Source organism: Gallaecimonas xiamenensis 3-C-1, from assembly GCF_000299915.1.
GTDB lineage: Bacteria > Pseudomonadota > Gammaproteobacteria > Enterobacterales > Gallaecimonadaceae > Gallaecimonas > Gallaecimonas xiamenensis.
Genome location: NZ_AMRI01000017.1, coordinates 1 through 93144 on the forward strand (window position 1 = coordinate 1; position 93144 = coordinate 93144).

General features: G+C 60.1%; 89 protein-coding genes and 1 other RNA gene. 24 read left to right on the forward strand and 66 right to left on the reverse strand.

The features are described from left to right. Positions 1 to 84 precede the first annotated feature (84 nt). The 10 genes from B3C1_RS12300 to B3C1_RS12345 form a co-directional block, all read right to left on the reverse strand. Positions 85 to 1338: an ammonium transporter gene (locus B3C1_RS12300; RefSeq protein ID WP_008485174.1), complete on the reverse strand. Its 1254-nt coding sequence runs from the start codon at positions 1336 to 1338 to the stop codon at positions 85 to 87. A gap of 39 nt (positions 1339 to 1377) precedes the next feature. Further along, complete coding sequence (locus B3C1_RS12305; RefSeq protein WP_008485175.1) at positions 1378 to 1716, reverse strand: P-II family nitrogen regulator; 339 nt, start codon at positions 1714 to 1716, stop codon at positions 1378 to 1380. Between the two features lie 136 nt (positions 1717 to 1852). Beyond that, positions 1853 to 2206, reverse strand: a complete 354-nt coding sequence (locus B3C1_RS12310) for a YacL family protein (RefSeq protein ID WP_008485176.1) — start codon at positions 2204 to 2206, stop codon at positions 1853 to 1855. A 32-nt stretch (positions 2207 to 2238) separates the two neighbouring features. Beyond that, the gene (locus B3C1_RS12315; RefSeq protein ID WP_008485177.1) at positions 2239 to 2541 is read right to left on the reverse strand and encodes a PepSY domain-containing protein; all 303 of its coding nucleotides are present in this window, start codon (positions 2539 to 2541) and stop codon (positions 2239 to 2241) included. 198 nt (positions 2542 to 2739) lie between these two features. Beyond that, entirely contained in the window at positions 2740 to 5337 is a 2598-nt protein-coding gene (acnB, locus tag B3C1_RS12320) for a bifunctional aconitate hydratase 2/2-methylisocitrate dehydratase (RefSeq protein ID WP_008485179.1), read from the reverse strand. A gap of 167 nt (positions 5338 to 5504) precedes the next feature. Further along, on the reverse strand, positions 5505 to 7937 hold the full coding sequence (locus B3C1_RS12325; RefSeq protein ID WP_008485181.1) for a S9 family peptidase: 2433 nt from the start codon (positions 7935 to 7937) through the stop codon (positions 5505 to 5507). A gap of 86 nt (positions 7938 to 8023) precedes the next feature. Continuing rightward, positions 8024 to 10093, reverse strand: coding sequence for a M13 family metallopeptidase (locus B3C1_RS12330; RefSeq protein WP_008485182.1), 2070 nt, complete (start codon positions 10091 to 10093; stop codon positions 8024 to 8026). Positions 10094 to 10187: 94 nt separating this feature from the next. Next, positions 10188 to 14543 carry an EAL domain-containing protein gene (locus tag B3C1_RS12335; RefSeq protein WP_083858327.1) on the reverse strand — a complete coding sequence of 1452 codons (4356 nt, stop codon included), beginning with the start codon at positions 14541 to 14543 and terminating at the stop codon, positions 10188 to 10190. A gap of 121 nt (positions 14544 to 14664) precedes the next feature. Continuing rightward, positions 14665 to 16884: a patatin-like phospholipase family protein gene (locus B3C1_RS12340; protein WP_008485184.1), complete on the reverse strand. Its 2220-nt coding sequence runs from the start codon at positions 16882 to 16884 to the stop codon at positions 14665 to 14667. 60 nt (positions 16885 to 16944) lie between these two features. Next, positions 16945 to 17856 carry a VirK/YbjX family protein gene (locus B3C1_RS12345; protein ID WP_008485187.1) on the reverse strand — a complete coding sequence of 304 codons (912 nt, stop codon included), beginning with the start codon at positions 17854 to 17856 and terminating at the stop codon, positions 16945 to 16947. A 187-nt stretch (positions 17857 to 18043) separates the two neighbouring features. Here B3C1_RS12345 and purE point away from each other — a divergent pair, with 187 nt between their 5' ends. Then, complete coding sequence (purE, locus tag B3C1_RS12350) at positions 18044 to 18532, forward strand: 5-(carboxyamino)imidazole ribonucleotide mutase (protein ID WP_008485188.1); 489 nt, start codon at positions 18044 to 18046, stop codon at positions 18530 to 18532. After that, positions 18529 to 19491, forward strand: a complete 963-nt coding sequence (locus B3C1_RS12355) for an ATP-grasp domain-containing protein (RefSeq protein ID WP_008485189.1) — start codon at positions 18529 to 18531, stop codon at positions 19489 to 19491. The genes purE and B3C1_RS12355 overlap by 4 nt, the downstream gene beginning before the upstream one ends. A gap of 154 nt (positions 19492 to 19645) precedes the next feature. Here B3C1_RS12355 and lpdA read toward each other — a convergent pair whose 3' ends face one another. The 13 genes from lpdA to B3C1_RS12415 all read right to left on the reverse strand — a co-directional run bounded on the left by lpdA (position 19646) and on the right by B3C1_RS12415 (position 34013). Further along, the gene (gene lpdA, locus B3C1_RS12360; protein WP_008485190.1) at positions 19646 to 21070 is read right to left on the reverse strand and encodes a dihydrolipoyl dehydrogenase; all 1425 of its coding nucleotides are present in this window, start codon (positions 21068 to 21070) and stop codon (positions 19646 to 19648) included. A gap of 92 nt (positions 21071 to 21162) precedes the next feature. Then, positions 21163 to 23097 (reverse strand): pyruvate dehydrogenase complex dihydrolipoyllysine-residue acetyltransferase, encoded by a 1935-nt coding sequence (aceF, locus tag B3C1_RS12365; protein ID WP_008485191.1) that lies wholly within the window; start codon positions 23095 to 23097, stop codon positions 21163 to 21165. A 10-nt stretch (positions 23098 to 23107) separates the two neighbouring features. Further along, positions 23108 to 25774 carry a pyruvate dehydrogenase (acetyl-transferring), homodimeric type gene (gene aceE / locus B3C1_RS12370; protein WP_008485192.1) on the reverse strand — a complete coding sequence of 889 codons (2667 nt, stop codon included), beginning with the start codon at positions 25772 to 25774 and terminating at the stop codon, positions 23108 to 23110. Positions 25775 to 25835: 61 nt separating this feature from the next. Continuing rightward, entirely contained in the window at positions 25836 to 26615 is a 780-nt protein-coding gene (gene pdhR / locus B3C1_RS12375; RefSeq protein WP_008485193.1) for a pyruvate dehydrogenase complex transcriptional repressor PdhR, read from the reverse strand. 130 nt (positions 26616 to 26745) lie between these two features. After that, positions 26746 to 27546: a regulatory signaling modulator protein AmpE gene (gene ampE / locus B3C1_RS12380; RefSeq protein WP_008485194.1), complete on the reverse strand. Its 801-nt coding sequence runs from the start codon at positions 27544 to 27546 to the stop codon at positions 26746 to 26748. After that, complete coding sequence (gene ampD, locus B3C1_RS12385) at positions 27543 to 28085, reverse strand: 1,6-anhydro-N-acetylmuramyl-L-alanine amidase AmpD (protein WP_008485195.1); 543 nt, start codon at positions 28083 to 28085, stop codon at positions 27543 to 27545. Before ampD ends, ampE begins: the two co-directional genes overlap by 4 nt. A 65-nt stretch (positions 28086 to 28150) precedes the next feature. Next, positions 28151 to 28324, reverse strand: a complete 174-nt coding sequence (gene yacG, locus B3C1_RS19835; RefSeq protein WP_008485196.1) for a DNA gyrase inhibitor YacG — start codon at positions 28322 to 28324, stop codon at positions 28151 to 28153. A gap of 9 nt (positions 28325 to 28333) precedes the next feature. Then, positions 28334 to 29107: a cell division protein ZapD gene (gene zapD, locus B3C1_RS12390; protein ID WP_156804539.1), complete on the reverse strand. Its 774-nt coding sequence runs from the start codon at positions 29105 to 29107 to the stop codon at positions 28334 to 28336. Then, complete coding sequence (gene coaE, locus B3C1_RS12395) at positions 29108 to 29710, reverse strand: dephospho-CoA kinase (protein WP_008485198.1); 603 nt, start codon at positions 29708 to 29710, stop codon at positions 29108 to 29110. After that, the gene (locus B3C1_RS12400; RefSeq protein WP_008485199.1) at positions 29707 to 30555 is read right to left on the reverse strand and encodes a prepilin peptidase; all 849 of its coding nucleotides are present in this window, start codon (positions 30553 to 30555) and stop codon (positions 29707 to 29709) included. Before B3C1_RS12400 ends, coaE begins: the two co-directional genes overlap by 4 nt. 21 nt (positions 30556 to 30576) lie before the next feature. Beyond that, the gene (locus B3C1_RS12405) at positions 30577 to 31821 is read right to left on the reverse strand and encodes a type II secretion system F family protein (protein WP_008485200.1); all 1245 of its coding nucleotides are present in this window, start codon (positions 31819 to 31821) and stop codon (positions 30577 to 30579) included. Positions 31822 to 31830: 9 nt separating this feature from the next. Further along, entirely contained in the window at positions 31831 to 33540 is a 1710-nt protein-coding gene (pilB, locus tag B3C1_RS12410) for a type IV-A pilus assembly ATPase PilB (RefSeq protein ID WP_008485201.1), read from the reverse strand. Positions 33541 to 33599: 59 nt separating this feature from the next. Next, entirely contained in the window at positions 33600 to 34013 is a 414-nt protein-coding gene (locus B3C1_RS12415) for a pilin (RefSeq protein WP_008485202.1), read from the reverse strand. A gap of 335 nt (positions 34014 to 34348) precedes the next feature. Between B3C1_RS12415 and nadC the strand changes: the two genes are divergently transcribed. Beyond that, a complete protein-coding gene (nadC, locus tag B3C1_RS12420) occupies positions 34349 to 35200 on the forward strand; it encodes a carboxylating nicotinate-nucleotide diphosphorylase (protein ID WP_008485203.1) in 852 nt (283 codons plus the stop codon). Between the two features lie 29 nt (positions 35201 to 35229). Here nadC and B3C1_RS12425 read toward each other — a convergent pair whose 3' ends face one another. The 7 genes from B3C1_RS12425 to B3C1_RS19430 all read right to left on the reverse strand — a co-directional run bounded on the left by B3C1_RS12425 (position 35230) and on the right by B3C1_RS19430 (position 42628). Continuing rightward, positions 35230 to 36075: a universal stress protein gene (locus B3C1_RS12425; RefSeq protein WP_035482066.1), complete on the reverse strand. Its 846-nt coding sequence runs from the start codon at positions 36073 to 36075 to the stop codon at positions 35230 to 35232. A gap of 9 nt (positions 36076 to 36084) precedes the next feature. Further along, positions 36085 to 37551, reverse strand: coding sequence for a SulP family inorganic anion transporter (locus B3C1_RS12430; protein WP_008485207.1), 1467 nt, complete (start codon positions 37549 to 37551; stop codon positions 36085 to 36087). Positions 37552 to 37637: 86 nt separating this feature from the next. Then, positions 37638 to 38168 (reverse strand): cytochrome b, encoded by a 531-nt coding sequence (locus B3C1_RS19425; protein ID WP_008485208.1) that lies wholly within the window; start codon positions 38166 to 38168, stop codon positions 37638 to 37640. A gap of 51 nt (positions 38169 to 38219) precedes the next feature. Beyond that, complete coding sequence (gene trxC / locus B3C1_RS12440) at positions 38220 to 38654, reverse strand: thioredoxin TrxC (RefSeq protein WP_008485209.1); 435 nt, start codon at positions 38652 to 38654, stop codon at positions 38220 to 38222. 7 nt (positions 38655 to 38661) lie between these two features. After that, positions 38662 to 39057: an 8-oxo-dGTP diphosphatase MutT gene (gene mutT, locus B3C1_RS12445; RefSeq protein ID WP_008485210.1), complete on the reverse strand. Its 396-nt coding sequence runs from the start codon at positions 39055 to 39057 to the stop codon at positions 38662 to 38664. Between the two features lie 51 nt (positions 39058 to 39108). Further along, entirely contained in the window at positions 39109 to 41817 is a 2709-nt protein-coding gene (secA, locus tag B3C1_RS12450) for a preprotein translocase subunit SecA (protein ID WP_008485212.1), read from the reverse strand. Positions 41818 to 41869: 52 nt separating this feature from the next. Continuing rightward, positions 41870 to 42628 (reverse strand): M23 family metallopeptidase, encoded by a 759-nt coding sequence (locus B3C1_RS19430; protein ID WP_008485213.1) that lies wholly within the window; start codon positions 42626 to 42628, stop codon positions 41870 to 41872. Between the two features lie 16 nt (positions 42629 to 42644). On the opposite strand from B3C1_RS19430, the gene B3C1_RS20450 reads away from it, so the two are divergent. After that, the gene (locus B3C1_RS20450; RefSeq protein WP_192813377.1) at positions 42645 to 43115 is read left to right on the forward strand and encodes a DUF721 domain-containing protein; all 471 of its coding nucleotides are present in this window, start codon (positions 42645 to 42647) and stop codon (positions 43113 to 43115) included. A 1-nt stretch (position 43116) separates the two neighbouring features. Here B3C1_RS20450 and lpxC read toward each other — a convergent pair whose 3' ends face one another. The 18 genes from lpxC to rsmI form a co-directional block, all read right to left on the reverse strand. Continuing rightward, positions 43117 to 44037: a UDP-3-O-acyl-N-acetylglucosamine deacetylase gene (gene lpxC / locus B3C1_RS12465; RefSeq protein WP_008485215.1), complete on the reverse strand. Its 921-nt coding sequence runs from the start codon at positions 44035 to 44037 to the stop codon at positions 43117 to 43119. Positions 44038 to 44211: 174 nt separating this feature from the next. Further along, positions 44212 to 45414, reverse strand: a complete 1203-nt coding sequence (gene ftsZ, locus B3C1_RS12470; protein WP_008485216.1) for a cell division protein FtsZ — start codon at positions 45412 to 45414, stop codon at positions 44212 to 44214. 33 nt (positions 45415 to 45447) lie between these two features. Further along, positions 45448 to 46686, reverse strand: coding sequence for a cell division protein FtsA (gene ftsA, locus B3C1_RS12475; RefSeq protein WP_008485219.1), 1239 nt, complete (start codon positions 46684 to 46686; stop codon positions 45448 to 45450). After that, positions 46683 to 47405, reverse strand: coding sequence for a cell division protein FtsQ/DivIB (locus tag B3C1_RS12480; protein ID WP_008485220.1), 723 nt, complete (start codon positions 47403 to 47405; stop codon positions 46683 to 46685). The genes ftsA and B3C1_RS12480 overlap by 4 nt, the downstream gene beginning before the upstream one ends. A gap of 9 nt (positions 47406 to 47414) precedes the next feature. After that, a complete protein-coding gene (locus B3C1_RS12485; RefSeq protein ID WP_008485221.1) occupies positions 47415 to 48314 on the reverse strand; it encodes a D-alanine--D-alanine ligase in 900 nt (299 codons plus the stop codon). Continuing rightward, entirely contained in the window at positions 48311 to 49708 is a 1398-nt protein-coding gene (gene murC / locus B3C1_RS12490) for a UDP-N-acetylmuramate--L-alanine ligase (protein ID WP_008485222.1), read from the reverse strand. The genes B3C1_RS12485 and murC overlap by 4 nt, the downstream gene beginning before the upstream one ends. A 14-nt stretch (positions 49709 to 49722) precedes the next feature. After that, entirely contained in the window at positions 49723 to 50787 is a 1065-nt protein-coding gene (gene murG, locus B3C1_RS12495) for an undecaprenyldiphospho-muramoylpentapeptide beta-N-acetylglucosaminyltransferase (RefSeq protein ID WP_008485223.1), read from the reverse strand. After that, positions 50784 to 51953 (reverse strand): cell division protein FtsW, encoded by a 1170-nt coding sequence (gene ftsW, locus B3C1_RS12500; protein WP_008485224.1) that lies wholly within the window; start codon positions 51951 to 51953, stop codon positions 50784 to 50786. The genes murG and ftsW overlap by 4 nt, the downstream gene beginning before the upstream one ends. Then, the gene (gene murD, locus B3C1_RS12505; protein ID WP_008485225.1) at positions 51950 to 53197 is read right to left on the reverse strand and encodes a UDP-N-acetylmuramoyl-L-alanine--D-glutamate ligase; all 1248 of its coding nucleotides are present in this window, start codon (positions 53195 to 53197) and stop codon (positions 51950 to 51952) included. The genes ftsW and murD overlap by 4 nt, the downstream gene beginning before the upstream one ends. Continuing rightward, positions 53197 to 54276, reverse strand: coding sequence for a phospho-N-acetylmuramoyl-pentapeptide-transferase (gene mraY / locus B3C1_RS12510; protein WP_008485226.1), 1080 nt, complete (start codon positions 54274 to 54276; stop codon positions 53197 to 53199). Before mraY ends, murD begins: the two co-directional genes overlap by 1 nt. After that, complete coding sequence (locus B3C1_RS12515) at positions 54270 to 55649, reverse strand: UDP-N-acetylmuramoyl-tripeptide--D-alanyl-D-alanine ligase (protein WP_008485227.1); 1380 nt, start codon at positions 55647 to 55649, stop codon at positions 54270 to 54272. Before B3C1_RS12515 ends, mraY begins: the two co-directional genes overlap by 7 nt. After that, entirely contained in the window at positions 55643 to 57124 is a 1482-nt protein-coding gene (gene murE / locus B3C1_RS12520; RefSeq protein ID WP_008485229.1) for a UDP-N-acetylmuramoyl-L-alanyl-D-glutamate--2,6-diaminopimelate ligase, read from the reverse strand. The genes B3C1_RS12515 and murE overlap by 7 nt, the downstream gene beginning before the upstream one ends. Further along, positions 57117 to 58862, reverse strand: a complete 1746-nt coding sequence (locus B3C1_RS12525) for a peptidoglycan glycosyltransferase FtsI (RefSeq protein ID WP_008485230.1) — start codon at positions 58860 to 58862, stop codon at positions 57117 to 57119. The genes murE and B3C1_RS12525 overlap by 8 nt, the downstream gene beginning before the upstream one ends. Continuing rightward, positions 58859 to 59173: a cell division protein FtsL gene (ftsL, locus tag B3C1_RS12530; protein ID WP_008485231.1), complete on the reverse strand. Its 315-nt coding sequence runs from the start codon at positions 59171 to 59173 to the stop codon at positions 58859 to 58861. Before ftsL ends, B3C1_RS12525 begins: the two co-directional genes overlap by 4 nt. Beyond that, on the reverse strand, positions 59166 to 60104 hold the full coding sequence (gene rsmH, locus B3C1_RS12535; RefSeq protein ID WP_008485232.1) for a 16S rRNA (cytosine(1402)-N(4))-methyltransferase RsmH: 939 nt from the start codon (positions 60102 to 60104) through the stop codon (positions 59166 to 59168). The genes ftsL and rsmH overlap by 8 nt, the downstream gene beginning before the upstream one ends. Next, positions 60101 to 60559: a division/cell wall cluster transcriptional repressor MraZ gene (gene mraZ / locus B3C1_RS12540; RefSeq protein ID WP_008485233.1), complete on the reverse strand. Its 459-nt coding sequence runs from the start codon at positions 60557 to 60559 to the stop codon at positions 60101 to 60103. Before mraZ ends, rsmH begins: the two co-directional genes overlap by 4 nt. A gap of 505 nt (positions 60560 to 61064) precedes the next feature. After that, an RNA gene (gene rnpB, locus B3C1_RS19440) (RNase P RNA component class A) lies at positions 61065 to 61424 on the reverse strand. Between the two features lie 28 nt (positions 61425 to 61452). Beyond that, positions 61453 to 62286, reverse strand: coding sequence for a 16S rRNA (cytidine(1402)-2'-O)-methyltransferase (gene rsmI, locus B3C1_RS12545; protein ID WP_008485234.1), 834 nt, complete (start codon positions 62284 to 62286; stop codon positions 61453 to 61455). Between the two features lie 77 nt (positions 62287 to 62363). Between rsmI and B3C1_RS12550 the strand changes: the two genes are divergently transcribed. Genes B3C1_RS12550 through dolP form a run of 4 tightly spaced genes read left to right on the forward strand, consistent with a single transcriptional unit; the run spans position 62364 to position 65673 of the window. Then, positions 62364 to 64184: a penicillin-binding protein activator gene (locus tag B3C1_RS12550; RefSeq protein ID WP_083858329.1), complete on the forward strand. Its 1821-nt coding sequence runs from the start codon at positions 62364 to 62366 to the stop codon at positions 64182 to 64184. Further along, entirely contained in the window at positions 64135 to 64506 is a 372-nt protein-coding gene (locus B3C1_RS12555; protein WP_035482088.1) for a YraN family protein, read from the forward strand. The genes B3C1_RS12550 and B3C1_RS12555 overlap by 50 nt, the downstream gene beginning before the upstream one ends. 10 nt (positions 64507 to 64516) lie before the next feature. Beyond that, positions 64517 to 65104, forward strand: a complete 588-nt coding sequence (locus B3C1_RS12560) for a D-sedoheptulose-7-phosphate isomerase (protein ID WP_008485241.1) — start codon at positions 64517 to 64519, stop codon at positions 65102 to 65104. A 2-nt stretch (positions 65105 to 65106) separates the two neighbouring features. Then, positions 65107 to 65673 carry a division/outer membrane stress-associated lipid-binding lipoprotein gene (dolP, locus tag B3C1_RS12565; RefSeq protein WP_192813378.1) on the forward strand — a complete coding sequence of 189 codons (567 nt, stop codon included), beginning with the start codon at positions 65107 to 65109 and terminating at the stop codon, positions 65671 to 65673. A 39-nt stretch (positions 65674 to 65712) separates the two neighbouring features. Here dolP and B3C1_RS12570 read toward each other — a convergent pair whose 3' ends face one another. The 8 genes from B3C1_RS12570 to zapE all read right to left on the reverse strand — a co-directional run bounded on the left by B3C1_RS12570 (position 65713) and on the right by zapE (position 71764). Next, complete coding sequence (locus tag B3C1_RS12570) at positions 65713 to 66153, reverse strand: ClpXP protease specificity-enhancing factor (protein WP_008485243.1); 441 nt, start codon at positions 66151 to 66153, stop codon at positions 65713 to 65715. Then, complete coding sequence (gene sspA, locus B3C1_RS12575) at positions 66143 to 66772, reverse strand: stringent starvation protein SspA (protein ID WP_008485244.1); 630 nt, start codon at positions 66770 to 66772, stop codon at positions 66143 to 66145. Before sspA ends, B3C1_RS12570 begins: the two co-directional genes overlap by 11 nt. Positions 66773 to 66841: 69 nt before the next feature. Then, a complete protein-coding gene (locus tag B3C1_RS12580) occupies positions 66842 to 67579 on the reverse strand; it encodes a cytochrome c1 (protein WP_008485245.1) in 738 nt (245 codons plus the stop codon). Then, positions 67576 to 68790: a cytochrome b gene (locus B3C1_RS12585; RefSeq protein ID WP_008485246.1), complete on the reverse strand. Its 1215-nt coding sequence runs from the start codon at positions 68788 to 68790 to the stop codon at positions 67576 to 67578. Before B3C1_RS12585 ends, B3C1_RS12580 begins: the two co-directional genes overlap by 4 nt. Then, positions 68787 to 69383, reverse strand: coding sequence for a ubiquinol-cytochrome c reductase iron-sulfur subunit (gene petA, locus B3C1_RS12590; protein WP_008485248.1), 597 nt, complete (start codon positions 69381 to 69383; stop codon positions 68787 to 68789). The genes B3C1_RS12585 and petA overlap by 4 nt, the downstream gene beginning before the upstream one ends. Before the next feature lie 248 nt (positions 69384 to 69631). Continuing rightward, positions 69632 to 70024, reverse strand: coding sequence for a 30S ribosomal protein S9 (gene rpsI / locus B3C1_RS12595; RefSeq protein WP_008485249.1), 393 nt, complete (start codon positions 70022 to 70024; stop codon positions 69632 to 69634). A 15-nt stretch (positions 70025 to 70039) separates the two neighbouring features. Beyond that, entirely contained in the window at positions 70040 to 70468 is a 429-nt protein-coding gene (gene rplM, locus B3C1_RS12600) for a 50S ribosomal protein L13 (protein ID WP_008485250.1), read from the reverse strand. Between the two features lie 198 nt (positions 70469 to 70666). Then, positions 70667 to 71764, reverse strand: a complete 1098-nt coding sequence (gene zapE / locus B3C1_RS12605) for a cell division protein ZapE (RefSeq protein WP_008485251.1) — start codon at positions 71762 to 71764, stop codon at positions 70667 to 70669. A gap of 100 nt (positions 71765 to 71864) precedes the next feature. Between zapE and B3C1_RS19435 the strand changes: the two genes are divergently transcribed. The 3 genes from B3C1_RS19435 to degS all read left to right on the forward strand — a co-directional run bounded on the left by B3C1_RS19435 (position 71865) and on the right by degS (position 74844). Next, complete coding sequence (locus B3C1_RS19435; RefSeq protein ID WP_008485252.1) at positions 71865 to 72245, forward strand: Z-ring associated ZapG family protein; 381 nt, start codon at positions 71865 to 71867, stop codon at positions 72243 to 72245. 84 nt (positions 72246 to 72329) lie between these two features. Beyond that, entirely contained in the window at positions 72330 to 73685 is a 1356-nt protein-coding gene (locus B3C1_RS12615) for a Do family serine endopeptidase (protein ID WP_008485253.1), read from the forward strand. Between the two features lie 97 nt (positions 73686 to 73782). Next, the gene (gene degS, locus B3C1_RS12620) at positions 73783 to 74844 is read left to right on the forward strand and encodes an outer membrane-stress sensor serine endopeptidase DegS (RefSeq protein ID WP_008485255.1); all 1062 of its coding nucleotides are present in this window, start codon (positions 73783 to 73785) and stop codon (positions 74842 to 74844) included. A gap of 38 nt (positions 74845 to 74882) precedes the next feature. On the opposite strand, the gene murA is transcribed toward degS, so the two are convergent. Genes murA through mlaF form a run of 7 tightly spaced genes read right to left on the reverse strand, consistent with a single transcriptional unit; the run spans position 74883 to position 79417 of the window. After that, positions 74883 to 76145: a UDP-N-acetylglucosamine 1-carboxyvinyltransferase gene (murA, locus tag B3C1_RS12625; protein ID WP_008485257.1), complete on the reverse strand. Its 1263-nt coding sequence runs from the start codon at positions 76143 to 76145 to the stop codon at positions 74883 to 74885. Positions 76146 to 76159: 14 nt separating this feature from the next. Then, positions 76160 to 76420 (reverse strand): BolA family protein, encoded by a 261-nt coding sequence (locus tag B3C1_RS12630; RefSeq protein WP_008485258.1) that lies wholly within the window; start codon positions 76418 to 76420, stop codon positions 76160 to 76162. Next, the gene (locus tag B3C1_RS12635; RefSeq protein ID WP_008485259.1) at positions 76417 to 76695 is read right to left on the reverse strand and encodes an STAS domain-containing protein; all 279 of its coding nucleotides are present in this window, start codon (positions 76693 to 76695) and stop codon (positions 76417 to 76419) included. Before B3C1_RS12635 ends, B3C1_RS12630 begins: the two co-directional genes overlap by 4 nt. Then, positions 76692 to 77345, reverse strand: a complete 654-nt coding sequence (locus B3C1_RS12640; RefSeq protein ID WP_008485260.1) for an ABC transporter substrate-binding protein — start codon at positions 77343 to 77345, stop codon at positions 76692 to 76694. Before B3C1_RS12640 ends, B3C1_RS12635 begins: the two co-directional genes overlap by 4 nt. A 13-nt stretch (positions 77346 to 77358) precedes the next feature. After that, complete coding sequence (gene mlaD / locus B3C1_RS12645) at positions 77359 to 77829, reverse strand: outer membrane lipid asymmetry maintenance protein MlaD (RefSeq protein ID WP_008485261.1); 471 nt, start codon at positions 77827 to 77829, stop codon at positions 77359 to 77361. Positions 77830 to 77831: 2 nt separating this feature from the next. Continuing rightward, a complete protein-coding gene (mlaE, locus tag B3C1_RS12650; protein ID WP_008485262.1) occupies positions 77832 to 78608 on the reverse strand; it encodes a lipid asymmetry maintenance ABC transporter permease subunit MlaE in 777 nt (258 codons plus the stop codon). Then, positions 78608 to 79417, reverse strand: a complete 810-nt coding sequence (gene mlaF / locus B3C1_RS12655; RefSeq protein WP_008485264.1) for a phospholipid ABC transporter ATP-binding protein MlaF — start codon at positions 79415 to 79417, stop codon at positions 78608 to 78610. The genes mlaE and mlaF overlap by 1 nt, the downstream gene beginning before the upstream one ends. A 310-nt stretch (positions 79418 to 79727) precedes the next feature. On the opposite strand from mlaF, the gene B3C1_RS12660 reads away from it, so the two are divergent. From B3C1_RS12660 to mgtE, 11 genes are all read left to right on the forward strand, one after another. Further along, entirely contained in the window at positions 79728 to 80699 is a 972-nt protein-coding gene (locus tag B3C1_RS12660; protein ID WP_008485265.1) for a KpsF/GutQ family sugar-phosphate isomerase, read from the forward strand. Beyond that, a complete protein-coding gene (gene kdsC / locus B3C1_RS12665; RefSeq protein WP_008485266.1) occupies positions 80700 to 81248 on the forward strand; it encodes a 3-deoxy-manno-octulosonate-8-phosphatase KdsC in 549 nt (182 codons plus the stop codon). Then, entirely contained in the window at positions 81245 to 81814 is a 570-nt protein-coding gene (gene lptC, locus B3C1_RS12670; RefSeq protein WP_008485267.1) for an LPS export ABC transporter periplasmic protein LptC, read from the forward strand. Before kdsC ends, lptC begins: the two co-directional genes overlap by 4 nt. Then, on the forward strand, positions 81789 to 82388 hold the full coding sequence (lptA, locus tag B3C1_RS12675) for a lipopolysaccharide transport periplasmic protein LptA (RefSeq protein ID WP_008485268.1): 600 nt from the start codon (positions 81789 to 81791) through the stop codon (positions 82386 to 82388). The genes lptC and lptA overlap by 26 nt, the downstream gene beginning before the upstream one ends. Continuing rightward, entirely contained in the window at positions 82388 to 83113 is a 726-nt protein-coding gene (gene lptB / locus B3C1_RS12680) for an LPS export ABC transporter ATP-binding protein (protein WP_008485269.1), read from the forward strand. The genes lptA and lptB overlap by 1 nt, the downstream gene beginning before the upstream one ends. A gap of 51 nt (positions 83114 to 83164) precedes the next feature. Then, positions 83165 to 84652: an RNA polymerase factor sigma-54 gene (locus tag B3C1_RS12685; protein WP_008485270.1), complete on the forward strand. Its 1488-nt coding sequence runs from the start codon at positions 83165 to 83167 to the stop codon at positions 84650 to 84652. Between the two features lie 23 nt (positions 84653 to 84675). Then, a complete protein-coding gene (gene hpf, locus B3C1_RS12690; protein WP_008485271.1) occupies positions 84676 to 84963 on the forward strand; it encodes a ribosome hibernation promoting factor in 288 nt (95 codons plus the stop codon). Further along, positions 84964 to 85416, forward strand: coding sequence for a PTS IIA-like nitrogen regulatory protein PtsN (gene ptsN / locus B3C1_RS12695; protein WP_008485272.1), 453 nt, complete (start codon positions 84964 to 84966; stop codon positions 85414 to 85416). It abuts the gene before it with no gap. Further along, the gene (gene rapZ / locus B3C1_RS12700) at positions 85413 to 86261 is read left to right on the forward strand and encodes an RNase adapter RapZ (RefSeq protein WP_008485274.1); all 849 of its coding nucleotides are present in this window, start codon (positions 85413 to 85415) and stop codon (positions 86259 to 86261) included. The genes ptsN and rapZ overlap by 4 nt, the downstream gene beginning before the upstream one ends. Next, positions 86261 to 86536, forward strand: a complete 276-nt coding sequence (locus tag B3C1_RS12705; RefSeq protein WP_008485276.1) for an HPr family phosphocarrier protein — start codon at positions 86261 to 86263, stop codon at positions 86534 to 86536. Before rapZ ends, B3C1_RS12705 begins: the two co-directional genes overlap by 1 nt. A gap of 96 nt (positions 86537 to 86632) precedes the next feature. Further along, positions 86633 to 87991: a magnesium transporter gene (gene mgtE, locus B3C1_RS12710; RefSeq protein ID WP_008485277.1), complete on the forward strand. Its 1359-nt coding sequence runs from the start codon at positions 86633 to 86635 to the stop codon at positions 87989 to 87991. 29 nt (positions 87992 to 88020) lie between these two features. Here the strand turns inward: mgtE and pmbA are convergent, their stop codons facing one another. Continuing rightward, positions 88021 to 89355 (reverse strand): metalloprotease PmbA, encoded by a 1335-nt coding sequence (gene pmbA, locus B3C1_RS12715; RefSeq protein WP_008485282.1) that lies wholly within the window; start codon positions 89353 to 89355, stop codon positions 88021 to 88023. Between the two features lie 98 nt (positions 89356 to 89453). Here pmbA and yjgA point away from each other — a divergent pair, with 98 nt between their 5' ends. Both yjgA and tmpT read left to right on the forward strand, forming a co-directional pair. Beyond that, a complete protein-coding gene (yjgA, locus tag B3C1_RS12720) occupies positions 89454 to 89978 on the forward strand; it encodes a ribosome biogenesis factor YjgA (protein WP_008485284.1) in 525 nt (174 codons plus the stop codon). 50 nt (positions 89979 to 90028) lie between these two features. Beyond that, positions 90029 to 90670, forward strand: coding sequence for a thiopurine S-methyltransferase (gene tmpT / locus B3C1_RS12725; protein ID WP_008485285.1), 642 nt, complete (start codon positions 90029 to 90031; stop codon positions 90668 to 90670). Positions 90671 to 91159: 489 nt separating this feature from the next. Here the strand turns inward: tmpT and B3C1_RS12730 are convergent, their stop codons facing one another. Together B3C1_RS12730 and B3C1_RS20210 are read right to left on the reverse strand one after the other, a co-directional pair. After that, on the reverse strand, positions 91160 to 92041 hold the full coding sequence (locus B3C1_RS12730; RefSeq protein WP_035482077.1) for a hypothetical protein: 882 nt from the start codon (positions 92039 to 92041) through the stop codon (positions 91160 to 91162). Next, positions 92038 to 92913 carry a hypothetical protein gene (locus B3C1_RS20210; RefSeq protein ID WP_156804540.1) on the reverse strand — a complete coding sequence of 292 codons (876 nt, stop codon included), beginning with the start codon at positions 92911 to 92913 and terminating at the stop codon, positions 92038 to 92040. Before B3C1_RS20210 ends, B3C1_RS12730 begins: the two co-directional genes overlap by 4 nt. Between the last annotated feature and the right edge of the window lie 231 nt (positions 92914 to 93144).

Sequence of the window (93144 nt, forward strand, 5' to 3'; positions counted from 1 at the left end):
CCCCGCCTCAGCCATATCCGCGACACCCTGAAGATGATCAACGACCTGTTCCGTTGAAAAAAGGGCGCCAAGGCGCCCTTTTCCTTACTTGCTTATCTTGAACTCGGGATAGGCTTCCATACCGCACTCGGCCATATCCACACCCTCGTACTCTTCTTCCTCGGTGACCCTCAGGCCAACCACTTTCTTGAGGACGAACCAGACCACGAAGGACGTGATGAAGACCCAGGCGAAGATGCTGGCCACACCGATCAGCTGCACGGTGAAGATGGCTTCGGCGTTGCTCAACGGTACCGCCAACACACCCCAAATACCGACGGTGCCATGCACCGAAATGGCACCCACAGGGTCATCGATACGCAGCTTGTCCAGGCCGATAACGGAGAACACCACCAGAATACCCCCCACCACACCGATGGCGGTGGCCAGCAGTGGGCTGGGCGTTAGGGGTTCGGCGGTGATGGCAACCAGGCCGGCCAGGGCGCCGTTGATGGCCATGGTCAAGTCCGCTTTGCCGAACAGCAGCTTGGCGGTGACCAGGGCGGCAATCAGACCACCGGCAGCGGCCATGTTGGTGTTCACGAACACCTTGGCCACGGCGTTGGCTTCGTCGATGTTGGAGACTTTCAGCTCCGAACCGCCGTTAAAGCCGAACCAACCCATCCACAGGATGAACATACCCAGGGTGGCCAGAGGCAGGTTGGAGCCGGGAATGGCGTTGATCTCGCCGTTCTTGCCGTACTTGCCTTTGCGGGCACCCAGCAGCAACACGCCGGCCAGGGCCGCAGAAGCGCCGGTCAGGTGCACTATGCCGGAACCGGCAAAGTCCAAGAAGCCCATTTGGTCGAGGAAGCCGCCGCCCCATTTCCAGAAGCCTTCGATGGGGTAGATAAAGCCGGTCAGCACCACGGCAAAAGCCAGGAACACCCACAGCTTCATGCGTTCGGCAACGGCGCCGGACACCACCGACATGGCGGTAGCCACGAACACCACCTGGAAGAAGAAATCGGCCATGCCGGAATAGACGGGGGCATCGTCGCCGCCGGCCAGCACGGTTTCCACGCTGTGGTCGCCGCCGATCAGGAAGCTGATGCCGGGCCAGATGCTGTTAACCGCTTCACCGGGGTACATGATGTTGTAGCCACAGAGCATGTACATCACGCAGGCAATGGCGAACAACACCGCGTTTTTGGTCAGGATCTCGGTGGTGTTCTTGGCCCGAACCAGGCCCGCTTCAAGCATGGCGAAGCCGGCAGCCATCCACATCACGAAAGCGCCCGATACCAACAGGTAAAAGGTGTCGAGCGCGTAGGCAATTTGTATTGAAGGTTGATCCATTATCCTCTCCTAAAAATTATTCTCGTTGGGGGGACGAGCTTAGATGGCGTCTTCGTCGCGCTCTTCAGTTCGGATACGGACCACGGTTTCCAGGTCCTGGACCCAGATCTTGCCGTCGCCGACCTTGCCGGTTTGGGCTGCCTTGAGGATGGCATCGATGACGAGATCGACCTGACTGGCGGTAACCAGGATGTCCAACTGCACCTTGGGCAGGAAATCAATGCGGTATTCGGCGCCACGATACAGCTCGGTGTGGCCCCTTTGACGGCCGAAGCCGCGCACTTCACTCACGGTGAGGCCGTGCACCCCGGTTTCAGTCAGGGCTTCACGAACATCATCGAGCTTGAAGGGCTTGATAATGGCGGTGACCTTTTTCATCGCCTTTCCTCCTTGTTGACAGACCTTGACTATTTCAAGGGCCGTGCCAACGAAGAAAACGCAATGTAATCAGCATGTTGAAATTTAGAGCATTTATTCAGCGTCCAATACTGCACCAGTAGGGATCGCTAATGCACTAAGCTGGTGCAATGAAGGCACACCAGGCGCGGAAAAGTTGCAGGCCGTCTTCCAGGCCGCAATGGCCCATCAGATCGGTGTCATCAAGATCCAGGTCGGGGTCCACATCCTCTTGATCTTGGCCAAGGCTGTGGTGCTGCAGAGCCAGCTCCCCTTCCTCCAATACCAGGGTCCATTCCCGGCCATCAAAGCGGTGGCTGCCCTGGCTGGCAAGGGCCGCAATCAGCGGCGCCGCAAGGCTAAGGTCGGCACCCAGCTCATCTTCGATAAAGCGGCCAAAGGCGGCAAAACCGTATTCCATGCGCACCTGGTGGCGGCCGGTAAAGGGGTTGTGGCTGAATTGGTATTCCATGGTGCCTCACCTCGATGGGGGCGCCATTTTACTCAGGACAGGGGCTGGGCGCCAAGGATCTGGCCGCTGCCGGCGTCCATCAGTACCTGTTTGGCCTGGGCGTCCTGGGTGCGGATCTGCAGGCGGTACTGGTAACCCTCGCCGAGGGCCAGCAGTTGGGCATCTTTGATACGAGCACCGGGAAAGGCGTTGAGCAGGTCGGCGTGCAGCTGGTCGAAGGGTTTGATGCTGCCGTCGTTGACGACGGCCAGGACATCATCGGTCTGCATGTCTTTGGCAAAGAGGCTGGCGGAGGCCAGGACAAAAAGGGCGGGCAGGGTCTTATTCAGCTTCATTCAATCTCCTTTTCCATATTTACGCCTGGCATTCTATCGTATTTACCAATCAAAGTCTCCCTCGCCATCCGGCATTGCCAGGGTTCATTAAGGTAAAGCGACAAGGGCCAAGCCCGGCTGAGATCCCCTTTTGCTGGCCGGACCTTGGCTACGGCCAAAAAAAACCCCGCCGAAGCGGGGTTTTTCAAGGGCTTGGCCTTACACGGCAGCCTGGATGATCACTTCCTCAGCTTTCTTGGTGTACTGGGGCAGTTGATCGAAGTTCAGGTAGCGGTAGGTGTCAGCGGCAGTGGCGTCCAGCTCACGGGCGTACTCCAGGTACTCGGCCGGGGTAGGCAGCTTGCCCAGGATGGCGGCAACGGCAGCCAGCTCGGCAGAAGCCAGGTAGACGTTGGCGCCTTTACCCAGACGGTTGGGGAAGTTACGGGTAGAAGTGGACACGACGGTGGTGTTGTCACCAACGCGGGCCTGGTTACCCATACACAGGGAGCAGCCGGGGATCTCGATGCGGGCACCGGAGCGGCCGAAGATGCTGTAGTAGCCTTCTTCGGTCAGTTGGTCGCGGTCCATCTTGGTGGGCGGGGCGATCCACAGGCGGGTCTGCAGCTGGCCGTTGAACTTGTTCAGCAGCTTACCGGCAGCGCGGAAGTGACCGATGTTGGTCATACAGGAACCGATGAACACCTCGTCGATGGCGTCGCCGGTCACTTCGGACAGCAGGCGGGCATCGTCAGGGTCGTTCGGCGCGCACAGGATAGGCTCCTTGATGTCGGCCAGATCGATCTCGATGATTTCGGCGTATTCGGCGTCGGCATCGGCTTCCATCAGCTCGGGGTTGGCGATCCACTCTTCCATGGAAGTGATGCGGCGCTCGATGGTACGACGGTCGCCGTAGCCTTCGCTGATCATCCACTTGAGCATGATGATGTTGGACTGCAGATACTCGATGATCGGCTCTTTATCCAGCTTGATGGTACAGCCGGCAGCGGAACGCTCGGCGGTAGCATCGGCCAGTTCGAAGGCTTGCTCTACCTTCAGGGTCGGCAGGCCTTCGATTTCCAGAACGCGGCCGGAGAAGATGTTCTTCTTGCCTTGCTTCTCAACGGTCAGCAGGCCTTTCTGGATGGCGGCGTAAGGGATGGCATGGACCAGGTCGCGCAGGGTGATGCCAGGCTGCATTTCGCCTTTGAAGCGCACCAGCACAGACTCGGGCATGTCCAGGGGCATAACGCCGGTAGCAGCGGCAAAGGCCACCAGGCCGGAGCCGGCCGGGAAGGAGATACCGATGGGGAAACGGGTGTGGGAGTCACCGCCGGTGCCGACAGTGTCGGGCAGCAGCATGCGGTTCAGCCAGGAGTGGATAACACCGTCGCCCGGACGCAGGGACACGCCGCCACGGTTCATGATGAAGTCGGGCAGGGTGTGGTGGGTCTCGACGTCAACCGGCTTGGGATAAGCAGCGGTGTGACAGAAGGACTGCATGGTCAAGTCGGCACTGAAGCCCAGGCAGGCCAGGTCTTTCAGTTCGTCACGGGTCATAGGACCCGTGGTGTCCTGGGAACCGACGGTGGTCATCTTGGGTTCGCAGTACTGGTTAGGGCGCACGCCTTTAACGCCACAGGCTTTACCGACCATTTTCTGGGCCAGGGTGTAGCCTTTGTTGGACTCTTGCACGGCAGCAGCGCGGCGGAATTCGGTGGAATGACCCAGGCCCAGGGCTTCACGGGCCTTGTCGGTCAGGCCACGGCCGATGATCAGCGGAATACGGCCGCCGGCGCGCACTTCGTCCAGCAGCACGTCGGTTTTCAGTTCGAACTGGGCCAGCACTTCGCCGCTGTCGTGGCGAACCACTTTGCCTTCATAGGGCAGGATGTCGATGACATCGCCCATCTCCAGCTTGGAGACGTCCACTTCGATGGGCAGGGCGCCGGCATCTTCCATGGTGTTGAAGAAGATCGGGGCGATTTTGCCACCCAGGCAGACGCCACCAGCGCGCTTGTTGGGCACGTTGGGGATATCGTCGCCCATGAACCACAGCACAGAGTTGGTGGCAGACTTACGGGAAGAACCGGTACCGACAACGTCACCCACGTAGGCCAGGGGGAAGCCTTTTTCTTTGAGCTTGTCGATGGTGGTGATGGGGCCGATTTCGCCGTCTTTATCCGGGTCGATGCCGGGGCGGGCCATTTTCAGCATGGCCAGGGCGTGCAGCGGGATGTCCGGGCGGGACCAGGCGTCCTGGGCAGGAGACAGGTCGTCGGTGTTGGTTTCGCCGGGCACCTTGAATACAGTGACGGTGATCTTCTCGGCAACGGCGTTGCGGGCTTTGAACCACTCAGCCTCGGCCCAGGACTCTACCACCTGCTTGGCGATGGCGTTGCCGGCTTTCATTTTCTCAACCACATCGTGGAAGGCGTCGAACATCAGCAGGGTGTGGGACAGAGCCTTGCCGGCGATGGGGGCCAGGGCGCTGTCGTCCAGCAGGGCGATCAGCGGCTCGATGTTGTAGCCGCCCTGCATGGTGCCCAGCAGTTCGGTGGCTTTCTCTTTGGAAACGATGGGGGACTGGGCCTGGCCTTGAGCCACGGCAGCCAGGAAACCGGCTTTTACGTAAGCGGCTTCGTCAACACCAGGGGGAATACGGTTTTCCAGCAGATCCAGCAGGAAGGCTTCTTCACCAGCGGGGGGATTCTTCAGCAAGTCTACCAGTTGGGCAGTTTGCTCGGCAGAAAGGGGCTTTGGCACAACGCCTTGGGCGGCGCGTTCTTCAACATGCTTGCGATAGGCTTCTAGCACGACTCGATCCTCTTGTATGGCAGACCCCTGGGCCCACCGGTTTGTCTTTCGGGCCACGCCCGTGGAGGTGCGGCGATTATAGCGATTTTGTGACCAGATTTGAATTTTTACTCCAACAAAAAACGCCGCCCAGAGGGCGGCGTTGGTGCAGCAAGGCCAGGGCCTGCTTACTTGAGGTTGGCGTCCATCAGGTTGAGGATACGCTGGTATTCGTCGAGCCAGCTGGAGGGCTCACGGAAACCATGGGGCTCTACCGGATAGGGGGCCATGCTGAAGTGATTGGTCTTATGAAGCTCAATCAGATGCTGGACCATGCGTACCGAATCTTGGAAGAAGACGTTGTCATCCAAGATGCCGGACATGATCAGCAGTTGACCCTTGAGGTTCTGGGCATGGTAGATGGGGGAGCTGCGCTGGTACCCCAGGGGGTCGTTGCCCGGCAGGTTGAGGATGTTGGAGGTATAGGGCGCGTTGTAGTGGGACCAATCGGCCACGGGGCGCAGCGCCGCACCGGCCTTGAACAAGTCAGGGGCGGTATACATGCTCATGAAGGTCAAAAAGCCGCCGTAGGAGCCACCGAAGGTCCCTACCCTGCCCTTGTCCACTCCGAAGTGGCTGGCCAGGTAGTTGACGCCATCCTGCAGATCTTCCACCTCGGGGGTACCCATCTGGCGATAGATGGCGGTGCGCCAGTCGCGGCCGTAGCCCTTGGAGGCCCGGTAGTCCATGTCCAGTACCACGTAACCCTTGGTGGTCAGCAGGCTGCTGAACATGAACTCGCGGAAGTAACCGCTCCAGCCCAGGTGCACTTCCTGCAGGTAGCCGGCGCCATGGTTGAACACCACGGCCGGATATTGCTTGGCCGGGTCGAAATCCTTGGGCAGGTAAACCTTGGCGTAGACCGGTTGCTGGCCGTGGCTGGACGGAACCGCCACTATCTTGGGCGCGGTCCAGGGGCTCTTGGCAAAGGCGTCGGTGACGGTGTGGGTCAGCTGCTTGGGCTGGCCACCGGCGGCGCTCAGGCTGTAAAGCTCCGGCGGGTTCAGCACCTTGGAGTGGGTCAGCAGCAGGGTCTTTTGATCCGGGCTCAGCACGTAGTCGGTCATGCCGTCCAGGTCGGTCAGGGCCTGTTGCGTGCCACTGGCGATATCCAGCTTGTAGATCTCGTAGATGCCCGGGTGCTTGACGTTGGCCTTGAAGAAGAAGCTCTTCTCATCCTTGCTCAGCACCGGTTCACTGACCTCGAAGGCGCCTTTAGTCAGGGCCCGGGCCTTGGCGCCCCAAGGCTTGAGGTAGAGGTGGCTGTAGCCGGACTCTTCGGACTGGTACCAGAGGCTGTCGTCTTTGAGCCAGCCGAAATCGTTGAAGTCATAGTTGACCCAGGCGTCGTCATGGAGGCGATGTTGGGTGGCCAGCTTGCCGCTGTCGAGATCGGCGGTCACCAGCCAGCGGTCCTTGTTGTCCTGGGCTTCCAGTAGCAGGGCCAGCTTGCCGCTGTCGCTCCATTGGATGGCCGATTGGCTCCAGCCCCAATCCTGCATCAGCTGCACGGCGCGGGGGCCTTTGAAGTCGTCCACCTTAAAGCCGGCTTTGCGGTTCTCGGCCCGTACCTTGGCCAGGGGATCGGTGTCGATGCCCGGCAGGTCAGCCAGCTTGAGTTCGGTTTCCTTGCGGCTGGCAAGGTCTATCAATACAAAGACCTGGGGGTTGGGCTGCCAGTCGGCGACGCGCTGGCGCACCTTGCGCACTTCCACTTCACCGCTGTCTCCCAGGTAGTTGGGCATGACGTCGGTGTCGCTTCTGTCTTTCTGATCGGCTTCGCTGACCAGCACCAGGTGCTTGCCGTCCTTGGAAAGGCTCATCTCCACCAGGCGGCGGCCTTCACCCAGGTAGAAGGGTTCGGGGTTGGCGGTGGGGTTGGCGGCCTGGAGTTTCTCCTCCTCGGCAACCCTGGCCTTTTTCTTGTCGTGGTTCTGGGCCACCCACTTGATCAGCTTGTGCTGTTCTTCGGCCAGGTAACCCTTGGGTTCCTTGACCTTGACCGGGGCCTTGCCGTTTTTCAGTTCTGCCAGCAGCCGCACCAGGCCATTGGCCGGGTCTAGGGCATAAAAGGCCTGGCCGCGCTGGAAGGCGATACGGCCATCTTGCAGGAACTGGGGGTTGGCGTCCCGGTCGGCACTGGCGGTGAGCTGGCGAACCTTGCCGCCCTCGGCCAGGTAGAGGTTGCCCTCAAAGATGTAGGCATAGCGCTGGCCTTGCCAGACGCCACCGGCCACATGCAGGTAACGGTCGGCGTCAGCCACTTTTTGCACCTGGCCGCCTTTGATGGTCATCAGGTCGTACAGGGCACTCTTTTCACGCTGCTGCCAAAAATAGGTCTGGCCGTCGGCGCCGATAAAGGCTTGCTCTGGGCTGCGGGCGATCCATTGGGGATCGCTCATGATCTGCTCCAGGGCCGGGTGGCCGCTGGCGTCGCGGACCGGGGCGGTGACCTGGATATCCGCCTTGGCGGCAGGCACTGGGGTCTGGGCGGCCTGTTCTGTCATGGCACAGGCACTCAGCACCACCGACAAGGCCAGCGGTATTAGGGCTTTTCTCATTGTTCTCTCCCGGGATATCAACAAAACAGCCTCCCGAGGGAGGCTGTTTCACCTTCAGCTGAAGGTTCTTTTTACCATTTTTACGCTTACCAGATCTTCACGCGTTTATCCGGCGCTACGTACATCTGGTCGCCTTCGCTGATGCCGAAGGCATCGTAGAAAGCGGGGATGTTGCCCACAGTACCGTTGGCGCGGTACTGGCTGGGGCTGTGGGGGTCGGTGTTGAGACGCTTGCGCAGCTCGGCTTCGCGGTAGTTGCGACGCCATACCTGGGCCCAACCGATAAAGAAGCGTTGGTCGCCGGTGAAGCCGTCCATTACCGGGGCTTCCTTGCCGTTCAGGCTCATCTTGTAGGCCTTGTAGGCCATGGACAGGCCACCGAGGTCACCGATGTTTTCACCCAGGGTGAAGCTGCCGTTGACATGGGCATCGGGGAAGGGATGGAAGGCATCGTATTGGGCTGCCAGTTGGCCGGTACGCTCCTTGAATTTCTTCAGGTCGGTCTCGGTCCACCAGTTGCGCAGGTTGCCGTCGCCGTCGAAGTTGGCACCGGAGTCGTCGAAGCCGTGACCTATTTCGTGGCCGATAACGGCACCGATACCGCCGTAGTTGACGGCGTCGTCGGCGTTCAGATCAAAGAAGGGCGGCTGCAGTATGGCGGCCGGGAACACGATTTCGTTGGCTACCGGGTTGTAGTAGGCGTTGACGGTTTGCGGCGTCATGCCCCACTCGCTGCGGTCAACCGGTTTGCCCAGCTTGTCCAGCATCTTGTTGTATTCGAACGCGGCGTAACGGCGGAAGTTGCCCAGCAGTTGGTCGGCTTTGATTTCCAGGCCGTCGTAGGACTTCCACTTGTCGGGGTAGCCGATCTTGGGGGTGAACTTGGCCAACTTGGCTTTGGCAGCCACCTTGGTGTCGGGGCTCATCCACTCCAGGCCGTCGATGGACTCACCGTAGGCTTTGAGCAGGTTAGCAACCAGCTTTTCCATACGGGCTTTGGCTTCAGACTTGAAGTTACGGGCCACATACTCTTTGCCCACCATCATGCCCAGCACGCTGTCGGTGGCGTCGACCGCCTGCTTCCAGCGGGGGGATTGCTCTTCGGTGCCGGACAGCAGCTTGCCGTGGAACTCGAAGTGGCGGTCGGCAATCTGCTTGGGCAGCAGCTCACCGTAGTTGTCCACCAGGTGGAAAGCCAGGTAGGACTGCCAGGTTTTGACCGGCACCTTGCCGAACAGCTTGCCGAAGTCTTCAAAGTAGGACGGCTGGCCGACCACCAGTTCATGGGCGGCGTCCAGGCCAGAAGCCTTGGCGTACTGGTCGAAGTAGAAGCTCTTGAGGGTCTTGGCCAGTTCGGCGGAAGACACCTTGTTGTAGGTGGCGTTGGGATCGCGGTTCTTGACCTTGTCCCACTGGGCCTCGGCCAGCTTGGTTTCCAGGGCCAGGATGTCCTTGGCGCGCTGTTCGGTGTTGTCGAAACCGGCGTTTTTCAACTGGTCGCTGATGTAGGCCTGGTAGGCCTGGCGGATCTGCTGGTATTTGTCGGACTTGTCCAGGTAGTAGTCACGGTTGGGCAGGCCCAGGCCGGACTGGTCTACGTAAGCGGCGTTTTCGGTAGAACTCTTGGCGTCGGCGTAGACGTAGAAACCGAACGGCAGGGTCACGCCCTGCAGGGCCAGTTTACCCATTTCACTGGATACGCCGGCATGGCTGTCCAGGGCGCGGATGGCGCTGAGTTCACCCTTGATGGGGGTCAGACCCAGCTTTTCAACCAGATCGGTGTTCATGTAAGACTTGTAGAAGTCGCCGATCTTCTGGTCGTTGGAATCGGTAGCCGCGTTTTGCTTGGCAGCCGCTTCTTCGATGATGCTCTTAAGGGCGTTTTGGCTGTCTTCATACAGCTTGGAGAAAGAGCCGTAGTTGGACTTGTCAGCCGGGATGGGGGTGCTCTTCAGCCAGGTCCCGTTGACGTAGTGGTAGAAGTCCTGCTTGGGGGAAACGCTCTTGTCGAAGTTGGCCAGCTCGATACCGGAGCTCAGGGCAACAGCTTGCTGAGTGGTGGCTTGGGGAGCGGCAGGTGCTTCGCTTTGCTGGGCACAGGCGGCCAGGCCAAGGCCGAGCGCCACGGCCATCGCCAGGTGACTGAGTTTGGTCATGTCCATGTTCCTTGGTGTGATTTCTTATGATGACAACGGGCCATGGTACAAAGGCTGACCTGGCCCGCAAAGTCCCTCTTCTTTAGCAAATGTTTCAGCTTGCCTGCCTGGCTTTCCAGTCGAGTAGCCAGGACTTCAAGTCGGGCAGCGCCATGGGGCGGGCATAGTAGAACCCCTGCACCCGATAGCAGCCCAGGGCCAGGCACAGATCCAGCTGTTCTTCGGTCTCCACGCCCTCGGCCACCACCTTGAGCCCCAGGTTGCGGGCCAGGTCCACCACCGAGCGCACTATGGCGGCGTCGGCCTCGCTGTCGGTCAGGTCGCTGACAAAGGACTTGTCCACTTTCAGTTCGTTGACCTCGAACTGCTTCAGGTAGGCCAGTGAAGAATAGCCGGTACCGAAGTCGTCTACCGCCACCGACACCCCCAGCTTGCGAAGGGCCGACAGGTGTTCCTTGGCGGTGCCCACTTCCCGCATCAGGGTCGATTCGGTGATCTCCAGGCACAGCAGGGCCGGTTTCAGGCCGGTGTCGTCCAATACCTGGCGGACCTGGGCTACGAAATCGTGCTGGCGGAAATGGGCTGCCGAGATGTTGACGCTTAAGGTCAGGGGTTTGCGCCTTTCCTTGTTGAGCTCGCTGATGGCCGCTACCGCCTGGCGCAGCACCAGGCCGTCCAGTGCGGCAATCAGGCCGGTATTCTCCGCCACCTTGATAAAAACATCCGGGCTGACCTGGCCTTGGGTGGGATGACGCCAGCGGGCCAGGGCCTCCAGGGCCACCACTATCTCCCCTTCCAGCACATCCACCTGGGGCTGGTAGACCACGAAGAACTCTTCACGCTCCAGCCCCAGGCGCAGGTCGGCTTCCAGCTGCATCAACTGCATGGCTTCCTGGTTACGCCTGTGGCAGTAGAACTGCATGTTGTTCCGGCCTTCGTCTTTGGCGTGGTACATGGCCATGTCGGCGTTGCGCAGCAGGGCCTCGGGCTCGCGGCCATCGTCCGGGTAGAGGCTGATGCCGATGCTGGTGGACAGGAAGAACTGGCGCCCATAGACGCTGAAAGGTTCGGCCAGGGTGCTCAGCAGGGCTTCACACAGAGGGATGAGCTGCTCGGTGCTTTCCACCTCGTGGATGATCACCACAAACTCGTCGCCCCCCAGACGCGCCACCGTGTCCCTGTCACCCACCACCTCTTGCAGGCGGTTGGCCGCTTCGATCAACAGGCCATCCCCTACCCTGTGGCCATAGGTGTCGTTGACCGTTTTAAACCTGTCGAGATCCATAAACAGCAAGGCCAGGCGCTGGTCGTGGCTGCGGGCCGTAGCCAGGGCCTGGCCCAGGCGCTGCATGAACATGGCCCTGTTGGGCAGGCCGGTCAGCACATCATAGTTGGCCAGGCGCCTGAGTTCGGACTCGGCGGCCTTGCGCTCGGTCATGTCGGAGAAGACCACCACGAAATGGCGGCTGGCCGAGGCCTTGTCGTCCATGACGGTAACGTTGAGCCAGAGGGCACAGCTGCTGCCATCCTGACGAATAAGGGTGGTTTCCCCGGTCCAGGCACCGCTGCGGTATACCTGTTGCCAAAGGTCGCCATCCAGGAACTCGCCGGGCAGCAGGAAGGTCAGAGGATGGCCGATAAGCTGGTCCCTGTCGTAACCGCAAATCCGTTCTACCGCCGGGTTGCCGGAGAGGATCTCCCGGCCAGCCCCGAGGATAAGCACCCCTTCGGCGGTGTTTTCAAAGGCCCTGGCATAGAGGTTGACCTCCCCTTCCAGGTGCTTGCGCTCGGTGATGTCCTGGTAGATACCGGAAATACGCTGGGCACGCCCTTGTTCGTCCACGTCGACGATGCGGCCGATCACGTGCATCCAGCGGATCTGGTTGTTGACCATCACCCGATATTCCACGTCGTATCTTGAAGATTGCCCTGCCAGGTGCTGGTTCCAGGCGGCGAAAACCCTGTCCCTGTCGTCGGGGTGGATAGGTACCTTGTCCATGGCAAAGTGGACATTGCCGTCTGCCGACGCAAATTCGCTTTCGGGCCTGTGGATATCAAAACTGTTGCTCTCGGCCAGCCAGCTCCAGGTATTGGCGTTGGCACCGAACATGGCCAGGCGCAGCTGCTGCTCGGAATCTTTGGCCAGTTTGAAGGCCTTGTGGAGCCGTTGTTGCTGGCGGCGGCGCTGCTGGGCAAACAGCAGGCTGAGCACCAACAACAGCAGGCCAAGGGCGCTGAAGAAGGGGTAACTGCGATACCAGGGAGTGTCGATGGCAAAGCGCAGTATTTGCGGCTCGGGCCGCCAGCGCCCAGAGGTGGTGTGCCAAACCTTGATGCTGTGCCAACCGTGGTCGAGGCTGCCCAGCACTATGGGAGACTCTGAGTAGAGGGTGACGGGCTCGCTGTCGTCCGACACCTGGTAGCGAAATTGGGGTACCCGGCTGGAAGCATAGTCCTGGGAGCCCAATTGGATATGCAGCACACCCAGGTCGGCCGGCAGCTGCGGCAGTTTATTCATGTCCCAATAGAGCCCGCCCTTGCCGCCACTGCTGCGGCTTTGCAGAAACACCACGCCACTGTCTTCGTATTGCTGGCGATGGCGCAAGCTGTCACGGGCAAAGGCGGCGACCCCTTTGGCGGTACCGACCCAGAGGGTACCGTCATCCCCCACCTTGGCCGCCCCTTCGTTCAGCTCGTCGTCGGGCAGGCCGTCCTCCTCGAAGAAGGCTTCCACCACAGGTGCCGGCTGTTCTGGATGATGGACCAGCACCAGGGTGTTCTGCATGCCAAGGTAAAGACGGTCCCCGTCACGGCGGATAAAGAATATGGCCTGGCTGGGCAGATCCCAAAGGGCGCTGAGGTTGGTCCATTGGGGTTCAGCGCCGCCCCAGTCCAGGCGCCAGAGCCCTTCCTTATCGAAGCCCATCAGCAGTTGGTGGTCTCCGAGGGGTTCTATGGCATTGAGCCGGCGACCCGGCAGGTCCTGCACCGGTGTCCATTGGCCTTGTTCCTGATACAGCAGGCCGGCGGCGCCGGCCCCCCAGAAACGCTCTCCCTGGCGGGCGAAAACCTTCACCGAGTCCAAGGGCTTGCCGTTGGTATCTGACAGCCAGCCTTCCACCTGCCCTGGCCGCCAACGTAACAGGCTGTCCATGCCCCCTATCATCAGGCTGTCGCCATCATTCTGCAGGTTCAAGCAGGTTCGGCCCTGCCAGTTGCTGCCTTCCAAGGGCCGGCTAAAACTTTCTGTTTGGGGGTCAAAGAGGTAAAAGCCCGGCAGGCCGCACACCGCCAGCCTGTCCCCGAAGGGGGTAACGGCAAAGAAGCCGTCGTTGATGCTGAAATCGGCTGGCCGGTAAAGGCGGTGCGCCCCGGCAGACAGTTTTTCAAGGCCAGCATCTGTCGCCAGCCAGAGGGTGCCGTCAGGCTGGGGCAATACCCCCCAAACCACGTCCGAAGAGAGGGCAGGATCACTGCGGCGGCTGTAACTTGCCAAAGGAAGGGTGGCCTTGTTGGCCAACATCAGCACACCTTCCCCCAAGGCCCCGGCCCAAACCAGGCCGTTGCGGTCCACAGTGATGGCGACCAGGCCCTCAATCTGTGTCTGTGCCTTGATAAGCTCGCCATAGTCGACCAGTTGGCGGCTGTCGGGATGGTAGTACTGGATGCCGTAGCGGCCCGTCAGGTAGAAGCCGCCTTTGGCGTCCTCGGCCAGGGAGCGGAAGTAGTGCCCCTGTATTTGCGGCAGCACCTGCCAACCGTCCGGCCCCAGCTTGAGCTGGAACAGGCCCTTTTCCGACGTCAGCCAGAGCCGCTTTTGGCGATCCACCACCAGGTCTTTGGGACTGCCATAACGGCTTTTGTCCCAGGCCAAGGGTTGGGCTTTACCCTCTTCGGGGTCATATGCCAGCACCTGGCGTAACGACAGCAGGAAAAGATGGCGGCCGTCACTGGTGAGTTGGCGCCAGTTCTCGTCGATGCCGACACCGGCATCCAGGCTAAGCTGCCCATGGTGCCACAGCGCCAGCTTGCGCGATCCCAGCAGCGCCCAGAGTTCACCCTTATGTAGGGTTGCAGCCAGGACGCCGCCTGGGCTCAGCAGCGGCTGCTGTTGGGCCGTCGCCAGGGTTTCAAGACCGTTACCGAGAGACCAGTGCAGCAGGGCATTGGCGGTGCCCACAAAGAAGCCCTGGTCGTCTTTGACCAGGGTGTTGACCATCTGGTCCAGGCCGGGTGCCATGGGCACTGCCAGCGCCTTGGACTGGGTCAGTCGATAGAGGCCGTCAGGGGTGCCGGCCCAAAGATTGCCGTGGCCATCTTCCAGCAGGGCATTGACCCATCCGTTTGGTAGACCTTGTTGAGCCGTCCATTGGCGTATTATCACATCGTTGGTTAGGGCTGCGGCACTGGCGCAAAAGCACAGCAGCAACCCTGTAAGCCATCGCCACATACAGAGGCCCTGGGGGCAGGATCGTTCGCTCAGTTTATCATCCTTTGTCACCGGGGTTCAGCCGTCTGTTAAACGACAGCCGCCAAGGAAATCACAAAAATGCAAAAACCGGGCAACAAGATCAGAAGTCGGCGCCTAACGCAAAGTAGAAGCTGGACTCGTCCTCGCTGTTCTGGCCATAGGCAAAGAACAACGGGCCTATGGGACTGTCGATACCGGCATAAAGACTGGCCGCCTTGACCAGGTCTCCCATGCTGATCTGGTCCCGCCTGTCCCAGGTATTACCGCCTTCAAGGGTCATTCCCAGGAATACCGGGCTTTTAAAGAAGCCGAAGTTGTTCTCAAACAAACGGTAGCTGTAATCCAGGGACGCAAAACGCATATGGTTGCCCGACAGAGCCAGGCGACCAAAACCCGAGAGTTTCCGAAATCCCCCCAGCTCGAAACTGTCCAGGGGCGAGGCATCGTCATTGAAGTAGGAGCCGGCCTGCACCTCGAACGCCAGGGCGTGGGGGCCGCTGGACAAGGCCCCCTGCCATTTGCCCAGGAAATACGAGTTGCTGCTGCTATTGCCTAGCAGTTGGTCGCGGGTGCGGCGCAGCTCCAGCTCCCAGCGCTGGCCACGGCGGGGAAAGGTCCTGCTGTCCAAGGTGTCTTGCTGCCAAAGCAGGAAAGGGCCACTTTGCTGGTAGTTCAGCTGGCGGCTGCCGCTGATGGGCGGCAGGAAGATGCCCAGATCGTCTTCCAGGGAACCGTCCACGTAGCGCCACCCCAGTTTGATGCGGGACCAGCGGTTGAAGTTGCTCCCCAGGGCTGCCTTGTAGGTAGTGCTCTTGCGGTTCACTTCGATCAGCACATTGCCCTGGTCCTGGGCCAGGACCTCCCTCAGGGGTTGCTTGCGAAACTCCAGGTTACCCAGGGCAAAGAAATCCTGGTCGGCGTCAAAAGGCCAGTACAGCTCGGTCATGGCCCTTTTAACCAGGCCCAGCTCCACCTCGTTATGCCACTCGGCACCCAGGCTGGACAGGTTGGTACGGGTATAGGACATGCCCAATTGATAGTCCGAGGCGTCGGTAAAGTTGTCTTCTACCGCCAGCCGGAAGTTCAGGTAACCTGGCCCCCAGGAGCGCTCCCTGGCCTTGACCCTCAACACCCTTTTGCCTTCCTGCTCCACCAGCTCGTAATCGATCCGCTCGAACAGCTCAGTAGCGTAGAGCCGGTTAATGCCCAGATCCAATTGCTGTTGGTTATAGGGAGCACCGGCTTTGACACCCAGCTGTTCGCGCATCCAGCGATGGTCAAAGCCGGCGTCGCTGTCGATGACAATGGCGTCGATGGTCAGCACCTGGCCCCCGGCGCTGTGCTGGCGCCGCCAGGCCTGGTACTGGGCCTCGGGCAGAGCCAGGGGGCGCAGCTTGTCCAGCCAGGCCAGGGTAGCCTGTTCCCCGGCATCGACGGCAGCCCCCACCAGGTGAAAGTCCAGCATGGAGACAGACTCCAACTGCGGCTTTATCAGCAGATCACGGTCCCCAAGCAGGGCCTTTTGCCTGTCCATGTTGTCACGCACCAAGAAACGCGAAAGCTGGTCCATGATGGCCAGGGCCGAATCCAGATCCTGGCGGTCATGGAAAGGGGAATTGACGTCTACGGCGATAACAATATCGGCGCCCATGGCCTTGGCCACATCCACTGGCATGTTGTTTACCACGCCGCCATCCACCAGCAGGAGGCCATCCCGTTCCACCGGCCTGAGGATCCCCGGCACCGCCATGGAGGCTTGCAGAGCCTGGGCCAGATTGCCGTGGTCCATCACGACAGCATCCTTGTTCTCAATGTTGGTAGCGACACAGCGAAAAGGGATTGGCAGCTCGTCAAAGCTTTGAAAATTGGGCAGGTCCCCCAGGCTCTGGCGCACCAATGACACCATGGCCTGTCCTTGCAGCAGGCCTTTGGGTACTTTCAATTGGCCGTCGTCACTCAGGCCCAGGTTCAGCCCCAATTGAAAGCGGTCACGCTGTTCCTTCTTACGAAGGCTCTGGGCGCTGCGGCCGGGATCTTCCTGGTAACCCTGGCTCCAGTTCAACTGGCGCATCAGACTGTCTATCTCGTCGGCGCTTTTGCCCGAGGCATACAGGCCGCCAACAAAGGCCCCCATGGAGGTACCTGTGACCATGTCCACCGGGATGCGGTTGGCCTCCAGCACCTTGAGCACCCCCACATGGGCCGCTCCCCTGGCGCCGCCGCCAGCCAATACCAAGGCAATCTTGGGGCGCGGTTGTTCTTTGACTTCGGCTTGGGCCAGGCAAGACAGCAGCAGGGCGAGCAACAGCGTAAGGCGCATGGAAAATTCCCTTTATCGACACCAGCCTAGGTTAGTGAGCCCAAAGGGAAAATCCAAGAGTCAGCCCGGCAGGTGTTGCTGGCATTGCATCGCCAGTTCATCCAACCACTGATAGCGCTTGCGGTATTGGCTGCGTTTCTTGCTGGCGACCGACTCCAGATCCTTACGGGGTGCCAGCAGTGGCAATTGCCAAAGTGCCTCACCGGCAGCCACGCCGCCGCTTTCGGCCCAGAGGGCGTCATAGTCCGTTTTCAACTTGCCTTTACGCTGGTAGCGGCGGCTGGCAAAGATATGCCCCTTATTGGAGACCGCTTCAATAAAGCGGCAGGACCAGGCCTGAGCCAGTATGGATAGCAACTGCACCATCAGCGCCTTGGGCCTGATCCCGTGGCAATGGCGGGTCAGAGCACGGATCTGCTCCTCCCCGAGGCTGCTGTCGCGGCCGGGGCCTTGCAGACAACCGACCCTGAGCCCGGTTTGCCCCTGTTCATTACTGACCAGGGAAAAAGTGGCGGAGTAGAAGCGCTCCTGCTGCACTTCCAGCACCAGGGTCAATTCCCCTTCCCGTTGAAACTGGGTCAGGTACGCCAAGCGCACCACCATCCCCTGCCCTTGCGGACCGTCCAGCTCAGCCAGGGTCAAACCATCTTTTAAGAATGTGACCAATTGCCCCTGGTCCCAGCGCTCGGCCACCAGCCGGTAGTGGCCCGCCAACAGGGCGAAGCGCCGGGCCGGGCTCAAGCCCGCCATCAGGTAGGGCTTGAAGGCCTTCTCGATAGCCCGCAAGTGGCGGCGCAAAACCGGTTGGAAATGGGGAGAGGCAAAGAGTGCCTGGGTGTCCTGGTAGGCCTGGTGGTGAACCAGGCTGCGCCCCAGGAACAGTAACCGCTTTTTCAAAGCTCGGGCGGAATGCCCGGGATAGATGAGCCGGGCCAGGCCCAGACGCCCCGGCGACAAGGGTGCATACAGCATCACTACAACCTAATACTCAGATTTTACCGATATTTTATTACGGCATAGATTTACACTCGATAAACGAACACTGTTTAGTTGAGAGCAGGGGCAGAGGGAGGCAACTGAGGGAAGCGATCTTGCAAAGCAGCGGGTATAATGCCGCCCCGCAACCGTTTTCCCTTGGTTAAAAACTGCTGGAGATCCTATGAAAGTCGCTATCGTGATGGGCTCACGCTCTGACTGGGAAACCATGAAAGGCGCCTCAGAGATGCTGGACCGCCTGGGCGTGCCCCACCATGTTGAAGTGGTATCCGCCCACCGTACCCCGGAAAAGCTGGTGGAATTCGCGAAGGGCGCCCAAGACAAAGGCTTTCATGTGATCATCGGCGGTGCCGGTGGCGCCGCCCACCTGCCGGGTATGATTGCGTCCATGACGCCGCTGCCGGTACTGGGCGTGCCGGTGCAGAGCAAGGCCCTGTCTGGCCTCGACAGCCTGCTGTCCATAGTGCAGATGCCCAAGGGCATTGCCGTTGGCACCCTGGCCATAGGTGCCGCCGGAGCCGCCAACGCCGGGCTCTTGGCCGCACAGATCGTCGCCCTGCACGACGCCAAAGTAGCGGCGCACCTGGATGATTTTCGTAAAGAACAAACCGAGGCGGTGCTGGCCAACCCCGACCCGAGGCTGCCGGCATGAAGGGCCTGGTGATTGGCGCCGGCCAGCTTGGCGCCATGATGGGCGAAGTAGCCTGGCGCCTGGGCATTGAGCTGTGGCGCTACTGCCCCGACACCCACCGCTATTTCTTCGGCACCGAGATGGACGCCCGTGGTGACACCGGCCCCAGCGACTTCGACTGGGTGACCGCCGAGCGCGAGCTGCTGCCCCAGACCCCGTTTCACGGCGTGCTGCTGAACCTGGCCACCTACCAATTGGTGAGTGACCGCCTGCCCCAGAAAAAGCTCTACGACGAGCTGGGTCTGCCCACCGCCCCTTGGGGCGAGCTCAACACCGGCGAGTCTGCCGACCCGCTGCTGAGGGATATCGGCAGCAAGCTGGTGGTCAAAGCCCGCCAGGGCGGTTACGACGGCAAGGGCCAGTGGCGAGTCAGTGAGCCTGGCTTTGTATCCGAGGCTGACTGCATCGCCGAAGCCATGATCCCCTTTAGCCGGGAAGTGTCTATCGTCGGCGTGCGTGGCGCGGACGGCCGCAAGCTGTTCTACCCTGTGGTGGAAAACATCCACAAGGACGGCATCCTGGTAGAGACCCAGGCCCCGGCCGCAGAGGCCGGCAAATGGCAGGCGGAGGCCGAGCGTATCCTCGGCACCCTGATGGACCACCTGGGTTACGTGGGGGTGATGGCGGTTGAACTCTTTGATTGTGGCGACAAGCTGCTCATCAACGAGATGGCACCACGGGTGCACAACTCCGGCCATTGGAGCCAGGACGGTGCCAACGTCTGCCAGTTCGAGCTGCACCTTCGCGCCGTGGCCGGCCTGCCGCTCCCTGAAAAACTGACCTGGGTGCCCACCCGCATGGATAACCTCATTGGGGTGGCCTTGGACTACCAATGGCTGGCCGGCAACGGCAAGGTCCATTGGTACAACAAGGAACCGAGGCCGGGCCGTAAGGTCGGCCATATCAACACCTTGCTTTGATAGAACGGCTGAGCCTCTTTTAGGCGCAAAAAAGCCCCGGCGAGGTTCACCTGCCGGGGCTTTTTGTTGAGCGCGCCCCGGCCAGCGATTAGTGCCCAAGCCCAGCCAATAAAAAAGCCGCCCGGTGGGCGGCTTTTTCGCATCAACAAGAGGCTTATTTCTTCTTCTTGGCCTTGGGGTTCGGCAGGTCGGTGATGGACCCTTCGTAAACCTCGGCAGCCAGACCCACGGACTCGTGCAGAGTCGGGTGAGCGTGGATGGTCAGCGCGATGTCTTCGGCGTCGCAGCCCATCTCGATGGCCAGGCCAATTTCACCCAGCAGTTCGCCAGCGTTGCTACCCACAGTAGCGCCGCCGATGATGCGGTGGGTGTTCTTGTCGAAAATCAGCTTGGTCATGCCGTCAGAAGTATCGGAGGCGATGGCACGGCCGCTGGCTGCCCAGGGGAAGTTGGACACTTCGTACTGGATGCCTTTCTCTTTGGCTTCTTTCTCGGTCAGGCCAACCCAGGCCAGTTCCGGATCGGTATAGGCGATGGACGGAATGACTTTCGGGTCGAAGTAGTGCTTGAGGCCGGAGGCCACTTCAGCCGCCACGTGACCTTCGTGCACGGCTTTGTGGGCCAGCATCGGCTGACCAACGATATCGCCGATGGCGAAGATGTTGGACACGTTGGTACGCATTTGTTTGTCGACAGCGATAAAGCCACGCTCGTCAACGTTGACGCCGGCTTTGTCGGCATCGATGAGTTTGCCGTTAGGAGTACGGCCGATAGCCACCAGCACGGCGTCGTAACGCACGGGCTCAGCCGGGGCGTTCTTGCCTTCCATGGTGACGTAGATGCCGTCTTCTTTGGCTTCTACGGCAGTCACCTTGGTTTCCAGCATCAGGTTCATTTTTTTGCTGATGCGCTTGGTGAAGATCTTGATGACGTCTTTGTCGGCAGCCGGTACCAGCTGGTCGAACATTTCAACTACGTCGATTTCACTGCCCAGGGCTTTGTAGACGGTGCCCATTTCCAGGCCGATGATACCGCCGCCCATCACCAGCATTTTCTTGGGGATGAAGCGCAGTTCGAGGGCGCCGGTGCTGTCCCAAATCCGCTCGTCCTGCGGAATGAACGGCAGGTTGATGGGACGGGAGCCGGCAGCAATGATGGCCTGCTCGAAGTTGATGGTGGTCTTGCCGCCTTCACCTTCGACTTCCAGGGTGTTGGCACCGGTGAATTTACCGAAGCCCTGCACAACTTTGACCTTACGCATTTTGGCCATGCCAGCCAGGCCGCCGGTCAGCTGACCCAGCACCTTGTTCTTGTGCTCACGCAGCTTGTCGAGATCGACTTCAGGCTTGCCGAAGGTGACACCGTGGCTTTCCATGGTGTTGGCTTCGTCAATGACCTTGGCAACGTGCAGCAGGGCTTTGGAAGGAATACAGCCCACATTCAGACAGACACCGCCCAGGGTGCTGTAACGCTCAACGATGACGGTGTCCAGACCGAGATCGGCGGCACGGAAGGCCGCGGAGTAACCCCCCGGACCAGAACCCAGCACAACGACTTGTGCTTTGATTTCGTTGCTCATTGATTACCTCGTTATTCTTTGCGCGGTGCCACTCCTGTAGGGCACAGCAAGTGTAACGCTATAAAAACGAGGGGGCAAAGCCCCCTCATTGATTACAGAATGATTTGTCGCAGGTCGCCCAGCAGACCGGACAGGGTAGTGACAAAGCGGGCACCGTCGGCGCCGTCTATCACCCTGTGGTCGTAGGACAGGGCCAGCGGCGTCATCAGGCGCGGCTCGAATTCCTTACCGTTCCACTTGGGCTTGAAGTCCGCTTTGGACACACCCAGGATGGCCACATCCGGCGCGTTGACGATAGGCGTGAACTGGGTTCCGCCGATACCGCCGAGGCTGGAGATGGTGAAGCTGGAGCCCTGCATGTCGGCTGCGGTCAGTTTACCGGCGCGGGCCTTGGCAGAGATCTCACCCAGCTCCTTGGCCAGGTCGTAGATGCCCTTCTTGTTGACATCACGGACCACAGGTACCACCAGGCCGTTGGGGGTGTCGACCGCGATACCGATGTGGACGAATTTCTTCATCACCAGGGATTCGCCGTCGTCACCGATGGAGCAGTTGAACTTGGGATGCAGCTCCAGGGCCTTGGCCACTGCCTTCATGATGAAGATCAGCGGTGAGATCTTGAAGCTTTCCTTCTGCTTGACCAGCAGATCGTTCTGGCTCTTACGGAAGCTTTCCAGCTCGGTGGTATCCGCCTCGTCAAACTGGGTAACGTGGGGGATCTGCACCCAGTTACGGTGCAGGTTGGGCCCGGAGATCTTCTGGATGCGGCTCATCTTCACCACTTCCACTTCCCCGAACTTGCCCCAGTCGACTTTCGGCCAGTCGATCACCGACACGTTGCCGCCACCACTGGTGGCACCGGCCGCCGCTTTGGGACGGGCCAGCTCGGCTTTCACGTAAGCCTGCACGTCTTCCTTAAGGATACGGCTCTTACGGCCAGAACCTTTAACCAGGCTCAGGTCGACACCGAACTCACGGGCCAGACGGCGTACCGACGGGCTGGCGTGCACCAGGCCGGCGTGCTCTTTGGCGCCAGCTGAGGGATGATGCGGTACCGGCGGCGGCTTGGCAGCTTGGGCCGGGGCGGCGCTCGGCGCAGCAGGGGCAGGGGCAGCTGCGGCGGGGGCCGCTGCCGGGGCAACGCCCCGGGTTTCAACGCGGACAATCAAGGTGCCTTCGTTGATGGCGTCACCGGTTTTCACCAGAACTTCTTTAACCACGCCGGCAAAAGGCGCCGGGACTTCCATGGCGGCCTTGTCGCCTTCCACGGAAATCAGGCCTTGCTCGGCTTCGACGCTGTCGCCTACCGCCACCAGGACTTCAACGACCTGCACTTCACCGCCGGCATCCGGCAGGGCAACGTCTTTGACTTCCTTGGCGGCAGGAGCAGCAGCGGGAGCCGGAGCAGCAGTTTGCTCTGCCGGGGCAGCCGCCGCAGGAGCGGCCGGCGCTGCGGCGCCGGTTTCAATGATGGCCACCAGGGCGCCTTCGGAAATCTTGTCGCCGGTTTTCACCTTGATTTCGACAATCTTGCCGGCCAGCGGGCTGGGTACTTCCATGGCGGCTTTGTCGCCTTCCACAGAGGCCAGGCCCTGGTCTACTTCCACCAGGTCGCCCACAGCTACCAGCACTTCCACCACTTCCACTTCACCACCGGCGTCAGGCAATAGCACTTCCTGACGGGCGCTGGCAGCAGCCGGGGCAGCGGCAACAGGCGCTGGCGCTTCGGCCTTGGGCGCTTCTTGGGCAGCAGGAGCGGCTTCTTCTTTGGCAGGCGCAGCAGCGGCGGCGCCTACTTCGATGGTGCCGATTTTGTCACCGGTGCTGACTTTGTCGCCAGCTTTGACGGTCAGGCTCTTGATGGTACCGGCGAAAGGCGCCGGTACTTCCATGGCGGCCTTGTCCCCTTCCACGGAGATAAGACCTTGTTCCTCTTCAACGCTGTCGCCCACGGCTACCAGCAGCTCGGTGACATCCACCGCGTCGCTGCCGATATCGGGCACGATCAGATCACGAGTCTCTGCCATTGCTCTTTCCTTACGCGTACAGCGGGTTGACTTTGTCGGCGTCGATACCGAAGCGGCTGATGGCCTCGGACACCAGTTTCTTCTCGACTTTACCGGCTTTGGCCAGCTCGTACAGGGCAGCGACCACCACATAGTGGGCGTTGACCTCGAAATGGCGGCGCAGGTTGTCGCGGCTGTCGGAACGGCCAAAACCGTCGGTACCCAGTACGCGGTAAGGACCGGGCACAAAGGCACGAACCTGATCGGCGTAGAGCTTCATGTAATCGGTCACGGCGACGGCCGGTACGTCCTTGGCCAGCACACTGCTGATGTAGGGAACCTTGGCGTCGCTGTCAGGATGCAGCATGTTGAAACGCTCGGCATCCAGGCCGTCACGGGCCAGCTCGTTGAAGCTGGTGACGGAGAACACGTCCACGTCCACACCGAAGTCGTTAGCGAGGATCTGGGCCGCTTCACGGGCCTGCAGCAAGATAGTGCCGGAGCCCATCAGCTGGATCTGTGCCTTGCCGCTGCCTTTGACGGTTTCGAGCTTGTAGATACCCTTACGGATACCTTCCTCGGCACCTTCTGGCATGGCCGGCTGGTGATAGTTCTCGTTCATCACCGTCAGGTAGTAGTAGACGTTTTCCTGATCGTCGCCGTACATGCGGCGGATGCCATCCTGCACTATCACCGCCACTTCGTAGCCGTAAGTGGGGTCATAGGTGATGCAGTTGGGAATAGTGCCGGCCAGGATGTGGCTGTGGCCGTCTTCGTGCTGCAGGCCTTCACCGTTAAGGGTGGTACGGCCGGCGGTGCCGCCAACCAGGAAGCCACGGGCCTGCTGGTCACCGGCCGCCCAGGCCATGTCGCCAACACGCTGGAAGCCGAACATGGAGTAATAGACGTAGAAGGGGATCATCGGCTCGCCGTTGGTGCTGTAGCTGGTGGCAGCTGCAACCCAGTCGGACATGGCGCCCAGTTCGTTGATCCCTTCCTGCAGTACCTGGCCTTTTTTGTCTTCTTTGTAGAAGGCAACCTGGTCGGCGTCCTGTGGGGTGTATTTCTGGCCTTCACGGCTGTAGATACCCACCTGGCGGAACAGGCCTTCCATACCGAAGGTACGGGCCTCATCGGGGATGATGGGGACGATACGCTTGCCCAGATTCTTGTCTTTGAGCAGCGCCGTGATCACCCGTACGAAGGCCATGGTGGTGGAGATCTCACGCTCACCGCTGCCTTTGGTAACAGATTCGAACGCATCGACGCCGGGGATGGCCAGCTCGCCGGCAAAGCGGGGTTGGCGGCGCGGCATGGTGCCGTGCAGCTGAGCGCGACGCTCCATCATGTACTTCACCTCGGGGCTCTCGGCACCGGGGTGGTAGTAAGGCAGGTCAGCCAGCTTGTCGTCGCTGATCGGAATGTTGAAACGGTCACGGAAGTACTTGATGGCTTCCATGTCCATTTTCTTGACCTGGTGGGCAATGTTCTTGCCTTCACCGGCGTCACCCATGCCGTAACCTTTAACGGTTTTGGCGAGGATAACGGTGGGGCGGCCCTTGGTGTTTACGGCACGGTGATAAGCGGCGTACACCTTGTAGGGATCGTGACCACCACGGTTGAGGCGCCAGATGTCGTCGTCGGACATGTTGGCGACCATTTCCTTGGTCTCTTCGTATTTGCCGAAGAAGTTATCACGGGTGTACTTGCCGCCCTTGGCTTTGCAGTTCTGGTATTCGCCGTCGACGGTTTCTTCCATCAGCTGCAGCAGCTTGCCGGAGGTGTCGCGGGCCAGCAGCGGATCCCAGTAGCGGCCCCAGATCACCTTCAGCACTTCCCAGCCGGCGCCACGGAAGGTGCCTTCCAGTTCCTGGATGATCTTACCGTTCCCCCGAACGGGACCGTCCAGGCGCTGCAGGTTGCAGTTGATGATAAAGGTCAGGTTGTCCAGCTTCTCGCGGGCCGCCAGGCTGATGGCACCCAGGGCTTCCGGCTCGTCACACTCGCCGTCACCCAGGAAGCAGTAAACCCGCTGCTCGGAGCAATCTTTGATGCCGCGATCAGTGAGGTACTTGAGGAAGCGCGCCTGGTAAATGGCGGCGATGGGCCCCAGGCCCATGGATACGGTGGGGAACTGCCAGTAGTCCGGCATCAATTTCGGGTGCGGATAAGAGGACAGGCCTTGACCGTCCGCTTCCTGGCGGAAGCTGTCCAGCTGTTCCTCGGTCAAGCGACCTTCCAGGAAAGAGCGGGAATAGATACCGGGGGAGATGTGGCCCTGGAAGTAGATCAGGTCGCCACCGTCTTTGTCATTGGGTGCGCGGAAGAAGTGGTTGAAGCCCACATCATAAAGAGTCGCGCTGGAAGCAAAAGAAGAAATGTGGCCACCCAGCTCCAGGTTCTTCTTGGAGCCGCGCAGCACCATGGCCAGGGCGTTCCAACGAATGATGGAGCGGATACGGCGTTCCATGCCCTGGTCGCCCGGCATTTCCGGTTCCTGGCCAGCAGGAATGGTGTTGACGTAAGCGGTGGTGGCTTCGAAAGGCAGGTGAGCGCCATTACGACGAGCCTGATCGGTCAGGGATTCCAGCAGGTAATGGGCGCGTTCAGCACCTTCTTCGTCCATGACAGCCTGGAGCGCGTCCAGCCATTCACGGGTTTCCTGCGGGTCCACGTCATGCATAACCTTCTCTGACATGGCTTTTTCCTTATCTTGCTCTGATTGTGATTAAAGATGCGGCTGCGCTCTAAACCATAGACTAGGTTTTAGAGCCAGACGGTTTGCTTTGCAGTCGCCGCAAAGAGCGCTGCAGACGGCTTTGTTCGCGGCGGATATCCAACAAAGTTTCTTCCAGGTAGGCCAGGTGCTGCTCACAGGCGCTGCGGGCTTCCTGGGGTTTGCCGGACACAATACATTCCAGCAAATACTTGCGATGCTGCCCGACCCTTTCCGGTGCGCTGGAACGCTGGTACAGCATTTCCAGGTTCAACTGCACGTTCTGGATCAGCAGCGGTTTCATCACGCGGAACAGGTGCAGGATCACCACATTGTGGCTGGCCTGGGCTACCAGTTCATGAAATCGGGTAATGGCCTTGGCTTCCAAGGGCACATCGTCAGTGCTATGGGCCTTTTCCACGTCCACATAGGCTGCGCGGATCTCGGCAAAATCGGCGTCAGTTCCACGCAGGGCGGCGTAGTAGGCCGCCATGGCTTCCAAAGCGTAACGGAACTCCAGCAGGTCCAGCTGCCCTTCCGAGTGATGGGTCAACATCTCGAACAGGGGATTGGCCAGCTCGCCATAGATATCCTGGCTGACATAGGTGCCGCCACCCTGGCGGCGCACCAGCAGACCTTTGGCCTCCAGTTTCTGGATAGCCTCGCGTACCGAGGGTCTGGACACCTCGAACTGGGTCGCCAGCTCCCTTTCAGGGGGCAGCTTCTGCCCTGGAGCCAGGGTGCCCTCGAGGATCAAGGTTTCCAGTTGTTCCTGAATGACATCCGCCAGACGGGGTTGTCTTATCCTTTGGTAACCAGCCATGGTGTCAATTGGTCAGACCAATAGCATGAAAAGTGCACTCACCTTAGCAAAAGGTTTGCGCACTGTCTATTCGCCCAAGGTGGATAACCAGCCTGGGGCGCTGTAACCCCAAGCTGACGAGAAAAATTGGTCAGACCAAAAGTCCGAAGAGGATCAAGGCCGCAACCAGGGCCAGGAAGAACAGCAGATTGCGTTTGGCCAGGGCCACCATAAAGAGGGCCGGCTTCTCGGAACAGGGCTGGGAACAATCCACCTCTTCGGCAGCCAAGGCCACCCGCCCCAGGTAGTCTTCGTTGTCCTTAGGATGGTGCAGCAAACCTTCAAGCCACTTGGGCATGGCCCTGGAGTAATGGCCCACAAAGGCAAAACCCAGGGCGGTAAGGCGCACCGGTAACCAGTCCACCAACTTCATCAGCTTACGCGCCTCCGGCACCTCGTTGTCATGCCAATAGCGCAGTACGCCGTAAGCCAGGGCCGGCCCTACCCCACCCAACACAAAGAAGAAGAGGATGGCGCAGTAGTGGCGGTAGTTAGCCCAGAGCAGGGCCATCATGGTTCTTTCCCGGCCGCTGTAGGTGGCTGAGGTCAGAGGCGCTTCAAGGGACTCGGAGCAAAGGTCCGCCGCTTCCAGATCGCCCCGGGAAAAGGCGTTAAGCATGCGTCTGTAGGTTTGGCGCACCGCTGTGGTGCTGAGGCCGACCCACAGCAGCAATACCGCCAGCGGCCAGGACAGGATCCAGGGGCTATACCAGAGCAGCCCGTCCACCAGCAGCGACACCGCTACCAGCGCCAGCAGCAATAAGGGCCAGGGCAACTGCGGGGTGCGCAGGGCCAGAGGCAGCTTGGCCAGCCAGCTGTCCAGTTGCCAGGCTGGTGGTAGCATCAGGACCCTGTCCAGGGCCAGCAGCGCCAAAAGGGTGATCAGCATCATGGGTGAGACTCCAGGGCTCGGTAGTATGCCAGCCAGTCGAACAGGGGGCCGGGATCGCTTTTCCTTGAGGGGGCTATGGTTTCATGGGCTGTGACCCGGTCAGGTCCGATCTCTGTGACCGAAAACAGCCAACGGCTGAGTTCGGCCAGGGCCTGGTATTGAGGGGCGGTGAAGGGCAGGTGGTCAGCCCCTTCCAATTCGACTCCCAGGCTGAAGTCGTTAAGGCGCTCACGGCCCTGGAAGCACGACAGGCCTGCATGCCAGGCCCTGGCTGACAGCGCGACAAACTGCCAAACCTGGCCACTGCGCTCGATAAAGAAGTGGGCCGACACCCGCACCCCTGCAAGCCTTTGCAGCCAGGGATGCTGGTGACAATCGAGACTGCCGTCGAAAAATGCCGGCACCAGCCCCTGGCCAAACTGCTGTGGTGGCAGGCTGATGTTATGCAACACCAACAGTGACGGCGAGTCGCTGCTGGGACGCTCATCAAAATGGGGGCTGGGGTGGCGCCGGGCGCCGGGGTACCAGTCTGGTGCCATCAGTGACTCCAAAAGCATCTGAAGCCACTGTAGCATAAGCCAATAACTGGCTGAAAAGCGGTGTTTTAGTCTAAGTCGTCGGACTCGGAAGGGGATTCTTCTTCGGCGGGAATGGCCCTGTCGCCCGAGGCCCACTCACCAAGATCGATCAATTGGCAACGCTTAGAACAAAAGGGCCTGAACGGGCTCTGTTCCGACCAGGGAACGGACTTACCGCAAATGGGACATGCTACTACCAAACCTTGCTCCTACTGCCAGCTGCAATGGGTCAATACCATGGGGATATCGTCAGCCACGGCGGTGGTCTCCCCGTCATCCCCCAACGCCATCAGGCGCACCGTGTAGCGCCCTCTGTGACCGGAGACGCTAGGGTAAAGCCCAGCAGGCAGCCCGGCAAGCTGCAGCAGCACCAGGTTTTCGGCGCTGGCCTGGTAAAAGCCATTGCGGGCCAGCACCTGTTCCCGACGCCCGCCTTCCCTGACCAGATGCAAGAACAGCCCCAGGGCCCGGGCAACGGGCTCCACTTTGTCCAGCCAGGCGGCCACGTCGGCCTGTTGCAATACGGCGCTGCGCTGTTGCCAGCAAGCCAGTTGCGGCAGATCGAAAGGAGCATCACCACCGGCCACACTGAATCGGGCCCTAAGGGCCATCAACAAGGGGTCATCCCGCCAGCCAGGGGGCAGTCTTTGCTGGGTCAACAGCCATTGGCGGTGGCCTTGCAGCTCCTTGTTAAGGCCGGATAACTGCTCGGCGTCCACCCCAGGCATGGCAGCCCAGCGGCCCAACTGTTCAATGGTTCTTTCCAGATCCTTGATCAGTTCAGCCTTGATATCGCCACGCTCCAGCACATCCAGCAGATCGAACAGGGCCGTAAAAAACGGCCAATCGGCATTGTCGGCCGCCTTGAACAGGCGCCGAAGCAGATAATCGAGCCGCAGGTAGGCACGGAATTTTTCAGAAAGGGGAAACTCGAACTGGCAGTCCATGCTCCACAATACATCGTCAAAAAAATGTCGTATCAATCATAGCCTTTTTTGGGCAGCCATCGACAGGTATTGACGGTGTAAAAACTGAACCTGGGCTTTCAGGTCGGCCAGATTGCCACCATTGTCCACCACCTGGTCAGCATATTGCAGCCGCTCGTCGCGGGGCAGCTGCCTTGCCATGATGGCGTCGGCATCGGCGCTCTTGTCACGGGCTAACACCCGCTGGCGCTGCAGTTCGGGGGCGGCGTCCACCACCAATACCTGGTCGCAGTCCTTACAGAGGCCGTTTTCTATGAGCAAAGGCACCACCCACAGCACATAAGGGCTTTTGGCGTTGGCCAACTGCTCCGCCATGCTGCTGCGTATCAGTGGGTGTAACAAGGCGTTGAGCCATTGGCGCTCGGTCTCATTATTGAACACCCTTTGGCGCAGTGCTGCCCTGTCCAACTGGCCGTCGGGCTGAAGCAGCGCAGCACCAAAATGCTCGACTATGGCCGCCAGTCCCTGGGTACCGGGTTCAACCACTTCCCTGGCCACCAGGTCGGCATCCACAAGCACTATGCCCAGTTCCGCAAACAGATCCGCCACCGTGCTCTTGCCGGAACCTATGCCGCCGGTCAATCCCACCACAAAGCTCATTGGAAATAACCCAGGTACCAGGCATTGATATCCTGCCCCCAGATCAGGGCCACCCAGCCAGCTGCGGCCAGGAAGGGGCCGAAAGGCATGGGCATGCTGCCCTGACGCCGACGTGCTGCGGCATAGAGGCCCCAGATAACACCGAATACCGACGACAACAGTATGATTTGCGGCAACATCCAGGGCCCAAGCCAAGCTCCTAAGGCGGCCAGTAGCTTGAAATCTCCGTAGCCCATGCCTTCCTTGCCGGTCAGCAATTTAAAAGCCCAATAGACTGACCACAGGGACAGGTAACCTATGGCTGCGCCGAGGATAGCTTGCACCGGACTGACCAAGCCACCAATCAGGCTTAACAGCAGACCGGCCCACATCAGCGGCAGGGTGAGGTCGTCCGGCAACAGCATGGTGTCGGCGTCGATAAAAGTCAGGGCTACCAAGACCCAGGTAAAAAGCAATGCCGCCGGTAGCATGACACTGGGTCCCATATACCAGGCCACCACCGCTGATATCAGGCCGGTGGCCAGCTCTACCAGCGGATAACGGGCGGAAATAGGGGTTTTACAATGGCGGCAACGGCCACCAAGCCAAAGCCAGCTCAGCAGCGGCACATTATCGTACCAAGCCACCTCGGCCCGGCATTTGGGGCAGTGGCTGCGCGGCACCATCAGGTTGAAAGAGGGCTGGTCGGCAAGGGGTTCCAAGGCCAGCAACTCACGGCTCTCCCGTTGCCAGCGACGCTCCAGCATCACCGGTAAACGGTAAATCACCACATTCAGGAAACTGCCTACCAGCAGGCCAAACACCAAAACAAAGACCGTGAGCCAAAGTGGCTCACGGCCTAACATCATTATCCATTGCATGGGGCTTTAACCAACCACTTGTCCCAACTGGAAGATAGGCAGGTACATTGCCACGACCAAGCCACCGATGATAGGGCCAAGCACTATCATAATGGCCGGCTCCAAGAGGCTCATCAGGCCGTCCACCGCATCATCCACTTCCCGTTCGTAAATCTGCGCCACCTTGGACATCATCTCGTCGATGGAGCCGGATTCCTCACCGATCAGTACCATCTGGATGATCAATTCCGGAAACACCTGGGTGGTACGCATGGCCACGTTCATCTGCATACCGGTTTCCACTTCCCGGCGCACCTTGAGGATGGCATCGCGGTAAAGGGCATTGCCGGAAGCACCGGCCGAAGAAGCCAGACCTTCAATCAGGGGCACACCGGCGGCAAAAGTGGTGGCCAAAGTGCGGGCAAACCGTGCCAGCGAGGCTTTGTGTAGTATGGGGCCCACTATGGGGATCCGCAGCACGAACTTGTCGGTCTTATCCCTGACATTCTGCGACTTGCGGTGCATGGAGCGAAACAGCAAAGCCCCTGCGATCAGTATTGCCAAGATGACGTACCAGGAATTCTGCACGGCATGGGAAATGCTTATCCACAGTTGGGTAAAGGCTGGCAGTTCGGCGCCGAAGGAATGGAAGATATCCTCAAACTGGGGCACCACGAAGATCAGCAGTATGGCAGTGACCACTATGGCCACGAAGACGATGGCCGAGGGGTAAAACAACGCTTTTTTGATCTTGGCTTTCAGTTCTTCCTGCTTTTCCTTGTAGGTGGCTATCCGGTCGAACATGGTCTCCATGGCGCCGGAGTGTTCACCGGCCGCCACCAAGTCCCGGTACAGGGAGTCGAAGTACACAGGATACTTGGCCAGGGCCTCTGACAGCAGGGTGCCTCCCTGCACGTCGGCACTTATCTTAACCATCATCTCCCGCACGGCATCTTTCTTATGGCCCTTGGAGACGATATCCAGGGACTGTACCAAAGGTACCCCTGAGGCCAGCATGGTAGCCAACTGGCGGGTAATGGCAGCGATATCTGCCGCATCAATTTTTTGCCCGAAGGAGAACAGCGATTTGGGTTTACGCTTGACCTCCTTGGGGGTGATCCCCTGGGCCCTGAGCTGCGCCTTGATCTCGTTAATCCGGATCCCGGTCATTTCCCCCTGGACCTTTTCACCCCGGCGGTTAAGCCCTTTCCAGGTGAAAATTTCCAGCTTTTGGGCCTCTATTTTTCGTTTACTGGCCGCTGCGGTTGCCATGGCAACTCCTTAGTAGCTGGTGATCCGGTTGACCTCAGCCAGGGAAGTCACCCCCTGCCTGGCCTTTTCCAAACCGGATTGACGCAAGTTCTTGATCCCCTCCCGCTGGGCCTGGGCGGCAATATCCAGCGAGTTCCCACCTTCCATGATTATCTTGGCCAGTGCCTCTGTCATAGGCATGGTTTCGTATACCCCTACCCTTCCTTTATAGCCGCCTGTGCATTCGCTGCAGCCGACAGGTCGAAACAGGGTAAAGCCTTCTTCTATCTGCCGGGGGCTAAACCCCTGGCGCAGTAATTCGTCTTTGGGCAGATTTTCCGGCTGCTTGCAGGTTGGGCACAGGCGCCGTCCCAGACGCTGGGCGATAACCAAGGTGACGCTGGAGGCAATGTTGTAAGGCGGCACCCCCATGTTGACCAGACGGGTCAGGGTTTCAGAGGCCGAGTTGGTGTGCAGAGTCGAGAGCACCAAGTGGCCGGTTTGGGCCGCCTTGATGGAGATCTCCGCCGTTTCCAGATCCCGGATCTCCCCCACCATGATGATGTCCGGGTCTTGGCGCAGAAAGGCCCGCAGTGCCGAGGCGAAAGTCATACCGGCTTTGGCATGGATTTGCACCTGGTTGACCCCGGGCAAGTTGATCTCCACCGGATCTTCTGCGGTGGAAATATTGCGCTCTTCGGTGTTGAGGATATTCAGACCTGTATAAAGGGAGACCGTCTTACCTGACCCGGTAGGCCCCGTTACCAAGATCATGCCTTGGGGTTTGTGCAGTGCCTCAAGGTAAAGCCGTTTCTGCTCAGGGTCATACCCCAGCATATCGATCCCCAGCTGCGCAGAGCTGGAGTCAAGGATACGCATAACGATCTTCTCGCCCCACAAGGTTGGGAGGGTCGAGACACGAAAATCGATGGCTTTTTTGCGGGACAGGCGCAGCTTGATGCGACCGTCCTGGGGGATACGCCGCTCGGCGATATCCAGTTTGGACATGACCTTGATACGGGCTGCCAGACGATTGGCCACCGACACCGGTGGCGCCGCCACTTCATGGAGAATGCCGTCGATGCGAAAGCGCACCCGGTAGCTCTTCTCGTAGGGCTCGAAGTGCAGGTCCGAAGCGCCCTTACGGATAGCGTCCATCAGCAATTTGTTGACGTAAATGACGATAGGGGCGTCATCGTCCTTGCCAGTGGCAAGGTCACTTTCCTTCTCGTCTTCTTCATCCACGGCCAGGTCGGCAAGCTCTGAGTCGTTGACGTCACCTATATCCAGGCTGGCGCCGGTCTTTTCCAGCAGCTTGTCTATGGACTTGGCCAACTCGTCGGCGTTAACCAACACCGGCTCGGTGGGCAGGCGCAGGTTAAAACGAAAGTCTTCCAAGGCCGCCTGGTTGGACGGGTCGGCGGTAGCAATAAAGATACGATTCTGGCGCTTGAACAGCGGCAGTACAGCATGCTTTTGAATGAGCTGCTCATTCAAAAGGGTGCTGGGAATGGTATCGACATCAAACTTGCTCAGGTCGAAAACCGGCAAGCCGTATTGCTCGGAGAGGAACTTGGCAAAAGCCTCGGCGCTCAGCTCCGACTTCTTAAGGACGTCAAACAGGGGGATGAGCCCGGAGTGGTTTTCCTTAAGCAGTTCTTCGGCTGTGGCTTGGGTGATCTTGCCTCGCCTTAGGAGAAGGGCGAGGGTGCCTTTGGCAACGGGAAGGAATCCTGACATGGGTTAACCGAAGCAAGTGGCAAGAGGAGGGTAAGAAACCCTCCTCTCATCCATCGCTTTTAGCACAGGTTGTTAGCTACGCAACTACCACCCTTAGTCCAGGTAACGGCACCAGCACTGGCTGCACCTGTCAAAATATATTGGTCAGAAGTGCTCAAACCACCTGCGTTTGCTGCTGTAGCGGTGATCACTGGCGCAGTCATTGAACCAGTTACGGTGATACCATTAACGTACTGAGCGCCGGTGGCACCAGCAATCAGCGGGCCAGTCGCACAGGATGCCAAAACTGTTTCGCCAGTCTGGGTGCACACCTCTATCTGAGTTTTGATCGCACCAGTGGATGCTACGACCTCAGCAAAACGCGATTTTTTGGTGTAGTTCTGATAAGCAGGCAGCGCGATGGCAGCCAGGATGCCTACGATCGCGACCACGATCATCAGTTCGATCAGGGTAAAGCCTTGTTGTTTCTTCATGGTAAATCCCCTCTTCTACAACTTTGTTTTGTTAAGGTGCCCGCAAGCAGGGCTGAACCAATTATTAACGCCCGATGCGGCTTTCGCCAAGGGGCTTGTCAAAATTTTGTTGCCTATGTCAAGGCTTGGGGGATCCTCAGGCAAGCCAACCAGGCCAACCAGAGCATCACCGCTTAGCTAAGTGCGTAAAATGCTTTATGTTTCCAGAAAAAAGCCTGCACCACCGTCACCCCTGGTCACTGTTTCACATAAGTTACAACACGCAACCTTTTGGCTTGGTGCCCCTTGGCGGTAGAATAGCGGTCTTGTCTTTTGGGATAGAACAGCGGTAACAGATGGCTCTGCAACAGGATATTGCCAAGCAGGTGGCTGCGGCCCTGCAAGAAGATCTGGGTGGCAGCGTGGACGCAGGGGGTGACATTACTGCCCTGTTGGTGCCAGCAGATGAAGTAAAACAGGCCCGCGTCATTACCCGCGAGCCTATGGTCTTTTGCGGCAAGGCCTGGGTAGAAGAAACCTTCAAGGCCCTGGGTGGTGACGTGCAGCTGGACTTTCTGGTGGCAGACGGCGAGCGGGTCGAAGCCGGTGCTACCCTCTTTACCCTGCAAGGGCCTGCCAGGCAGCTCCTGACCGGTGAGCGCACCGCCCTTAACTTCGTACAATTGCTGTCCGGCACTGCCACTGTTACCCGGTTTTACGCCGACAAGCTCACAGGCACCCAGACCCGGCTGCTGGACACCCGTAAAACGGTGCCTGGCCTGCGTTTGGCACAAAAGTACGCCGTAACCTGCGGTGGCGGTGTTAACCACCGCATAGGTCTTTTTGACGCCTTCCTGATCAAGGAAAACCACATACTGGCCGCCGGCTCTATTGCCAATGCCGTTGGTGAAGCCCACCGTATTGCCCCAGGCAAGAAAGTGGAAGTGGAAGTGGAGAATATGGGCGAGTTGGCAGAGGCCCTGGCAGCAGAAGCCGATATCATCATGCTGGATAACTTCAGCTATGAAGATATGTACAGCGCCGTGGCCCTCCGTGACCAGCAGCGCCCGGCCACCAAGTTGGAGGTTTCCGGCAATGTGACCGACCAGGCCCTGGCCGCCATCGCCGCCACCGGCGTGGATTTCATATCCAGTGGCGCCTTGACCAAGCATGTGACGGCCATCGACCTTTCCATGCGTATCCTCTGACAAAAAACGCGGCCCAAGGGCCGCGTTTTTTAGCGCATCAACAGTATGGGCACATTGCTGGCCCGCAGCATGGCGTTGGTGGTGGAACCCAGCAGCCACTGGCGAATGCGGGAATGGCCGTAGGCCCCCATCACCATCAAGTCAATCTCCTGTTGCTGCTGATACTGGGTCAGTACCTTTTCCACTTCACCGGCGATGATAGTGCCCTGGGCCTGGTGTCCTTCCAGATTAAGCTGGCTAAGAGCCCACTTAAGCTGTACCTGCTGGTCTTCGCTGTTATCCCCTACCATCACCACATGACAGGGCAGTCCCTTGAATAGGGGGCTTTTGGCCACCAGCTCCAGCGCTTTGCGGGTGGTAGGTGAGCCGTCGAAAGCAATCAGCACCGATTGAGGTGTTTTGAAAGCGCCGGGTACCAGCAGCAGCGGCTTGCTCAAGCCTCGGGCAGCCCTTTCCACGTGCAGGCCCAAGTCGCCCTGGGCACCGGCGCCGCTCCTGCCCATGACCCAAAGCCGGGTCTGGTCTTCCAGCTCCTTGAGGCTGGCTACCAGCTCGCCATGGCGCTGGCGTACCTGAATATCCCCAAGCCCCACACCAGCCAGGCTGGCCTTGGCTCCTTCCAGCATCTGCCGGCCCTGCTCCATGGCCAACTTGGACCGGGCTTCGTCCAGCCTTGCCATTTCTTCGATGAGGGCTTCTTGGGCGCCCAGGCCAATGGCACCGCTAAAATCGCCGCCATGGAGGCCATGATGGTGCTCCAACACATGCAGCAGGGTCAAAGGAGCCTGGAGCTGGCCAGTCGCCCAGCTTCCATACTGGCAAACGGCCTGGCTATGTTCAGAGCCGTCCAGGCAGGCCATTACGTCTGTAGTCATGCGCTTTCCTTAGTGTCCCGTCAATTTACCAACGGCTTCTGGCTTATTATGCACTGCGAATTTGTCCATCAGGGTAGCGCTGGCTTCGTTCAGGCCCAGCACTTCTACTTCTGCCCCTTCGCGGCGCAGTTTGAGCACCACCTTGTCCAGGGCCGCTACGGCGGTGAGATCCCAGAAATGGGCCTGGCTGACGTCGATGTGTACTTTGCCGACTGCTTCTTTGAAGTCGAATTTTTTCACCAGGGCATCGGCCGAAGCGAAGAACACCTGTCCCACCACCTGATACTCGCGTACATCCCCTTGCTGGCGACTGCCTACAAAGAGCACTTTGCCGACCTTGCTGGCAAAGAACAAGGCGGACAGCAGTACCCCCACAAAGACCCCTTTGGCCAGGTTGTGGGTGGCCACCACCATCACCACTGTCGCCAGCATCACCAGGGTGGCGCTGGGCGGGTTCTTGCGGATGTCGCGGATGGACGCCCAACTGAAGGTACCGATGGACACCATGATCATCACGGCCACCAGGGCCGCCATGGGAATACGGGCGACCCAGTCACCCAAAAAGACCACCAGGATCAGCAGGAAGACCCCGGCCACCAGGGTGGAAAGGCGGGTACGGCCACCGGATTTCACGTTGATGACCGACTGGCCAATCATGGCGCAACCGGCCATGCCGCCAAACAGGCCGGCAACGATATTGGCGTAGCCCTGGCCACGGCACTCCTGGTTCTTGTCGGACTCGGTGTCGGTAAAATCGTCCACTATGGTGGCGGTCATCATCGACTCCAGCAGGCCCACTACCGCAAGGCCCAGTGAGTAGGGGGCAACGATGGCCAGTGTCTCGAAATTCAGCGGCACATCGGGCAGCAGGAACACCGGCAGGCTGTCGGGCAGTGCCCCCATGTCACCGACGGTGTGGATATCCAAGCCCAGGTACAGGGACAGGGCGGTCAGCACCAGAATGCACACCAGGGGCGACGGCACCGCCTTGGTGACGTAGGGGAAGAGGTAAATGATGGCCAGGCCGCCGGCGGTCATGGCATAGACCGGCCAGGTAACATTGGTCAGCTCCGGCAGTTGGGCCATGAAAATGAGGATCGCCAGAGCATTGACGAAGCCGGTGACCACAGCCCTGGACACAAAACGCATCAGCTCACCCAGGCGCAACCAGCCGGCGATGATTTGAAAGACACCGGTCAACAGGGTGGCTGCCAGCAGGTACTGCAGGCCATGGTCCTTGACCAGGGTGGTCATCAACAGGGCCATGGCGCCGGTAGCAGCCGAGATCATGGCCGGCCGGCCACCGGTAAAGGCGGTCACCACGGCGATACAGAAGGACGCATAAAGGCCGACCTTGGGGTCGACTCCGGCGATGATGGAGAACGCTATGGCTTCCGGGATCAGGGCCAAAGCCACCACCAAACCGGAAAGCACATCACCACGGGGATTGGAAAACCACTGCTGGCGCCAGCTCATGTCAGGTTACCTGTACAAATTAGCGAAACACGAAGCGCGGCATTGTACAGATTTTGGCAGACCCGGCCCACCCTCCATTGGTGACCCTAGTCCCGCTTCAGCATGCCTCTTTGGCTGCTGTCCCCCTTGGCTTTGTGCACCAGCACCATCACCAGGTGGCCGGCAACCAGGGCCATCAGCCCCCAGGCAAGCCACTGGTGCGCCTCTTCTGCAGCCTTATGGAGCCAGGACCAGCCGGCCCCGGGCAAGGTCAGCCCCCACCACAGGGGCGTATCGCGGCTGCGGCTTAGCAAAATAAGCAGCCCAAGCAACATCTGCAGGGCCATGGCACCGTAGAGTGCCAGGTGGCCGATATGGGCCCAGCGGGCATTTGGGGCGGATAAGCCGGCTTCGGGTATGGGATTGCTGGCGCGCCAGAGGCTGCGCAGTATCAGCAGCAGCATGGCCAGGGTGCCCAGGTTAAGATGCAGGGCCTTTAAGGCCGAGGCCAGGGCACCGCCTTTTTCCGGCAGGTCCATCACCAGTCCAAGCAGAAAGAGGCCCAGCACCAACAGGGCCATCAGATGATGCAGCAGCCTGGCCACCAGGCCGTATTGAGATGGGGTGTTTCGCAGCATGATTCCTCCCTGGACAAGGCCCAAGCATGGCCCAGAGAGCTTAAATAAACCTTAGCGCAGATCAGGCTTATGGCTGGCCAGCCACTGGCGCAGTTGAAGGGCACTGAGCGCACCGCTTATCCGGGCCTGCTCCTGGCCATGTTGGAAGAGGATCAGGGTGGGAATAGAACGGATGGCAAAGCGGCTGCTGGCCTGAGGCGCCTGCGCCGTGTCCACCTTGGCAAAGCTCAAGGTAGCGCCAAAGTCCTTGGCCACCTCGGCAAAGGCCGGTGCCATCATCTTGCAGGGGCCGCACCAATCTGCCCAGAAGTCCACCAGGAGCGGCAGGCCATGGCGTTCCAGGGCCCGGGCCAGGCTGCCATCATCCAGCTGCATCAGGCTGCCGTCCAGCAGCGCTTTTTTACAGGCGCCACACTTGGGTCCCTCGCCCAGGCGGTCCTGGGGTACCCGGTTCAGTTGCTGACAGTGGGGGCAGAGCAGTTCCATAGTCACCTCAGTAAAGGGCCTGTACCGCTTTGATGATAGGCCCGTTGGCGTCGGGGAAGGTGAGGCTGTCTAAGTCCCTGGCGTGAACCCAGCGCCCTTCCTGGCCCTCCAGGCCCTTGGGCTGGCCCACAAAGCCCCGCACCAGCCAGACATCCAGTTTGACCGCCTTATCACCGTAATCGTGCTCCACCAGCACCAGGGGTTCGGCCGCTACCACATTGATACCGATTTCTTCACTGAGCTCCCTGTCCAGGGCGTGGAGCAATGACTCCCCGTCTTCCACCTTGCCGCCGGGGAATTCCCATTTGCCGCCCTGGTGCTGATGGTCCAGGCGCTTGGTGACATAGACCTCACCCCGGCCGTTTTCGATGACCCCTACAGCCACATGCACCACTTTTTTCATTGCCTACTCCTAAAACCAAAGTGGCCCTTGCGGGCCACTTTTTATTCGTTATCAGACCAACTTGCCGTGGCACTGCTTGAACTTCTTACCCGAACCGCAGGGGCAAGGATCGTTGCGGCCGACCTTGGGGCCATCGCGCATCACGGTGCTGACCTCGGCGTCCTCTTCTTCTTCGGTGAGGGCGCCGCTGGAGGCGTGCTGATACTGATGAGGCACGGCTTCGGCGCGGCGACGTTGTTCTTCAACGGCTTCCACGTCTTCCTCGGCCTGCACCCTTACCTTACAGAGGATGCTGACCACGTCGTGCTTGAGGGTCTCCAGCATGTCGGTGAACAGCTCAAAGGCTTCGCGCTTGTATTCCTGCTTGGGGTTTTTCTGGGCGTAGCCGCGCAGGTGAATACCCTGGCGCAGGTGGTCCATGGCCGCCAGGTGCTCTTTCCAGAGGCCGTCCAGGCTCTGCAGCATCACCGCCTTCTCGAAGTGGCGGATCACCTCGGCGCCTACCGCCTCTTCCTTGGCCTGGTAGCTCCCTTCCACGGCTTCGTGGATACGCTGGGTCAGGCCTTCTTCGTCCAGTTTGTCGTCTTCGTCCAGCCACTGCTGCAACGGCAGCACTACATGGAAGTCGCCACGCAGGCGTTCGGCCAGGCCGTCCACGTCCCACATTTCCTCCAGGGACTGGGGTGGGATATAGCTGGCGATGGTTTTGTCGATGACGTCGGTACGGATGGCGTCGATAGTCTCCTTGATGGAGGCGCTATCCATGATCTCGTTGCGCTGCTCGTAGATCACCCGGCGCTGATCGTTGGCCACGTCATCGTATTCCAACAGCTGCTTACGAATATCGAAGTTACGGCCTTCCACCTTACGCTGGGCGTTTTCGATGGCACGGTTGACCAAGGGATGCTCGATGGCTTCACCGTGCTGCATGCCCAGACGCTTCATCATGTTGGTGACCCGGTCCGAGGCGAAGATCCGCATCAGGGCGTCTTCCATGGACAGGTAGAAACGGCTGGAACCCGGGTCACCCTGGCGACCAGAGCGGCCACGCAGCTGGTTGTCGATACGGCGGGATTCATGGCGCTCGGTGCCGATGATGTGCAGGCCGCCGGCATCCAGCACCTGTTGGTGGCTGAGTTTCCACTTGTCCTTGATGGCGTCGATCTGCTCCTGGGTCGGCTCTTCCAGCTTGTCGATTTCCGACTGCCAGTTACCGCCGAGGATGATGTCGGTACCACGGCCAGCCATGTTGGTGGCGATGGTCACGGCGCCGGGCTGACCGGCCTGGGCGACGATATCGGCTTCCATGGCGTGGTACTTGGCGTTCAGTACCTGGTGGGGGATGCCTTCTTTTTTCATCAGCCTGGACAGCAGTTCCGAGGACTCGATGGAGATGGTGCCCACCAGGCTGGGGCGACCCTTGTCGCGCTGGATCTTGATGTCGTTGATGATGGCTTCGTACTTCTCCTCGGCGGAGAGGTAAACCTGGTCAGGCAGATCCTGGCGCACCATGGGCCTGTTGGTGGGGATCACTACCGTTTCCAGGCCGTAAATATGATTGAACTCGAAGGCCTCGGTGTCGGCGGTACCGGTCATACCGGACAGCTTGTCGTAGAGGCGGAAATAGTTCTGGAAGGTGATGGAAGCCAGGGTTTGGTTTTCGTTCTGGATCTTCACCCCTTCTTTGGCTTCCACCGCCTGGTGCAGGCCTTCGGACCAACGACGACCCGGCATGGTACGGCCGGTGTGCTCGTCAACGATGACGATTTCGCCGTCGGCAACGATGTAGTCGATGTCCTTGTTGAACAGGTGGTGGGCACGCAGGGCGGCATTGACGTGGTGCAGCAGGCTGATGGAGCCGGCGCTGAACAGGTTATCGTCTTGGCCCAGCAGGCCTTTTTCCTTGAGGATCTCTTCGATGTGTACCTGGCCGTTTTCGGTCAGGTGCAGCTGCTTGGCCTTTTCATCGATGGTGAAGTCGCCGTCACCTATCTCGCCTTCCTTGTCCTCTTCGGCCTGGCGCTTGAGATTAGGCACTATGGTGTTGATTTGGCGATAGAGTTCGGAAGAGTCTTCGGCAGGGCCGGAGATAATAAGAGGGGTACGGGCTTCGTCGATAAGGATGGAGTCAACCTCATCCACCACCGCAAAGCTCAGCTTACGCTGCACCCGCTCGGCCGGGCTGAAGGCCATGTTGTCGCGCAGGTAGTCGAAACCGAATTCGTTGTTGGTGCCGTAAAGGATGTCGGCGGCGTAGGCCACCTTCTTCTCCATGGGGTTCATGCCCGGCACGTTGACCCCGACGGTCAGGCCCAGGAACTCGAACAGCGGGCCGTTGGTGGCAGCGTCACGCTTGGCCAGGTAGTCGTTGACGGTAACCACGTGCACTGGCCCTTCCAGGGCATTAAGGTAGGCCGGCAGGGTGGCGGTCAGGGTTTTACCTTCACCGGTACGCATCTCGGCAATTTTGCCGCTGTGCAGCACCATGCCGCCGATCATCTGCACATCGAAATGGCGCATGCCAAAGACCCGCTTGGAGGCCTCGCGCACCACGGCGAAGGCTTCGGGCATCAGGCTGTCCAGGGACTCACCTTTTTCCAGGCGACCACGGAACTCGTCGGTCTTGGCGCCCAGTTCGGCGTCGTTCAGGGCCTCGAACTGGGGCTCCATAGCATTGATTTGGGCCACGACCTTGCCGAGGCGCTTGATAGTGCGGTCGTTGCGACTACCGATGATCTTGGTGAGCAGTTGTGTGAACATAATCCTGTCTTTTTCTGATACGTGGCCCGGCTAGGGTGCCGGCTATTATTCCTTAAAGCCCGCCAGGGCGATAGACAAAATGCGCCGGGTTCTGGGGCTGGTTCATGGCCAGCACTTCGAAGTGCAGGTGCGGGCCCGTGGCCCTGCCACTTTGGCCCACCTGCGCTATGGTTTGCCCCTTGGCTATCTTGTCTCCCCTTTTCACCAGCAAGGCGCTGTTGTGCCCGTAACGGGTCACCATACCGCCGCCGTGGTCTATTTCCACCAGCAAGCCGTAGCCGGCATAACTGCCGGCGAAGGTCACTATACCCCCTGCGCTGGCCAGCACCGGGGTGCCGGCCTTGGCCGACATATCCAAGCCGCCGTGCCAGCGGCGCTTACCGGTAAAAGGGTCCTGGCGGAAGCCAAAGCCGGAGGCCTTGCGACTGGAGGTCAATGGCTGCCCTATGGAAGGCATATGGAGGCGCCCCTGCCAACTTTCAAGTAGCGAAAAGGCCTGGTCCAATTGCACCAGTTCTCCTTGGCTGTCGTCCAGTTTCAAGGGCCCCAGGCCCTGCTGCCGGGACAACAGCTCGGCGCGAACCCGCAAACCGGCCAATTCCCCTTGCACCTGGGCCAGCTGCTGCTGCAACTGTTGCCAACGGGCCTCGGCCAGGCTTGGCCCACCCTGCCCCGCTGGCTGCGCTTCGGCTTTGGGCACCAGGCTCCACAGCAACATCGCCAGCACCCCCAGCCCCATCAGCAGCAACCACAGGGAAAGCTGCCATTGCCGTTTCCGGCTTGGGCCATGGATAATGAAGGTCAATGTCATGGTGAAGGCCTTTGTTATGTCCGACCACCCCAGCTCCCTGGAACACCTGCTGGGCCAGAGCCTGTCTGGCTTGGCTGAGCTGTCACGCAAGGCGTCCCGGCTCAATGCCCTGCAGCAGGCTTACCAGCAGCAGGTCCAAGGCCCCCTGGCCAAACACAGCCGGGTTGCCAACCTGCGTAGCGGTATCTTGGTGATCGAGGCCGCCAGCGCTGCCTGGCTCAGCCAGTTGCGCCTGCAACGGTCCTTGTTGTTAAGCCAAATGCGGCAAATAGACCCCAGCCTAACCAGCCTTGAATTCGGGATCAACCCGGGCCTGGCCAAAGCCGAAAAGCTGACGCCCCAATACAGTCCCAATAAAAGGACCATCAGCAGTCGTACCGCCAAGGAGCTTAATGCCCTGGCCGACAGCACCGAAGGAAAGCTGAGTGAGAGCCTGAAAAGACTGGCGGCGCTCAGTGAGCGCCGCCAGAAAGACTTGGAAGACTGAATCAGGCCAGGCTGAAGCCCGGCGACAGGTAGGAAATGGGTGAGGCATCCCCTTCGTCTTCGAAGGTCACCAGTTCCCATTTTTCCTGATGGGCGAGGATCTCGCGGACCATCAGGTTGTTCAGGGCATGGCCCGACTTGTAGGAGCGGAATTCACCGATGATGGAATGGCCGGCCAGGTACAGGTCACCCACGGCATCCAGCAGCTTGTGCTTGACGAACTCGTCTTCGTAGCGCAGGCCTTCACCGTTGAGGATCTTGTACTCGTCCAGCACCACGGCATTTTCCATGGAGCCACCCAAGGCCAGGTTGTTGGCCCTCAGGGTCTCGATGTCCTTCATAAAGCCGAAGGTACGGGCGCGACTCACTTCCTTAACGAAAGAGGTGGTGGAGAAATCCATCACCAGGCGCTGGTTGCGCCCTTCCATCGCCGGATGGTTGAAGTCGATGGCCACATCCATCTTGAAACCCTGGTAAGGACGGAACTCGGCCCACTTGTCGCCCATTTCCACCCGGATCACGTCCTTGATACGGATGAATTTCTTGGCGGCATTCTGCTCCTCCACGCCGGCAGACTGCAGGAGGAACACGAAGGGGCTGGAACTGCCGTCCATGATCGGGATTTCCGGGGAGTCGATTTCCACATAGAGGTTATCGATACCCAGGCCCGCCAGGGCGGCACACAGATGTTCTATGGTGGCGACCTTGACGCCCTCTTCACCGTGCAGGCAGGTGCAGAGCATGGTGTCTTGGACCAGCCGGCCGTCAGCCGGGATCTCTTTGACCGGGTCAAGGTCGACCCGGCGAAAGACGATACCCGTGTTCACAGGCGCAGGACGCAAGCACAGGGACACTTTATTGCCGCTGTGCAGGCCGACGCCAGTCGCGCGAATGGCGCTTTTCAAGGTACGTTGCCGAATCATCTGTGGCCTCGCTAAAGTCGGGTAACCGCCAGCTTAACTGGCCCTACCTGTTCAAAAAGGTGCAGCAGTATACCACTAATGCGACCATTTAACCAAAAACTGAAGGAAAAGCCACCAGGACAATAGCGCAAAGATTGCGCATATTGCCTGGCCTTACCCTTACAGTACCCGGGTTCAGTCCGCCTGACGACGCAGGAAGGCCGGAATATCCAGGTAATCCAGGTCAGCTTGGCTCTTGCGCTTGGGCGCTGCCACCGCTTCTTCCTGCTTACGCAGCTCTGGCTGCGGGGCCGGCGCCGGTTGCGGCTGGGCCTGAGCCGGCATGGGGCGGCCATGGGTGCCGTCACCACTGGGTTGCGGGAAGCTGGGGCGAACCGGTTCCGGGTTTTTCTGCACCAGGGTGATTTCCGGCTTGCGCTCGGAGCCGCCGATACCGGTGGCCACCACGGTGACGCGGATCTCGTCCTGCATCTCCGGGTCGATGGTGGTACCCACCACCACGGTAGCCTGCTCGGAGGCAAAGCCCTGCACCGCGTTACCCACGGTCTCGAACTCTTCGATGGTCAAGTCCATACCGGCGGTGATGTTGACCAGGATGCCTCGGGCACCGGCCAAATCCACGTCTTCGAGCAGCGGGCTGGAAATAGCCAGCTCGGCCGCTTCCTGGGCGCGGTCTTCGCCTTTGGCGACGCCGGAGCCCATCATGGCTTTACCCATCTCGCTCATCACGGTGCGCACGTCGGCGAAGTCGACGTTGATCATACCCGGCTGGGTGATCAGTTCGGCAATGCCCTTGACGGCACCCAGCAGCACGTCGTTGGCGGCCTTGAAGGCAGCCAGCAGGCTGGTGGATTTGCCAAGCACCTTGAGCAGCTTCTCATTGGGGATGGTGATCAAGGAATCGACATTGGCTTCCAGTTGGGCGATCCCTTCCTGGGCAAAGGCCATGCGCTTCTTGCCCTCGAAGGGGAAAGGCTTGGTCACCACAGCCACGGTCAGGATACCCAGTTCTTTGGCTACTTCCGCCACTATGGGCGCCGCACCGGTACCGGTACCACCGCCCATGCCAGCGGCGATAAAGACCATGTCGGCCCCTTCCAGCACTTCGCGGATCTGCTCGCGCTCTTCCTCGGCGGCCTGGCGGCCCACCTGGGGATTGGCACCGGCACCCAGGCCCTTGGTCACGCTGGACCCGAGCTGGATGGTGACGTGGGCGTTGGAATTCTTCAGCGCCTGGGCGTCTGTGTTGGCGGCGATGAATTCGACCCCTTCAATGGTCTGCTCCACCATGTGCTGTACAGCGTTACCGCCGCCACCACCAACGCCGATGACTTTGATTACGGCCTCATCGGTATGGCCATCGACAAATTCAAACATGAGTTCAGTCTCCAATCGTCTGCCGTTCTGTCCTTAAAAATTTCCCTTGAACCAGCTCTGCAGCTTGCTCCAAAGGCTACTGACCCCTTCCCCCACTGAGATCCGATCCGCCCTGCGACCTGCACTGTCATCCTTGCCGTAGTGCAACAGTCCCATGGCGGTGGCAAAACGAGGGTCGGCCACGTAGTCGTTGAGGCCCTTGACCGGCAGCGGCATACCCAGCCGCACCGGCATCTGGAAGATCTCTTCAGCGAACTGAATGGCACCTTCCATCTGGGCCGTACCGCCGGTCAGTACTATACCGGCGGCAATCTGTTCTTCGAGCCCGCTCTTGCGCAGCTCTTCCTGTACCAGTTCAAAGAGTTCCTGGTACCGAGGCTCCACCACTTCCGCCAGGGTGTGGCGGCTCATGGTACGGGAGGGCCGACCACCAACGGACGGCACTTCAATGCTTTCTTCCTTGCTCACCAGGTTCTTGATGGCACAGGCGTAGCGGGTCTTGATCTCTTCGGCATGGCTCAAGGGGGTGCGAAAGATCTTGGCGATATCCGAGGTCACCTGGTTGCCCGCCGCCGGGATAACGGCGGTGTGGCGCAGAGCACCGTTGGTGTAGACCGCCATATCCATGGTGCCGGCGCCCATGTCCACCACGCAGACACCCAGCTCTTTTTCGTCGTCGGTGAGCACCGCATAGCTGGAAGCCAGGGCCGAGAAGATCAGCTGGTCGGCACGCAGGTCGCAGCGTTCCACGCACTTGATGATGTTGCGGGCCATGTCGTTGGCGCAGGTCACCAGGTGCACGTTGGACGTGAGGCGCACCCCGCTCATGCCGATGGGGCTCTTGATGCCTTCTTGGTAGTCGATGCCAAACTCCTGGGGCAGCACATGGAGAATGCGGCGCCCTTCGGGGATCTGTACCGACTTGGCGGTGTGGATCACCGCATCCACGTCGTCCTGGGACACTTCGGCATCGTTGATGGGCACCATGCCGGACTCGTTTTGGCAACGGACATGGCGGCCGGAAATGGCCAGATAGACGGCACTGACCTGGCAGTCTGCCATCATCTCGGCTTCATCTACGGCCCGCTGCACCGACTGGGCCACGGAGTCCAGATCGTTGACGCCACCTTTGTCCATGCCACGGGACGCGTGGTTGCCGACACCCAGCACATTGATCTGGCCATCGGGCAGCACTTCGCCCACCACGGCCACGATCTTGGAGGTGCCGATGTCGAGCCCAACGATAAGTTTTCTGTCCATAGCCTTGGTCATGGCGTCTCTTTGTTTTCCTCTTCCTGCCAACCTACGGCGAACCCGGTGTCGTACCGAAGGTCCAGGTAGGCTGGCTGCCTGGCTTCCCCTTTCAAGTAGGGGAAGCTGTCGATAAAGCGCTGCACCCTTCGCAGGGTGTCTTCCCGGCCCAGTACCAGCTTCAGGCCGTCCTTGAGTTCCAGCTCCCAGCTGTTACGGGCCGACAACCAGGCGGCCGCCAATGGATAACCACTGCCCTCCAGGAGGGTGGCCAGGCCCCGGTAGCCGTCCAGGGTGTCCTTGGCGTTGTCGTCCTGGCCGTAAAGCCTGGGCAAGCTTTGCTCAGCGGGGCCCGGCTCGGCCCTGAATACCTGGCCCTGGGCGTTAAGCAGAGCCTGGTCGTTCCACCTGGCCACCGGCTGCTGCTCCACCAAGAAGATCTGCAGCTTACGGGGCCAGGCCTTGCGCACCGAGGCCTGATAAATCCAGGGCAAGGCCTCCAACCGCTGTTGCACCTCGTTCACGTCCACCGTGAAAAAGCTGCCCAGGGGCTTTTGGGTCAGCACCGCCCGGATGTCGCCTGCCGGGGTATGGGGATGCTCCCCTTTTACCTCCACCTGCTCCACCGGCAGCTGTCCCTCGTCGCGCATGGTGTGCCACAGGGACACACCACCGGCGGCGAAGCCGGCCATCACCAGGGCAAAAAAGCCCAGGCCCAGCCAGAAGCCCCAACTGCGCACCCTCACCCCTTAACGCGCTGCGGCCAGGATGCGGCAAACCAGGGTAGAAAAATCCAGCCCTGTGGCGGCGGCCGCCTTGGGTACCAGGCTCTTCTCGGTCATGCCCGGCACCGTGTTCACTTCCAGCAACTGGAATTGACCGTGCTCGTCGAGCATGGCATCCACCCGGCCCCATCCTTCGGCGCCCACGGCGTCAAACGCCTTGAGGGCCATCGCCTTGAGGGCCTCTTCCTGGTCGGCTGGCAGGCCACAGGGGATGAGATACTGGGTGGTATTGGATTTGTATTTGGCGTCGTAGTCGTAGAAGCCGTTGGGGGTCTTCATCTGAATGACCGGCAGCGGCTGGCCATCGAGGATACCGACAGTAAATTCGGGGCCGCTGATCCAGCGCTCGACCAGCACCACATCGTCCAGGGCCTCAGCCTCGGCGACGGCGTCCTTGAGTTCCTGGACAGTGCTGGCCTTTTTCATGCCGATGCTCGAGCCTTCCCGCGAGGGTTTGACCATCACCGGGCCGGTCATGATATCAGCGGCCAATTGGTCATCCAACAACCCTTTATGAATGATCCAGAAATCGGCGGTGGGCAGCCCCAGGCTTTGCCAGATCTGCTTGGTACGCACCTTGTCCATGGCCAAGGCCGAGCCCAGCACCCTGCTACCTGTGTAGGGGATCTGCAACCACTCCAGGGCCCCTTGCACTGTGCCGTCTTCACCGCCACGACCATGCAGGGCGATAAAGACCTTGTCGAAGCCGTCCCGGTGCAAATCTTCCAGGGGGCGCTCGGCCGGGTCAAAGGCGTGGGCGTCGATGCCACCGGCCAGCAGGCCGCGCAGCACGGCCTGCCCGGACAGCAGGGAGATCTCGCGCTCGGCGGAATGGCCGCCCAGCAATACCGCGACCTTGCTCATGCTTGCACCTCCAGGCCGGCGTCGGCCAGGCGCTTGGCCAGGCCACCGACGTTACCGGCGCCCTGGGTAATGACCAGGTCGCCGTCCGCCAGCAGTTCATGCAGCACCTTGGGCACATCGTCCAGGCTGGACACGAACACCGGCTCGAGCTTGGAACGGGAGCGGATGGTACGGCACAGGGAGCGGCTGTCGGCCCCGGCTATGGGTTGTTCGCCGGCGCTGTAGACATCCAGCATCACCAGGGCGTCCACCTGGCTCAGCACCTCGGCGAAATCTTCGTAAAGGTCGCGGGTACGGCTGTAACGGTGGGGTTGGAACACCATCACCAGGCGTTTGTCGGGCCAGCCGGCGCGGGCGGCCTTGATGGTGACATCCACCTCGGAGGGGTGGTGGCCGTAGTCGTCCACCAGCATCACCTTGCCTTTACTGGTGGCAAAGTCGCCGTAGTGCTGGAAGCGGCGGCCTATGCCCTGGAACTTGGCCAGGGCTGCCTGGATGGCGGCGTCGCTGATGCCAAGGTCGGTGGCGATGGCAATGGCGGCTAAGGCGTTCTGGGCGTTGTGGCGCCCCGGCAGGTTCAGGGTCACCTGCAAGGGGTCGTGACCGGCCCTTTCCACCACGAAGCGGCTCTGGTTGGCGCTCTGGGTGAAGTCGCGGCCTTTGACGTCGGCTTCTTCGGCAAAACCGTAGGTAATGTACTGGCGGCCCAGTTCCGCCGTGGCCAGGCTGCGCACCACCTCGTCGTCGATACAGAGTACCGCCAGGCCGTAGAACGGCAGGTTGTGCAGGAAATCGACGAAGGTGGCCTTGAGCTTTTCAAAGTCGCCACCGTAGGTGTCCATGTGGTCCGGCTCGATGTTGGTCACCACCGACATCAAGGGCTGCAGGTGCAGGAAAGAAGCATCGGACTCGTCGGCTTCGGCCACCAGATAGTTGCCGGTACCCAGACGGGCATTGGTGCCATGGGAGTTGAGCTTGCCGCCGATAACGAAGGTCGGGTCCAGGCCCCCTTCGAACAGCAGGCTGGATACCAGGCTGGTGGTGGTGGTTTTACCGTGGGTACCGGCCACGGCGATGCCTTGGCGAAAGCGCATCAGCTCAGCCAACATTTCGGCGCGGCGCACCACCGGAATACGGCGCTCGCGGGCGGCCAGCACTTCCGGGTTGTCGGCCTTGATGGCGGTAGATACCACCACCACAGAGGCGCCGTCCACCTGCTCGGCCTTGTGCTCGGGCCAGATGGTAGCCCCCAGGCTTTCAAGGCGTTCGGTGACGGCATTGCGGCTCAGGTCGGAGCCGGTGATTTGATACCCCTCGCCCAGCAGGACTTCAGCAATACCCCCCATACCGGCACCACCGATGCCGACAAAGTGGATTCGCTCAACGCGGCGCATAGGGCCAGTTCTGGTCATACTCTTTCACTCTTGTCTACGCCGGCCAATTGCCGGCACACCGAGGCCACCGCCTCGGTTGCGTCTGGTTTGGCTTGGCGCTGGGCGGCGATGCCCATCTGCGCCAATTGTTCAGGGTCGTCGCTCCACTCCCGCAACAGGGAGGCCACGCGCTCGACCGTCATCTCGCCCTGGGGCAACAGTACGCCCCCCTGATGCTCGGTCAGGAAACGGGCGTTTTGGGTTTGGTGATCGTCCACGGCGCTGGGCAGCGGCACCAAAATGGAGGGCAGGCCCACGGCGGCCAGCTCGGACACCGTCAAGGCGCCGGCCCGGCAGATCACCAGATCCGCCCAGCCATAGGCAGCGGCCATGTCGTCCACGAAATCCGACACCTGGGCACTGATGCCCAGCTCGTCGTAGCGTTTCTGCACCCCTTCGCTGCGGCCCTTGCCGGTCTGGTGGAAGATATCCAGGGGGCAATGGGCCTTGGCAAAGGCCTTGGGCAGCACTTCGTTAAAGACCTGGGCGCCCAGGCTGCCCCCTATCACCAGTACCCGAAGCGGGCCCTGGTGGGATTGGCGTTTGATCTTGAACAGCAGTTCACGGATCGGGTTACCCACCACAGGCGCCTGGTCAAAGGCACCGGGGAATGCCTGCAGCACCTGGTTGGCCACCTTGGCCAGGTACCTGTTGGTGACACCGCTAACGGCGTTTTGTTCATGGAGCACCAGAGGAATGCCCCGCAACTTGGCGGCTATGCCCCCCGGACCGGCGGCAAAGCCCCCCATACCCAGCACCACTGAGGGTTTGAGCCGGCCAAACAGCACCCAGGCGTCGAAGATGGCTTTCACCAGCTTGAAGGGGGTGACCAGCAGGCGCTTGAGGCCGTTGCCACGCACCCCTTGGATGTCCACGAAATGCAGGGGGATATCGTACCTGGGTACTATGTCCGCTTCCATACGGTGCGGCGTGCCCAGCCAATCCACCAGCCAGCCTTCTTTCTGCAGCTGTTGGGCCACGGCCAGGGCCGGGAAGATATGGCCGCCGGTGCCACCCGCCATTACCATCAGACGTTTCATGACCGGCCTCCGCTGGCTTGCTGGCCGGCAAGGCGGCCTTCGTGATCGATACGGACCAGCACCATCAGGGCTATGGTCATGATCCAGAGGCTCGAGCCCCCGTAGCTGACCAGGGGCATGGTCAGGCCCTTGGTGGGGAAGGCGCCGGCGGCCACCCCCAGGTTCACCGCCGTCTGGAAGGCAACCCAGATGGCGATGGCGTAGGCAAAGAAGCCTTCGAAAAACCGTTCGTTGGCCATGGCGTCCCGGCCGATGCGCAGCGCCCGCAGCACCACCCAGAAGATGACCGCCATCAGCGCCACTATGGCCAAAAAGCCCAGCTCTTCGGCCACCACCGCCATGATGAAGTCGGTATGGGCTTCCGGCAGGTACTCCATCTTGAGGATGGAGTTGCCCAGGCCCTGGCCGGTCAGGCCGCCCCGGCCAAAGGCCATCAGCGATTGGGTCAGCTGGTAGCCGGTACCGAAGGGGTCGGCCCAGGGGTCGAGGAAGCCGGTCACCCGCTTCATGCGGTAGGGCTCCATGACGATCAGCAGCACCAGGGCGGCAACCCCCATGATGATCATGCCGATAAACTGCCAAACCCTGGCCCCGGCCAGGAACAACAGGCCAAGGGTGGTGACCAGCATCACCACCACGGTACCGAGATCGGGCTGGGCCAGCAGGAACAGCGCCATCAGGAAGAACACGCCAAGGGGCTTCAAGAAACCCACCAGGTTTTCACGCACTTCCTGGTGGCGACGCACCAGGTAACCGGCCAGGTAGGCAAAGAGGAACAGCTTGGCCGGTTCCGCCGCCTGCAGGTTGATGGGACCAAAGGCTATCCAGCGGGTGGCGCCATTGACATTGCGCCCCACCACCAGCACCGCCAGCAGCAGCCCCAGGGCCAACAGCAGCAGGTAGCCGTTGTAACGGGCCCAGACATGGATGGGGACCTGCAAGGTGATCACCGCCAATACCAGGGCCCCCACCACAAAGATGGTTTCCTTGTTGATGATATAGAAAGGGTTGCCGGTCAGGCGGGTGGCCTCTGGCATGGACGCGGACGCTATCATCACCCAGCCGAACGCCATCAGTGAGAAGATCACCATCAGCAACGGCTTGTCGTAAAGGGCCGTCTGGGGCGCCTTTTCGGCAAAGAAGCGTTCGCGCAAGGCCGCTATCATAGGGCCTCCACCAGTTCCCGAAAGCGCTGGCCCCGGGCTTCAAAGTTCTGGAACTGATCCAGGCTGGCGCAGGCCGGTGACAACAGCACTAGGTCGCCGGCCTTGGCCAGGCTGGCCGCCAACGGCAGGGCCTGATCCAGGTTGTCCACCTGGTGGCTGTGCTCGCTAAGGGCCGCCAGGGCCTGGGCGTCTTTGCCAAAGCAGATCAGCTCCCTGACCTTGCCCATCTTGGCCTTGAGGGGGTTCAGGTCGGCACCTTTGGCGTCACCACCGGCCAGCAGAATGATGTCCCCTTCCAGGTCGGCAAAGCCGTCCAGGGCCGCTTCGGTGGACCCCAGGTTGGTGGCCTTGGAGTCGTTGACGTAGCGCACCCCGTCCTTGACCGCCACGCTTTCACAGCGGTGGGGCAAACCGGGATAGCTGCGCAGGCTGTCGAGCATGGCACTCATGGGAATGTTGGCGGCCTTGCCAAGGGCCAGGGCCGCCAGGGCGTTGTAATGGTTGTGGCGCCCCAACAGGCGTACGTCGCTGGCTTTGAGCAGCTGCTCCTCGCCATGCATCAACCAGCCGTCGCTGAGGTGGAAATCCCCCTGGCTACCGAAACTGACCCCTTCCCCTGCCGGGCTGGTGGCGGCGTCGTCACTGTTGTAGACGCAGACCTTGGCACCGTCGTAGATACGGTGTTTGGCTGCGCCGTACTCCGCCATGCCGCCGTACCTGTCCAGATGATCCGGGCTCAGGTTGAGGATGGTGGCGGCCACCGGCTTAAGGCTTTCGGTGGTTTCCAGTTGGAAGCTCGACAGCTCCAGCACATAGAGGGCGGCATTGGCCGGCAAGGCCAGCACCGGCACCCCGATGTTGCCACCCACGGCCACGCGGATGCCGGCCTTGCGGGCCATATCGCCCACCAGGCTGGTGACGGTGCTCTTGCCGTTGGAACCGGTGATGGCCACCACCGGTGCCCGGTTGACCCGGGCAAAGAGTTCCACGTCCCCTATCACTTCGACACCGGCATCCTTGATGGCCGGCAAGTCTTTGGACAGGCCCGGGCTCAGCACCAGGGAATGGCACTTGGACAGCTTGTACCTGTCCAGGGGGCCCAGGGTGGCCTGCACCCCTTCCGGCAGCTCTTTGAGGCCCGGGGGGGCCTCACGGGTATCGAAGGCGTGCACCGCTATGCCCCGCTCGAGGAGCCAACGGATAGTGGCGATACCGCTCAGTCCTAAACCCACTACGCCAATCATTACCGCACCTTCAGGGTTGCCAGGCCGATCAGCACCAGGATCAGGGAGATGATCCAGAAACGGACTATCACCCTGGGCTCAGGCCAGCCTTTGAGTTCAAAATGGTGGTGGATAGGCGCCATGCGGAAGATCCGCTGGCCCCGCAGTTTGTAGGACCCCACCTGCAAAATCACCGACACCGTCTCCATCACGAAGACGCCGCCCATGATCACCAGCAGGATCTCCTGGCGCACCAGCACGGCGATGATGCCAAGGGTGCCGCCCAGGGCCAGGGAGCCCACGTCGCCCATAAAGACCTGGGCCGGGTAAGTGTTGAACCAGAGAAAACCCAAGCCGGCGCCCACCAGGGCGGTGCAGAGGATCACCAGCTCCGAAGCCTGGGGCACATAGGGAATATGCAGGTAGGCGGCGAAGTTGACGTTACCGGTGAGGTAGGCAATGAGGGCAAAGGCCGCTGCCACCATAACGGTGGGCATGATGGCCAGGCCGTCCAAGCCGTCGGTAAGGTTGACCGCGTTGGAGGTCCCCACCATCACGAAATAGGTCAGGATGATGTAGAAGAGCCCGAGCTGGGGCATCACGTCCTTGAGGAAGGGCAGCACCAGCTGGGTTTCTTCAGGCTTGGCCTGGATATAGAGGAACACCGCCACCGCCAAGGCAATCACCGACTGCCAAAAATACTTCCAGCGGGCGATAAGGCCTTTGGGGTCCTTGCGCACCACTTTGCGGTAGTCGTCCACGAAGCCGATGATGCCGTAGGACAGCAGCACGAACAGCACCACCCACACATAGCTGTTGGAGAGATCCGCCCACAGCAGGCCGGCGATGGACACCGACAGCAGGATCATGATACCGCCCATGGTGGGGGTACCGGACTTGGACAGGTGCGACTGGGGGCCATCGTCGCGGACCGTTTGGCCCACTTGCAGCCTGACCAGGGCCTTGATCAGGCGCGGCCCCATGTAGACCGACAGCAACAGCGCGGTCAGGGCACTCAAGATGGCCCTGAAGGTCAGGTAAGAAAAGACGTTGAACCCAGAAATGTACTGGGTAAGGTATTCGGCGAGCCAGACTAACATGCCATCCCCTGTGGGGCAGCCAGTCGGCTTGCCGCAATCAAATCCACAACCAATTCCATACGCGAACTTCGCGCTCCTTTCACCAGAATGCTGACCTCGGCTGCTTCGTCTGCCAAGGCCTGCACGAGGCTGCTGACCAGCGCCTCTCTATTGTCGTAATGCCCGGCTCCCAGGCCGAAGGCGTCACTCGCCGCTTGGCTCAGTACGCCCAAGGTGAAAAGGTTGTCGATCCCCGCTGCCTTGGCGTAATGGCCCAGTTCAGCGTGGTAGTGCCGGGCTCTCTCCCCCAGTTCGCCCAGATCCCCAAGGACCAGCACCCGGCGGCCTTGGTAACGGCTTAGGGTGTCTATGGCGGCCCGCACCGCCCCGACCGAGGCGTTGTAGGTGTCGTCGATCAAGCGATCTTTGCGACCAAGGGTACGGATATTGAGGCGACCGGGCACAGGTTGAACCTGAGCCAGGCCGGCGACGATGGTAGCCCCGTCCACCCCCAACGCCAGGGCGCAGGCGGCAGCGGCCATGGCATTGTTGACGTTGTGCAGCCCCGGCAGCGGCATGGTCACCGCCAACTGCTGGTCTTTGAGCTTGAGGGTAAAGCGGCTACCGGCGTCCAGGCTGTCTTGGATATCGGTGGCGCTGATGTCGGCCCCGGCCTTGAAACCGAAGGTCAGTACCTCTTTGTCCTTGAGCTGGGCCAGCCAGTCGGGGGCAAAGTCGTCGTCCAGGTTGACCACCGCCACCCCATTCTTGGCCAGAGGGCCGTAGATCTCGCCCTTGGCCCGGGCTATGCCGGCCAGGGTGCCAAAACCCTGCAGGTGGGTCGGGGCCACGTTGTTGACCAGGGCCACATCGGCCTGGACCAGGGAGGCGGTGTAGGCGATCTCCCCTTCGTGGTTGGCACCCAGCTCGAAGACGCCGTACTGGTGGCTCGGCTCCAGGCGCAGCAGGGTCAGGGGTACGCCGATGTCGTTGTTGAAGTTGCCTTTGGTGGCCAGCACCGGCCCTTTGAGGGCCAGGATGGCGGCCAGCATTTCCTTGACCGTGGTCTTGCCGCAAGAGCCGGTCAGGGCGGCGCTCTTGGGAGCGACCTTTTCCTTGATGTACTGGCCCAGGCGACCCAAGGCCAGGCGGGTGTCCTTGACCAGGATCTGCGGCTGGGCGCTGTCTACCGGGCGGCTGACCAGCAGGGCGGCGGCCTGGTGGGCATTTTCGATAAAATCATGGGCGTCGAAACGCTCACCCTTGAGGGCGATAAACAACTCGCCGCCGCAAAGGTTTCGGGTGTCGGTGCTGATGCGGTCTATGACCAGATCCTGGCCAAGCAGTTGGCCTTCCAGCACCAGTGCGACTTCTGACAGGGGCATTTTCAGCATGACGCCTCCTCGTCCAGCACGCGCTGAACTTCCTCGATATCACTGAAGGGCAGACGCTGGCCCCGGATCTCCTGGTAGTCCTCATGGCCCTTACCGGCGATGAGCACCACATCCTGGGGAGCGGCCTGCATGATGGCTTGGCGGATGGCGTCCCGGCGGTCGGCCACCACTTGCATGGCGTCACCATAATCCTTACCGGCCAACATCTGCTGAATGATGTCCATAACCCCTTCTGAGCGCGGATTATCGGCGGTGATCACCCCGACATCGGCGCATTTATTGACCGCTTGTGTCATCAGCGGACGCTTGCCCGGATCCCGGTCGCCGCCACAGCCGAACACACACCACAATTTGCCCTTGGTATGGGGGCGCAGGGCGGTCAGGGCCGCTTCCAAAGCATCCGGGGTATGGGCATAGTCCACCACCACCTGGGGCCGGCCGGGCCGTTCAAAGGCCTGCATCCGCCCGGTCACCGGCTTGACCGTGGTGGCGGCGGCGCACAGGGACTGCAGATCCAGCCCCAGGGCCAGGCCGGCGGCGATGGCCGCCAACAGGTTGGACAGGTTGAAGATGCCCAGCAGCGGCGAGGCCAGCTCGGCTTCACCGAAACTGCCCAGCACCTTGGCCCGCACTCCGCCCAGATGGGGGCGGACCTGGGTCACATAAAGCACCTGGTCGGCGATGCCGGCATCCAGGGGTGACAGGCTATAGGCGATGGTGTGCTGGCGGCCTTTGCGCTCGCGCAGCCAGGCCTCACCCAGCTCGTCATCGGCGTTGATCACCGAGGCGCTCAGGGTGGGCCAGTCAAAGAGTTGCGCCTTGGCGGCGGCATAGGCCCCCAGGGTACCGTGGTAATCCAGATGGTCGCGGCTGAGGTTGGTAAACACCGCCACTTTGAAGGGCACAGCGCTGACCCGCCCCTGGGTCAGGGCATGGCTGGACACTTCCATGGCGGCCAGCTCACAGCCCTGTTGGTGCAGCTGGGCCAAGGTGGTGGCCACGCTAACGGCGTCCGGGGTGGTATTGAGGCCCGCCGCCAGGGCGCCGAAACGGCCGGTACCCAGGGTGCCGATAATGCCGCTGGGTTGACCCAACTTGTCGCACAACTGGGCCAGCAACTGGGAGGTGGTGGTCTTGCCGTTAGTGCCGGTAATGCCTACCGGGGCTATGGCCGGTTCCCCCACAAAACGCCAGGCGATGGCCGACAGCCGGCGCCGCAGATCCGGCAGGGTGACCAGGGGCACCGAGTCGCGCCAGACCAGGGCCAGGCTATCCCCTTCGGCCAGTACTGCACTGGCCCCTTGGGCCAGTGCATTGTCGATAAAGTCGCGGCCGTCCACCTGGTGGCCGGGAATGGCCACAAACAGGCTGCCGGGGCCGGCCTTGCGGGAGTCCAACACCAGGGATTGGACTGGGGTGTCGGCGTCGATATCGCACCAGGGCGACAGCAGTTGGTTCAGATGCCAATTAACCACGAGGCACCTCCTTATCCACTGCGGCAACCCGCATGTCCGGGGTAATGGCGTCCGGCATCACATTGAGCAGCGATAGGGCACCGCCCATAACGCTCGAGAACACCGGCGCTGCCACTTCCGAGCCGTAATACTGGTCACCGCTGGGTTCGTTGATCATCACAACTATGGCCAACTTGGGGTTGGACACCGGGGCAACCCCGGCAAAGCTGGCCACATATTCATTGCCGTAGCCACCGGCCACCGCCTTGCGGGCGGTGCCGGTCTTGCCCGCTACCCGGTAGCCCGGTACGGCCGCGACTGTGGCGGTACCGCCTGGCCTCACCACCGACTCCATCATGTGCAGCACTTCCCTGGCCACCTTGGGCTTGACCACCTGCTCGGCGGTAGGCTGGGGCAGGCCCTTGATGATGGACAGGGGCAGGCGCCGGCCTTCGTTACCCAGAGTGGCGTAGGCACGGGCCAGCTGCACCGGGGTCACGCTGATGGAATAGCCAAAGGCCAGGGTGGCCAGTTCGAATTCGGACCAGCGCGGCCTGTCGTATTTGAAGATGCCGCTGGACTCGCCCACCAGGTCGATACCGGTTTCGGAGCCGAAGCCAAACTTGGTGAAGGTGCCCAGCAGCTCGTCTTTGGAAATGGACAGGGCCAGCTTGGCGATGCCCATGTTGGAGGACTTCTCGATAATGGTGGTGAGGTCTATGACCCCCAGGTTGCGATGGTCCTTGACCCGGCGGCCACCCAGGCGCATCCAGCCCGGATTGGTGTCAATCTTCTGGTCAGGCTTGACGGCGCCGGCGTCCAGGGCCGCCATCATGGCCAGGGGTTTGGCGGTGGAGCCGGGTTCGAAGACGTCGGTAATGGCACGGTTGCGCAGCTGATAGGTTTTGACGTCACTGCGGTTATTGGGGTTGTAGGAGGGCACATTGGCCATGGCCAGCACTTCCCCCGTGGCTACGTCCACCACCACCACCGAACCGCTGGTGGCTTCGAAATAGTTGACCGTCTTTTTCAGCTCCCGATAGGCCAGGGCCTGAATGCGCTGGTCTATGGTGAGCTGGATGTCCTGGGGCTTTTCCGCCACCTGCAGGGTACCGAGGGACTCCACCACCCGGCCAAGGCCGTCCTTGCGTACCTGGCGTTTGCCGGGCAGGCCGGTCAGCAGGTCGTCATAGGTGCGCTCTATGCCTTCCAGGCCATGGTCGTCGATGTTGGTGAAACCGATCAGGTGGGCATCCACTTCCCCTGTGGGGTAGTAGCGTTTGGATTCGCGCTTGAGGCCGATACCGGGGATCTTCAGGGCCTTGACGTAGTGGGCCATGGCCGGGGTGACCTGGCGCTGCAGGTAGACAAAGCGGCGCTTGGGGTCGGCGCTGATCTTACCCATCAGTTCCTTGGCATCGCCCCCCAGCACTTCCGCCAGGGCCTGCCAACGGCGTTTGTCCTGCAGGCCGCCTTTTTCCAGTACCACCTTGGGGTCGGCGTAGATGGCATCCACCGGCACCGACACCGCCAGCTCCTCGCCGTTACGGTCGGTGATGATGCCCCTTGGTACCTGGGTAGAGGTGACCCGCAGTGAACGCAGGTCCCCCTGCTGGCGCAGACGGTCGGGGGAGATGACTTGGATATAGGCAGCACGCACCACCAGCGCCGTGAAGACGGCGCCCATCAGGACGATGGCGAACAAGTGGCGCCAGTTGATGACGCCGGGCTTGACGCGGTTACGTGCGTGCCTGCTCATTTGAGCTCTATGACCTTCTCGTCGGTGCGGGAAACCCGCTTCATGTCCAATTCCCGGCGGGCAATGCCTTCAACCCGGCTGTGTTCACCCAGGGCCCCTTCCTCCAAATTGAGGTGGCGCCATTCCACGTCCAGGTTTTCCCGCTCTACCATCAGCTGCTCTTTGTGGGCGGTGAGCAGCCGGTTGCTCTGGGCCAAGAAGACCACGGCAAATGCCGAGGCGATGACCGCAAAAAAGAGCAAAAGCAGCCACTTGGACTGCCACACTTCCGCCAGGATGATCTCAACCAGCTTGGGTTGGCGATCAGCCATATGCGGCCTCGGTGCGCTCGGCTACCCGCAGCACCGAACTGCGGGCCCTGGGATTGACCTGGGTTTCTTCCTCACCGGGGAAAATGGCCTTGCCCACCGCCTTGAGTTTTTTGTGGTGCTTGAGCTGGTCCTGGGTTACCGGCAGGCCGGGGGGCAGCTCTGGGCCCTTTTCCTGGGCACGGATAAACTGTTTGACCAGCCTGTCTTCCAGGCTGTGAAAGCTGATCACCGCCAGCCGGCCGCCGGTAGCCAGCACCTTGAGGGCACCATCCAGGGCGGTTTTCACCTCGTCTAGCTCGCTGTTGACATAGATGCGGATGGCCTGAAAGGAGCGGGTCGCCGGATGCTTGTGCTTTTCCTTAACAGGAGCGGCCTTGGCAATAAGATCGGCCAGTTCGGCGGTGCGGCTTAAGGGCGCCAGGGCACGGCGCTCGACTATGGCCCGGGCGATACGCCGGGCAAAGCGCTCTTCACCGAAGGTTTTCAGCACAAAGGCGATGTCGTCGGCGTCGGCGCGGTTAAGCCAGTCGGCGGCGCTTTCGCCGCTGGTGGGGTCCATGCGCATATCCAGCGGCCCGTCTCGCATAAAGCTAAAGCCGCGCTCGGCGTCGTCCAGCTGCGGGGAAGAAACCCCCAGGTCCAGCAACAGACCGTCCACCTTGCCGCTCAGCCCCAGCTCGTCCAGGTAGCCGGCCAGCCCGGAAAAGGGCCCCTGCACTATGGTAAAGCGCGGGTCGCTGATGGTTTTAGCCTCGGCGATGGCGGCCGGGTCACGGTCGATGGACACCAGGCGGCCATTGGCGCCCAGCTTGGCCAGGATGGCGCGGGAATGGCCTCCCCGGCCGAAGGTACCGTCCACGTACAGGCCGTCCGGCTTTATGGCCAGAGCCTCGATACTTTCATTGAGCAGTACGCTGACGTGTTCGGTCACAGTGAAAAATCCTTCAAGGCGTCGGTCAGCTCTAGCTCGCCGTCTTCGATGGCTGCCATGTCGGCGGCGATCTGTGCTTGCCAGGCCGTATCCGACCAAATTTCAAATTTGTTGAACTGGCCCACCAGCATCACCTTGCCGTCCAGGCCGGCATGATTGCGCAAAGGCCCGGTCACGAGGACCCGGCCCTGGTTATCCAGTTCCAATTCAGTGGCGTGGCCAAGCAGCATGCGCTGCATGCGACGCTCGGCAGGTTTCATGGAAGACAGGCGGCTGAGCTTACGCTCGATGACTTCCCATTCCGCCAGGGGGTAAAGCAGTAGACAAGGCTGGTGGATGTCGATGGTGCAGACCAGTTGGCCGTCGCAATCAGCAATAAGCTGGTCGCGATACCGTTTGGGTATCGCGAGCCGACCCTTGCTGTCGAGGCTCACTTCGCTGGCTCCACGAAACATCGTTCTTATTCCCTTGGGTTAGCAATTTTAACCACAATTTCCCACAATTTCCCACGCTGCCAAGTCTAGGGGGTGGTCTTCAAGCTTGTCAAGCAAGGGAAAAGCCAGTTGTGACGCGGCCTACAGCCATTTTACAAGGCGCTGAAAAGCAAGTGGTTTAAGGGCTGTAGCCAGATTGCCTACCAGGGCTGAACGCCCGTTAAATGAACATTTCCCCAACCGGGGTGGGGAAGAGTGGTAATCAGTCCCACCCTGGTCACCCCACATCACCGCCGACGGGCCAACGGCAATAAAAACGGCAATAAATAAGCCGCCTGTTGGCGGCCTATTTATTTGATGAGTCCGCAGAGCCGGCCTGTAAGCCGGGGCGAACCCCGAAGTCCAAGCACTGCTGGGGCGCGGGTAAGCGCGAGTCTCTGGATGGATGAGCCACCAGAGGTGGTTTCACTCACCGCCCCAAAATAAAAAAGCCGTCCAAAGACGGCTCTCTTATTCGAAATAAAGTCCGCAGAGCCGGCCTGTAAGCCGGGTTCTGTCTTGAACGGCCATTCGTCTAGGCCAGCAATCGCTCACTGGCTCAAGCAACCTACCCGCCCCCCGCGCGGGCCGCGCGTATTGGGGGCCTATTTGGTCTTGCTCCGGGTGGAGTTTACCGTGCCACGAACTGTTGCCAGCCGCGCGGTGCGCTCTTACCGCACCCTTTCACCCTTACCTGTGCACCATCTTGCGATGGGCCATCGGCGGTCTACTCTCTGTTGCACTGGTCGTCGGCTTGCGCCGCCCAGGCGTTACCTGGCACCCTGCCCTATGGAGCCCGGACTTTCCTCCCCCCACCGAGGTGGGCAGCAGCCGTCCGGCCGACTCTGCGGACGCGCAGTATACCTGGGCCGGGCTCAGCCCTCCAGTCCCAGGTTGTAAAGGGCGTTCTTCTTGAGATCAAAAGCCTCTGCTACCAGAGTGGCGGCCTTCTTGCGGGGCAGGTCCTGGGCCAAGGCCATAAAGAGGGTAACAGCGGCCTTGGGCAGGGCATCGGTCTTGGGGGCCGGGGCCACCATCAGCACCATCTCGCCCTTCTGGCGATCGCTGTCTTCCTTAAGCCAGGCCTGGAGCTCGGCGATGCTGGCCCCATGAATGGTCTCGAAGGTCTTGGTCAGTTCCTTGGCCAGCACCACTTGTCGCTCTGGGCCGAACACGCTTTCCATGTCCGCCAGGGTGTCGAGGATGCGCCGGGGCGCCTCGTAGAACACCAGGGTGCGGGGTTCTTCGCTCAACGCTTCCAGTTCGGTGACTCGGGCCCCCTGCTTGGCCGGCAGGAAACCTTCAAAGGCAAAGCGGTCGGTGGGCAGGCCCGATGCCGACAAGGCGGCGATGGCGGCGCAGGGACCAGGCAGGGGTACCACTTTGATGCCCGCTTCCCGGCAGAGGCTGACCAGGGTATAGCCAGGGTCGGAGATCAGCGGCGTACCGGCGTCAGACACCAAAGCCACGTTCAGCCCCCCTTCCAACTTGCCGAGAATAAAGGCCGCCTTTTGCTTCTCGTTGTGGTCGTGCAGGGACTGGGTAGGGGTACGGATGGAAAAATGGTGCAGCAGCTGACCGGTATGGCGGGTATCTTCGGCACAAATAAGGGCCACCTCCCCCAGCACGTTCAGGGCACGTTGGCTGATATCCCCCAAGTTACCCAGGGGCGTGGGGACGATATAAAGGGTGCCTTTGGCTTGATTCACAGGAGTGGGCCCTCTGTTTGTGTCGCTATGGCCCCTCGCATACACTAGGCACAGTTTCAGCGAGGACTTGACGGTAAATGACCAGGATTCTAACACGGAGCGCAGGCCTGCTGTGTCTGGCATTGGTGCTGAGCAGCTGTGCCGGCACCGCACAAAAGGACAATTGGAGCGAAAGGCTTTCCAGCCCCGTTTACCTCAAGGCCAGCGATTACCTCGACAAGGCCCGCCAAGCCGAAGGCAACGCCAAGCTGCTGTGGCAGCTCCAGGCCGGGCGCGCTTACGCCCAAAGCAATGATTGGGCCCGGGTGGACGACGTGCTCAAAGCCCTTGGGGGTCGCCTGACCTTGCCTGAAGCCCAGGCTGCATTGCGCCTGCTGAGCGCCGAGTCGGCCATGGCCAGGGAAGATTACGACCTGGCCGCCCGCCAACTGGAAAATCCCCTACCCCGGGACTTCGAGCCCCAACGGCTGCGCCTAAGCTCCCGCCTGGCCGAGCTGTCCGGGGACGTAGAAGCCCAGTTGCAGGCCCTGGCCGGCCTGGCCCAGGCCAGCGACGACCAGGTTCTGAAACTGCGGGTGGTAGACCGGATCTGGAGCCTGCTGCCCCAGGCCGACGCCGACAAGCTGGACACCAGTTGGGCCCCCTGGTTGACCCTCAAAGAGCTGACCCGGGAAAAACGTGGCCAGGCCCTGAAAGAGGCCATCGCCAGCTGGCAGCAGACCTACGCCGGCAGCCTGCCGGCCCGTTACCTGCCCCAGCCGGTAGAGCAGCTGACCCAGATCACCGATTACCAACCCACCAAGGTGGCGCTGCTGCTGCCCCTGACCGGTAACTTCGCCGCCCAGGGCAAAGCGGTGCGGGACGGCGTGGTGGCAGCCTGGCTCGACAGCGGCCAGCAGGCGCAGTTGATCATCCTGGACAGCGCCAACGACGCCCTGGCCGCCTGGCAGGCCGCCAAGGCCCAAGGCGCCGACATGCTGGTGGGCCCCCTGCTCAGGCCACAAATCGAGGCCCTGCAACAAAGCAGCGCCGTCGACGTGCCCTGGTTGGCCCTGAACCGGGTGTTCAGGCCCGGCTTTGCCGACAATTTCTACTTCGCCCTGGCCCCTGAAGACGAAGCCGCCCAAGCCGCAGAAGAAGCAGTGCAGCGCAACGCCCGCCATCCGCTGCTGATCGGCCTGGACGGCAGCACCAACGCCCGCCAGGCCCAGGCCTTTATCGAACGCTGGCGCCAATACGGCCATAGCGAACCGGTAGACATGCGCCTGTTCGCCAACCGCCAGCAGTTGGAGGCAGGGATCCGCGATGTGCTCAAGATTGAGGACTCCAAGGCCCGCATCCGCCAGGTGCAGGACATACTGGGCCGCCGCCTGGAAGCCGAGGCACGCTCCCGCCGCGACGTAGACTTCCTTTACCTGTTGGGTGAAAGCGAAGAAGTGGGGCTGATGAAAGCCTTTATCGACGTCACCATCAGTCCCTTTGCCGAGCCTATCGCCGCCTATACCTCCTCCCGAGGTCATCCGGATCTGGAAAACCCGGCCGGGCTTAGGGATTTCAACGGTCTGAGCTTCTCGGAAATGCCCTATTTCGTCAGCCAGCAGGGGCCGGCCCTGGCCATGCGCCAATTGCTGACCAAGCAGCGCCCCCAATGGCCTTCCGCCTTGGAACGGCTGTTCGCCATGGGCTATGATGCGGCCCGCTTGTTGCCGCGCATGGCGGCACTGCGGGTCGAAGGGGCCGAGCCAGTGCAGGGCATCTCCGGCAGCATAGGTGTGGACAGCAACGGGGTCATCTACCGCCGTACCAACTGGGTGACCATCAAAAAGGGCAACACCGAGGTACATGACCATGCCATTCCGTCTCTTCCCGAGCCGGACAGCCAAGGGGCGGCATTTTGAACAGGACGCCGAACGCTGGCTAAAGAAGCACGGCCTCCAGCCCGCCGCCCGTAACGTACGCTACCGGGGCGGTGAGTTGGACCTGGTGATGCGTGATGGCGTCTGCTGGGTCTTTATCGAGGTCAAGTACCGCGCCAATGTCAGCCATGGCGGTGCCAGCCATGCCTTGTCGGCGGCCCAACAAGCCAGGCTTTGGCAAAGTGCCCGCCGTTTCCTGGCCGAGCAGGGCCTGAACGAGTGGGACTGCCAGTGCCGCTTTGATGTTGTGATTTATGAAGGCGATCAGGCTCCGCTGTGGATAAAAGGAGCCTTTGCCAGTTAGCGGAGTATTCATGCTGGACAGGATTAAAGACAGCTTCACCGAAAGCATCCAAACCAAGATAGTGGCCAGTGAAGCCCTGCCGGACGCCATTACCCAGGGGGCCATGATGCTGGTCAACTGCCTGTTGGCCGGCAACAAGATCCTGGCCTGCGGCAACGGCGGCAGCGCCCTGCAGGCCCAGCACTTGGCCAGCCTGCTGGTACACAGGTTCGAAACCGAGCGCCCCAGCCTGCCCGCCCTGGCCCTTGGGGCCGGCAGCGGCATGCTGACGGCGGTCAGCAACGATGACAGCTTCAACGAAGTATTCAGCAAGGAAGTACGGGCCCTTGGCCAGGCCGGGGATGTGCTGCTGGTCATCTCCACGTCAGGTAATTCCCGTAACCTCATTAAGGCAATGGAAGCGGCCCTGTCCCGCGATATGACCATATTGGCCCTGACCGGTATGGACGGCGGTGAAATGGCCGGTTTGCTGGGCCCTGGGGACGTGGAGATCCGCGTGCCCGGCTACCGCCCGGCCCGGACCCTGGAAATGCACCTACTGGTGCTGCACGCCCTGTGCGACGCCATCGATTCCACCCTTTTTAGCCAGGAAGACTGATCATGAGAAATGCTGTAATGATGGCCGGCCTGATGGCAACCCTGCTGTTGCAAGGTTGTGCCGCTGCCCTGGTGGCCGGTGCCGCTGGCACCGCTGCCGTGGCCAACGACAGGCGTACCGTCGGCGCCTACATTGACGACGAAAACATCGAGCTGAAGATCACCGGCGTTATCAGCAGCGACCCGGAGCTGCGCACCAAGACCCACGTCAATGCCGTGTCCATCAACGGCGAGGTGTTGCTGATAGGCCAGGCGCCAGGGGAAGCCCTGCGCGCCAAGATCCTCAGCGAGACCCAGAAGATCCAAGGGGTGCGCAAGGTCAACAACCAGATCCGCCTGATGACCCCTACCCGCCTGTCCACCCGTACCCACGACACCTGGCTGACCTCCGTGGTCAAAAGCAAACTGTTCGGTGCCGATGTGGATTCCTCCGCCATCAAGGTGGTCACCGAAAACTCCGAGGTGTTCCTGATGGGTATGGTCAGCCACGAGGAAGGTAACATGGCCACTGAGGTCGCCCGCAACGTCCCCGGTGTGAGCCGGGTGGTGAAAGTGTTCCAATACCGCTAAGGATTTGCCCAAATAAAAAACCGGCCAATGGCCGGTTTTTTATTTGACGACTTTCAGGAAAGGCGCCTTTTTGCCCGGTTTGGGCGGCTCTGGATCGTCGTCCGGGTTGTCCCCTTCCAAGGCCACTTTGCCTTCGCGCAGGGCCTCGTAGTAGGGCTCGTCCTCGAAGACGGTACCGGTACCGTTTTCACGGGCATAGATCGCCAAGGCCGCCGCCAGGGGCACAACCACCCGGCGCGGTACGCCGCCGAAGCGGGCGCTGAAGACGATGTCGTTGTTGCCAAGGCTCAGCTGCCCTACCGCACTGGGCCCGACGTTCAGGACGATCTGTCCGTCACGCACGTGTTCCAGGGGCACCTCGACCCCGTCCTGGGTGGCATCCACCACCAGGTGCGGGGTCAGGTCGTTTTCCAGCAACCACTCATAATAGGCCCGCAGCAGGTGCGGCCGGCAGGGCTTGAGCAGGCGCTCAGGCGCCATGGCCCAGCTCCCGCTCGAAGTCGGACAGGGACGCCTGGAAGGACTCACGCTCAAAAATACGCGCCATGTAGGTGCGGATCTCTTTGGCACCACGGCCACTGAGCTCGATACCCAGGTGGTTGAGACGCCACAGCAACGGGGCAAGTACACAGTCCACCAGGCCGAATTCTTCGCTGAGGAAGTAGGGGGTGTCGGCAAAGAGCGGGCCCAGGGCCAACAGGCCTTCACGCAGCTCCTGGCGGGCCTCGGCGGCTTTCTCACCCTTGGCGATGCGCTCGGCCAGTTCGTACCAGTCTTTCTCGATACGGTACATGGTCTGGCGGGCATTGCCGCGCAGCACAGGGTAAACCGGCATCAGCGGCGGGTGCGGGAAGCGCTCGTCCAGGTACTCGTTGATGATGTTGGCACGGAACAGGGTGACTTCACGGTCAACCAGGGTCGGTACGCTGACGTAGGGGTTGAGCTCCACCAGATCTTCCGGCGGGTTGCTCGGATCGACTTCAACGATGTCGTAGGTCACGCCTTTCTCGGCCAGCACGATACGAACCTGGTGGCTGTACATGTCGGCACTGCCACCAAAAAGAGTCATCACAGAGCGTTTGTTGGCTGCTAACGCCATCTTAAGCCTCCAGAAATAAACGCAAAAACAGCAATGGAGGCACCCGCCCCCATTGCTGTGGGAATGTCCTTAGTGAACGTCGCGCCAGTATTCTTTCTTCAAGAAGTAGGCAATCACAAAGAAGATGGCTAAGAATACCAGCACCTTCCAGCCGATGCTTTCGGCCTCCAGGCGCATCGGCTCTCCGGTATACACGAGGAAGTTGACGAGATCCAGAACGGCCTTGTCATATTCTTCTTCGCTCAGCTCTCCGGTACCGTCGGCTTTAATGCCGGCGTAAACCTGCTTCTCTTCGCCGTCCACCAGACGGGTTTCGTAGACCTTGCGCGGCACCCCCTGCAATTCCTGCAGGACATGCGGCATGCCCACATCTTTAAATACCTCGTTGTTCACTCCCCAGGGACGGGTCTCGTCCACATAGAAGGAACGCAGATAGGTGTATATCCAATCCGGCCCTCGGACCCTGGCCACCAGGGTCAGATCAGGGGGTACTTTACCAAACCAGTTGGCCGCCTGCTCGGCGGGCATGGCATTGCGGATATGATCGCCGATTTTTGCCCCGGTGAAAATCAAGTTTTCTTCCATCAGGTCATGGGGGATACCCAGATCGTCGGCGCTACGGACGTAACGTTGGTACTGCATCTGGTGGCAACCCAGGCAGTAGTTCATGAACATCCGGGCCCCACGCTGTAAGGAGGCCTGGTCGGTAAGGTCATAATCGGCCTTGTCCAGGTGCACTTGGTGGCCGCCTGCGGCCAGCACCAGGTTGGGCAACATCAGCAGGCATGCGATCAGTAACTGTCTCATTTGAATGTCACCCTCTCTGGAACCGGCTTGGTTTTCTCGTTCTTGCTGTAGAGCCACAGTAGCCCGAAGTAGCCAAAGTAGGTGAAAGAGCAGATCTGGGCGATCAGGGTATGCACGGGTGTGGCCGGCTGTGCCCCCAGGTAGCCGAGGATACAGAAGGAGGCGGCAAACTGGGCCAGGTTGAACTTGTGCAGGCCGCTGCGGTAGCGGATGGAGCGCACCTTGCAGCGGTCAAACCAAGGCAGCAGGAACAGGAAGATGATCGCCGCAAACATGGCGATAACCCCAAACAGTTTGTCCGGCACCGCCCGCAAAATGGCATAGAAGGGGGTGAAGTACCAGACCGGCGCTATGTGCTCCGGGGTCTTCAGGGGGTCTGCCGGTTCGAAGTTGGGCGGCTCCAGGAAATACCCGCCCCCCTCCGGCATAAAGAAGATGACGTAGCAGAACAGCAACAGGAAACCGGCCACACCCACTATGTCCTTGACGGTGTAGTAAGGGTGGAAGGGAATGCCGTCCTTGGGCCAGCCGTTCTCGTCCTTGTTCTTCTTGATCTCGATACCATCCGGGTTGTTGGAGCCCACTTCATGCAGGGCGATGATGTGCAGGAACACCAGCACCACCAGCACCAGCGGCAGGGCTATGACGTGCAGGGCGAAGAAGCGATTGAGGGTGGCGCCACTGATCACGTAGTCACCACGGATCCACAGGGTCAGGTCGTCCCCTATCACCGGGATGGCACCGAACAGGGATATAATGACCTGGGCCCCCCAGTAGGACATCTGGCCCCAGGGCAGCAGGTAGCCCATGAAGGCCTCGGCCATCAGGCACAGGAAAATGAGCATGCCGAAGATCCACAGCAGCTCCCTGGGCTTTTGGTAGGAGCCATACATCAGGCCCCGGAACATGTGCAGGTAGACCACGATAAAGAAGGCCGAGGCGCCGGTGGAGTGCAGGTAGCGCAGCAACCAGCCGTAATCCACGTCCCGCATGATGTATTCGACGGAGGCAAAGGCCCCTTCGGCACTGGGGTTGTAGTTCATGGTCAGCCAGATGCCGGTGAGGATCTGGTTTACCAGCACCAACATGGCCAGAGACCCAAAGAAATACCAGAAGTTGAAGTTCTTGGGCGCGGGATACTTGCCGACGTGCTTGTCCCAAGTCGCCGTCATGGGGATGCGGGCATCTATCCAGGCGATCAGCTTGTTCATGCGGTGGCCTCCCCTTCGTTCAGGCCCACCAGTATGGTGGTTTCATCCACATAGTAGTGGTTGGGAACCACCAGGTTCAGCGGCGCCGGTACATTCTGGAAGACCCGGCCGGCCATATCGTAGGTGGAGCCGTGGCAGGGGCAGAAGAAGCCGTAGTTGATGCCTTCCACCTGCTGGGCAAAGTCACCCTTGAGGTAGGTGGGGGAACAGCCCAAGTGGGTACAAATACCCACCGCCAGGAAGATCTCGGGTTTGATTGAGCGGGTCGGATTCTTGGCGTAGTCGGGCTGCTGCCCTTCGTCAGACCCCGGGTCGCGCAGCTTGTCGTCGTGCTTGCCCAGGTTATCCAGTACTTCCTGGCTACGTTTGACCACCCAAACCGGCTTGCCACGCCATTTGACCAGGATCAGCTGGCCGGTTTCGAGCTTGGAGATGTCCACTTGCACAGGAGCGCCGGCTATCTTGGCTTTGGCGCTGGGATTCCAGGAGGCGATAAAAGGGACTGCTGCATAACCGGCCCCGACTGCACCCACTACAGCAGTGGTCCAAGTCAGAAACCGGCGTCGACCGGTATCTACAGGCGCATTGCTCATCCATTGTTCTCCGTATGTGGAACGATAGCCGCGCCGTTTTTATATAGTCTCGCGGCCTTCGGCTCACAAGATCTCCCGGGCAAGTGGGTGCTGCTTTCCTTGTCGAGGGGACCTGGATTCAGGTTATAAAATCGCCTAAAGCATAAAAAAAAACCTCAAAAAAAACAAGGAAAACGCTTTTTTCGAGGGCTGGAGAGCAGGCATAAAAAAGCCCGGCAGTGCCGGGCTTTTTCCAGTCCAGAAGCGTATTAACGCTTGGAGAACTGAGGACGACGGCGTGCTTTACGCAGACCGACTTTCTTACGCTCAACTTCACGAGCATCACGGGTCACGAAGCCAGCTTTACGCAGGGCCGGACGCAGAGACTCGTCGTATTCCATCAGGGCACGGGTGATGCCGTGGCGGATGGCGCCAGCTTGACCGGAGATACCACCGCCAGAAACGGTGATGTACAGGTCCAGCTTCTCGGTCATCTCAACCAGCTCCAGCGGCTGACGAACTACCATGCGGGCAGTTTCGCGACCGAAGTACTCTTCCAGAGTGCGCTTGTTGATGGTGATGGAACCGGTGCCTTGTTTGATGAAGACACGAGCGGTGGAGCTTTTGCGACGGCCAGTGCCGTAGTATTGATTGTCTGCCATTTCTCGAATTCCGTATTAGATGTCAAGGACCTGAGGTTGCTGTGCAGTGTGCTTGTGCTCAGCACCGGCAAAAACCTTCAGCTTACGGAACATGGCACGACCCAGCGGACCACGTGGCAGCATGCCTTTAACGGCCGCTTCGATGATCATTTCCGGCTTCTTGGCTTGCAGCTTTTCGAAGCTGATGGACTTCAGACCACCCGGGAAACCGGAGTGAGCGTGGTACATCTTGTCTTTGGATTTGGCACCGGTCACAACGACTTTCTCAGCGTTGATAACGACGATGTAGTCGCCGGTGTCAACGTGAGGAGTGTATTCAGGCTTGTGCTTGCCGCGCAGGCGCGTGGCGATTTCAGTGGCGATACGGCCCAAGGTTTTGCCTTCGGCGTCAACCACATACCAGTCACGTTTTACGGTTTCTGGCTTAGCTACGAAAGTTTTCATCAAGTTAACCCAATTTCGTATTGTTACATACCCGTGCGGGCTGTTCAGTGCCCGCACCATGTGCAAAACCTGCCACGACATCCCTTCGAATGTTGGCGGGTGACATATGCGCTGCCCTCATTGGGCAGGTTGTAACGTGGGGCTGCGCGGATTATACGCATGTAAATCCGCGAGGTCACGTCCAATTTTCGGCCAACCTCAGGGCTTGTGGGGTCTGGCGAGATATTCCTTGGATTGCATTTCCTGCAGGCGCGACAGGCAGCGTTGGAACTCGAACTGCAGCCGCTCGCCGGCGTAGAGACTGAACATGTCCACCTCGGCCAGCATGATGAGCTTGACGCCCCGCTCGTAGAACTCGTCCACCATGGCGATAAAACGGCGGGCCACGTCTTCCTTGTTGGCGCCCATCTGGAACACGTCGCTGACCAGCACCGAATGGTAAAGGCGGGCCAGCTCCATGTAGTCGGCCTGGCTGCGGGGGCCATCACAGAGGGCGGCAAAGTCGATAAGCAGCACCCCGTCAGCCTCGGCCAGGGCGGCGATGGGCCGCCCTTCCACTTCCAGGGTAACGTCTTGACGGGCCGGCTCGGTGGCCAACTGCCCCAGGTAGCTTTGCAGCTGGTCCCGGCCCTGCTGGTCACAGGGATAATGAAATAGCTTGGCCTGTTCCAGGGTACGGAGCCGGTAATCGATGCCGGAGTCGACGTTGACCACGTCGCAGTTGGCCTTGATAAGGGCGATGGCCGGCAAGAAGCGGGCCCGCTGCAGGCCGTTGCGGTACAGCTCGTCCGGCACGATGTTGGAGGTGGCCACCAGTATGATGCCGCGCTCGAATAGGGCCTCGAACAGTGTGCCCAGCAGCATGGCATCGGTAATGTCGGAGACGAAGAATTCGTCGAAGCAGATGATGTCCGCCTCGCCGGCAATTTTGTCGGCGATCTTCAGCAAGGGATCAGTCTCACCCTTGAAGACTTTCAGCTCCTGGTGCACCCGGTGCATGAAGCGGTGGAAGTGGGCGCGCAGCTTACGCTCGGTGGGCAGGCACTCGAAGAAGGTGTCCACCAGGTAGGTTTTACCCCTACCGACCCCACCCCAGAAGTAGATCCCCTGGACCTTGGCCCTGGGGGCCTTGCGCACCCGATTCCACAACCCCTTGAGCCCGGACGCCGGCTGGGTTTCCCGAGCGCAGAAGTCATCATAGAGGCGTTGCAGTTGCCTTACGGCATGCTCCTGCGCGGCGTCATGCATGAATTCCGGGCGGGCCAAGTCCGCTTGATAGCGCTGCCAGGGAGTCATCGGATCAGGGTCTCTTCAGGGCCAAAATGAGGGCGGGCATGGTACCACGGACCCTGGCTTGCAGGTATATTGGAAACAGAACTTAAGGACGGGAGTGGCAATGTCCATCATCAATTACGCAATTTGTTTCGTCGTGGGCATCGTAGTGGGCCTGGTGATAGGCCGCCTGCGGGGCACCACCCCCCTGGGAGAGGATAAACTGCGCCAGGAACTGGAGCAGACCCAGCTGGATTTGGAACAGTACAAGGAAGACGTCAAGGACCACTTCGAAGAGAGTGCCGAGATGATGAAGCAGTTGGCCAAGGACTACGACCGCCTGGCCCGTCATGTCAGCGAAGGTGCCGGCACCCTGCTGAGCCTGGACGCCGACGTGTTGTCCCTGCGCTATACCGAGGAGCCGGAACCCGAGCAACAGCTTGACCTGCTTACCGAGCCGCCACGGGACTATTCCCATGAGCGTCATGGCCTTATCAAGAAATAAATCTGGAACTTTTTAACATCTCCCAAGGTCAGTGATTGAGCCAAGACTGAAACAGCCTTTGTATTTTTAGGAGATTCAGTACGAATGAAGCCTCTCTCTATCCTTGTGTCTGCGGCCCTGTTGGGTTCCGCTTCCCTCGCTACCCTGCCGGCTCAGGCTGCCCTGCCGGGCAACGTGGCCGGCCAGGAAATGCCCAGCCTGGCCCCCATGCTGGAGCAAGTAACCCCGGCTGTGGTCAGCATCAACGTGGCCGGCACCCATGTGTCGCGCCAGCGGATCCCCGATGCTTTCCGCTTCTTCTTCGGCCCCAATGCCCCCCAGGAACAAACCCGGGAGCAGCCCTTCGAAGGCCTGGGCTCAGGTGTCATCATCGACGCCAAGAACGGCTATGTGGTCACCAACAACCACGTGGTGGACGAGGCCGACAAGATTGAAGTCAGCCTGACCGACGGCCGCACCTTTAAGGCCAAGAAGATTGGCGCCGACAAGGACGTGGACATCGCCCTGCTGCAGATCGAGGCCGACGGCCTGACCCAGATCCAACAGGCCGACTCCGACGAACTGCGGGTCGGTGACTTTGCGGTGGCCATCGGCAACCCCCTTGGCCTGGGCCAGACCGTTACCTCAGGCATCGTCTCGGCCTTGGGCCGCAGCGACCTGCAGGTGGAAAACCTGGAAAACTTCATCCAGACCGATGCCGCCATCAACAGAGGTAACTCCGGTGGCGCCCTGGTCAACCTCCGTGGCGAGCTGATCGGCATCAACACCGCCATCATCGGCCCCAACGGCGGCAACATCGGTATCGGCTTTGCCATCCCGGTCAACATGATGAAGAACCTGGTCAAGCAGATAGTCGACCACGGTGAAGTGCGTCGGGGCTACCTGGGCATCATGGGCGGCGAGCTGACCCATGAGCTGGCCAAGGCCATGGGCTACAAGTCCGGCCAAGGGGCCTTTGTTTCCCAGGTGCTGGAAGACTCCGCTGCCGATAAGGCCGGGATCAAGGCCGGTGACATCGTCACCCATATCGACGGCAAGGCGGTGAAGAGCTTCGGCGAACTGCGCGCCAAGGTGGCCACTCTGGGTGAAGGGGCCAAGGTCAAACTGGGCCTGGTTCGCGACGGCGACGAGAAAACCGTCACCGTCACCCTGACCGGCCAGTCCGACGCCAAAGAAGCCGCCGGTGAAGCCCTGCATCCGCGCCTGGACGGTGCCGAGTTCGAGAACGACAGCAAGGGCATCAAGGTCACCAAGGTGGCTGAGCGCTCCCCTGCTGCCTACACCGGCCTGGAACAGGGTGACATCATCGTCGGCGTCAACCGCCAGCGGGTGAAGACGGTCAAGGATCTCGAGAAGATCCTCGACAGCAACGGTGACGGCGGTGTGCTGGCATTGAACATCATCCGTGGCCGCACCAGCCTCTACCTGGTGATCCGCTAACACTGTGTATCTGAATGTAAAGGGGCCGCCAGGCCCCTTTTTGCTGCCTGGGTAAACCTGCTATGCTCGCTCTTTATTCGACTGACAGGCTGGGTTGATGGGGCGCCTTTTCAAAGACGTGGGCAAAGCGATACTTCTGGGGTTGATCCTTGCGGCCCTGCTGCTCACCTTCTTCCCCACATTGCGCCAGTCCCAGGACCAGACCCAGAGCCTGTTCCGCAAGGAAGACAACTTCCCGCCGATCCTGTCTTTCTCCACGGCGGTGCGCCGGGCCGCCCCGGCCGTAGTCAACATCTACTCGGTCAGCAACGCCGGCACCAACCTCTATGAGCAGCGAGGCACCATCAAGGGCCTGGGCTCTGGAGTGATCATGACCGCCAAGGGCCATATCCTCACCAACTACCACGTCATCGACGATGCCGACCAGATAGTGGTGGCACTGCAGGACGGCCGGGTTTCCTACGCAGAGTTAGTGGGCACTGACCCACTGACCGACCTGGCAGTACTGCAGGTGGATCTGGACAACCTGCCGGTTATCCCCCAGGACACCCATAACGAAGCCCAGGTGGGGGATCTGGTACTGGCCATAGGCAATCCCTACAACATCGGCCAGACCATCACCCAGGGCATCATTTCCGCCACCGGCCGCTCCGGCATGAGCTCCACCGGCTACCAGGACTTCCTGCAGACCGATGCCGCCATCAACGCCGGCAACTCCGGTGGCGCCCTGGTCAATACCAACGGGGTACTGGTGGGTATCAACACCGCCCTTTTCCACCTGTCGCAGCGGGTGGACGTGCCCGGCATCAGCTTTGCCATTCCCTACACCCTGGCCGCCAAGATCCTCAAGGAACTGGTGGAAAACGGCCGGGTGATCCGGGGCTATTTCGGGGTCAACTACCAGCAGCCGAGGGTCCCCATCATGACCCAGCCGCCGCTGATCACCGCCGTGGACAAGGACTCGCCGGCAGCCAAAGGGGGTATCAAGGTGGGGGATCTTATTGTCGGTATCGATGGCAAGCCCATCCGCAACGGCCTGGAAGCCATGGACCTGGTGGCTGAAACCAAGCCCGGCACCACCATAGAGGTGGCGGTGGTGCGCAAGGAGCAGAAGCTGACCCTCAAGGTGATGGTGGGAGAAAGGCCACCGGACTACTGACATTCCCATACAAAAAAGGCGCCTTACGGCGCCTTTTCTTATTTGACCCGGCGGATGTTGGCGCCGAGCTTGGAGAACTTGTCCTCGATGCACTCATAACCACGGTCAATGTGGTAGATGCGGTCCACCAGGGTTTCCCCGTCGGCCAACAGGCCGGCGATCACCAGGCTGGCCGAGGCGCGCAGGTCCGTGGCCATCACCTGGGCACCGGACAGGTGCTCCACCCCTTTGACCAGGGCGTTGTTGCCGTCCAGGCTGATGTCGGCACCCATGCGGGACAGCTCAGGCACGTGCATGAAGCGGTTCTCAAAGATGGTTTCCTTGATCCGCGCCGAGCCTTCGGCCACCGCATTGAGCACAGTGAACTGAGCCTGCATGTCGGTGGGGAAAGCCGGATAAGGGGCCGTGGTCACGTCCACCGCCTTTGGGCGCTTGCCGTGCATGTCCAGGCGGATCCAGTCGTCCCCGGTTTCGATTTCGGCACCGGCTTCTTCCAACTTGGCCAGCACCGCTTCGAGCAGGCTGGGATCGGTGTTGGTGCAGGTCACACTGCCACGGGTAACGGCGGCAGCCACCAGGAAGGTACCGGTTTCGATACGGTCCGGCTGCACGCTGTAGGTGATCCCTTCCAGGCGCTCCACACCGTCTATGGTCAGCTTGGACGTGCCGACACCCTGGATCTTGGCACCCATGGCGATAAGGCAGTTGGCCAGGTCCACCACTTCCGGCTCACGGGCGGCGTTTTCAATGACGGTACGGCCATCGGCCAGCACGGCGGCCATCATCAGGTTCTCGGTGCCGGTGACCGACACCATATCTATGAAGATGTGGGCGCCCTTGAGGCGGCCGCCAGGGACCTGGGCCTTGATGTAGCCGTGCTCCACCAGGATCTCGGCACCCATCAGCTCCAGGCCGTGGATATGCAGGTTGACCGGGCGGGCACCGATGGCGCAGCCGCCGGGCAGGGACACTTCGCCCTTGCCGAACTTGGCCACCAGGGGCCCCAGGGCCAGGATGGAGGCACGCATGGTGCGCACCAGATCATAGGGGGCCACATGTTGGTCGACCGGACGAGGGTCCACTTCCACCGTCATGTTGTCCCCCAGGGTAATATCGGCACCCAGGCGCCCCAACAGGGCGATAGTGGTGGTGACATCGTTGAGGTGGGGGATGTTGGTCAGGGTTACGGGGCCGTCCGCCAACAGGGTGGAAAACAGGATCGGCAAGGCAGCGTTCTTGGCGCCGCTGATGGCGACGCTGCCGGCCAGCGGGGCGCCGCCGGTAATAAGCAGTTTATCCATAGGAGAGTCTGTCGTTACTGGCCGAGCATGAGCAGCTTTTTATCGCGCGCCCATTCGGCAGGAGTGAAGGTCTTGATGGATACGGCGTGCACAGAGCCATCGGCAATGGCGTCGGTCAGGGGGCCATACACCAGTTGTTGGCGCTTTACCGAACGCAGGCCGTCGAAGCAGGCGCCGACGGCGATGATGTTGTAGTGACTACCGTCATTACGGACTATGACTTCGTCCAAATTGAGGCTGTCACGGAGCTGTTGCTCGAGTTCTTGGTTGGTCATGAATGCTCGATGGGCAGAATATCTTCAAGATCGCCCAATTCTGCCAGCTTTTTGAGCCTTTCAGAAGCCCCGGTGACCCGCACCTCAGGGTAACGTTCACAAAGATCAAGCAGCACCGCCAGGCCGGCGGTGTCTACTTTGTCCAAACCGTTCACGGCCAGGGTCTTGAGGCCCACAAAGCTGGCCCGCCGTTGCCAGAGCCCCGGCACCGTGTTGCGGTCCAGGGTTCCGGCCAACTGCAGCTCGGGGCTTTGCCAGCGGATATCAAGGCTCATGCGGCCTTGTCCTCTTTCTTGATGGTGATCGGCACTTCGGCCTTTTCCTTGAGCATCTCTGTCACTTCATCGATGCCTTTTTGGCGAATAAGGCCTTCCAGCTCGGCTTGTTTGGAAGCCAACAGGCTGATGCCTTCGGCCACCATGTCGTAAACGCCCCAGTCACCGGTCTTGCTGTTGAGGCGGGCCTTGAAGATCAGGCTGATTTCGGGGCGGCCGGTTTCGATGATGCGGGCCTTGACCGAAGCTATCTTCTGCTGGCGATTCGGGTCCAGGTCGGAACGCTCGAAGGACACCTGCTGGTCACGATATTGGGTGAAGGCCTGGGCATAGGTGGTGACCAGGTAGTTCTTGAAAGCACCGATAAAGCGGTCACGCTGGTCGGCAGACACCTTGGGCAGATTGCGGCCAATCACCTTCAAAGAGGCATAGCGGTAATCCACATAAGGCAGCAGCTCGTCACGGACAATAACCTTGAGGACGTTGGGGTCCTGCTGGACCTGGGGCTGCTCGGCCTTGAGGCGGTCAAAAGCCTGCTGGGCGGCCTGCTCCACCATGGAGTAAGGGTCTTTGCGGTCTACTTCCACGGCCTGGGCCAGGGTGCTGGTGCCCATGATCAGCAGGGCGGCGGTGATCCATCGTTTGAACATAAGGGGTAACTCCTCAGTCGTGTGACTGGCCGAACAGGAACTGGCCGATCAACTCTTCCAGCACCAAGGCGGACTTGGTGTCTTCAATGTAGTCGCCATCTTTGAGCATGGAAATGGACTCATCCTGAAAGCCGGGTTGCAGGCCAATGTATTGCTCACCCAATAAACCGGAGGTGAGTATGGCGGCGGAACTGGTTTCCGGGAATTTCTCGTAGTCGGCGTTGATGGACATGGCCACCACAGGGGTAAAGTCGTGGTCGTCCAGCTTGATGCTGTCCACCCGGCCCACCACCACGCCGCCCACCTTGACCGGGGAGCGGACCTTGAGGCCACCGACGTTCTCAAACTTGGCGTACAGGGTGTAGCTGCTGCCGTTGCCGCCGGTGCTGCCGTTAGCCACACGCAGGGCCAGGACCAGTATGGCTGCTACGCCCAGCAGGATGAAAAAGCCCACCAACAATTCAATTTTGCGACTGTTTTGCATAATTAGTTTCCAAACATCAATGCCGTCAGAATAAAGTCCAGACCCAGTACCGCCAGGGATGAATGCACCACTGTCTGGGTGGTCGCTTTGCTGATCCCTTCCGAGTTGGGCACAGCGTCATAGCCGTTGAAGACGGCGATCCAGGTCACCACCAGGGCGAACACCAGGCTCTTGACGAAGCCGTTGAGGATGTCGTCCACCAGGTCCACGGCCGATTGCATCACCGACCAATAGGTACCGGCATCCACCCCAAGCCAATCCACACCCACTATCTTGCCGCCCCAGATACCAACGGCGCAGAAGATGGCGGTAAGCAGCGGCATGGCGATGACGCCGGCCCAGAAACGGGGCGCTATCACCCTTTTGAGGGGGTCGACGGCCATCATTTCCAGGCTGGAAAGCTGTTCGGTGGCCTTCATCAGGCCGATTTCGGCGGTCAGCGCAGAGCCGGCGCGGCCAGCAAAGAGCAGCGCCGTCACCACGGGGCCCAACTCCCGCAAAATACTCAGGGCCACCATGGGCCCAAGGGAGGCCTCGGCGCCGTAGTCCACCAGTATGGTGTAGCCCTGCAGGCCCAGCACCATGCCGATAAAGAGGCCGGAGACGATGATGATCAGCAGGGATTGCACCCCCACCACATAGACCTGGCGCACCAGCAGGTGCAGGCTTTTTAGCCTGGGCCAGCAGGCCACGGCCGAGACCATCATCAAGAAGGCGCGGCCAATGCTGCTGGTCAAGGTCAGGCCGGAACGGCCCAGACGGGCGATGGAATCAAACATCAGCGGGCCTCTCCTTTCAGGTCGCTACGGTAATCCGGCGCCGGATAGTGGAAACGGACAGGGCCGTCCGGCTCACCCTGAAGGAACTGGGTCAGCTGGGGCGAGTTGCTTTCCTTGAGCTGGGCCGGAGTCCCCTGCCCTATGACCTTCTTGTCCGCCACCACGTAGACGTAGTCGGCAATGGACAGCACCTCTTCCACGTCGTGGGACACCACCACAGAGGTCAGGCCCAGGGCGTCGTTGAGACGGCGAATAAGGTTGACGATAACCCCCATGGAGATGGGGTCCTGCCCGGCAAAGGGCTCGTCGTACATGATCATGTCCGGGTCCAGGGCAATGGACCTGGCCAGGGCGGCGCGGCGGGCCATACCGCCGGACAGCTCACCCGGCATCAGGCCGTTGGCGCCGCGCAGCCCCACCGCTTCAAGCTTCATCAGCACGATTTTGCGGATAAGGGCCTCCGACAGTTCGGTGTGCTCGCGCAGCGGGAAGGCTACGTTGTCGAACACCGTCATGTCGGTAAAGAGGGCGCCGCTCTGGAACAGCATGCTCATGCGCTTGCGGGCCTGGAACAGCTGGCTGCGGGACAAAGACGGTACATTCTGGCCGTCAAAGAGTATCTGCCCCTTGTCCGGGCGCAACTGGCCGCCAATCAGGCGCAGCAAGGTGGTTTTGCCGATGCCGCTGGGGCCCATGATGGCAGTGACCTTGCCGACCGGAATGGTCAGGCTGATATCGTCGTAGATGACCCTGTCACCGCGACTGAATGTCATGTTCTTGATTTCAACTAGAGGGCGATCGGCGCTCATCCACGTAGTCCTGATCTCGCTAGGGCGGGCATTGTAGCAAAGGGCTCAGATGGCAAAGCAATGCCAATAATTGCAACAAAACGTTCGAAAGGGTATTCAGCAACCGCTGAATTGCCCCTGAACCCCAGGGCTGTCCTGGCCCGGAGCGAATACTTACCTCGGTCAGACATCGGTATCCTTAGCCAATTTTTTCCTCCAAATCCATTAATAGTGCCCAGATTTCCTTATTTAAAGCGGCAGCGGGTGTCGCCTTTGTCGCTTATCGGGCCAGCCTTTTTTATACTCTCGCCATCTTCAGTAAGGAGTCCCCATGGTAAAGCGTGACTTTTCCCAGTTTGGCCGCACTGTCCTTGAGATCGAAAAAGCCGCGATCGAAGGACTGTACCAGTCTCTGGGCGCATCCTTCGACCACGCCTGCCAGATCCTGTTCGACTGCCCTGGCAAAGTCATTGTCACAGGCATGGGTAAATCTGGTCATATCGGCGGCAAAATCGCCGCCACTCTGGCATCCACCGGCACCCCGGCCTTTTTTGTCCACCCCGGCGAAGCCTCTCACGGCGATCTGGGCATGATCACCGACCAGGACGTGGTGTTGGCCATTTCCAACTCAGGTGAGACCCAGGAAATCACCACCTTGCTGCCGGTGCTCAAACGCATGGGCGTGCCCCTTATCGCCATGACCGGCAAGCCCGAGTCTACCCTGTCACGCCACAGCGACGTGCATCTGAGCGTAGCGGTGGAAAAGGAGGCCTGCCCCCTTAACCTGGCCCCCACCGCTTCCACCACCGCCACCCTGGCCATGGGTGACGCCCTGGCGGTAGCCCTGCTGCACGCCCGTGGCTTTACCGCCGACGACTTTGCCTTGTCCCACCCCGGCGGCAGCCTGGGTAAACGCCTGCTGCTGCGCATCGAAGATGTGATGCACGCCGGCGAAGCCGTGCCCACGGTCAGCGAGCAGACCCTGCTGCGCGACGCCCTCTTGGAAATGACCCGCAAGGGTCTTGGCATGACAGCGGTAGTGGACGACAAAGGCGTGCTGCGCGGCCTCTTTACCGACGGCGACCTGCGCCGGGTACTGGATGCCGGCCACGACGTGCGCACCGTTCCCATCAACAAGGTGATGACCAAGGGCGGTGTCACTGTGTCACCGCAGATGCTGGCGGCCGAGGCCCTGCACCTGATGGAGGAGCGCAAGATCAACGGCCTTTTCGTGGTGGACGGGAACCACAGGCCCATAGGCGCACTCAATACCCAAGACTTGATGCGTGCAGGAGTGCTCTGAATGCAGGACAGCCTCTACGGCCCGGTAACGCCGGCAATATGGGAACGTTTTCAGCAGGTGAAGCTGTTGGTGTGCGATGTGGACGGGGTCTTCTCCGACGGCCGCATCTACCTTGGCAATAACGGTGAAGAGCTCAAGGCCTTCCACACCCGCGACGGCTTCGGGGTCAAAGCCCTGCGCGCCGCCGGCATCGAAGTGGCGGTGATAACAGGCCGCAACAGCCGCATCGTCAGCGACCGCTTCAACGCCCTTGGGGTGCCCTATATCTATCAAGGCCAACACGACAAGCGCGGCGCCTTCGCCGAGCTGTTGGCCAAGCTGGACCTGGCCCCGGCCCAGGTGGCCTATATCGGTGACGACATCCCGGACCTGGATCTTATCGAATCGGTTGGCCTGGGCCTGGCGGTGGCCGATGCCCACCCCCTGGTGGCCAAGGCAGCCCACTATGTCACCGGTATCAAGGGTGGCCAGGGGGCGGTGCGGGAAGTGTGCGATCTGCTGCTGCAAAGCCAGGGCCACAGTCTGCGCCCGGCGGGGGCCAGCCTGTGAACCGCGCCCTGCTCTTTATCCTGGTGCTGTTCGCCATCACCCTTGGCCTGGTGTACTGGACCGGCAACGACGAGGACGCCGCTCAGCAGGGTCAGGCCCAGTTGGTGGACCAGCCCGACGGCATCGCCGAAGACCTGCAGGTCCGTCAGTTCGACGACAAAGGCCAGCTGAGCATGCAGGTCAATGCCGACAGCATGACCCACTTCAGCCTGCGCCAGGAAACCTGGCTGACGGCGCCCCGCTTCGAGCTTTATGACCAGGAACAACACAAGCCCTGGCAAATCCGCGCCGATCAGGCCAAAGTGACGGGGCAACGGCTGGTCGACCTTAAAAACGGTGTTATCATCCAGAGCCTTACCGATGATGCACCGGTCAGGCGCGTCGACACCGACAACCTGCAGTTGGATCTGGTGCAAAAGACCATGGATACCGACGCCCCTGTGACCATTATTGGGCCGGGTTATGTCACCTCAGGCGTGGGCCTGGAAGCCGAACTGGAAGGACAGCAAGTCCGCCTCAAGAGTCAGGTTAGTACCGAATATGAACAGCCCAAAGATTATCATTAGTGCCGTTCTGGCCCTGGCACTGCCACTGCTGGCCAGCGCCGCCGACCGGGACTTCGACGAGAAGATCCTGGTGACCAGCCAGCGCAACGCCGCCGACGGCATCGAAAAGCGCGTGATCTACGAAGGGGACGTGAAAATCGTCCAAGGCAGCCTGCGCATCACCGCCGACCATATGGAAATCGACACCAGCAACAACGAGCGGGTCTTTGTCGCCAAGGGCAAGCCGGTGCGTTTCCAGCAGAAACTCAACGACGGTAGCTGGGTCAAGGCCCAGGCCCGCGAGATCCGCTACCTGGACAACCAGCGCCTGGTGGTGATGAAAGGTGACGCCCAAATCGAGCTGCAGGGCAGCCTGGCCAAGGGCGACACCATGCAGTATGACCTGCAGGCCCAGCGCCTGACCGCCGAGGCCAAAGACGACCAGAGCCGGGTGGTGACCATCTTCGAACCCAGCGAGTTCAAAGAGCCGGAAAAGAAAGAAGAACCGCAACCTGAGACCGAGCAGCCCGAAACCGAGCAGCAAGGAGAAGAACAGCAGGGTCAGGAACAACAAAGCCAAGAGGGCAATCCCTGATGGCGGTTCTTAAAGCGCAGCACCTGGCCAAGAGTTATAAACGCCGCAAGGTGGTCAAGGACGTCAGCCTGACCGTGGAAACCGGCCAGATAGTGGGCCTGCTGGGCCCCAACGGCGCTGGCAAGACCACCACCTTCTACATGGTGGTGGGGCTGGTGCTGGCCGACAAGGGCCGTATCCAAATAGACGAGCGGGACCTGACCCTCGAACCCATGCATGTGCGGGCCAGGGCCGGTATCGGCTACCTGCCCCAGGAGGCCAGCATCTTCAGGAAGCTGAGCGTCCACGACAACATCATGGCGGTGCTGGAGCGGCGCAAGGATCTGGACAAGGCCGGCCGCGAAGACGCCCTGGACGCCCTGCTGGACGAATTCCATATCAGCCACCTGCGCGACAGCCTGGGTGCCAGCCTGTCTGGCGGCGAGCGCCGCCGGGTGGAGATCGCCCGGGCCCTGGCCGCCAATCCGGCCTTTATCCTGCTGGACGAACCTTTTGCCGGGGTGGACCCCATCTCGGTCATCGACATCAAGAAAATCATCGAGCACCTGCGGGACCGTGGCCTGGGCGTGCTGATTACAGATCACAACGTCCGTGAGACGCTTTCAGTCTGTGAACACGCTTATATCGTTAGCCACGGGGAACTGATCGCCAGTGGTTCCCCCCAGGCGATCCTGGCCAACAAGCAGGTCAGGGACGTCTATCTGGGCGAGCAGTTCCAACTATAGTGAGAAAGAGGCGGCGCCAAGCACGTCGCCCGGAGGGAAATCGCTCTCGTGATGAAGCCGAGCCTGCAACTACGCATAGGACAGCAACTGACCATGACGCCCCAGTTGCAACAGGCCATACGCCTGCTGCAACTGTCGTCACTGGAACTGCAACAGGAAATTCAGGCTGCGCTGGACGCCAATCCCCTGCTCGAAGACGGCCTGGACGAGGACTTCGACGAGCCCTCCTCCGACGCTGACAGCAGCGACCACGAACTGGACGGTGCCAAGGAATCCGCCAGCGACGACTTCGAAGACAGCCCCGCCGAACCCGACACCTCAGAGGTGATGGAAGAGCGCAAGCTCGACGAAGACCTGCCGGTGGACGCCAGTTGGGACGAGGTCTATTCCGCCGGCACCACCAGCACCGGCCCGGTCAGCGTCGACGACGACAGCCTCTACCAGGGAGAAACCGTCGACGATATCCAGCAGCACCTGTTGTGGCAGATGCGCCTGACCCCCTTTAGCGAAACCGACCAGGCGGTGGCCTTTGCCATCATCGACGCCATAGACCCGGACGGTTACCTGCGCCAAAGCTGCGAAGAAATTCTGGAAAGCCTGGCCATAGACGACCTGGAACTGGACGAAGTGCAGGCGGTGTTAAAACGCATCCAGCATTTCGACCCTGTGGGTGTCGCCGCCCGTGACCTCAAGGAATGCCTGCTGATCCAGTTGGGCCAGTTCAACGGCACCACCCCCTGGTTGGCAGAGGCCAGGCGCCTTATCGACGAGCATATCGACTTGTTGGGCAACCGTGACTACCGCACCCTGATGCGGGTTACCAAGCTCAAGGAAGACGAGCTGCGCGAGGCCCTGCGCCTGATTCAGAGCCTCAACCCAAGGCCCGGCTCCGTGGTGTCCAGCGAAGAGCCCCAATACGTGGTGCCCGACCTGTCGGTAGCCAAGAAAAGCGGCCGCTGGCTGGTGGAACTCAACCCCGACGCCCTGCCCAGGGTACGGATCAACCAGCAATACGCGGCCATGAGCCGCCATGCCCGTAACCCGTCGGACAGCCAATTTATCCGCTCCCACCTCCAAGAGGCCAAATGGTTTCTGAAGAGCCTGGAATCGCGGAACGAAACCCTGTTGAAAGTGGCGCGCTGCATAGTACAGTTTCAACAAGGGTTCTTTGAATATGGCGAGGAGTACATGAAACCCATGGTGCTCAACGACATCGCCGAAGCCGTGGACATGCACGAGTCCACCATATCCCGCGTCACTACCCAGAAGTACTTGCATACGCCAAGAGGGATTTTCGAGCTCAAGTATTTCTTCTCCAGCCACGTCGCTACCGACGACGGCGGGGAATGTTCTTCCACCGCGATCCGCGCCTTTATCAAGAAGCTGGTTGCAGAGGAAAACGCCGCGAAACCATTGAGCGACAGCAAAATGGTGGAGCTGTTGGCCGAGCAGGGCATACAGGTTGCCAGGCGCACCATCGCCAAATACCGCGAAGCGCTGAACATACCGCCCTCCAATCAACGCAAGAGCCTGTTATAGGGCTGGCATATAAGGATGAGACTATGCAAATCAATCTCACTGGCCATCACATCGAAATCACAGACCCGCTGCGGTCTTACGTGTCCGACAAATTCTCCAAGCTGGAACGTCACTTCGACCACATCAGCAACGTCCACGTGGTGCTCAACGTGGAGAAGATCCGGCAGATAGCCGAAGCCAAATTACACGTCAGTGGCGGCGAACTTCATGCCTCCAGCGAACATGAAAACATGTATGCCGCCATTGATGGCTTGATCGACAAGCTCGATAGGCAGATCATTAAGCACAAAGAAAAGCTCAATCAACGCTAAATGGAACTCAACGAGATCTTGCGCCCGGACGCCGTGGTGACACTGGCTCCGGGCCTTTCCAAAAAACGGGTACTGGAAATGATCGGCGAAGTCGCCGCTCGCCAGTGCAACCAGATCACGGCACACGCGGCCTTTGACGCCATGCTGGCCCGTGAACGACTGGGTTCCACCGGTATCGGCAACGGCATCGCCCTGCCCCACGGCCGCATGACCGACACCGACAAGGTGGTGGCGGTGGTGGCCAGGCTCAGCCAGGCCATCGACTTCGACGCCATCGACAACCAGCCGGTCGACCTGCTGTTTGCCCTGTTGGTGCCGAGCGACCAGTGTCAGGCCCACCTGACCACCCTGGCAGCCATCGCCAAGCGATTGTCTGATAAAGAAACCTTGAAAAAACTACGCAGCGCCAGCGATGATAACGAGGTGTACCGCATCCTCGTTGACGCCGCATGAATCTGGTTATCGTCAGTGGCACCTCAGGTGCCGGCAAGTCCGTCGCCCTCAAGGTCCTGGAGGACCTTGGGTACTACTGTGTTGATAACCTGCCCCTGAACCTGCTGCCGGCGCTGATGGAAACCCTGCGCGACGACGTGCGCAAGGTGGCGGTCAGCATCGACATCCGCAACCTTCCCGAAGCCGAAGAAGACCTCACCCAGGAACTGGATTGGCTACCGGACGACATCAGCAAACTGGTGCTGTACCTGGATGCCGACCAATCGGTGCTGCTGCGCCGCTTCTCCGAGACCCGCCGCCTGCACCCCTTGTCGCGGCTATCCAACCGTAGCCTCGAAGACGCCCTGGAGCTGGAACGCAAACGACTGCTGCCCCTGTGCGGCATTGCCGATCTGCGCATGGACACCTCCGACATGTCCATCCACCAGTTGGCCGAGCTGATCCGCGAGCGGATCCTGGGCAAGAAGGAAGGGCCGCTGGTGATGGTGTTCGAGTCCTTCGGTTTCAAGCACGGTCTGCCCAAGGACGCCGACTACGTCTTTGACGTGCGCTTCCTGCCCAACCCCCACTGGGTGCCGGAGCTCAAACCCCTGACCGGCAAAGACCAACAGGTCAAGGACTTCTTCGCCGCCGAGCAGGACGTGGCCCGGGTGCTGGCGCAGCTGGACGGCCTGCTGGAAAGCTGGTTGCCGCAGCTGGAGCGCAACAACCGCGCCTATGTGACGGTGGCCATCGGCTGCACCGGCGGCCAGCACCGCTCGGTGTTCATCGCCGAACAACTGGCGGACCGCTTCGAAAGCCGGGGCCGGGACGTGCAGCGCAAGCACCGGGACATGAAGGGCTGATGAGCCGCCTTAGCCGCACTCTTATCCTCAAGAACAAGCTGGGGCTGCATGCCAGGGCCGCCACCCAACTGGTCAAACTCAGCCAGCAGTTCGACGCCACCATCCTCTTGGAGGCCAAGGGCCGGGAAGCCAATGCCGACTCGGTATTGGGGCTGCTGCTACTGGAAGGCCACCAGGGCCAACCGGTGACCTTGCACTGCGAGGGGCCGGACGCCGAAGCGGCCCTCAACGCCGCCAGCGCCCTTATCGACGCCGGCTTCGACGAAGATCAATAAGGCCGACAACGGCTTAGCTAAGCTCCTCATTCTCATCAATAATTCACGGTAGTTGCGTTAGACTGCCTGTCCCGTCCCCCTAGCCTGTGGAGTCCCATGGCCGAAGAAAAAGCCCCACCCGCCTTCGAACAGATCAGTACCCTGCTGGCCAGGGGCAAGTTCGTGCGTGCCCGGGAGCTGCTTCACGCCATGGACCCGGCGGACGTCGCCCACCTCCTCGAATCCAGCCCTCCCAAGGCCCGTCTGGCCCTGTGGCAGCTGGTAGACCCGGACCAGGAAGGGGACATCCTCGACGAGCTGTCCGAAGACGTGCAGCGCGGCATCCTCAAATTGATGGACGCCGACAAGGTGGCTGCCGCCACCGAGGGCATGGAAACCGACGACCTGGCCTATGTGTTGCGGGGCCTGCCCGACGAGGTGTACCGCAAGGTGCTCAAGGCCATGGACACCCAGGACAGGTCCCGCCTGGAGCAGGTGCTGTCCTACGCCGACGACAGCGCCGGCGCCATCATGAACACCGACACCGTGACCCTGAGGCCGGACGTGACAGTGGACGTGGTGATGCGCTACCTGCGGCGCCGTGGCGAGCTGCCCAAGGGCACCGACAGCCTTTATGTGGTCAACAAGGCCGATAAACTGGTGGGGGAAGTGCCCCTGTCGGTGCTGGTCACCGCCGCTCCCACCGACAAGGTGCGGGAAGTGATGGACGCCGAGCCAGAGCCGGTGCACTACACCATGGCCGAAACCGACGTGGCCCAGCTCTTTGCCCGTTACGACTGGTACTCGGCACCGGTGGTGGACGACGAAGGCCACCTGCTGGGGCGGATCACCGTCGATGACGTGGTGGACATCATCCGCGAAGACGCCAGCCACTCCATGATGAGCATGGCCGGCCTGGACGACGAAGAAGACACCTTCGCCCCTGTGCTCAAGTCCACCGGCCGGCGCACCCTGTGGCTTGGGGTCAACCTGCTCACCGCCTTGGCGGCAGCGGCGGTGTCCAACCTCTTCGAAGATACCCTGGCCCAGTTGGCCACCCTGGCGGTACTGATGACCATAGTGCCGTCCATGGGCGGCATTGCCGGGTCCCAGACCCTGACCCTGGTCATTCGCGGCATGGCCCTTGGCCATATCGGCACCCAGAACGCCCGTTTCCTCTTCACCAAGGAAATGGCCATAGGGCTGCTCAACGGCCTGATCTGGGCCGGGCTTATCGCCCTTATCGTCGGCATCTGGAAAGAAGATATGACCCTGGCCGCCATCATCGCCTTTGCCATGGGCATCAACCTCATTGCCGCTGCCGCCGCCGGCGTGGTGGTGCCCTTGGTGATGAAAAAATTCAGCATAGATCCGGCCCTGGCCGGGGGCGTGGTGCTCACCACAGTCACCGACGTGGTGGGACTCTTTGCCTTTTTGGGCTCCGCTACCCTGCTGCTGACCCAGCACAGCCTATAAAAAACCCCGGCCTTGGCCGGGGTTTTTGTTCAGTTGCCCGCTATGGTCATGCGGTCAATCAGTACCGAGCCGGTGTGGATACCGCCCCGGCGCTCCTCGTCGGAGCCGATGGCACTGATCCCCATCAGCATGTCCTTGAGGTTGCCGGCTATGGTGATCTCCGACACCGGATACTGGATCTGGCCGTTCTCCACCCAAAAGCCGCCGGCGCCACGGGAATAGTCGCCGGTAACCATGTTGATGCCCTGCCCCATCAATTCGGTGACGATAAGGCCCCGGTCCAGGCGCTTGACCATGGCGGCAAAGTCGTCGCCGTTGCCTTTGACATACCAGTTGTGGATGCCGCCGGCATGGCCGGTGGTCTGCATGCCAAGGCGCCGCCCCGAATAGCTGGTCAGCAGGTAGGTTTGCAGCACGCCGCCGTCGATGATGTTGCGCTTGACTGTCCTCACCCCTTCGCTGTCGAAGGGCGTGGAGGCCAGGCCCCCCAGCACATGGGGGTCTTCACTGATCTGCACGAAATCCGGCAGCACCTGGGTGCCCAGGCTGTCCAGCAGGAAGCTGGAACGGCGGTACAGGCTGCCACCGCTGATGGCGCCCACCAGGTGGCCCCACAGGCCGGTGGCCACGTCTGCTTGGAACAACACCGGCACCTGCATGGTGCCCAGCTTCTGGGCTCCCAGGCGGGCCAGGGTGTTGCGGGCGGCGCTGCGGCCCAGGGCCTCGGCGTCGTCCAGCAGGTCAAGGCGGCGGGCAATGGAGTAGTCGTAGTCCCGTTCCATCTGTTCGCCGTCTTTGGCGATCACCACGCAGGACAGGCTGTGGCGGCTGCTGGGGTAGCTGCCCAGCATGCCGGCGGTGTTGCCGTAGACCTTGAAGCCGGTATGGGAGGCAAAGCTGGCGCCGTCGGAATTGCTGATGCGCGGGTCGGCGGCCAGGGCTGCTTCCTCGCAGCGCTTGGCGTAGGCGATGGCCTGGGCCGGGTCCAGATCGGCGGGGTGGTAGAGCCCCAGATCCGGGTAGGCCAGGGCCAGCATGTCCGGGTCGGCCATACCGTTGGCCTCGTCTTCCGAGGTCAGCCGGGCAATGCGGTCGGCCGCTTCCACCGCTTCACGGATGGCTTCGACACGCAGGTCGGAAGTGGACGCCGAGCCCTTGGCCTTGCCCCGAAACACCGTCACCCCCAGGGCGCCGTCCTTGTTGAACTCGATGTTTTCCACTTCCCCCAGCCGGGTGGAGACGCTGATGCCGGTCTGGCGGCTGATGGCCATTTCCGCCCCTGTTACGCCCAGTTGCTTGGCGTAATCCAGGCCCTGGCCCACCAGGGCTTCGACGGCCTTCATGTCTTGGATGATGTCGCTCACCGCTACCTCGGAATATCTTGGGCATTTCCCGGCAGCATAACACAAGCCAGCCCCTACGGAGGGGCCGGGCAAACTGCTATCATAGGGGAAATTAGCCAATGCCCCAGACCATGCACCCACAAGACGACGACGAAGAAATCATCTACATCAGCAAGTCCGAGCTCAAGCGCGAAGCCAACGAATCGGTGGACCTCGGCAAGGAACTGATGGACCTGGCCCCGGCCCAGCTGGACAAGATCCCCCTGGACGACGAGCTGCGTGAAGCCATCCTGCTGGCCCACCGTATCCGCAACAAGCACGAAGGCTTTCGCCGCCAACGCCAGTTTGTTGCCAAGCTGGTGCGCCAGGCCGACCACGAGCCCATTCGCCAGGCCCTGGACAAGCTCAAGAACCTGCACGCCCAGGAAACCCTGAAGCTGCACCTGGCCGAACAATGGCGCGACCGCTTTATGAGCGAAGGCAACAGCGCCGTCCAGGCCTTTATCGACCAGTTCCCCGGTGTCGATATCCAGCACCTGCGCCAAGCCCTGCGCCTGGCCCTCAAGGAAAAGGCCGCCAACAAGCCGCCCAAGTACTACCGGGAACTGTTCCAGATAGTCAAAGAGCAGCTGGGCGCCGAATAACCCCGCCCCATGCCGCCCCCTCTTGGTGGGCGGCAGCCAAGGACCTTTTTATGCAGGCAGACTTTTGGCACCAAAAATGGGCCAGTGGCGAGATTGGTTTTCACCAGCAGCAGGGTAATCCCCAGCTGCAAGCCCAGCTTGGCCGCCTGGCCCTTAGCCCCGGTGCCCGCCTGTTCCTGCCCCTTTGCGGCAAGACCCGGGATATCGCCTGGCTGCTGGCCCAAGGCTTTGATGTCGCCGGCGCCGAACTGAGCCCCCTGGCCATCCGCCAACTCTTTGCCGAGCTGGGGGTAGAACCCCAGATAGAAGACAAAGGCCCCCTGCACTGCTACAGCGCCCCCGGCATCGCCATCTGGGTAGGGGACATCTTTGCCCTTAACGCCGGCCAGCTTGGCCCGGTGGACGCCGTCTTCGACCGCGCCGCCCTGGTCGCCCTGCCCGGCGACATGCGCCCTCTGTACGCCCAGCACCTGCAAGACCTCACCCGCCAAGCCCCGCAGCTGCTGGTAACCTTCGACTACGACCAGGCCGCCCAAGCTGGCCCGCCCTTTTCGGTTGGCTTTGACGAGGTTCAGTCCCTTTATGGCGATGCCTATCAGGTTGAGCTGCTGGCCCGTGAAGAGGTTGTGGGTGGGCTTAAGGGGCTGGTTCCGGCTGAGGTTTTGAGTTTTTTGCTCCAGCCCTTAGCTTAGAATTTGTCTGCCAGGGGCGGCTGATTTGAAGTATCTGGCTGGATTAACCTCAGCACTTTATAAATTCATTCCCTCTGTTTTCACGAATAGTTGATTTAAATGCCGGGACTCGCCCCGGCGGGCGACCTGCTTTCTTGCTTGTCCAAGAAAGTAGGCAAAGAAGGACCCCCCGGCGTTACGCGCCCTTCGGGAACCTCGCTTCCAGTCGCTTACCGCGGTCGCTGCACACGGGCACCCTGCCCTTCTTCCGCTCGCTCGGTATCCCTACCTCGCGCCCGCTCACACTCCTTCCAGCGAGGCGCTGCACTTAAAGGGGCCCCAAGAGCCCCATCCAGCAATACCAAGCAATACCAAGCAATAAAACCAGGAACTTTAAAATTCACATCTGTTGATAGATGATTTTCTCAAACTTCATTATCGTCCATTAGATTTAAAAAATTTCATAACGAGAAAAGAAACTTTTAAAAATCAAGCCATGAAAATCATAAGTCACGCGGCTACATCCTCCCACCAACTAACTGTCTTTTTAGATAAGCCATCTACAGTATGCGCATCAATTATTTCGATACCTGCTCTATCCATACGGTCTAATTGACGGGAGGTCAAATCCATTAACTTTTTATAGTCACGGCTACTTAATCCACTATCAATATCTGGAACTAAAATAGACAATGAAACTTTCCCAATATCGGAATTGCTTTTCAAAAGAAATAAATCGGAGGAAGCCTGCAATAGGTTATTTTCCACTACCATTGGACTTTTATACCAGGCAGAAACGATGCTTCCAGCAGCTTTGCCTGACATTAGAGGGATGTCAATTTCAATGAAGCCACTATCTTTTATCCTAAGATTGAATTTTTTTTCTTGTATAATTCTCGACGCTGAAAGGCCCATTCCGTCCTTAATAAGCTCAAACATCAGGGTTCTTAATTTTTGAGTAGAACGATACCTGAAGGATGCATCTCTACTCTTCGAATTTATTCTTCCTAAAGTAACTACATCATAAAAGAAACTGTCAATTACAGAATCAGCATCCCTACCTGAAGCATAGAGAGGTTGTCCGAGGCGGATAGTGTCCGACAATGTATCTGGTAGTTCACCGTTAAACCTGACAATTGAGTCTTCAATATCATGAAGGTAATAGGAGAGCGAATCTATATCTACCGTCTTATCATATAGACACTTGATTCTTTCAAATGAATCAAGCATTCTAACGTCGACCTTCCCTCCATGTTCGAAGATCACTCCAACATTTAAATACTCGCGAGCAATCTCATCAAAGCAGAGACTTATTGGCCTCCACTTACCATCCACCAAGGCCTCTTCACCACTGGATGGAATGCTTTCTAATATTTTAGAATGAACACTCATATTAAAAGCCCCGATGCCTTAGCATATGCCACTGGATCCAGCCGACTTTCAAGATATTTGACGACTACTTCTACATCTTCATCATTTACAAATTCAGAAAGAACCTCTCTCGCTGCTTTCTTTCCAGATTCTTCGAACAACAGTTTAAAACGAGAAATTGCCATCTGTCGCTTACTTTTATTTGGGAGCTGATTTTTCCATCCAGAATGAAAATTCTCTATAAAGTTCTCAAGCCGATTGACAGTCTTAGGTGGCAATGAAAAAATTTCAGAAGCACTCCAATTTGGATAATTTAAAATCCGCCCATGGTCTATCAAAAAAATTGAATTAGCAGGACCATCAAGCAGATTACCAAGGTGGCGATCTGAATTCAAAAGCCAATCATCGAAGGCGATAATATTGATGGTATCATCATGACGCTTGAGATCATCAGCAAGACGTTTGATTAGAAGATTTTCTAACGGCTTAAAGTTAACATTTTCTATTCGAGACTGGCTAAGATTAGGATAATTCATATCCTTACTGAACCAGCATATAAATCGATCCTGTTTTTTTGACGATACTCTATCTACTTGTTCTACAGTCTCTCTTGGGATTTGCTCTCTATTTAATATAATAATCCCGGCGATGTCGGGAGTATAAAAGCCAAAACTCTTAGCTAATACAAACCCCAAAGCCTCGTTGACAATTTCCATATTGTCAACAAATGCCTTCTTTGATGGGCACATTATTTCGTCTGGTTGAGGTTTTATATAGCAACGTACATCATCGCCGCCAATATTAATCTTCCCTCTTATTAATGGGCTAATCCCATTAGCTTTAGGTGCAGTCAGAACACCTCGAAAAGAATTAGGCCCAAGTAAAGCAATCATCAATTTTCAACCCGTTCATCTACAGAAAAATGACAAGTTATGTAGGCTGAATAATTAAAGTCCCTTTCCAAATAGAACAATCTCATCTCTGCTATCCCTTCCACAGGTTTCATCCGAACCAGACTACATCAATAGGCATATAGTGCAAGATCTCGAACAAGGTAAGCGGTGTCCATCCAATGAACGACTATATGCGAGGACAAGGCGACAAAATCGCCGGGAGCGATTTTG

What these genes read in the sequence shown, in the direction of transcription:
- dolP (WP_192813378.1), top strand. Translation starts at nt 65,107, where the DNA reads ATGAGAAATGCTGTAATGATGGCCGGCCTGATGGCAACCCTGCTGTTG.
- ftsW (WP_008485224.1), bottom strand. Translation starts at nt 51,953, where the DNA reads ATGATAGCGGCCTTGCGCGAACGCTTCTTTGCCGAAAAGGCGCCCCAG.
- B3C1_RS12345 (WP_008485187.1), bottom strand. Translation starts at nt 17,856, where the DNA reads ATGCTGTATGCACCCTTGTCGCCGGGGCGTCTGGGCCTGGCCCGGCTC.
- mraY (WP_008485226.1), bottom strand. Translation starts at nt 54,276, where the DNA reads ATGTTAGTCTGGCTCGCCGAATACCTTACCCAGTACATTTCTGGGTTC.
- lptA (WP_008485268.1), top strand. Translation starts at nt 81,789, where the DNA reads ATGAACAGCCCAAAGATTATCATTAGTGCCGTTCTGGCCCTGGCACTG.
- mraZ (WP_008485233.1), bottom strand. Translation starts at nt 60,559, where the DNA reads ATGTTTCGTGGAGCCAGCGAAGTGAGCCTCGACAGCAAGGGTCGGCTC.
- murC (WP_008485222.1), bottom strand. Translation starts at nt 49,708, where the DNA reads ATGCGCCGCGTTGAGCGAATCCACTTTGTCGGCATCGGTGGTGCCGGT.
- ftsA (WP_008485219.1), bottom strand. Translation starts at nt 46,686, where the DNA reads ATGACCAAGGCTATGGACAGAAAACTTATCGTTGGGCTCGACATCGGC.
- petA (WP_008485248.1), bottom strand. Translation starts at nt 69,383, where the DNA reads ATGAGCAATGCGCCTGTAGATACCGGTCGACGCCGGTTTCTGACTTGG.
- aceE (WP_008485192.1), bottom strand. Translation starts at nt 25,774, where the DNA reads ATGTCAGAGAAGGTTATGCATGACGTGGACCCGCAGGAAACCCGTGAA.
- B3C1_RS12340 (WP_008485184.1), bottom strand. Translation starts at nt 16,884, where the DNA reads ATGCGCCTTACGCTGTTGCTCGCCCTGCTGCTGTCTTGCCTGGCCCAA.
- ftsL (WP_008485231.1), bottom strand. Translation starts at nt 59,173, where the DNA reads ATGGCTGATCGCCAACCCAAGCTGGTTGAGATCATCCTGGCGGAAGTG.
- degS (WP_008485255.1), top strand. Translation starts at nt 73,783, where the DNA reads ATGGGGCGCCTTTTCAAAGACGTGGGCAAAGCGATACTTCTGGGGTTG.
- rapZ (WP_008485274.1), top strand. Translation starts at nt 85,413, where the DNA reads ATGAATCTGGTTATCGTCAGTGGCACCTCAGGTGCCGGCAAGTCCGTC.
- murA (WP_008485257.1), bottom strand. Translation starts at nt 76,145, where the DNA reads ATGGATAAACTGCTTATTACCGGCGGCGCCCCGCTGGCCGGCAGCGTC.
- sspA (WP_008485244.1), bottom strand. Translation starts at nt 66,772, where the DNA reads ATGGCGTTAGCAGCCAACAAACGCTCTGTGATGACTCTTTTTGGTGGC.
- lpdA (WP_008485190.1), bottom strand. Translation starts at nt 21,070, where the DNA reads ATGAGCAACGAAATCAAAGCACAAGTCGTTGTGCTGGGTTCTGGTCCG.
- B3C1_RS20210 (WP_156804540.1), bottom strand. Translation starts at nt 92,913, where the DNA reads ATGATTGCTTTACTTGGGCCTAATTCTTTTCGAGGTGTTCTGACTGCA.
- B3C1_RS12315 (WP_008485177.1), bottom strand. Translation starts at nt 2,541, where the DNA reads ATGAAGCTGAATAAGACCCTGCCCGCCCTTTTTGTCCTGGCCTCCGCC.
- yjgA (WP_008485284.1), top strand. Translation starts at nt 89,454, where the DNA reads ATGCCCCAGACCATGCACCCACAAGACGACGACGAAGAAATCATCTAC.
- hpf (WP_008485271.1), top strand. Translation starts at nt 84,676, where the DNA reads ATGCAAATCAATCTCACTGGCCATCACATCGAAATCACAGACCCGCTG.
- ampE (WP_008485194.1), bottom strand. Translation starts at nt 27,546, where the DNA reads ATGATGCTGATCACCCTTTTGGCGCTGCTGGCCCTGGACAGGGTCCTG.
- B3C1_RS12640 (WP_008485260.1), bottom strand. Translation starts at nt 77,345, where the DNA reads ATGTTCAAACGATGGATCACCGCCGCCCTGCTGATCATGGGCACCAGC.
- B3C1_RS12705 (WP_008485276.1), top strand. Translation starts at nt 86,261, where the DNA reads ATGAGCCGCCTTAGCCGCACTCTTATCCTCAAGAACAAGCTGGGGCTG.
- B3C1_RS12425 (WP_035482066.1), bottom strand. Translation starts at nt 36,075, where the DNA reads ATGACTACAGACGTAATGGCCTGCCTGGACGGCTCTGAACATAGCCAG.
- B3C1_RS12310 (WP_008485176.1), bottom strand. Translation starts at nt 2,206, where the DNA reads ATGGAATACCAATTCAGCCACAACCCCTTTACCGGCCGCCACCAGGTG.
- mlaE (WP_008485262.1), bottom strand. Translation starts at nt 78,608, where the DNA reads ATGTTTGATTCCATCGCCCGTCTGGGCCGTTCCGGCCTGACCTTGACC.
- B3C1_RS12335 (WP_083858327.1), bottom strand. Translation starts at nt 14,543, where the DNA reads ATGTGGCGATGGCTTACAGGGTTGCTGCTGTGCTTTTGCGCCAGTGCC.
- B3C1_RS12325 (WP_008485181.1), bottom strand. Translation starts at nt 7,937, where the DNA reads ATGAGAAAAGCCCTAATACCGCTGGCCTTGTCGGTGGTGCTGAGTGCC.
- murD (WP_008485225.1), bottom strand. Translation starts at nt 53,197, where the DNA reads ATGATTGGCGTAGTGGGTTTAGGACTGAGCGGTATCGCCACTATCCGT.
- mlaF (WP_008485264.1), bottom strand. Translation starts at nt 79,417, where the DNA reads ATGAGCGCCGATCGCCCTCTAGTTGAAATCAAGAACATGACATTCAGT.
- kdsC (WP_008485266.1), top strand. Translation starts at nt 80,700, where the DNA reads ATGCAGGACAGCCTCTACGGCCCGGTAACGCCGGCAATATGGGAACGT.
- B3C1_RS12635 (WP_008485259.1), bottom strand. Translation starts at nt 76,695, where the DNA reads ATGAGCCTTGATATCCGCTGGCAAAGCCCCGAGCTGCAGTTGGCCGGA.
- B3C1_RS12660 (WP_008485265.1), top strand. Translation starts at nt 79,728, where the DNA reads ATGGTAAAGCGTGACTTTTCCCAGTTTGGCCGCACTGTCCTTGAGATC.
- mlaD (WP_008485261.1), bottom strand. Translation starts at nt 77,829, where the DNA reads ATGCAAAACAGTCGCAAAATTGAATTGTTGGTGGGCTTTTTCATCCTG.
- B3C1_RS12550 (WP_083858329.1), top strand. Translation starts at nt 62,364, where the DNA reads ATGACCAGGATTCTAACACGGAGCGCAGGCCTGCTGTGTCTGGCATTG.
- B3C1_RS20450 (WP_192813377.1), top strand. Translation starts at nt 42,645, where the DNA reads ATGTCCGACCACCCCAGCTCCCTGGAACACCTGCTGGGCCAGAGCCTG.
- pdhR (WP_008485193.1), bottom strand. Translation starts at nt 26,615, where the DNA reads ATGGCTGGTTACCAAAGGATAAGACAACCCCGTCTGGCGGATGTCATT.
- rpsI (WP_008485249.1), bottom strand. Translation starts at nt 70,024, where the DNA reads ATGGCAGACAATCAATACTACGGCACTGGCCGTCGCAAAAGCTCCACC.
- pilB (WP_008485201.1), bottom strand. Translation starts at nt 33,540, where the DNA reads ATGTCAGGATTCCTTCCCGTTGCCAAAGGCACCCTCGCCCTTCTCCTA.
- B3C1_RS12570 (WP_008485243.1), bottom strand. Translation starts at nt 66,153, where the DNA reads ATGGCGCCTGAGCGCCTGCTCAAGCCCTGCCGGCCGCACCTGCTGCGG.
- ptsN (WP_008485272.1), top strand. Translation starts at nt 84,964, where the DNA reads ATGGAACTCAACGAGATCTTGCGCCCGGACGCCGTGGTGACACTGGCT.
- B3C1_RS12685 (WP_008485270.1), top strand. Translation starts at nt 83,165, where the DNA reads ATGAAGCCGAGCCTGCAACTACGCATAGGACAGCAACTGACCATGACG.
- zapE (WP_008485251.1), bottom strand. Translation starts at nt 71,764, where the DNA reads ATGACTCCCTGGCAGCGCTATCAAGCGGACTTGGCCCGCCCGGAATTC.
- B3C1_RS12630 (WP_008485258.1), bottom strand. Translation starts at nt 76,420, where the DNA reads ATGACCAACCAAGAACTCGAGCAACAGCTCCGTGACAGCCTCAATTTG.
- B3C1_RS19435 (WP_008485252.1), top strand. Translation starts at nt 71,865, where the DNA reads ATGTCCATCATCAATTACGCAATTTGTTTCGTCGTGGGCATCGTAGTG.
- trxC (WP_008485209.1), bottom strand. Translation starts at nt 38,654, where the DNA reads ATGGAACTGCTCTGCCCCCACTGTCAGCAACTGAACCGGGTACCCCAG.
- B3C1_RS12355 (WP_008485189.1), top strand. Translation starts at nt 18,529, where the DNA reads ATGAAGGGCCTGGTGATTGGCGCCGGCCAGCTTGGCGCCATGATGGGC.
- B3C1_RS12330 (WP_008485182.1), bottom strand. Translation starts at nt 10,093, where the DNA reads ATGACCAAACTCAGTCACCTGGCGATGGCCGTGGCGCTCGGCCTTGGC.
- murG (WP_008485223.1), bottom strand. Translation starts at nt 50,787, where the DNA reads ATGAAACGTCTGATGGTAATGGCGGGTGGCACCGGCGGCCATATCTTC.
- B3C1_RS12405 (WP_008485200.1), bottom strand. Translation starts at nt 31,821, where the DNA reads ATGGCAACCGCAGCGGCCAGTAAACGAAAAATAGAGGCCCAAAAGCTG.
- mutT (WP_008485210.1), bottom strand. Translation starts at nt 39,057, where the DNA reads ATGAAAAAAGTGGTGCATGTGGCTGTAGGGGTCATCGAAAACGGCCGG.
- B3C1_RS19425 (WP_008485208.1), bottom strand. Translation starts at nt 38,168, where the DNA reads ATGCTGCGAAACACCCCATCTCAATACGGCCTGGTGGCCAGGCTGCTG.
- B3C1_RS12730 (WP_035482077.1), bottom strand. Translation starts at nt 92,041, where the DNA reads ATGAGTGTTCATTCTAAAATATTAGAAAGCATTCCATCCAGTGGTGAA.
- purE (WP_008485188.1), top strand. Translation starts at nt 18,044, where the DNA reads ATGAAAGTCGCTATCGTGATGGGCTCACGCTCTGACTGGGAAACCATG.
- B3C1_RS12560 (WP_008485241.1), top strand. Translation starts at nt 64,517, where the DNA reads ATGCTGGACAGGATTAAAGACAGCTTCACCGAAAGCATCCAAACCAAG.
- B3C1_RS12305 (WP_008485175.1), bottom strand. Translation starts at nt 1,716, where the DNA reads ATGAAAAAGGTCACCGCCATTATCAAGCCCTTCAAGCTCGATGATGTT.
- rplM (WP_008485250.1), bottom strand. Translation starts at nt 70,468, where the DNA reads ATGAAAACTTTCGTAGCTAAGCCAGAAACCGTAAAACGTGACTGGTAT.
- ftsZ (WP_008485216.1), bottom strand. Translation starts at nt 45,414, where the DNA reads ATGTTTGAATTTGTCGATGGCCATACCGATGAGGCCGTAATCAAAGTC.
- ampD (WP_008485195.1), bottom strand. Translation starts at nt 28,085, where the DNA reads ATGGCACCAGACTGGTACCCCGGCGCCCGGCGCCACCCCAGCCCCCAT.
- nadC (WP_008485203.1), top strand. Translation starts at nt 34,349, where the DNA reads ATGGCTCTGCAACAGGATATTGCCAAGCAGGTGGCTGCGGCCCTGCAA.
- secA (WP_008485212.1), bottom strand. Translation starts at nt 41,817, where the DNA reads ATGTTCACACAACTGCTCACCAAGATCATCGGTAGTCGCAACGACCGC.
- B3C1_RS12525 (WP_008485230.1), bottom strand. Translation starts at nt 58,862, where the DNA reads ATGAGCAGGCACGCACGTAACCGCGTCAAGCCCGGCGTCATCAACTGG.
- B3C1_RS12400 (WP_008485199.1), bottom strand. Translation starts at nt 30,555, where the DNA reads ATGTTAGGCCGTGAGCCACTTTGGCTCACGGTCTTTGTTTTGGTGTTT.
- B3C1_RS12580 (WP_008485245.1), bottom strand. Translation starts at nt 67,579, where the DNA reads ATGAGACAGTTACTGATCGCATGCCTGCTGATGTTGCCCAACCTGGTG.
- mgtE (WP_008485277.1), top strand. Translation starts at nt 86,633, where the DNA reads ATGGCCGAAGAAAAAGCCCCACCCGCCTTCGAACAGATCAGTACCCTG.
- B3C1_RS12485 (WP_008485221.1), bottom strand. Translation starts at nt 48,314, where the DNA reads ATGAGCAAGGTCGCGGTATTGCTGGGCGGCCATTCCGCCGAGCGCGAG.
- lptB (WP_008485269.1), top strand. Translation starts at nt 82,388, where the DNA reads ATGGCGGTTCTTAAAGCGCAGCACCTGGCCAAGAGTTATAAACGCCGC.
- B3C1_RS12515 (WP_008485227.1), bottom strand. Translation starts at nt 55,649, where the DNA reads ATGCTGAAAATGCCCCTGTCAGAAGTCGCACTGGTGCTGGAAGGCCAA.
- B3C1_RS19430 (WP_008485213.1), bottom strand. Translation starts at nt 42,628, where the DNA reads ATGACATTGACCTTCATTATCCATGGCCCAAGCCGGAAACGGCAATGG.
- aceF (WP_008485191.1), bottom strand. Translation starts at nt 23,097, where the DNA reads ATGGCAGAGACTCGTGATCTGATCGTGCCCGATATCGGCAGCGACGCG.
- B3C1_RS12555 (WP_035482088.1), top strand. Translation starts at nt 64,135, where the DNA reads ATGCCATTCCGTCTCTTCCCGAGCCGGACAGCCAAGGGGCGGCATTTT.
- B3C1_RS12300 (WP_008485174.1), bottom strand. Translation starts at nt 1,338, where the DNA reads ATGGATCAACCTTCAATACAAATTGCCTACGCGCTCGACACCTTTTAC.
- lpxC (WP_008485215.1), bottom strand. Translation starts at nt 44,037, where the DNA reads ATGATTCGGCAACGTACCTTGAAAAGCGCCATTCGCGCGACTGGCGTC.
- B3C1_RS12415 (WP_008485202.1), bottom strand. Translation starts at nt 34,013, where the DNA reads ATGAAGAAACAACAAGGCTTTACCCTGATCGAACTGATGATCGTGGTC.
- B3C1_RS12430 (WP_008485207.1), bottom strand. Translation starts at nt 37,551, where the DNA reads ATGAGCTGGCGCCAGCAGTGGTTTTCCAATCCCCGTGGTGATGTGCTT.
- coaE (WP_008485198.1), bottom strand. Translation starts at nt 29,710, where the DNA reads ATGAGCTTTGTGGTGGGATTGACCGGCGGCATAGGTTCCGGCAAGAGC.
- tmpT (WP_008485285.1), top strand. Translation starts at nt 90,029, where the DNA reads ATGCAGGCAGACTTTTGGCACCAAAAATGGGCCAGTGGCGAGATTGGT.
- B3C1_RS12585 (WP_008485246.1), bottom strand. Translation starts at nt 68,790, where the DNA reads ATGAACAAGCTGATCGCCTGGATAGATGCCCGCATCCCCATGACGGCG.
- B3C1_RS12615 (WP_008485253.1), top strand. Translation starts at nt 72,330, where the DNA reads ATGAAGCCTCTCTCTATCCTTGTGTCTGCGGCCCTGTTGGGTTCCGCT.